114 protein-coding genes and 7 tRNA genes (2 of these 121 running past the window's edge) are annotated in these 115,343 nt (G+C 34.1%); 67 read left to right on the plus strand and 54 right to left on the minus strand.

Annotation, left to right across the window (positions count from 1 at the left end; all coding sequences use genetic code 11):
* The 4 genes from ftsY to acpS all read left to right on the plus strand — a co-directional run.
* Nucleotides 1-636, plus strand: the 3' portion of a protein-coding gene (gene ftsY / locus CVO_RS05800; RefSeq protein WP_152299141.1) for a signal recognition particle-docking protein FtsY. 243 nt of this gene lie to the left of the window's left edge; the window shows 636 of its 879 coding nt (coding positions 244-879); its start codon lies beyond the left edge, outside the window; its stop codon occupies nucleotides 634-636.
* 81 nt (nucleotides 637-717) lie between these two features.
* On the plus strand, nucleotides 718-2,064 hold the full coding sequence (gene radA / locus CVO_RS05805) for a DNA repair protein RadA (RefSeq protein ID WP_152299140.1): 1,347 nt from the start codon (nucleotides 718-720) through the stop codon (nucleotides 2,062-2,064).
* Between the two features lie 78 nt (nucleotides 2,065-2,142).
* Entirely contained in the window at nucleotides 2,143-2,400 is a 258-nt protein-coding gene (locus CVO_RS05810) for a hypothetical protein (protein WP_152299139.1), read from the plus strand.
* Between the two features lie 17 nt (nucleotides 2,401-2,417).
* A complete protein-coding gene (gene acpS, locus CVO_RS05815) occupies nucleotides 2,418-2,783 on the plus strand; it encodes a holo-ACP synthase (protein ID WP_152299138.1) in 366 nt (121 codons plus the stop codon).
* Here the strand turns inward: acpS and thiS are convergent.
* From thiS to rsmH, 12 genes are all read right to left on the minus strand, one after another.
* Nucleotides 2,760-2,960, minus strand: coding sequence for a sulfur carrier protein ThiS (gene thiS, locus CVO_RS05820; RefSeq protein ID WP_152299137.1), 201 nt, complete (start codon nucleotides 2,958-2,960; stop codon nucleotides 2,760-2,762). The genes acpS and thiS overlap by 24 nt on opposite strands.
* 48 nt (nucleotides 2,961-3,008) lie before the next feature.
* On the minus strand, nucleotides 3,009-3,686 hold the full coding sequence (locus tag CVO_RS05825; protein ID WP_159570779.1) for a gamma-glutamyl-gamma-aminobutyrate hydrolase family protein: 678 nt from the start codon (nucleotides 3,684-3,686) through the stop codon (nucleotides 3,009-3,011).
* Nucleotides 3,662-4,681, minus strand: coding sequence for an amidoligase family protein (locus CVO_RS05830; RefSeq protein WP_159570782.1), 1,020 nt, complete (start codon nucleotides 4,679-4,681; stop codon nucleotides 3,662-3,664). The genes CVO_RS05825 and CVO_RS05830 overlap by 25 nt, the downstream gene beginning before the upstream one ends.
* Nucleotides 4,682-4,824: 143 nt before the next feature.
* Nucleotides 4,825-7,968 (minus strand): type I restriction endonuclease subunit R, encoded by a 3,144-nt coding sequence (locus tag CVO_RS05835; RefSeq protein WP_159570785.1) that lies wholly within the window; start codon nucleotides 7,966-7,968, stop codon nucleotides 4,825-4,827.
* Nucleotides 7,961-8,923: a Fic family protein gene (locus tag CVO_RS05840; protein ID WP_159570788.1), complete on the minus strand. Its 963-nt coding sequence runs from the start codon at nucleotides 8,921-8,923 to the stop codon at nucleotides 7,961-7,963. Before CVO_RS05840 ends, CVO_RS05835 begins: the two co-directional genes overlap by 8 nt.
* A 95-nt stretch (nucleotides 8,924-9,018) precedes the next feature.
* A complete protein-coding gene (locus tag CVO_RS05845; protein ID WP_159570790.1) occupies nucleotides 9,019-10,230 on the minus strand; it encodes a hypothetical protein in 1,212 nt (403 codons plus the stop codon).
* 75 nt (nucleotides 10,231-10,305) lie between these two features.
* Nucleotides 10,306-11,523: a restriction endonuclease subunit S gene (locus CVO_RS05850; RefSeq protein WP_159570792.1), complete on the minus strand. Its 1,218-nt coding sequence runs from the start codon at nucleotides 11,521-11,523 to the stop codon at nucleotides 10,306-10,308.
* Nucleotides 11,507-13,066 (minus strand): type I restriction-modification system subunit M, encoded by a 1,560-nt coding sequence (locus CVO_RS05855; RefSeq protein ID WP_159570794.1) that lies wholly within the window; start codon nucleotides 13,064-13,066, stop codon nucleotides 11,507-11,509. The genes CVO_RS05850 and CVO_RS05855 overlap by 17 nt, the downstream gene beginning before the upstream one ends.
* A 176-nt stretch (nucleotides 13,067-13,242) precedes the next feature.
* Nucleotides 13,243-13,319, minus strand: a tRNA-Ile gene (locus CVO_RS05860).
* A gap of 71 nt (nucleotides 13,320-13,390) precedes the next feature.
* Complete coding sequence (locus CVO_RS05865) at nucleotides 13,391-16,501, minus strand: efflux RND transporter permease subunit (RefSeq protein WP_159570796.1); 3,111 nt, start codon at nucleotides 16,499-16,501, stop codon at nucleotides 13,391-13,393.
* A 9-nt stretch (nucleotides 16,502-16,510) separates the two neighbouring features.
* The gene (locus tag CVO_RS05870; RefSeq protein ID WP_152299127.1) at nucleotides 16,511-16,789 is read right to left on the minus strand and encodes a hypothetical protein; all 279 of its coding nucleotides are present in this window, start codon (nucleotides 16,787-16,789) and stop codon (nucleotides 16,511-16,513) included.
* Nucleotide 16,790: 1 nt separating this feature from the next.
* Nucleotides 16,791-17,714 carry a 16S rRNA (cytosine(1402)-N(4))-methyltransferase RsmH gene (gene rsmH, locus CVO_RS05875; RefSeq protein WP_159570799.1) on the minus strand — a complete coding sequence of 308 codons (924 nt, stop codon included), beginning with the start codon at nucleotides 17,712-17,714 and terminating at the stop codon, nucleotides 16,791-16,793.
* Between the two features lie 94 nt (nucleotides 17,715-17,808).
* Here rsmH and CVO_RS05880 point away from each other — a divergent pair, with 94 nt between their 5' ends.
* Nucleotides 17,809-18,807: a response regulator gene (locus CVO_RS05880; RefSeq protein ID WP_159570802.1), complete on the plus strand. Its 999-nt coding sequence runs from the start codon at nucleotides 17,809-17,811 to the stop codon at nucleotides 18,805-18,807.
* A gap of 22 nt (nucleotides 18,808-18,829) precedes the next feature.
* On the opposite strand, the gene CVO_RS05885 is transcribed toward CVO_RS05880, so the two are convergent.
* The 4 genes from CVO_RS05885 to CVO_RS05900 all read right to left on the minus strand — a co-directional run bounded on the left by CVO_RS05885 (nucleotide 18,830) and on the right by CVO_RS05900 (nucleotide 22,112).
* Nucleotides 18,830-19,129 (minus strand): metal-sulfur cluster assembly factor, encoded by a 300-nt coding sequence (locus CVO_RS05885; RefSeq protein WP_152299124.1) that lies wholly within the window; start codon nucleotides 19,127-19,129, stop codon nucleotides 18,830-18,832.
* 79 nt (nucleotides 19,130-19,208) lie between these two features.
* A complete protein-coding gene (locus CVO_RS05890) occupies nucleotides 19,209-20,315 on the minus strand; it encodes a hypothetical protein (RefSeq protein ID WP_241690945.1) in 1,107 nt (368 codons plus the stop codon).
* Between the two features lie 136 nt (nucleotides 20,316-20,451).
* Entirely contained in the window at nucleotides 20,452-20,796 is a 345-nt protein-coding gene (locus tag CVO_RS05895) for a hypothetical protein (RefSeq protein ID WP_152299122.1), read from the minus strand.
* Nucleotides 20,797-20,879: 83 nt separating this feature from the next.
* Nucleotides 20,880-22,112 carry a glutamate-5-semialdehyde dehydrogenase gene (locus tag CVO_RS05900; RefSeq protein ID WP_152299121.1) on the minus strand — a complete coding sequence of 411 codons (1,233 nt, stop codon included), beginning with the start codon at nucleotides 22,110-22,112 and terminating at the stop codon, nucleotides 20,880-20,882.
* Nucleotides 22,113-22,184: 72 nt separating this feature from the next.
* Between CVO_RS05900 and CVO_RS05905 the strand changes: the two genes are divergently transcribed.
* On the plus strand, nucleotides 22,185-22,943 hold the full coding sequence (locus CVO_RS05905) for a pyrroline-5-carboxylate reductase (RefSeq protein WP_159570805.1): 759 nt from the start codon (nucleotides 22,185-22,187) through the stop codon (nucleotides 22,941-22,943).
* Between the two features lie 38 nt (nucleotides 22,944-22,981).
* On the opposite strand, the gene thrC is transcribed toward CVO_RS05905, so the two are convergent.
* The 8 genes from thrC to CVO_RS05945 all read right to left on the minus strand — a co-directional run bounded on the left by thrC (nucleotide 22,982) and on the right by CVO_RS05945 (nucleotide 31,135).
* Nucleotides 22,982-24,454, minus strand: a complete 1,473-nt coding sequence (thrC, locus tag CVO_RS05910; protein WP_159570808.1) for a threonine synthase — start codon at nucleotides 24,452-24,454, stop codon at nucleotides 22,982-22,984.
* A 94-nt stretch (nucleotides 24,455-24,548) separates the two neighbouring features.
* Complete coding sequence (locus CVO_RS05915; RefSeq protein WP_159570811.1) at nucleotides 24,549-24,881, minus strand: hypothetical protein; 333 nt, start codon at nucleotides 24,879-24,881, stop codon at nucleotides 24,549-24,551.
* Between the two features lie 102 nt (nucleotides 24,882-24,983).
* Entirely contained in the window at nucleotides 24,984-26,207 is a 1,224-nt protein-coding gene (locus tag CVO_RS05920) for a murein hydrolase activator EnvC family protein (protein ID WP_159570814.1), read from the minus strand.
* Nucleotides 26,204-27,016 carry a cell division protein FtsX gene (locus CVO_RS05925; RefSeq protein WP_152299116.1) on the minus strand — a complete coding sequence of 271 codons (813 nt, stop codon included), beginning with the start codon at nucleotides 27,014-27,016 and terminating at the stop codon, nucleotides 26,204-26,206. Before CVO_RS05925 ends, CVO_RS05920 begins: the two co-directional genes overlap by 4 nt.
* Nucleotides 27,003-27,674, minus strand: coding sequence for a cell division ATP-binding protein FtsE (locus tag CVO_RS05930; protein WP_152299115.1), 672 nt, complete (start codon nucleotides 27,672-27,674; stop codon nucleotides 27,003-27,005). Before CVO_RS05930 ends, CVO_RS05925 begins: the two co-directional genes overlap by 14 nt.
* Nucleotides 27,667-28,839 carry a tRNA (guanosine(46)-N7)-methyltransferase TrmB gene (gene trmB, locus CVO_RS05935; RefSeq protein WP_159570817.1) on the minus strand — a complete coding sequence of 391 codons (1,173 nt, stop codon included), beginning with the start codon at nucleotides 28,837-28,839 and terminating at the stop codon, nucleotides 27,667-27,669. The genes CVO_RS05930 and trmB overlap by 8 nt, the downstream gene beginning before the upstream one ends.
* Before the next feature lie 12 nt (nucleotides 28,840-28,851).
* Nucleotides 28,852-30,216: a fibronectin type III domain-containing protein gene (locus tag CVO_RS05940; RefSeq protein ID WP_159570819.1), complete on the minus strand. Its 1,365-nt coding sequence runs from the start codon at nucleotides 30,214-30,216 to the stop codon at nucleotides 28,852-28,854.
* Entirely contained in the window at nucleotides 30,164-31,135 is a 972-nt protein-coding gene (locus tag CVO_RS05945; RefSeq protein ID WP_152299112.1) for an RluA family pseudouridine synthase, read from the minus strand. The genes CVO_RS05940 and CVO_RS05945 overlap by 53 nt, the downstream gene beginning before the upstream one ends.
* Nucleotides 31,136-31,184: 49 nt before the next feature.
* Here CVO_RS05945 and CVO_RS05950 point away from each other — a divergent pair, with 49 nt between their 5' ends.
* Nucleotides 31,185-32,297, plus strand: coding sequence for an FtsW/RodA/SpoVE family cell cycle protein (locus tag CVO_RS05950; protein WP_159572184.1), 1,113 nt, complete (start codon nucleotides 31,185-31,187; stop codon nucleotides 32,295-32,297).
* 20 nt (nucleotides 32,298-32,317) lie between these two features.
* Here the strand turns inward: CVO_RS05950 and CVO_RS05955 are convergent.
* From CVO_RS05955 to CVO_RS05985, 7 genes are all read right to left on the minus strand, one after another.
* Nucleotides 32,318-32,394 (minus strand) — tRNA-Asp (locus CVO_RS05955).
* A gap of 258 nt (nucleotides 32,395-32,652) precedes the next feature.
* Nucleotides 32,653-32,728 (minus strand) — tRNA-Val (locus CVO_RS05960).
* Nucleotides 32,729-32,877: 149 nt separating this feature from the next.
* Nucleotides 32,878-32,953 (minus strand) — tRNA-Glu (locus tag CVO_RS05965).
* A 122-nt stretch (nucleotides 32,954-33,075) separates the two neighbouring features.
* A tRNA-Val gene (locus tag CVO_RS05970) sits at nucleotides 33,076-33,151 on the minus strand.
* Nucleotides 33,152-33,159: 8 nt separating this feature from the next.
* Nucleotides 33,160-33,236, minus strand: a tRNA-Asp gene (locus tag CVO_RS05975).
* Between the two features lie 12 nt (nucleotides 33,237-33,248).
* Nucleotides 33,249-33,324: transfer RNA gene (locus CVO_RS05980), tRNA-Lys, on the minus strand.
* Nucleotides 33,325-33,399: 75 nt separating this feature from the next.
* The gene (locus tag CVO_RS05985; protein WP_159570822.1) at nucleotides 33,400-34,491 is read right to left on the minus strand and encodes a CinA family protein; all 1,092 of its coding nucleotides are present in this window, start codon (nucleotides 34,489-34,491) and stop codon (nucleotides 33,400-33,402) included.
* Between the two features lie 121 nt (nucleotides 34,492-34,612).
* On the opposite strand from CVO_RS05985, the gene ileS reads away from it, so the two are divergent.
* From ileS to CVO_RS05995, 3 genes are all read left to right on the plus strand, one after another.
* Nucleotides 34,613-37,372 carry an isoleucine--tRNA ligase gene (gene ileS / locus CVO_RS05990; RefSeq protein ID WP_159570825.1) on the plus strand — a complete coding sequence of 920 codons (2,760 nt, stop codon included), beginning with the start codon at nucleotides 34,613-34,615 and terminating at the stop codon, nucleotides 37,370-37,372.
* Nucleotides 37,365-37,496 (plus strand): hypothetical protein, encoded by a 132-nt coding sequence (locus tag CVO_RS09890; protein ID WP_256365626.1) that lies wholly within the window; start codon nucleotides 37,365-37,367, stop codon nucleotides 37,494-37,496. Before ileS ends, CVO_RS09890 begins: the two co-directional genes overlap by 8 nt.
* Before the next feature lie 148 nt (nucleotides 37,497-37,644).
* Nucleotides 37,645-39,495: an SLC13 family permease gene (locus tag CVO_RS05995; RefSeq protein ID WP_159570828.1), complete on the plus strand. Its 1,851-nt coding sequence runs from the start codon at nucleotides 37,645-37,647 to the stop codon at nucleotides 39,493-39,495.
* A 24-nt stretch (nucleotides 39,496-39,519) separates the two neighbouring features.
* Here the strand turns inward: CVO_RS05995 and CVO_RS06000 are convergent, their stop codons facing one another.
* Complete coding sequence (locus CVO_RS06000; protein WP_159570831.1) at nucleotides 39,520-40,488, minus strand: integron integrase; 969 nt, start codon at nucleotides 40,486-40,488, stop codon at nucleotides 39,520-39,522.
* A gap of 285 nt (nucleotides 40,489-40,773) precedes the next feature.
* Here CVO_RS06000 and CVO_RS06005 point away from each other — a divergent pair, with 285 nt between their 5' ends.
* The 9 genes from CVO_RS06005 (at nucleotide 40,774) to CVO_RS06045 (ending at nucleotide 48,157) form a co-directional block, all read left to right on the plus strand.
* Nucleotides 40,774-41,892: a hypothetical protein gene (locus CVO_RS06005; protein WP_021287287.1), complete on the plus strand. Its 1,119-nt coding sequence runs from the start codon at nucleotides 40,774-40,776 to the stop codon at nucleotides 41,890-41,892.
* A 106-nt stretch (nucleotides 41,893-41,998) separates the two neighbouring features.
* Nucleotides 41,999-42,910 carry a DUF5677 domain-containing protein gene (locus CVO_RS06010; RefSeq protein ID WP_159570834.1) on the plus strand — a complete coding sequence of 304 codons (912 nt, stop codon included), beginning with the start codon at nucleotides 41,999-42,001 and terminating at the stop codon, nucleotides 42,908-42,910.
* Between the two features lie 79 nt (nucleotides 42,911-42,989).
* Nucleotides 42,990-43,532 (plus strand): hypothetical protein, encoded by a 543-nt coding sequence (locus tag CVO_RS06015; protein ID WP_159570837.1) that lies wholly within the window; start codon nucleotides 42,990-42,992, stop codon nucleotides 43,530-43,532.
* 107 nt (nucleotides 43,533-43,639) lie between these two features.
* A complete protein-coding gene (locus tag CVO_RS06020) occupies nucleotides 43,640-44,308 on the plus strand; it encodes a hypothetical protein (RefSeq protein WP_159570840.1) in 669 nt (222 codons plus the stop codon).
* 50 nt (nucleotides 44,309-44,358) lie between these two features.
* Nucleotides 44,359-45,312: a ComEC/Rec2 family competence protein gene (locus CVO_RS06025; RefSeq protein WP_159570843.1), complete on the plus strand. Its 954-nt coding sequence runs from the start codon at nucleotides 44,359-44,361 to the stop codon at nucleotides 45,310-45,312.
* Nucleotides 45,305-45,895 (plus strand): hypothetical protein, encoded by a 591-nt coding sequence (locus tag CVO_RS06030; RefSeq protein WP_159570846.1) that lies wholly within the window; start codon nucleotides 45,305-45,307, stop codon nucleotides 45,893-45,895. Before CVO_RS06025 ends, CVO_RS06030 begins: the two co-directional genes overlap by 8 nt.
* A gap of 75 nt (nucleotides 45,896-45,970) precedes the next feature.
* Nucleotides 45,971-46,213 (plus strand): hypothetical protein, encoded by a 243-nt coding sequence (locus tag CVO_RS06035; protein WP_159570849.1) that lies wholly within the window; start codon nucleotides 45,971-45,973, stop codon nucleotides 46,211-46,213.
* A gap of 6 nt (nucleotides 46,214-46,219) precedes the next feature.
* Nucleotides 46,220-47,608, plus strand: coding sequence for an HNH endonuclease (locus tag CVO_RS06040; protein ID WP_159570852.1), 1,389 nt, complete (start codon nucleotides 46,220-46,222; stop codon nucleotides 47,606-47,608).
* Between the two features lie 78 nt (nucleotides 47,609-47,686).
* Nucleotides 47,687-48,157 (plus strand): hypothetical protein, encoded by a 471-nt coding sequence (locus CVO_RS06045; protein WP_159570855.1) that lies wholly within the window; start codon nucleotides 47,687-47,689, stop codon nucleotides 48,155-48,157.
* A gap of 127 nt (nucleotides 48,158-48,284) precedes the next feature.
* Here CVO_RS06045 and CVO_RS09815 read toward each other — a convergent pair whose 3' ends face one another.
* The gene (locus CVO_RS09815) at nucleotides 48,285-48,434 is read right to left on the minus strand and encodes a hypothetical protein (RefSeq protein WP_188093929.1); all 150 of its coding nucleotides are present in this window, start codon (nucleotides 48,432-48,434) and stop codon (nucleotides 48,285-48,287) included.
* An 83-nt stretch (nucleotides 48,435-48,517) separates the two neighbouring features.
* Between CVO_RS09815 and CVO_RS06050 the strand changes: the two genes are divergently transcribed.
* The 10 genes from CVO_RS06050 to CVO_RS06095 all read left to right on the plus strand — a co-directional run bounded on the left by CVO_RS06050 (nucleotide 48,518) and on the right by CVO_RS06095 (nucleotide 54,073).
* Nucleotides 48,518-48,868: a hypothetical protein gene (locus CVO_RS06050; protein WP_159570858.1), complete on the plus strand. Its 351-nt coding sequence runs from the start codon at nucleotides 48,518-48,520 to the stop codon at nucleotides 48,866-48,868.
* Nucleotides 48,869-48,977: 109 nt separating this feature from the next.
* Nucleotides 48,978-49,475 carry a zinc ribbon domain-containing protein gene (locus CVO_RS06055; protein WP_206672413.1) on the plus strand — a complete coding sequence of 166 codons (498 nt, stop codon included), beginning with the start codon at nucleotides 48,978-48,980 and terminating at the stop codon, nucleotides 49,473-49,475.
* A 106-nt stretch (nucleotides 49,476-49,581) separates the two neighbouring features.
* Entirely contained in the window at nucleotides 49,582-50,031 is a 450-nt protein-coding gene (locus CVO_RS06060) for a PH domain-containing protein (RefSeq protein WP_159570861.1), read from the plus strand.
* Nucleotides 50,032-50,118: 87 nt separating this feature from the next.
* Nucleotides 50,119-50,790: a zinc ribbon domain-containing protein gene (locus CVO_RS06065; RefSeq protein ID WP_159570864.1), complete on the plus strand. Its 672-nt coding sequence runs from the start codon at nucleotides 50,119-50,121 to the stop codon at nucleotides 50,788-50,790.
* Nucleotides 50,791-50,901: 111 nt separating this feature from the next.
* Nucleotides 50,902-51,570 carry a hypothetical protein gene (locus CVO_RS06070; RefSeq protein WP_159570840.1) on the plus strand — a complete coding sequence of 223 codons (669 nt, stop codon included), beginning with the start codon at nucleotides 50,902-50,904 and terminating at the stop codon, nucleotides 51,568-51,570.
* Between the two features lie 54 nt (nucleotides 51,571-51,624).
* Nucleotides 51,625-52,245: a hypothetical protein gene (locus CVO_RS06075; protein WP_159570867.1), complete on the plus strand. Its 621-nt coding sequence runs from the start codon at nucleotides 51,625-51,627 to the stop codon at nucleotides 52,243-52,245.
* Nucleotides 52,246-52,271: 26 nt separating this feature from the next.
* Nucleotides 52,272-52,895 carry a hypothetical protein gene (locus tag CVO_RS09820; protein WP_188093930.1) on the plus strand — a complete coding sequence of 208 codons (624 nt, stop codon included), beginning with the start codon at nucleotides 52,272-52,274 and terminating at the stop codon, nucleotides 52,893-52,895.
* A 92-nt stretch (nucleotides 52,896-52,987) separates the two neighbouring features.
* Complete coding sequence (locus CVO_RS06085) at nucleotides 52,988-53,230, plus strand: hypothetical protein (RefSeq protein ID WP_159570870.1); 243 nt, start codon at nucleotides 52,988-52,990, stop codon at nucleotides 53,228-53,230.
* A 51-nt stretch (nucleotides 53,231-53,281) separates the two neighbouring features.
* Nucleotides 53,282-53,905, plus strand: a complete 624-nt coding sequence (locus tag CVO_RS06090; protein ID WP_159570873.1) for a DUF2726 domain-containing protein — start codon at nucleotides 53,282-53,284, stop codon at nucleotides 53,903-53,905.
* Nucleotides 53,906-53,920: 15 nt separating this feature from the next.
* A complete protein-coding gene (locus CVO_RS06095; RefSeq protein WP_159570876.1) occupies nucleotides 53,921-54,073 on the plus strand; it encodes a helix-turn-helix domain-containing protein in 153 nt (50 codons plus the stop codon).
* Between the two features lie 14 nt (nucleotides 54,074-54,087).
* Here CVO_RS06095 and proB read toward each other — a convergent pair whose 3' ends face one another.
* Complete coding sequence (proB, locus tag CVO_RS06100) at nucleotides 54,088-54,852, minus strand: glutamate 5-kinase (protein ID WP_159570879.1); 765 nt, start codon at nucleotides 54,850-54,852, stop codon at nucleotides 54,088-54,090.
* Between the two features lie 313 nt (nucleotides 54,853-55,165).
* Here proB and gatA point away from each other — a divergent pair, with 313 nt between their 5' ends.
* The 17 genes from gatA to CVO_RS06185 all read left to right on the plus strand — a co-directional run bounded on the left by gatA (nucleotide 55,166) and on the right by CVO_RS06185 (nucleotide 71,345).
* Nucleotides 55,166-56,512, plus strand: a complete 1,347-nt coding sequence (gatA, locus tag CVO_RS06105; RefSeq protein ID WP_159570882.1) for an Asp-tRNA(Asn)/Glu-tRNA(Gln) amidotransferase subunit GatA — start codon at nucleotides 55,166-55,168, stop codon at nucleotides 56,510-56,512.
* Nucleotides 56,513-56,573: 61 nt separating this feature from the next.
* The gene (locus tag CVO_RS06110; protein ID WP_152299091.1) at nucleotides 56,574-56,858 is read left to right on the plus strand and encodes a heavy-metal-associated domain-containing protein; all 285 of its coding nucleotides are present in this window, start codon (nucleotides 56,574-56,576) and stop codon (nucleotides 56,856-56,858) included.
* Between the two features lie 2 nt (nucleotides 56,859-56,860).
* Entirely contained in the window at nucleotides 56,861-57,214 is a 354-nt protein-coding gene (locus CVO_RS06115; protein WP_159570884.1) for a NifB/NifX family molybdenum-iron cluster-binding protein, read from the plus strand.
* Between the two features lie 180 nt (nucleotides 57,215-57,394).
* Nucleotides 57,395-58,840, plus strand: a complete 1,446-nt coding sequence (gene guaB, locus CVO_RS06120; protein WP_152299089.1) for an IMP dehydrogenase — start codon at nucleotides 57,395-57,397, stop codon at nucleotides 58,838-58,840.
* A gap of 135 nt (nucleotides 58,841-58,975) precedes the next feature.
* The gene (locus CVO_RS06125) at nucleotides 58,976-59,938 is read left to right on the plus strand and encodes an SLAC1 anion channel family protein (RefSeq protein ID WP_159570887.1); all 963 of its coding nucleotides are present in this window, start codon (nucleotides 58,976-58,978) and stop codon (nucleotides 59,936-59,938) included.
* 59 nt (nucleotides 59,939-59,997) lie between these two features.
* Entirely contained in the window at nucleotides 59,998-60,384 is a 387-nt protein-coding gene (locus tag CVO_RS06130; RefSeq protein WP_159570890.1) for a DUF6858 family protein, read from the plus strand.
* A gap of 75 nt (nucleotides 60,385-60,459) precedes the next feature.
* Nucleotides 60,460-61,725, plus strand: a complete 1,266-nt coding sequence (locus CVO_RS06135) for an O-acetylhomoserine aminocarboxypropyltransferase/cysteine synthase family protein (protein ID WP_159570893.1) — start codon at nucleotides 60,460-60,462, stop codon at nucleotides 61,723-61,725.
* 2 nt (nucleotides 61,726-61,727) lie between these two features.
* Nucleotides 61,728-62,834: a homoserine O-acetyltransferase MetX gene (gene metX, locus CVO_RS06140; RefSeq protein ID WP_152299085.1), complete on the plus strand. Its 1,107-nt coding sequence runs from the start codon at nucleotides 61,728-61,730 to the stop codon at nucleotides 62,832-62,834.
* Nucleotides 62,827-63,054, plus strand: coding sequence for an exodeoxyribonuclease VII small subunit (gene xseB, locus CVO_RS06145; RefSeq protein ID WP_152299084.1), 228 nt, complete (start codon nucleotides 62,827-62,829; stop codon nucleotides 63,052-63,054). The genes metX and xseB overlap by 8 nt, the downstream gene beginning before the upstream one ends.
* A 49-nt stretch (nucleotides 63,055-63,103) precedes the next feature.
* Nucleotides 63,104-63,901: a carbon-nitrogen hydrolase family protein gene (locus CVO_RS06150; protein ID WP_159570896.1), complete on the plus strand. Its 798-nt coding sequence runs from the start codon at nucleotides 63,104-63,106 to the stop codon at nucleotides 63,899-63,901.
* Nucleotides 63,898-64,569: a HesA/MoeB/ThiF family protein gene (locus CVO_RS06155; protein ID WP_152299082.1), complete on the plus strand. Its 672-nt coding sequence runs from the start codon at nucleotides 63,898-63,900 to the stop codon at nucleotides 64,567-64,569. Before CVO_RS06150 ends, CVO_RS06155 begins: the two co-directional genes overlap by 4 nt.
* 91 nt (nucleotides 64,570-64,660) lie before the next feature.
* Complete coding sequence (locus CVO_RS06160) at nucleotides 64,661-65,797, plus strand: succinyldiaminopimelate transaminase (protein ID WP_159570899.1); 1,137 nt, start codon at nucleotides 64,661-64,663, stop codon at nucleotides 65,795-65,797.
* A complete protein-coding gene (locus CVO_RS06165) occupies nucleotides 65,794-66,297 on the plus strand; it encodes a hypothetical protein (RefSeq protein WP_159570902.1) in 504 nt (167 codons plus the stop codon). Before CVO_RS06160 ends, CVO_RS06165 begins: the two co-directional genes overlap by 4 nt.
* A 4-nt stretch (nucleotides 66,298-66,301) precedes the next feature.
* Entirely contained in the window at nucleotides 66,302-67,615 is a 1,314-nt protein-coding gene (murC, locus tag CVO_RS06170) for a UDP-N-acetylmuramate--L-alanine ligase (RefSeq protein WP_159570905.1), read from the plus strand.
* The gene (locus tag CVO_RS06175) at nucleotides 67,615-67,944 is read left to right on the plus strand and encodes a hypothetical protein (protein WP_159570908.1); all 330 of its coding nucleotides are present in this window, start codon (nucleotides 67,615-67,617) and stop codon (nucleotides 67,942-67,944) included. The genes murC and CVO_RS06175 overlap by 1 nt, the downstream gene beginning before the upstream one ends.
* Nucleotides 67,935-70,154, plus strand: a complete 2,220-nt coding sequence (locus CVO_RS06180; RefSeq protein ID WP_159570911.1) for an endonuclease MutS2 — start codon at nucleotides 67,935-67,937, stop codon at nucleotides 70,152-70,154. The genes CVO_RS06175 and CVO_RS06180 overlap by 10 nt, the downstream gene beginning before the upstream one ends.
* The gene (locus tag CVO_RS06185) at nucleotides 70,155-71,345 is read left to right on the plus strand and encodes a BaiN/RdsA family NAD(P)/FAD-dependent oxidoreductase (RefSeq protein ID WP_159570914.1); all 1,191 of its coding nucleotides are present in this window, start codon (nucleotides 70,155-70,157) and stop codon (nucleotides 71,343-71,345) included. It begins immediately after the preceding gene.
* 31 nt (nucleotides 71,346-71,376) lie between these two features.
* Here CVO_RS06185 and CVO_RS06190 read toward each other — a convergent pair whose 3' ends face one another.
* On the minus strand, nucleotides 71,377-72,714 hold the full coding sequence (locus CVO_RS06190; protein ID WP_159570917.1) for a deoxyguanosinetriphosphate triphosphohydrolase: 1,338 nt from the start codon (nucleotides 72,712-72,714) through the stop codon (nucleotides 71,377-71,379).
* Between the two features lie 152 nt (nucleotides 72,715-72,866).
* Between CVO_RS06190 and CVO_RS06195 the strand changes: the two genes are divergently transcribed.
* From CVO_RS06195 to CVO_RS06210, 4 genes are all read left to right on the plus strand, one after another.
* Nucleotides 72,867-73,421, plus strand: coding sequence for a LemA family protein (locus tag CVO_RS06195; protein WP_159570920.1), 555 nt, complete (start codon nucleotides 72,867-72,869; stop codon nucleotides 73,419-73,421).
* 10 nt (nucleotides 73,422-73,431) lie between these two features.
* On the plus strand, nucleotides 73,432-74,373 hold the full coding sequence (locus CVO_RS06200) for a DUF3137 domain-containing protein (RefSeq protein ID WP_159570923.1): 942 nt from the start codon (nucleotides 73,432-73,434) through the stop codon (nucleotides 74,371-74,373).
* A complete protein-coding gene (locus CVO_RS06205; protein WP_159570926.1) occupies nucleotides 74,370-75,149 on the plus strand; it encodes an EI24 domain-containing protein in 780 nt (259 codons plus the stop codon). Before CVO_RS06200 ends, CVO_RS06205 begins: the two co-directional genes overlap by 4 nt.
* A gap of 70 nt (nucleotides 75,150-75,219) precedes the next feature.
* On the plus strand, nucleotides 75,220-75,918 hold the full coding sequence (locus tag CVO_RS06210; RefSeq protein WP_159570929.1) for a c-type cytochrome: 699 nt from the start codon (nucleotides 75,220-75,222) through the stop codon (nucleotides 75,916-75,918).
* 24 nt (nucleotides 75,919-75,942) lie between these two features.
* On the opposite strand, the gene CVO_RS06215 is transcribed toward CVO_RS06210, so the two are convergent.
* Entirely contained in the window at nucleotides 75,943-76,359 is a 417-nt protein-coding gene (locus tag CVO_RS06215; RefSeq protein ID WP_152299069.1) for a hypothetical protein, read from the minus strand.
* Between the two features lie 100 nt (nucleotides 76,360-76,459).
* On the opposite strand from CVO_RS06215, the gene trpB reads away from it, so the two are divergent.
* Complete coding sequence (gene trpB, locus CVO_RS06220) at nucleotides 76,460-77,668, plus strand: tryptophan synthase subunit beta (protein ID WP_152299068.1); 1,209 nt, start codon at nucleotides 76,460-76,462, stop codon at nucleotides 77,666-77,668.
* A 55-nt stretch (nucleotides 77,669-77,723) separates the two neighbouring features.
* Here trpB and CVO_RS06225 read toward each other — a convergent pair whose 3' ends face one another.
* The gene (locus CVO_RS06225; RefSeq protein WP_159570932.1) at nucleotides 77,724-78,389 is read right to left on the minus strand and encodes a c-type cytochrome; all 666 of its coding nucleotides are present in this window, start codon (nucleotides 78,387-78,389) and stop codon (nucleotides 77,724-77,726) included.
* Nucleotides 78,390-78,511: 122 nt separating this feature from the next.
* On the opposite strand from CVO_RS06225, the gene CVO_RS06230 reads away from it, so the two are divergent.
* Nucleotides 78,512-80,062, plus strand: coding sequence for a GGDEF domain-containing protein (locus CVO_RS06230; RefSeq protein WP_159570935.1), 1,551 nt, complete (start codon nucleotides 78,512-78,514; stop codon nucleotides 80,060-80,062).
* Nucleotides 80,063-80,067: 5 nt separating this feature from the next.
* On the opposite strand, the gene CVO_RS06235 is transcribed toward CVO_RS06230, so the two are convergent.
* Together CVO_RS06235 and CVO_RS06240 are read right to left on the minus strand one after the other, a co-directional pair.
* Nucleotides 80,068-82,143, minus strand: coding sequence for an ATP-dependent helicase (locus tag CVO_RS06235; protein ID WP_159570938.1), 2,076 nt, complete (start codon nucleotides 82,141-82,143; stop codon nucleotides 80,068-80,070).
* A 104-nt stretch (nucleotides 82,144-82,247) separates the two neighbouring features.
* Nucleotides 82,248-84,245, minus strand: coding sequence for a BCCT family transporter (locus CVO_RS06240; RefSeq protein ID WP_152299064.1), 1,998 nt, complete (start codon nucleotides 84,243-84,245; stop codon nucleotides 82,248-82,250).
* 141 nt (nucleotides 84,246-84,386) lie between these two features.
* On the opposite strand from CVO_RS06240, the gene CVO_RS06245 reads away from it, so the two are divergent.
* From CVO_RS06245 to CVO_RS06260, 4 genes are all read left to right on the plus strand, one after another.
* Nucleotides 84,387-85,583, plus strand: a complete 1,197-nt coding sequence (locus CVO_RS06245) for a hypothetical protein (RefSeq protein WP_159570941.1) — start codon at nucleotides 84,387-84,389, stop codon at nucleotides 85,581-85,583.
* A gap of 191 nt (nucleotides 85,584-85,774) precedes the next feature.
* Complete coding sequence (gene napG, locus CVO_RS06250) at nucleotides 85,775-86,587, plus strand: ferredoxin-type protein NapG (protein WP_159570944.1); 813 nt, start codon at nucleotides 85,775-85,777, stop codon at nucleotides 86,585-86,587.
* The gene (gene napH, locus CVO_RS06255) at nucleotides 86,580-87,407 is read left to right on the plus strand and encodes a quinol dehydrogenase ferredoxin subunit NapH (protein ID WP_159570947.1); all 828 of its coding nucleotides are present in this window, start codon (nucleotides 86,580-86,582) and stop codon (nucleotides 87,405-87,407) included. The genes napG and napH overlap by 8 nt, the downstream gene beginning before the upstream one ends.
* Nucleotides 87,404-88,351, plus strand: coding sequence for a WD40 repeat domain-containing protein (locus CVO_RS06260; protein ID WP_159570950.1), 948 nt, complete (start codon nucleotides 87,404-87,406; stop codon nucleotides 88,349-88,351). The genes napH and CVO_RS06260 overlap by 4 nt, the downstream gene beginning before the upstream one ends.
* A 17-nt stretch (nucleotides 88,352-88,368) precedes the next feature.
* On the opposite strand, the gene CVO_RS06265 is transcribed toward CVO_RS06260, so the two are convergent.
* The 3 genes from CVO_RS06265 to CVO_RS06275 are packed head-to-tail and all read right to left on the minus strand — an operon-like array spanning nucleotide 88,369 to nucleotide 89,677.
* Entirely contained in the window at nucleotides 88,369-88,866 is a 498-nt protein-coding gene (locus tag CVO_RS06265) for a rubrerythrin family protein (protein ID WP_159570952.1), read from the minus strand.
* 29 nt (nucleotides 88,867-88,895) lie between these two features.
* Nucleotides 88,896-89,234: a TraR/DksA family transcriptional regulator gene (locus CVO_RS06270; RefSeq protein WP_152299058.1), complete on the minus strand. Its 339-nt coding sequence runs from the start codon at nucleotides 89,232-89,234 to the stop codon at nucleotides 88,896-88,898.
* Between the two features lie 11 nt (nucleotides 89,235-89,245).
* A complete protein-coding gene (locus CVO_RS06275; RefSeq protein ID WP_159570955.1) occupies nucleotides 89,246-89,677 on the minus strand; it encodes a host attachment protein in 432 nt (143 codons plus the stop codon).
* Between the two features lie 184 nt (nucleotides 89,678-89,861).
* On the opposite strand from CVO_RS06275, the gene CVO_RS06280 reads away from it, so the two are divergent.
* The 3 genes from CVO_RS06280 (at nucleotide 89,862) to CVO_RS06290 (ending at nucleotide 94,643) form a co-directional block, all read left to right on the plus strand.
* The gene (locus CVO_RS06280; RefSeq protein WP_159570958.1) at nucleotides 89,862-92,489 is read left to right on the plus strand and encodes a valine--tRNA ligase; all 2,628 of its coding nucleotides are present in this window, start codon (nucleotides 89,862-89,864) and stop codon (nucleotides 92,487-92,489) included.
* A 1-nt stretch (nucleotide 92,490) separates the two neighbouring features.
* Nucleotides 92,491-94,125 carry a SulP family inorganic anion transporter gene (locus CVO_RS06285; protein ID WP_152299055.1) on the plus strand — a complete coding sequence of 545 codons (1,635 nt, stop codon included), beginning with the start codon at nucleotides 92,491-92,493 and terminating at the stop codon, nucleotides 94,123-94,125.
* Between the two features lie 74 nt (nucleotides 94,126-94,199).
* The gene (locus CVO_RS06290; protein ID WP_159570961.1) at nucleotides 94,200-94,643 is read left to right on the plus strand and encodes a GatB/YqeY domain-containing protein; all 444 of its coding nucleotides are present in this window, start codon (nucleotides 94,200-94,202) and stop codon (nucleotides 94,641-94,643) included.
* 45 nt (nucleotides 94,644-94,688) lie between these two features.
* Here the strand turns inward: CVO_RS06290 and trpC are convergent, their stop codons facing one another.
* The 4 genes from trpC to CVO_RS06310 are packed head-to-tail and all read right to left on the minus strand — an operon-like array spanning nucleotide 94,689 to nucleotide 97,831.
* Nucleotides 94,689-95,480 (minus strand): indole-3-glycerol phosphate synthase TrpC, encoded by a 792-nt coding sequence (gene trpC / locus CVO_RS06295; RefSeq protein ID WP_152299053.1) that lies wholly within the window; start codon nucleotides 95,478-95,480, stop codon nucleotides 94,689-94,691.
* A gap of 5 nt (nucleotides 95,481-95,485) precedes the next feature.
* On the minus strand, nucleotides 95,486-96,775 hold the full coding sequence (locus tag CVO_RS06300; protein WP_159570963.1) for a tetratricopeptide repeat protein: 1,290 nt from the start codon (nucleotides 96,773-96,775) through the stop codon (nucleotides 95,486-95,488).
* On the minus strand, nucleotides 96,768-97,148 hold the full coding sequence (locus CVO_RS06305) for a YkgJ family cysteine cluster protein (protein WP_152299051.1): 381 nt from the start codon (nucleotides 97,146-97,148) through the stop codon (nucleotides 96,768-96,770). The genes CVO_RS06300 and CVO_RS06305 overlap by 8 nt, the downstream gene beginning before the upstream one ends.
* A complete protein-coding gene (locus CVO_RS06310; RefSeq protein ID WP_152299050.1) occupies nucleotides 97,136-97,831 on the minus strand; it encodes a tRNA1(Val) (adenine(37)-N6)-methyltransferase in 696 nt (231 codons plus the stop codon). Before CVO_RS06310 ends, CVO_RS06305 begins: the two co-directional genes overlap by 13 nt.
* A 61-nt stretch (nucleotides 97,832-97,892) precedes the next feature.
* On the opposite strand from CVO_RS06310, the gene kdsB reads away from it, so the two are divergent.
* Nucleotides 97,893-98,609: a 3-deoxy-manno-octulosonate cytidylyltransferase gene (kdsB, locus tag CVO_RS06315; RefSeq protein WP_159570966.1), complete on the plus strand. Its 717-nt coding sequence runs from the start codon at nucleotides 97,893-97,895 to the stop codon at nucleotides 98,607-98,609.
* On the opposite strand, the gene CVO_RS06320 is transcribed toward kdsB, so the two are convergent.
* Together CVO_RS06320 and rpsO are read right to left on the minus strand one after the other, a co-directional pair.
* Nucleotides 98,610-100,292, minus strand: a complete 1,683-nt coding sequence (locus CVO_RS06320) for an oleate hydratase (protein ID WP_349636694.1) — start codon at nucleotides 100,290-100,292, stop codon at nucleotides 98,610-98,612.
* Nucleotides 100,293-100,390: 98 nt separating this feature from the next.
* Nucleotides 100,391-100,666, minus strand: coding sequence for a 30S ribosomal protein S15 (gene rpsO / locus CVO_RS06325; protein WP_152299047.1), 276 nt, complete (start codon nucleotides 100,664-100,666; stop codon nucleotides 100,391-100,393).
* 138 nt (nucleotides 100,667-100,804) lie between these two features.
* Between rpsO and CVO_RS06330 the strand changes: the two genes are divergently transcribed.
* Nucleotides 100,805-101,206: an RrF2 family transcriptional regulator gene (locus CVO_RS06330; RefSeq protein WP_152299046.1), complete on the plus strand. Its 402-nt coding sequence runs from the start codon at nucleotides 100,805-100,807 to the stop codon at nucleotides 101,204-101,206.
* 108 nt (nucleotides 101,207-101,314) lie between these two features.
* Nucleotides 101,315-102,388: a DHH family phosphoesterase gene (locus CVO_RS06335; RefSeq protein ID WP_152299045.1), complete on the plus strand. Its 1,074-nt coding sequence runs from the start codon at nucleotides 101,315-101,317 to the stop codon at nucleotides 102,386-102,388.
* Between the two features lie 9 nt (nucleotides 102,389-102,397).
* On the opposite strand, the gene CVO_RS06340 is transcribed toward CVO_RS06335, so the two are convergent.
* From CVO_RS06340 to pyrH, 6 genes are all read right to left on the minus strand, one after another.
* Nucleotides 102,398-103,756 (minus strand): N-acetylmuramoyl-L-alanine amidase, encoded by a 1,359-nt coding sequence (locus CVO_RS06340; RefSeq protein ID WP_152299044.1) that lies wholly within the window; start codon nucleotides 103,754-103,756, stop codon nucleotides 102,398-102,400.
* Nucleotides 103,757-103,763: 7 nt separating this feature from the next.
* Nucleotides 103,764-104,855 carry a nitronate monooxygenase gene (locus tag CVO_RS06345; RefSeq protein WP_159570968.1) on the minus strand — a complete coding sequence of 364 codons (1,092 nt, stop codon included), beginning with the start codon at nucleotides 104,853-104,855 and terminating at the stop codon, nucleotides 103,764-103,766.
* Nucleotides 104,855-106,054, minus strand: coding sequence for a tyrosine--tRNA ligase (gene tyrS / locus CVO_RS06350; protein WP_152299042.1), 1,200 nt, complete (start codon nucleotides 106,052-106,054; stop codon nucleotides 104,855-104,857). Before tyrS ends, CVO_RS06345 begins: the two co-directional genes overlap by 1 nt.
* A 23-nt stretch (nucleotides 106,055-106,077) precedes the next feature.
* Nucleotides 106,078-108,216 carry a RelA/SpoT family protein gene (locus tag CVO_RS06355; RefSeq protein ID WP_188093746.1) on the minus strand — a complete coding sequence of 713 codons (2,139 nt, stop codon included), beginning with the start codon at nucleotides 108,214-108,216 and terminating at the stop codon, nucleotides 106,078-106,080.
* A 19-nt stretch (nucleotides 108,217-108,235) separates the two neighbouring features.
* The gene (locus tag CVO_RS06360) at nucleotides 108,236-108,454 is read right to left on the minus strand and encodes a DNA-directed RNA polymerase subunit omega (RefSeq protein WP_152299040.1); all 219 of its coding nucleotides are present in this window, start codon (nucleotides 108,452-108,454) and stop codon (nucleotides 108,236-108,238) included.
* Between the two features lie 388 nt (nucleotides 108,455-108,842).
* On the minus strand, nucleotides 108,843-109,556 hold the full coding sequence (pyrH, locus tag CVO_RS06365) for a UMP kinase (RefSeq protein ID WP_152299039.1): 714 nt from the start codon (nucleotides 109,554-109,556) through the stop codon (nucleotides 108,843-108,845).
* 203 nt (nucleotides 109,557-109,759) lie between these two features.
* Here pyrH and CVO_RS06370 point away from each other — a divergent pair, with 203 nt between their 5' ends.
* The 5 genes from CVO_RS06370 to modD form a co-directional block, all read left to right on the plus strand.
* Nucleotides 109,760-111,979 (plus strand): TIGR03545 family protein, encoded by a 2,220-nt coding sequence (locus tag CVO_RS06370; protein ID WP_159570971.1) that lies wholly within the window; start codon nucleotides 109,760-109,762, stop codon nucleotides 111,977-111,979.
* 175 nt (nucleotides 111,980-112,154) lie between these two features.
* A complete protein-coding gene (locus CVO_RS06375; protein ID WP_152299037.1) occupies nucleotides 112,155-112,358 on the plus strand; it encodes a hypothetical protein in 204 nt (67 codons plus the stop codon).
* 59 nt (nucleotides 112,359-112,417) lie between these two features.
* Nucleotides 112,418-113,872 carry a hypothetical protein gene (locus tag CVO_RS06380; RefSeq protein WP_159570973.1) on the plus strand — a complete coding sequence of 485 codons (1,455 nt, stop codon included), beginning with the start codon at nucleotides 112,418-112,420 and terminating at the stop codon, nucleotides 113,870-113,872.
* Nucleotides 113,873-113,881: 9 nt separating this feature from the next.
* Entirely contained in the window at nucleotides 113,882-114,625 is a 744-nt protein-coding gene (modA, locus tag CVO_RS06385; RefSeq protein ID WP_159570976.1) for a molybdate ABC transporter substrate-binding protein, read from the plus strand.
* A protein-coding gene (modD, locus tag CVO_RS06390; RefSeq protein WP_159570978.1) for a ModD protein crosses the window boundary here: on the plus strand, nucleotides 114,622-115,343 show its 5' portion. 124 nt of this gene lie beyond the right edge of the window; the window shows 722 of its 846 coding nt (coding positions 1-722); the start codon lies at nucleotides 114,622-114,624; the stop codon falls past the right edge of the window. Before modA ends, modD begins: the two co-directional genes overlap by 4 nt.

Genomic DNA, 115,343 nt, shown 5'->3' on the forward strand with positions numbered 1-115,343 from the left:
ACACCTCCTTTTGTAGAGTTGATTGTCGGTGTAAACGGTGCCGGAAAAACAACTACTATCTCAAAACTGGCATATAAATATAAAAGCGAAGGCAAAAAAGTGATACTTGGCGCCGGGGACACATTTAGAGCGGCTGCTATAGAGCAGCTTACACTATGGGCAAATAAACTTGATATTCCTATAATCGCTTCAAAACAGGGACATGACAGTTCTGCAGTTGCTTACGACACTATAGATTCTGCAAAATCCAGAAAATTTGACAATGTTATCATAGATACTGCAGGAAGACTTCATACACAGACAAATCTTGCACATGAACTTAAAAAGATAGCCCGTATATGCGACAAAGCTCACAACGGTGCACCTCATAGAACGATACTAATCATAGACGGCACACAAGGCAACTCTGCAATAGCACAGGCAAAAGCTTTTAACGAGATGATTGGTGTAGATGGAATTATTATTACCAAACTTGACGGAACGGCAAAAGGCGGAAGTGTTTTTAGTATAGCTTATGCTCTTGAGCTCCCGATTCTTTTTGTAGGTACAGGCGAGCAGCCTGAAAATTTAACACCCTTTGATAAGTATGAATTTGTTGACAGTCTGCTTGATGTAATCTATGTTGAAGAGGAGTAAAATATGGCAAAGTGCCATATTTTACAAGAGAACACTTTAAAATAAGTATAATCGCACAACTCTCCTATAAAGGCTTATTTTATGTCTAAAAAAAAGATTCTCTTTGAGTGTCAACACTGCGGATTTACAACACCAAAATGGATGGGCAAATGCACAAACTGCGGGGCATGGGACTCATTTATAGAGCTTAATGAGCACCAGCAAGAAGTTGTAAAAAAAACAAAATCAGCATCAAGCACCTCCGCAAAAGCAATCAGCATAAATGAGATAAAAGAAGAGAAGGTATTTCGATTTAGCTCTAAAGATATAGAGCTGGATATGGTTCTTGGCGGAGGAGTTGTGCCGGGCTCACTGACACTTATAGGAGGAAGTCCGGGTGTTGGAAAATCGACACTCCTTTTAAAAGTCGGTGCAGATATAGCTTCAAGCGGACAAAATGTTCTGTATGTAACAGGTGAAGAGTCAGGTTCTCAGATAAAACTGCGCGCAAATAGACTCGGTGCAAATCAAGATACTTTATATCTATTGAGCGAGATAAGACTTGAGCAGGTTTTAACAGAACTTGAACATAAAGATTATACTTTTTTAATTATCGACTCCATTCAAACACTCTACTCCGAAAATATCGCATCTGCACCGGGGTCTGTAACTCAAGTAAGACAGATTACCTTTGAGCTTATGCGTATTGCAAAAGATAAAAACATCGCTATCTTTATTATTGGGCATATTACAAAAGAGGGATCAATCGCCGGTCCAAGAGTTTTAGAGCATATGGTTGATACCGTCTTATATTTTGAAGGCGACTCTTCACAGGAACTTCGGATTTTAAGAGGATTTAAAAACCGTTTTGGGCCGACAAGCGAAATCGGTGTTTTTGAGATGAAAAACAATGGACTTGTATCAGCAACTGATGTAGCTTCAAGATTTTTCAACCGCAACTCAGAACAGGCGGGATCAGCTCTGACTGTTGTTATGGAAGGCTCCCGCCCGATTATACTCGAAGTACAGGCTCTTGTTTCAGAGTCGCATACCGCAAACTCTAAAAGACAGGCTACAGGTTTTGATACAAACAGACTAAATATGCTGCTTGCACTTTTGGAGAGAAAACTTGAAATTCCTTTATCTGGATATGATGTTTTTATTAATATTACAGGCGGTATTAAAATAAACGAAACTTCTGCGGATTTGGCAATATTAGCAGCAATTATCAGCAGTTTTCGCAATCGTGCGATTTCCAAACAAACCGTTTTTATAGGCGAAGTTTCTCTTGTCGGTGATGTTAGAGATGTTTTTGCAATGGATGCAAGACTTAAAGAGGCAAGCATGCAAAATATATCCAAAGCACTTGTTGCAAAAAAACCGTTGGAAAAATCAAATATCAAAACATTTATTGTAGATGAAGTTACAAAATTGCTGGAGTGGTACTGATTAAACAAACATTAAAATCTGTTTTAATCTATTCATAGTATAATCCGCTCTAATAAATATTTAAAAGGAAACAGATAGATGGATGCTCAAGTAAAAAGTGAAGAAAAATACGCAAAATTATCAATAGCATATGAAGGAAAAGAAGAGGCGAAATTAGTATGCTCCACTGTTGATAAAATAATTGCCAAATATGATATAAAACCTGAAACATATATATGCAATATAACTGATAAAAAAGATGTAATGGTTATCGAATATCAAGATGATATGGATCGTCAGGCTGGCGATATATTTGAAGAAATTATCAAAACTTTAAACATAACTATTTGTAATTAATATTTGATATATAACAGATGATTGGAATAGATCTTATAAAAACATCTCGCATGAATCTCTTTATAGAGCGATTTGGCGAAAAAGCCCTTCTTAAATTTCTATCCAAAGAAGAAATAAAGCTTGTTAAAAACTATAAAACAGCTTCTGGCTTTTGGGCAGCAAAAGAAGCCTGTTCAAAAGCCTTGGGAGTTGGCATAGGCTCAAAATGCAGCTTTCATGATATTGCTATATATAAAACATCAAACGGTGCACCAAAATTAAAATTATCAGAAAAACTTTTAAACAATTTTAATATTTTAGATTCCAGTCTCTCCATTACTCATGACGGGGATTATGCCATAGCTGTAGTAGCCATTGAATCAGCCCCCGCCGACAAAATCTAACAACTCTAGTTTATCATTATCTTTTAAAGTATAAGTTGCCCACTGGTTTTGTTTTACTATCTCCATATTTACGGCTGCTGCCATAACTTTATCTGTTAATCCCAACTCTTTTAAAACATTTTCAAGAGTTACATTTTCGCTAAACTCTTTTATTTCACCGTTTATTATAAGTTTCATCATTTCTCTTTTTTTTAAAATAATATCTTATTTTTTATTTACACTGTTTTATTGTTCAACTCTTGCATATACGGCTTCTACTAATTTTTTAAAAATTTTAAAATGGCTTTTCATATAAAAAAGATACTCTGGATGCCACTGAACACCAAAAATTAAAAAATCATGACTTTTTGATGATATTGCTTGAGTAATATTATAATCATCAACAGCTTCGAGCCTAAATTTTTTTGCCAATTTATCAACTGCTTGATAATGCAGAGTATTAATTTTTAAACTCTGCTTTTGCACTATTTCACATAAAAGTCCATCTTCTTTGAGTTCTATTTTTTTCCAAGGAAAAGGGGTATATCTATACTTATAATCACCTTTTCTGATATCTTTATGCAGAGTGCCTCCAAAAAAGACATTAATAAGCTGGTAACCTCTGCAAATGCCAAGTACCGGTTTTTTTTCTTTTACCGCTCTATACAACAAGGTATACTCTAAAAGATCTCTTTGATAGTTAATAACTTCTTCAAGTTCACATGTCTCTTGCTCAAACAGTGCATGATAAAGATCATCCCCACCGCTGATAATCAAACCATCCATTTTTAAATTTTTTATATCATCACCCGGTATTACTACTTTTGACTTCACACCTGCCAAAAAAAGCGCAAAACATATAAAAAATCTCGAAATTGTTCCCTTCCTGGGACCTGTCACTATGACAGTAGCTCTAGTACGCATTTTTGACACTCCTCTACCCATTCATCTTTGCTAAAGATTGCTTTTTCTATTTTTTTAAAAAATTTCTCACTCATCTCTTCAAAAAGTTTTTCATTGTTTGCCAACAGCTCCACAATTACCCATAACTGAAACTCTACAGAAAGATTCCATCTAAAGAGATCAATTTTTGAATTTGGAAGTCTATAATGATAAGTCGGTCTAGGATTGATTTTTTCATCAGGCAGCTGTTTTCTTACTCTTTTTTCATCCCAGTGTGCCAACATTGGCAGCATATCTAAAACACGATTTCTAGTTGGATTGTAAAAAAGATAATCTTCTATAAAGCGCTCTTTATCTGGATTGTACTCTTTGTTTACAACAAGCCTGATATACTCTTTTGGAAAATCATTAATAAAAGGGGACATTTTTCTAGCTATATCAAGCTCGCTTTGCACTTCTATCCACTTCTGTAAAATCAAAAAAGATTTAAAAATTTTCAGTATATCACCCATCTCGTCACTTGGCGGTTCTATGTTAAAGTGAACACCAAAGGCGTATTGAAAAGAGTAAGTAGTACCTAATGCACCCTGAAGCCTGAGTTTATCTATCATATTATCAAGTAATGGCAGTTTTGAAATAGGAATAGGCGGTGAAGATATCTCAAAAGGAATAAATTTTTTAGAAGTTTTTTCAAGCAAATCATTGATATCGCTCGATATTGTTCCTATAACGCTGCTTAATTTTGTAAACAGCCCTTTACTTTCTATTTTTTGTAAAAACATAGCATCTAATTCAAATGTAAAATCACCATATTTCGTCTTTTTAAGTATTACTTTATATTTATTTACCTCAACTATATTCCCGCCGAACAATGATGAAACAACAGCCGCACTGTTTAAAAGAGGTAAATTAGAATACTCTATTTCAACACCGACTCTTCTATCACTTTTGTTTTTTTTATAAAAAAGTTTTGGTCTATACTTGGAATCTATAATGTTTGTATATTCAAAATTCAAAATCTACCTCCCCTTTCTAATTGCGCTGATAATAATATTTTAGCACAATTAAATTATAGAAATAATATATATTTTTACAAAAAATTCTTTTTTATATAAACTCCAATTCAAGTTTATAATCCATCAAAACAATCATTATAAACTTATTTTCTGAACCTTTTAAAATTCTCAGCCTGTTCAAATATCTCTTTAAACACTTCATCTTTTGTAATCGGTGGATAACCGTGTTTTGCCAACAGCATAATCAGATCAACTTTTAGTTCTGCTTTTATATCTTCTCTTATATTCCAATCGGTATATTTGCTTTTATCATCAACAGCTTTTTTTACCTCTTTGGCAAGCATAATGAGTTTGTCTTCAGGATAATCAAAATCATATTTATGCGCTATCGCTTTTAATATATCATAAAAAGCTTTCTCTTCAAAGTCTATTCCCATATCACCAAAAGACTCTTTCTCTTTTCGCAGTTCGTGATAAAGATCGATAATCTCATCAGTGAAATCATTTAAAACATTACTCACTAGTACATCTTCTTCTTTGCGTTCATTATACTTCTCAACAAGAGCAGTAAATTTTTTGGAAAACTCTACGCCTTTTACTTTGTTTACTCGGCTGAACTCCTCAAGTGCTTTTGCCAGAAGCTGCTGGAGTAGTTTTATTTTCGTATTTGGTAACTTTATCTTCTCTATCTTGTTGATATAATCTTCATCAAAAATATCTATTTGAGCTTCGTCTTCGCTTCCTAGTTTAAATATCTCTTCTACCCCGTCACTTTTAAGAGCTTCACTAATCATTTGAGCGACTTTTGCATTCATTTGAGTAGTATCAGGAGCTTCACCTTTTGTCAGCTTTACAACAATAGAACGAACAGCCAAATAAAAGTGAATATGGTCTTTTTCATCCTCACTAAACGCTTCACTCCCACAACAAATATCGTAAGCCGATTTGAGTCTTTTGACTACATACATAAAACGAGTTTCTAACTCCTTTGTAAGCTGTACAAACTCACTGGCAAGATTTAAGCACTCTAGTTGTTGGATTGGTGTACCTTGAAAATAAGAAGTTTTATCAAATCTATAAAATAACTTTGACAATAAATCGAGTTGGTCTTTTACTACCACTATAGAAGCATTTATATCTTCAAAGTTTTGACTATCTATTTGTGAGAACTGTTTAAGTGCTTTGTTCATAGCGGTTTTAATACCGATATAATCAACTACAAGCCCCTTATCTTTACCTGCATATTTTCTATTAACCCTAGAAATTGTCTGGATAAGATTGTGTTGCTGTATGGGTTTGTCTATATAGATGGTATCTAAAAATGGCACATCGAACCCCGTAAGCCACATATCTACAACTATTGCAATTTTAAAGTTTGATTTTTCATTTTTAAATTGTGTATCGAGCATTTTTCTATACTCTTTTGTTCCAAGCGCATCATACAACTCTTTTTCATCATCTGGATTTCGAGTCATAATCATTTTGAGTCGTTCTAACGGAAGTATCTCTTTTTTCTCTTTATCACTTAGCACAACAGCCTCATCACATACTCGTTGTTCATTCCACTCAGGTCGTAGGGCAATAAGCTCTTGAAAAAGTGCGTATGCAATATGTCTGCTGCTTGATACAAAAAGAGCTTTACCCTTAAGTGTTGCCCCTTCGCTCACTCTTTTTTCATAATGCTCTACAAAGTCTTTAGCCAAAGCTTTTATGCGGTCTGGGTCTCCAAGAATGGCATTCATGTTCGCCATCACTTTTTTGCTCTCATCTATTTGGTGTTCGTTTGCTCCAAGCTCTGCACACTCATCATAGTACTCTTCTATCTCTTGAAGCTTTGCATTATCAAGTAAGACCTTTGCGGCTCTTCCCTCATAAACAATTCTTACGGTAATTTCATCTCGTACCGATTCCGTCATGGTATAGCTATCTACCACAGCACCAAAGACATCAAGCGTAGCATCAATAGGTGTTCCTGTAAAGCCAACATAAGTAGCATTTGGAAGTGAATCGTGCAAGTACTTTGCAAAACCATAAGTTTTCTTTACGCCGTCTTTTGTCACTTTTACTTTTTGGTCTAGATTTATCTGGCTTCTGTGTGCTTCATCAGATATGACTATGATGTTTGAACGCCGGCTAAGTATCTCTAAATCTTCGGTAAATTTATGAATGGTAGTCAAAAAGACTCCGCCACTTTCACGACCGCTTAGTCTTTGCCTTAAATCTTCACGACTCTCTACGCTTACTATGCCATCATCACCAATAAAACCTTTGGCATTTGAAAACTGGCTGCTTAATTGCACATCCAAGTCGGTTCTATCGGTAATAAGTATGATGGTAGGGCTAGAGAAATGTACGCTTTTCATAAGCATTCGCGTGAGGTAAAGCATGGTAAAGCTCTTGCCACACCCAGTAGCACCAAAGTATGTACCGCCTTTACCGTCACCATGAGGTTTTTGATGCTCTTTGATATTTTCGTAGAGCTTTCTAGTAGCATAGTACTGAGGATAGCGGCAAACTATCTTTTCCTCTTTTTTTGATTTGTCGGGCATGTAGATAAAGTTATGGATAATATCTACAAGGCGTTCTTTGTTAAACATACCTTGAATCATACTGTGAAGCGATGCAATCCCATCAACCTCTACTTCATCGCCTGTAATCTTTCTCCAAGAGTAAAAAAACTCATAGGGAGCAAAAAAGGAGCCTGCTTTGTTGTTTACTCCGTCACTTATGACACAAAAAGCGTTGTACTTAAAAAGCTCTGGGATGTCCCTGCGGTATCTTGTGGTGAGCTGCACAAAAGCATTGTGTATGGTAGCGTCTTCTCTTATGGCACTTTTAAACTCAAACACTACCAATGGCATACCGTTTATATACAGTATGCCATCAGGGATTCGTTTTTCGTAGCCTGTTATTTCAAGCTGATTAATTATTTTAAAATTGTTATTTTGTACATCGTCATAGTCTATAAACTCTACATAGATATCTTTTTGATTTGCATCTTCTCTTTTAAATATAAACCCATCAGAAACAAGCTTCATGATAGATTTGTTTGTATCGTAGAGATCACTTGCAGGATATGATTCTAGCTTACGAATAATTTGAGTGATTTCACTTTGTGTGATATTATCGCTTTTATACCTAGAAGCTAGATAAGCTCTCAAATCATCTACTAGAAGTACTTCACTATCACCTCTTTGTATATCTTTGCCGTACTGATAGCTTATGCCTTGTTCATCAAGTAGCTCTATAAATGCCAGTTCTAGTTTCTCTTCTGTAAATTTACCCATGATATATTTCCCAGTGCCCCGATTTTAGACTTCCGACTCTTGTAAGTCTATTTTGCTCTTTTAGTTTTGCTATATCTCTTTTGATTGTTTTGTCAGACACTTCTAACATATTTGCAAGTTGTGCTATTGTGATATCTCTATTTTCAATGACAAGTTCAATTATTTTATTCAGCCTTTTTATTGGGACATCTTTAGGGACATTTATAGGGACATCATTTTTTACTTTTTGCATGGATTGCAATATCATCTCAAGCATAAACTCTATAAATGGTGTGCTTTCTCCTAACTCAGTTGAGTTTTCTATAGCTTTATAGTACTCTTCTTGATGATCTCTTACTATACTCTCTGTCGGTAGAAGTGAAAAAATAGGATTAAAGCTGTTTAAGATAACACTTTGCCAAAGTCTTCCGATTCTACCGTTTCCATCTGAAAACGGATGTATAAACTCAAACTCATAGTGAAATATACACGACTTCAAAAGCATATGCTCATCACTGTTTTTTAGCCATGCAAAAAGGTTTGTCATCAAGTCATTTACCATGCTAGGCTGTGGGGCGATATGTTCACCCACTTGTACATTTACACCTCTAAAGCTCCCAGCAGACGACAATATCTCACCCATCAATATTTTGTGTGCAAGAAATAGATCGTCTAACTCATCGTATTTGTACTCATCAAGTCTCTCATAAGCTTTTATAGCTCCATTTACTTCTGCAACTTCTTTTACGGTACCTAAAACTTTTTTACCGTCCAAAATAGCTGTGATCTTCTCTTCACCTAAAAAATTCCCTTCGATCTCCAAAGTACCTGCTAAGGTTTTGATGCGGTTCTTTTTTCTAAGCATCGGGTTTACTTTTGATCCTTTGTTGAATTGAAGTTTTGTCAGCTCTTCGCTAATACGAGTTGAGAGTTTTAGTATTTTTGAAGTAATTTTATATGGTGGAGTATTACTCATCGCTTATAGCCTTTTTGTAAGCTCTCTTTAAACTCTAGGGTTTTGTTTTCGCCTTGGTTTATTAGGTTTGTAATGCTATTCATTTTATTTTTCCATTAGTTTAAAGTATGTTCCAAAATGGAACCAACTGAATTTTCTATTTGGCTGCCTCTAGACTCTATTTTATATGCAATATTTTCAATAAGTTGGTTCATATTAATTTTTCCAAATGAATAATCTATACAAGATTTTATATCAATTTTAGCACTTGCCATAACAACATCATTTTTATCTAAAATATTTATTTGTATTTCATCAAATTTATCTTTTTGAAGTTCATCATTATCTAATGCCATGGCAAGCTTTGTAAAAACTTGTGATGCATGAATAACTGACTCTTGTAGATCATTATTTTTTTTAATGTACAAATTTAATATAAAAATATTTTTTTTATCATTTAAAGAATGAAATTCAAAGCCAACAGTTTGTATATTATGAATAATGTGTAGCAACGATGCTTCACTTCGTATATTAAATGCAATACTTTTTACTTCGTCTGTTGCCATTATTTCTTCAGTGTAATTCAAATAGATAATAACCTCTGCCAATCTTAAAGCATTGTAAACACTATGTATGTAAAAAGTAATCTCTTTTAGTTGATTATGATTAAGAGTTTTGGTTTTTCTGTTGTCCTTTTGCCCATATTCTACTTTGATACTATTCTTTCCAATCTCAAAATCTTTATGTGTAGCAATATTTCTCCATTGACTAAATACAATATTTAATATTGGGTCTTTAGTTAATTCATCAAACCAATTTATCAAATTCAGTGTATCACCAAAATTTTTGCCTGCTGTATCTGGTAAAACACCATCTTTATCAAATGTATAAATTTTATAAAATAATTCTATTCTTGGTTTATAGCAACTTTCTAAAATCTCATATATCACATCAAAATGATATTCCGCAAATTCTCTTGGAGAGTATGATGAAAAATCTTTAGGTTGCCTAATATAATATGCTAAATATAGACTATCAGTTTTTGAAATTTTTAATAAATTTAAAGCCAATTCTTTAATGACTTTATTTTTATCTTTTGCTATTGCATCATTAAAAACTTTTAAGACTTTTTCAAATAATTGTTCAAATTTTTCTTTTTTTGCTATATATTTTATATAGTTGACAAGCTCTGTTCTCAATAACTCTTTATTTTTCAAGAATGTTGTTTCATCCTTAAAGTGCTTCAAAAAAACTTCTTTTGTTACATAATTATATTCATCAATAGTCAAATCAGGATCATATTGTAATGTTTCAAAAATATTATGCATTTATCCTCACTTCTAAAAGCTTTAGAAAAAAAGTATATGTTACATGGATGAATCGTTTTTGATATTTATACATATTTACCCCTCTATAGTTGCCATTTTTGAAAGTAAAATTTCTTTCATTTCAACCAATAGTTCAAGTTCTTCAGAAGTGCATTTTATTAATTTAAAAAAGTTATCTATAGAAGTATGAAAACTATATTGGACATTTTTTGTAGGCACTAAAACTTTAAGTTGTGAAAACTCAGTTTTATTAAAGTTTGCACCTATAGATCCTTTTTGAGACCATTCTTTTATTTTTATACCAAGTTCTTTTAATGCAAAGTAGCCATAACAATAACTAAAGTCATTATTACACTTAATGCTGTTTATTTGTTGGTTTGTTTGAGATTTTTTTGATATTAAGGCAACTAAACCAGGAGTTGCAATACAACTAACACAAATAGAGTTTTTTGGTAAAGTTTTATTTTTTTGGCTATTTTCACCAATTTTAGATAAAAATCTTTTTGTATTATTTACATATAATTTATTATGCATATCTGGTATAGTGATAAATGGGATATCTTTTCCATAATTATTTATATTATTTGTTCTTGGTGTTTTACCTGTAACAATTTCACCAACTGTATCTAGCCTCTTATATTTCCACCCCTTCGGTATCTCCATCTCCAACTCATCACAATAAACCATCTCACCACCGTTTGATTTATATGGTTTACCATTTTTATCTGGAAATTCAAAATTTACAAACCACTCTTTGTAGATGCTTTGTGCGGTCTCTTCTAGTTTTTGGTTGAGTTGTTCGCCTAGTTTGATTCTATCTACGATGGTGTGGTACTCTTTGACTATTTCTCGCTGTTTTTCTATGGATGGTATGGGTAGTTCTACTTCACACATCTCATCCCAGCCAAAAGCTTCTCTTGTACTTCCATGTGACATATATCTGGCATATCTATCAAACTCTTCTCTTCTAAACCACATCATGAGGTATTCAGGGAGCAGTTCATCTTGCTTTGTAACTTCAAATACTGTGTACGATGTAGAAACTATCGCCTCATCATCTTCAAGTAGTGCTACAGATATTTTATCTCCGTTTCGTGAAGTTATAGAGCCGTATGTGAACTGATTTTTTTTCACTATTTTATATGTTGACATATCTGTGCCGATAGTATTGGCAATAGAAGGAATAAATTTTTTAGTGATACTTACACCCAGAAGATTATCAACTTCTAGATTAATGTTTTTTACACTTACTTGCTGTATAAACTGTCCTAGCCTTTTATAGTTTGATCTCATAACCCAACTCTTTAAATACTTCTAGCAGCTCTTTTTTTGATTCTTCTTCCTCTTTGAGTAGCTCTGCAAATTCACTTTGCAGTGTAGTCATTTTTGTATCAAAGTCTATGTTTTCATCTCTGTTTACAAACTCTATATATTTGCTAGGCACGAGCGAGTAGTCTTTTGCTATCACTTCATCTTTTGATGCACTTTTACAGTATTCTGCTATATCGTGGTAAGCTTCTTTGTCACTTTGCCATGTATGATAAGTTGTCGTTACTTCTTCGATGGTCTCTTCGTCAAACTGTGTAAACTTTTTCTCAAACGGCACTCCCTTTTGTCTTAAGTCCATAAAGAGTATCTCATCTGTTCTGTTACGATGAACCTTAGTTTTACCATTTTGCTCAAATTCTCTTTGCTTTTTATTTGCATTGAGTATCCAAAGTGTTACGCTTATGTCTGTGGTATAGAAAAGATTTCTAGGTAAAATCACTATAGCCTCTACCAAATCATTTTCTATAAGTTTCTTTCGTATTTTGTACTCTTCACCGCCACCGCTAAGTGCTCCGTTTGCAAGGATGAAGCCAGCTACACCGTTTACAGAGAGTTTTGATGCCATGTTGAGTATCCAAGCATAGTTGGCGTTGGATGTTGGTGGAGTGTCGTATCCTGCCCATCGTGGGTCATCGAGCAGTTCGTTTGTACCTCTCCAATCTTTTTGGTTAAATGGCGGGTTCGCCATGATGAAGTCGGCTTTTAGGTCTTTGTGTTGGTCTTTAAAAAATGTGTCAGCAGGTACATCGCCGAGGTTGGCAGAGATTCCTCTGATGGCTAGGTTCATCTTTGCTAGTTTGTAAGTAGTTGCCGTGTACTCTTGACCATAGACTGAAATGTCTTTTTTGTTTCCGTTGTGAGCATCTATAAACTTGACAGACTGCACAAACATACCACCACTTCCACATGCAGGGTCGTATATCTTGCCTTTGTATGGTTCTATCATATTTGCTATGAGGTTTACTATGGACTTTGGAGTGTAAAACTCTCCTTTGCCTTTGCCCTCCGCTATGGCAAACTTACTCAAAAAGTACTCATACACACGCCCGACTATATCGTGACCTTTGTCTGCTATGGTGTTTATGTTGTTGATGGTGTCTATGAGTGCGGAGAGCTTACTTGCATCTAGCCCTAATCTTGAGAAGTAGTTGTCGGGCAATGCCCCTTTGAGCGATTTGTTGGTTTTTTCTATGTGAGAGAGTGCCGTGTCTATTTTAAGGGCTATGTCATCTTGTTTAGCATTTTGTTTTATGTAGCTCCAGCGTGATTCTTCGGGCAGGTAAAAGACATTCTCCATGGTGTAAAACTCCACCATATCGACAAATGCCTCTTTGCCTTCGGCTATGAGCTGTTCTCTGCGTTCTTCGTAAGTATCACTTACAAACTTTAAAAAAATAAGTCCTAAAACTATATGTTTGTATTCGCTTGACTCAACGCTTCCTCTGAGTTTATTCGCACTCTCCCAAAGAGTCTCTTCCATACTTTTTTGTTTCTTCTCTTTTGCCATTAATAAAAATACCTAAATTTTAATATAGGGTTATTCTATCTAAATAGCACTAAATAGATATAAAATTTGTTATAAAATCACATAAATCTAAAATACAAATTTTAAAAATAAAGTATGATTTAGATTGTTGCACTTAGTTGTTGAATGGGCGGAAGCTTAAAATTATCTAAAGTAAGTGGTGGGTTCTATAGGACTTGAACCTATGACCACCCCGTTATGAGCGGGGGGCTCTAACCAACTGAGCTAAGAACCCACTGTTTCTAAAAAAGCAAATGCTTTGTAGGTCGGAATTATAATTTAATTTACCTTAGAGTTTTCTGATTTTTATGCATCTTTGATTTTGAAAACTAAGGCATAAAGAAGAGGTACATAGATAAGATTTAGGAATGTAGCCCATGCTATTCCAAATCCGAGTGAAATTGCCATCGGCTGAAGTATCATAGCCTGTCCTGAAGCAAAAAAGATAAGTGTTGAAAGTCCCAAAACAGTTGTCAATGATGTTAAAAGTATAGGTCTTAATCTTGTTTGCGCCTGCTTCATCAACTCTTCCGTATTTTTAGCATTTTTGATAAAATTGACCACTATAAGTCCATCATTTACAACGACCCCGGCAAGACCTACTATTCCTATCAACCCTGGCATAGTGAGGTTTATTCCCATAACTATATGTCCAATGAAAACTCCAAGCAAAACCAATGGTATAGTGCTTAAAACAATAAGAGATTTTTTTATGGAATCAAATAACCAAACTAGAGTTATAAATATCAAAAAGATTGCGATAAATGCCGCTTGAAGCATCTCTTTTTGATTTTTAGCATTCTCTTTCTCTTCTCCTTTTATATCAACTACATAACCATCATCTTTTAATTTTGCAAATACAGGTTCAAGCTTTTTCATAACTTCGCCAGAAGTTATTACTTCTTTATCAATGGAAGCCAAAACTGTTCTTATTCTTACACCGTTCTCTTTTTGAAGAGCCACAAATCCTTGGGTTATGATAAAATCACAAACATCTCGCAACAAAACTAATTGATCTGAAGATGGTACTTTAACCTCCAAAGTATCTATAGAACTTATCTGCTCATTTATACCGCTCTCTATTTTTATGCGAACAAGGCCGCTTTCGTTAAACATTTTGCCATATTCGCCTTTTAGGTAGTATGCTCTAAGCTCTCTTGATATAAGTTCTTCATTAAAGCCCAACTGCTGTCCATACTCGTTAACACGAAGCTTCAACTCCTTTTCTCCAGGTGTTGCATCGTTTGATATATTGCTGACACCATCTATGGCTCTTAGTGCATTTTCAAGTTCTTTTATGCCTTTTAGCATTTTTTGCTCATCATCACCGGCACTTAAGCTTATCTCGATATCTGAAGCAACTACACCGGCTCCGGGAACTTTTACAATGAGCTCTTCAAAAACCAAATTATCATCTTTTTTTATCTCTCTAAAAGGTTCTACTACCTTTTGAACATCTACAGCTATCTCTTTTGCATCTCTTTGTCTTATCAAACTCTCTTTATCATACTCGATAGAGAGATAAGGGCTTACATATTTGTCAAATGCATTATCGGGAGCACGCTCACTTAAATCTATAAATATATGAAAAAGATGTTCACCCGTCTCAGCCATATTTTTGGCATCAAGCTTGAAGCCTATAACAGAAGTTATAGATGCTATATCGTCGCCTTTTATATTTTTTAAAAGCTCTTTTTCCAGTTCGGTTACGATAGTTTCCGTATCTTCAAGTTCATTGTTAACATTTACTTTTCCATATACATACACCTGTGTTGTGTCAAAATCAGGAAAGAGTTGAAACTTAGCGTTTTTAATCATCACTCCCGTTATAGACAAAATAGTTACCACTATAACTACTAAAGAAGTCTTTCTTCTCTTAAATACAAAATGTAAAAAAGCGTTATGCCAAGAGGAGAGTTTTTTCCAAATCTTTCTTGTAAAACTCTCATTATGAGAAACCTTTAAAAAGTCATGTGCATGCAGCGGCAAAAAGTAAAATGCTTCAAACAGAGATGATAAAAGAAGTACGGTAATCATAATAGGAACTATTTTTATAAACATTCCCATCTCACCGCTAAGCAAAAGCATCGGTAAAAATGCAAAAACCGTTGTAAGCGTTGCAGTAAGAACCGCCGGGAACATCTCCTGCGCTCCGACTATTGCCGCTTCTCTTCTCTCCATCCCCTCTTCTAAGTGTCTGTAAATATTTTCTGCAACAACAATTGCCTCATCTACAAGCATCCCAAGAGCTATTAGAGCACCTAGCAATGAGAGCATATTAAGAGAGTCCCCCATAATCTCTGTTGCAATAAGACCAATCATAAAACTAAGAGGAATACCTAAAGCAACTACAAAAGCTATTCCGCGGTTTATAAATATAAGCATCGCCAAAAAAACCAGCATCAGGCCAAAGATTATATTTGCAAAAACAATATTAAGCCGATTTTTAATCCAAACAGAAGTATCAGCATATATTTTGTACTGTAATTCTGGATGCAGTTTTGTATTTTCTTTTAAGATTTCACGCACCTGTTTTACAAGTGCTATCGCATTACCCTCTTTGGATTTTGAAATATTTATAGATATATTTCTCATACCGTTATAGTGAGAAAGTTCTGCTTCATCACTAAGCTGAAATGATGCATCTGCTATATCGCCTATACGAACTTTAGTATCTCCGATACTTATAATAGTATCTTCTATTGCTTCTTCGCTTTTTTCTCCGTTATATGTAGATATATATAAATGAGAACCTCTCTCTTTAATCGTTCCTACCGGAAAAACCGAACTTATATTTTTTAGTGATTCTATTGCCAAAGAGGGCTGAAGTCCAAAAGCTAAAAGCTTTTGTTCATTTATCTTTATAACCAACTCTTCATCGGCATCGCCTCGAATAGTAATTTCACTAAGATCTTTTAGCCTGCTAAGCTGACTCTTTAGCTCTTCTGCTCTTTGTAAAAGCTCCTCTTTTGGTCTATCACCCGCTAAAGCTACTAGCGCCAGGGGAAAATTATGCAGCTGTATTTTTGCAATAGGTTCTTCCATATCTGCAGGCAAATCTTTTTTAACACTGCTTACTATATCTTTTACATCATTCAATACATTTGCATTATCAGATCCTGCTTTGATATCTGCTATTATTGAAAATGAGCCATTTTTTATGGTTGTTTCAATAACATCTAGTTCGCTTATATTTTGTAGATCATCTTCAATGGTTTTTACAACCATCTTGTCCAATACATCAGCTGAAGTACCGGAATATCCGCCTGCAATGGTAACTTTGTCCATATTCATAGGCGGAAAAATCTCTTTTGGAATATTAATATATGAAAAGACAGAGAGCACAAAAACAAAAGTTAGTAAAATATGGTTTAAAAGTGGTTTATCTATCGAAAACTCTAAAAAACGGCGAATCATTTAACTTCTTTAAAAAAGTGTATCAAGTATTTGATTTTTATATCGTATCGATTCAACGGAACCCTTTATAAGTCTATTTTCTTCTTTTAGAGTATCATACTCACTTTTTAATTTTGATATATCCCTGCTTATAAAGTATATCTGCTGTTGAATATATATCTTTGGAAAAAGTATCACACAGACAAATACAATAGAAAGCAAAACATACAAAAGATAGTTTGCATCGACCTTTTTTTTGGGATTTATAACTAAATCAATTTCATCCAGTAACTCTGTTTTTTCGCTCATATCAGCTGTCCGTCTCAAAAACTCTCATCTTGGCACTTCTGCTTCTAGGGTTGGCCTTTAGTTCGCTATCTTCTGCTGTAATAGGCTTTTTTGTTAAAATTTTTCCATATGAATGATTATTTCCGCAGGTACATCTCATCGCCTCTTTAGGGCAGATACAGCTATTTTTCCATTTATTAAACCTGTTTTTTACAATCCTGTCTTCTAGTGAATGAAAAGATATAATGGCTATTTTAGCATTTGGGAATTTCGCCTCTTCAATAGTGTCTAAAAGTGAGTTTAACTCACCCAGTTCATCATTTACTTCTATGCGGATAGCCTGCATAAGAAGCGTTGAGGGGTGAATCTTTTTGCCTTTTGGCATTAAATGTTTTGTAGCTTCGCTTAACTCTTTTGCAGAGGAAAAGGGACGATTGCCAACTATAAAAGATGCTATTTTTTTATAGTTTCTAAGTTCACCGTACTCTAAGAGTATTCGCTCAAGTTCTTGTTGTGAATACTCGTTTATAACTGTCGCGGCACTTAAAGAAGCCTCTTTGTTCATTCTCATATCAAGAGTTTCACTTGTAAATGAAAAGCCTCTCTCTTTTTGATCCAGCTGAAGAGAAGATACGCCTATATCTGCTAAAACAGCTTTAATCTCTTTAATGTCATTTTCTTGAAGTATCTCTTTTATAACTGAAGAAAAACGCCCTTTTTTGATCTCTACTCTATCCTTGTAAGGTTCAAGTCTTTTAGTAGAAAAGTCAATAGCAGTCTGATCCTGATCTATTGCAATAAGTTTTATATTTGGATTTGCTTCAAGAAGCATTGATGAATGTCCGCCATACCCCATTGTGCAGTCGATAATTATTCCCTCTTTTATATCATTAAAAATTTCTAACACTTGCTTATATAAAACGGGAATATGTGGAATATCTTGCATACTAACCTTGCTGCTGTTTTTTTATAATTATACATTAACTTTGTAAAGTTTAATTTTTATTAGTGTATCATAAATAAAAAAAGAAATAGAAAATATGCAGCTATTAATTAATGAATATTTTTTAGAAATTACCGCCTTAATCACGGCTGTAACTCTGCTGATAATTTATTTTATTTTTAAAATATTATATAAAAAAAACACTTCTGATTCTTTAGATAAACAAAGCATTGAAGTGAAAACTTCTAGTAAAACAGAAGATGATATCATCGAACCTGAAAATAGAAAAAAACGCGAACTTATTCCTCACAGTAAAATTACAAAAGAGAACTTTTTCCTTTTTAAAAATGTAAAAATTTTAATTGCCGAAGACAATATAATCAATCAAAAGGTTATAACTTCTATTTTATCAAACTCAGGCATAGATATCACCATTGCGAATAATGGACAAGAAGCATTAAATATACTAAAAAAAGAGAGTGATTTTTCAATCATATTTATGGATGCGCATATGCCGGTTATGGATGGATATCAAGCGACAAGAATAATTAGAAAAAATCAAAACTATAATCATATACCTATCATTGCCCTTAGCGGAGATACCGCACCTGAAGATATCAAAAATATGCTTAATGCCGGTATGGAAGCACATCTTGAAAAACCTATTAAAATGGATGCTATTTATGATGTTTTATATATATACACTACAGGAGAAGAGGAACAAAACAACTCTTACAAAAGTCAAAAAGTTAATTTAAAACTTGACACTGAAAAGGGCTTAGAGATATGTGGAGATGATAAAAACTTTTATCTTGAAATACTTAATGATTTTATATCAAGTTATTGTGACTCAGCAGATAAACTTCAAAAATATATAAATGATAAAAACAAAACAGATGCAGACAAAATGCTGCTAGATATATCTGGAGTTTCTGCGAATATAGGTGCAAATAATCTGCACGATAGAGCACTTGATTTAAAAAAAAGCATAACAAACCCAACAGATGATTTAAAGTATATCAATGACTTGAAAAAATACTCAAGATCTCTTCATCAGGTTTGTGAAGCTATTGAAAAGTATAAAAACAATAACTAATTTTTTACACTTTAAATTAAAGTTAGCGGCTTAACGCTTTTTTAACATTATCATCAGCCATGCTGATATTCCAAGCCGGTTCCCAAACTAAATCAATTTCAACATTTTTAACACCGGCCATTTTCATTACAGCATCTTTTACCCATTGTGTAATTAACTGATGCAGAGGACATGCTTTTGTCGAAAGCGTCATTTTGACATATGCATTTCCTTCATCATCACATGAGGCGTCATATATAAGACCCATCTCTACAAGGTTAAAACCTACTTCAGGGTCTACAACAGTTGATATTGCTAAAAACAATTCATCTTTTGAGTACATTATTTTATATCCTTTATTTTATTTTATAATGAAAAAAAATCTCATCTATCTGAAATACAATACTTAAAATACTACTATCTTATTTATAATTTATCATAAAAAACACGCTTCTTACAAAAGCTAAAGCGCCGATCAATAAAAATGAAGCACCTGCTTGTATTAATATCTCATTTTGAAACAATATTGCAAATGCTACTATCACAACTCCAACAGCACTAAAAATAAACTGAGCTGAAGAACTTTTTGGTGGAAGCATATCTGCCAACATTGGAACTTTTTCTTTTCCGACTAATGGAGAAAATCTCTCAAACCATACAAGAAAAGGTATGATTTTATACATATGACCGGTTATTAAAAAAGTAAAAAAACCAAAAAACATTATCCATGCAGAAGTTAAAAGCAAAGGCTTATAATCAACAACAAGATATGCTAATCCCAAAACTAATGAAACTATAAGAGAAAGATATGAGAAGATAAGCGACTGCGCATAAATATCTATCTCTTTTCTAGCTCTAGTATCATAAATTACTTTTATAAAGAAAAAGTATATAAACAATCCGATTGCTGTTAAAATATAACTTGCATATTCTAAAAATATTGATTTAGTAAATGATGTAGCAACCATCATTAAAACTGCCAAACTTATCATTGTCATAGATATTTCTAATGGCTTCATAGAAAAACTATGAGAAAGCCCAAACATTGGAATCAGAACTACAGACAAACCCATAATTGTAACAATAATATATCCGACAATAACCAAAAAGACATGACTCTTTAATAAAGAGTTGATATCTATATCTATCATACCGGCATATCCAAGCGCCATAACTAAACCAAAAATAATTCCAAAAAAAAGAAATATATTTGATATAAGTACACTGCTCATAACCAGATTTAGTTTTTCAACTTTTTTTATAGTTAAAAATATTTCCATAACAAATATCATCATTGCCGTCAAAACAACAACTCCGCCAAATGGAAGTAGAGTCGGATAACTAAATCCAAATGCCATCAAGGTTGTACCGATAGCAAGCAGAGGCCAAATCGCATAAAAAAGTTCAACACCAAAATGTCCTACTTCTAAAACAACCGGCACCAATTGCGCCATTGCGCCAAAAATTGTCATCATCACAAAACCGAGTAAAAACAGATGGACAAAACTTAACATCTTTACATCTAACATTGATAAATTTTCTGTAGAAAAAAAGAAAACAAATACAACAGATAAAAGATAAAACAGACTCCCCAAAATAAAAAATGGAGAGATCAGTTTAAATGGGGGTGCAAAATCTTGCGAAACAGAAAACATTTTTAACTATTTAATGGCACGCAGTTTGATCAAAATCTGTATTTGCAGATGATGCATTATTGCTTGAAAAAGTTATCTTAACTAAACCATTACCTAGATCATCTGTCTCATAAGAAATATCTTCTTCGAGTTTAGCAAAAAGACCGCCTGGAGCTTTATGATTGATCATAACCAATTTATCATTTGTTCCTTTAATAACTTTCAATCCGCACATCGCATTTACCATTGGATCCGGAGGGCCGCATTTTGATGTATCAAAGTAATAAGTACTCTCACCATCTTTCTCTAATTTATAAAAATCTACAGTTGCTCCCGCAACTTCAATTTTTGATGCCTCTGTAGGTATATATGACATTTTAACTCCTTAAATTTATATTTTTGAATTATATTTTATATATAAAAAAATAGCGTTGATTTGCATCAATAATAAGACAAAATTTATCTGATTTGACCGCTTCCATAAATTTTAAACTTATATGTTGTCAAACCTTCTATTCCCATAGGCCCTCTTGCATGGAGTTTGTTGGTACTTATTCCAACTTCTGCACCAAAACCAAAAGCACCTCCATCAGTAAATCTTGTTGATGCATTTAGATATACGGCAGCTGCATCTATTGCATTTAAAAACATCTCTGCTGTAGTTACATTTTGTGTGATAATGGCTTCTGAATGGCCTGAAGAAAATCTCACTATATGCTCTACTGCTCCCTCGACACCATTTACTACTTTTATATTAAGGATATTTGCTAGATACTCAGTATCATAATCTTCATCCGTGGCATTTGCCACATCTATAATTGCTTGTGTCTCTTTACACCCTTTTAGCTCTGTATGCGCTTTGTCAAACTCTGCTTTTAAAAGTGGAAGTGTCTCTTTGGCTATAGCACTGTCAACTAAAAGAGTCTCCATAGCATTACAAACTCCAGGTCTTTGTACTTTTGCATTTATAGCAATTTTTATAGCATCATCTATTTTTGCATCTTTGTCTATATAAGTATGACACTGCCCTTTGTCATGTTTTACAACACTTACTGTTGCATTGTCGCTTACATATTTAATAAGCCCTGCCCCACCGCGAGGAATAATCAGGTCTACATACTTATCCATTTTAATCAATTTAGCAACTCCCTCTCTTGAAGAGTCCGGAATTAGAGAAATTAAAGATTTTGGCAGATTGTTTTTTTCTAAAATAGTTTGAAGAATTTTTGCTATTGCTTCATTTGAATTTTGAGCCTCTTTTCCACCTTTAAGCACGCAAACATTTGAGCTTTTAAAACAGAGTGCTGCCGTGTCGCTTGTTACATTCGGGCGAGATTCATAAATAATTCCTATTACACCGATAGGAATTGATACTTTTTCAATCTTTAAACCATCTTCTGTAACCCAGCCCTCAAGAACACGACCAACAGGTTCTTTAAGTGCCGCAATCTCTTCAATTGCCACTGCCATCGCATCAATGCGTTTTTCATCTAAAAGCAATCTATCCATCAAAGCAGATGATAAATTGTTTTTTTCACCATCTGCAATATCAATAGCATTTGCCTTAATTAAATTAGCACTACTCTCTCTAAGTGCATTTGCCATTTCTCTTAATATTCTATTTTTTTCTGCCCCGCTAATAGTGTTAAATACTCTGCTTGCCTCTTTTGCCTCTGCTAAAAATTGTTCCATCTTCTCTCCTTCTTAATTTTTTAAATTTTCATCCAATAATGTTATACTACCATAAAAAGATAAAGGCATTTTATGAAAACCATCACTTTTATTGGTAACGGAAATATGGCTCTTAGCATAGCTAAAGGGCTGCGACATAACTATAAAATAGAGGTTGCAGGAAGAGATATTGAAAAATTAAACAAATTTGAAAGCGAATTGGGTGTTACAATAGAAAAAGCTTTAATGGATGATTTTAATATAGAGGGCAAAACAGTTATGTTTTGTGTTAAACCTGCCAATGTTGAAGAAGTTGCTATTAAATTAAAAGGAAAAGCAAGAGTTGTCTACTCAGTTCTTGCAGGAACAAAAGTGCAAAAATTAAAACAGCATTTAAATTCTGATGCGGTTGTAAGATCTATGCCAAATTTAGCAGCAAGTGTCGGCAGATCTATGACTACGCTTACGGGAGACGAAGCATTTAAAGAAGAAGCGGAGGAGCTGCTAGGAGCGATAGGAACGACACTTTGGCTTGGAAGTGAAAAGGAGTTAGATATCGCAACTGCGCTTGCCGGAAGCGGTCCTGCTTATCTGTGCCTTATCTCTGAAGCGCTTGCAGACGGAGCCGTTAAACAGGGAATGAAAAGAGCAGATGCGATGGCAGCAATGCGCGGTCTTTTTGGCGGTTTTGGCGAACTTATACAAGAGATACATCCTGCTATTTTAAAAGATGGTGTTATGAGTCCGGGAGGAACTACTGCTGCCGGTTATGGAGCTTTAGAAAATGGCAATGTACGAGCTTCTTGTATAGATGCTATTGAAAAAGCTTATAAAAAAGCGACTGAACTTTAAACATTTTTTCTGCATGTGTTATGCATGCAGAAAAAAAATTACAAAAATTTTAAAATCTCTTTTTCGATATCCTCTTTTTCTATAACAGTTTTTTGAACTATTTCTTTACTAAAGAGTTCTTTTATCATCGATGGAATCTCTAATTTTGCTTCATTTGAAATGGAAGCAAGCGCTTTAATATCTTGAGCATCCACTTCACCTGTAAGCGCATTTGCAATTACTGGAGAAAACTTTGTCCACTCAGCAGTAGAGTAAGCGATAGTTTTTATTTTAGGATCTGAGCATGTTTCATAAGATTTCATACATGTAGCAGTATGAGGATCCATTAAATAACCATTTTTTTGAAATGTTTTTTTAATATACACTTTTCCCTCATCACCTGTACAAAAGTCAGCATCAAAACTCTCTTGAAGCTGTGCCAATTCATCAGATGTTAATTCATAAAAATTCTTCTCTTCAAGATTTTGCATAAGCTCTCTTGTTCGTTGATATCCAAACATATCATACAAAACTCTTTCAATATTTGAAGATTTTAGTATATCCATTGCCGGAGAAGTCGTACTCACTACATGTAAGTCTCTTAAATCATACTTTCCGGTTTTAATCAATTTTGTTAAAACATTATTTTCATTTGAAGAGATAATTATTTTTTCAACAGGCAAGCCCATTTTCCATGCATAATACGCTCCAAGAGCATTGCCAAAATTTCCGCTTGGAACATTTAGATATACTTTTTCGCCCATTGTTATAGCTTTTTGGCGAACGAGTTCCAAATAACTGTGAATATGGTAAATTATTTGAAAAATTATACGCCCGAAGTTTACAGAGTTTGCTGCTGAAAGAAGTATATTTTTCTCTTTTAATGCTTTTTTAAACTCTTCAGATGCTAAAAGTCTCTTAAGCGCATTTTGCGCATCATCAAAAACTCCGTTAATTCCGATTACTTTTAGATTTTTTGCATCTTCTGTTACCATTTGAAGTCTTTGAACATCAGAAGTTCCGCCATCTGGATATAAACAAGCGACTTGCACATTTGAGCGATTTTTAAAAGTCTCAAGTGCCGCAGGACCTGTATCACCGCTTGTTGCAGCTAAAATCAAATAATGCTCGCCTCTTTTTTGTGCGATGGAAGAGAGAACAACACCAAAAGGTTGAAGCGCCATATCTTTGAATGCTCGAGTAGGCCCATGATAAAGTTCACTTATATAAAGGTTCTCTTTTACTTTGACAACCGGTACAGGATTTTCTGAGTTGTCAAATTTATCATACAGATCCAGAGCCTCTTTTATAACATAACTATCTATATCAATTTCAAAACGATTTAACAAATCAAATGCCAAATCTTTATAAGAAGAGTTTACATGTTTATTTAAAAATTCTCGTCCTAAATCAGGTAAGTTCTCCGGCACATAAAGACCGCCAAAAGAAGCGATTGGACTTAAAATAGCTTGTGAAAATGTTACGCTTGGAGGAGTGTTTTTATCGCATCCGCGAGTTTGAATAAAGTTCATAATCTATACACCTAAAAAATTTTTTCAATTATATCGAAAAAACATTGAATACTCTAGGTAATAGACACTATTAAATTATAAACTTTTCAAGTTTTTAATGATGGCGATTTTGTTTATGATTTTTGGTTTTTTTATCATAACGCAAAAAAGAGATTAAAATTGCAATTAAAATAAAAGTTGCAACTATTTCATACCCTATAAGCCAAACCACAAAAAAAGCATTTATGTCCAAAAGCATAAAGTTGCTAAAATTTCCTTTTGCTACATAAAAAAACAAAAATACAGCACCAGTAATATATGGAATTGTTATAAGATAAAGAGTATAAAAAAATCCTTCATACCCCTCAATCGTAAAAAAATAGTCACTCAAATCAATCTCTTGGGAAGTAAATGACGGATGTTTGTTAAAACTTTCTCTACTGCTCACTACTCACTCTTTCATCAAAATAAAAATAAATAAAATAGATGTAAATTAATTCATTATATTAAACTATGTTAACAGAATATATATTAAATCTATTTAAAAAACTCATTGAAACAATCTTATCGGATTAATATGATATGATTTTTGAGTAACTTCAAAAATCAATTCATCACTAATTCTGCCGATTGTATACCCTTTTTTTATTTTTACGCCCTTTTTTATATCAGGAGATATTTGAGACAAATTTGCGTATATTGTATGTAATCCATCATCATGTTCAATAATTACAATATTGTTTAGCACCGGTGTTTTATCGGCATATATTACTTTGCCGTTAAAAACAGTTTTAACTTTTGTATTTTTTTCATCTGATTTTAAAGATATTGATTCATTAAAAACTTTTATACCGTATATAGGATCAATATATGTACCATATTTTTTGGTAATTCTATATGGACTAAAAGGCGGAATAGTTTTTTTACCTTTATAATATTTTGTTTTTATAGCTTGATAACTGCTTCCAACTGATTTTACTTTTGGCAAATTATCATCTGAAATAATATCTTTTGCATCAAATGCTTGGGCTCTTTGCGCCTCTTCTTCAGCTCTTTTGAGCTCATTTATTTTAATAATATTTAATTGAGATAAAGTTTTTTTCAACATATCTTGCTTGTTCAAAATTTCTTTAAGCTCTTGCTTATAAGAAGATTTTGCTATATTTAATTTTTTTAATGACTCTTCATTCTCTTTTTGCGCTCTTACCAGCTCTTTTCTTTTTGTATCAATGGTGTTTATGGCAATCTCTAAAGATTCAACCTTTTTATTTAATACATCTATATCTTTAGAGTTGTTATAGAACTTTTCATTTAGTTCTTTTATCTTTATTTTGGCATTTTTATGCATAAGATCAAGAACCTCATACTCAATAAGCGAATCTTCACCGGCGGTATATTTCTCTTCTAAAATTATTGACAAAGAGACACTTTGAGCTATTGTAGAAATAAGCTCTTTTTCCAATTTTTCTCCATCTTTTTTTAGTCTGTTTTGAAAAATTTTCAACTCTTTTAGCTGGCCAATATTCTCTTTATGAGAACTCTCTTTATCTAAAAGCTCCTCTTTTAACTTTTTCAAACGCTCCTGTTGTGCTTGAATCTCTTTTTTCTGCAATAAAATTGCTTCTGCTGTTTCACTCATTTTCTTATTGATCTCTTGTTGAGTTTGAGAAAAAGAGCTTATTTGAGAACTTGTTTTTTCTATTTTAACATCAACACTTGTTCTTGCTTGTAAATGCAGACATATTAAGACAGATACAATAATAAAACGCATCATGCTTCTTCTTTATGTCCCAAAACTATAAGAAATGCTAAAAGTATTGAAATAGATATAGCAATACTTAAAAGAAATAAAAAATCATCTATGGGATTAAATATAACTATCTTTATTCCAATATTGCTAAACTGATCTATCAACCAAGGAGATGATGAAAGATAGATAAACATTCCAAAAGCTAAAAAACTCGCTATCAATGCATCAACTATGGCAAGCCTAAAAAGTACAGCTGAACGAAGCCATAAAGCTGCACCGAAAAATCCCATAATTGTCATTCGTTCATTATGTTTATATTGCCAAATTTTCAGTTCTTTCATTATCAATAAAACAGTAACAACAAAAACTACAAAAGCAAAAAGCGCAACAACATTTTTAAATAAAAGCAAAAGCTTGTATGTAGTATCATGAGCATAAGAAAAATCTTCTACTTTTGTTATATTGCTGCTGTTTAATAAGTCGCTTCTTAATTTTTTGACTTCCTGCGGCGTTGGATAATAAGCAAGACTTAATTTGTAAAACTTTGGTAATGTATTTTTTAAAAGTTCTCTATTTTCACTTGTCATATCACTGCTGAATTTCTCTATTACAGCATCAGGTGAAAGTTCTTGCACGCCTGCTATTAATTTATTTATACTTAAAATATCACTATTAGCCAAAGGCTTTTTGCTAACTGCTATAACAGAATAAATATTTGCCAGATTTGTTTTATATGCTTCAATTGAACGATCAATAATAAAAAACGCCTGTATAGAAAACAATATACTCAATAGTGCAATTACTAATGAAAAATGGTTCTTAACAGACTTCATGTATACTCCCATATTCTATATGAAAATGTTTATAATCGATATTTAAATTTTGCGGAATATGATGTGTGACAACTATAACTGTAGTATTTAGCTGTTCATTCGCGCCCTCTAGAAGATTCCAAATTAACTGTGAAGAGTATTCATCAAGATTGCCTGTAGGCTCATCAGCTAAAATCATAATAGGATTATGAGCAAGTGCTCTAGCCATTGCAACTCTCTGTTGCTCGCCACCGCTGAGTTCAAGCGGATATTTGCCTGATTGATGATTGAGTCTTACATGTTTCAATAGTTTATCTACTTGATTATTTGCAACACTTTTTACATACCCGCTAATAAGCAAAGGAAGCATAATATTTTTATCGATGGTCCACTCTTTTATTAACTTATAATCTTGAAAAACAATTCCTATATGTCGTCTTAAAAAATTTAGTTTTGAGCGTGAAACACCTGCAAGTTCAACACCCCCGACTATAAGACTTCCCTGCTTTGGCTTTAATGCTCCAAAAAGAGATTTTAAAAGTGTTGATTTTCCGCTGCCGCTTGCTCCCGTTATAAATACAAAACTGCCAGAGTTTACTGAAAAATTTACTTTATTGATAATAGTTTCATTATTTGAATAAGATAATGAAAGATCTTTGGCCACAATAACTCTATCCATGAAGAACTCTGTTTAAAAATTGATGTGCCGCAAGATTGCTTTTTGATTTTAAAGGAGAGTTTGGATAGTAAAATGCTTTATCTTTTTTAACAATAACATAAAGATGTTCAGGCTTGTCAAAACTGCCCATTGACATACGAAGCATTATCCCATCTTTTAACATATAAGTTCTCTCAAAATGAATAAATCCACCATTAAATTTTTTTATCTCTTTATGAAGTTTTAAAATTTCTTCAGTTGAAAGTTTTACTTCTGAAAAATTAAAATCACCTTTTAAGATTAACTCGGAAGACTCTTCATCATTTATCATAGTCAAATCATAAATGTTTTTTTCCATCTTTTTCCATCGGTCTTCATACTTGCTTGTTACTGCAATATCTCTGTTTTTATTTATATAAAGTGTTGTTTTTTTAAAAGCTATAAAAGTTTCATAAGAGTAAGCATAATAGTTTTCACTATCCGTTCTAAGCTCTAAAGTTCCTCCAACTTTTAAGATACGATTTGCTTCTTCAATAAATGCAGTGGAGATAACCCTTCTATGAGGTTTTTTATCCCATGGAACAGGAAAATGCACATAAATTTTTCCTACAATATTTGATGGTACTAGTTCCATAAAAAGTCTTGCATCATAGTTTAATACAAGCAAATTATCAAGATTTTTAATTGTTATCTGTTTTAATACCTGCTCAATTGAGGGGTGATGTATCTCTATACCGATAAAAAGAGTATCTGGATTGTTTATAGCTTGATGAAGCAGATGACGGCCTGAGCCGAAACCAACTTCAATACGAATTTCTCTGTTTTTTGGAAAGTTTGTTGCAAAATAGTTTATATCTTTGAGCGCTGTAACCTCTTGAAGATGAATATTTTTTTGATTTTGCGGCACATTTGAAGAGAGCACATTTAAATGAGCTGCTTTTGCATAAGACAAAAGAGCCTTATGTACATTATATATCGAAGCAGGTCTTGTTAATTTGTCACTTTTTAATAAACTCTTTCCATTTTCATCTTTAACCAATAAAAAAAACTCATTTTCATCTACTTTAACTGAAATTAGTTTCTCCTCTTTATGGTTAATATTATCAGCTATAAAATTAAATAAAACTCCATCTTCTTGCGATGGAAACTCTGTTTTTTTAAACTCTTCTATATGTAGGTGTGGCATTTATTCTCGTTTTTAATTAAAATCTTGTATTGGTATTATTATCTCTTCATCTGCTTTATTTACATCTACAGAGTTATTTTGTTGTAATGTTTTTTCTGTATTGCTCAAAGTGTTTTTTTCTGTCTTGTCTTCGATTTTTAACTCGATTTCTATACTCGGTTCTGACTTAATACCATGAGTGTCAATTGAAAACACTTTGTAATAGTATGTTTTACCGGCTTCAATTTCTGAATCAATAAATTGAGTGCCTTTTATATTTTCAAAATCTTCAATTGAACTTTCAATAAAACTTTTTTTATATCTTTTTTGAACAGTAAAACTTTTATCTCTTGAATCTGAACTCACCCAAGATATGGTAACTTTACCATTAACTAATTTTGCTTCAACCAAAGAGGGTGATTTTGGTTTAATCAAAGTTTTACCTAAAACTGAATGATTTTCATAAGCACTTTCTAGTTTATCTTTATCAAAAACACTCACTCTGTAAAAATACTCTTTACCATCTTCTTCAATCAAATCAACATATGAATTCTTTTTTGTATCAATAACTACCTTATAACTCCCATCAATACTAGAAGATCTATAAAGTCTATATACTAAAAAATCTTTTGTATCGCTCTCTTCCCATTTAATTTCAATTTTTTTTGGTAAATCGGTTGAAGCGGTTATTTGTGTCAGCTCTTTTGGCAGTTTTTTTGTCACAACTGTAACTTCCTGACTCGGTTTTGAGACGAGATTGTCAAATGTAACTGTTTTAATACGATATTTATATGTATAATTATCTTTTAAATTTTTATCTATATACTCCGCATTTAATCGCCCATTTACCGTTGCTATATCTCTCCAAATATCCTCTTCGAGAGTTTTTCTTTGAATTATATAAGCTTTTACTTTCTGATTTGTATGCGGCCGCCAAATTATTTTTGCACTTCTTGGCATGCTTCCTATACTATGAAGCCACGCTACAGACTCCATTAACGGCAAAGAAGATATTGTAGTTATTTTGCTTTTTTTTGACTCAGCATTGGCACTGTAAGTTTTAAAATAGTATCCATATTTTGAATTTGGTTCTACATTTGAATCAAGATAATGAGTAGAAAAACGATTATCAACCGTATCATAATATTCATCACTATCCACTTTTGCATTGTCTAAATCAATTTTATATATATACACACCCTTTACTCTTGGATCTGTTATAAGTTCCCACTCAAATGCTATTGCGTTAACATCAGCTATAGTCCCGTTGTTGGTAAGCTTAACAATAGGCAGTGTATCATCTACAACCGCCTCTTTTTTTGGTGTTGGTTTTGCACCACAACCGCTAAGAATTAGCAGTGAAGCTGTACATAATGTGATTAATGTCCATAATTTCATCTATTTGCTCCTTATTAAATTTCTTATTTATATATCCCATCATCTTTTCATCAGGCAACACGGCAAAAGAGAGTTTCTCTTTGCTCTTGGGATGAACGAAGTATATTATATACGCATGAAGCAAAATTCGTTCTGATTTTTCTTGTTTTGGGCTTAAAGAGTAGATATGATCACCTATTATGTGACGATTTATACTCTCTAAATGAACACGAATTTGATGCGTTCTTCCTGTGAAAAGTTTACATGCGACAAGCTGGTTTTTCTCATCATTTGATAATGCTAAATTTTTAAAAACTGTTTTAGCATATTTTCCGTGCTCCTGACAAGCCATTTTAAGTCTATTATTTGAACTTCTGGCAATGGGGCACTCTATCTGAGTTAAATCATTTTTAAGAGGAGGATTAATAACCGCCAAATAATATCTACCCATACTTTTATCTTGAAGTTGAGCAGATAAAAATTCATGAGCTTCATTGTTTTTTGCTATTACCATAGTTCCGCTTGTACCTTTATCAAGTCTGTGAACTATACCATGGCGTTCATCTCCGCTTATTGTAGAGAGTCTTATCCCTTTATGCTTTAACCAGTCAACAAGTGTCGCTTCTTTTACACTGGGCGCAGGATGGACTGTAAGTCCGCTTGGTTTGTTTATAACCAAAACATCATCATCTTCATAAAGTGTCTCAACATGAAAATCAATATCTAACGCCGGTTTTGTTTCAACATCAGGAAAATTAACTTTAACTACTTGATTTTCTTTTAGTTTAACACCGCATCGAGAAACTATTTTTTCATCAACATACACACACTCTTTTTTAATTAACTGTGTAATTTGTGAACGACTTTGCCCGATTTCTAACGCTAAAAATGTATCAAGACGCTGGGCTTCGTTGCAAATATAACTCTTTTTTTCATTCAAATTTCTAACCTTTATGATACAATTTCTAAAATTTTATGGAGTTTCAAACTTGTGGAGAATTGATAAGCGTATTTTAGCACAATTTGATTTTATTTCCATTATTCTTATCATTCCGTTAATTCTTACTTCAAACTGGCTTATAGGCGAAGTTGTGCCTGCTCTTGCACAAAAGCAGATGGCTTATGTAGGTATCTCTTTTTTAGTTTTTTTAGTTGTTTTTTTCCTTCCGATTCGCAGAATGAGCTGGCTTATTCCCCTTATATACTGGATTAGCATAGGGTTGCTTTTTGCAGTTGAATTTTTTGGTCATGCAAGACTCGGAGCACAAAGATGGATAGAAATACCTTTTATAAATGCTACCATTCAGCCATCGGAATTTGTAAAACCGGCACTGATTTTAATGCTTGCATACCTTATTAAAAAAAGTCCTCCGCCCATAAACGGCTATAGACTAAAAGAGTTTTTAAAAATTAGTATTTACATACTGTTGCCATTTTTTTTAATAGCAAAAGAGCCTGATTTAGGCACTGCTATTATTCTTCTTCTAGTTGGCTACGGGGTGCTGTTTTTTATAGGGGTGCATTGGAAAATATGGGCAGTTATTATTGGTTCAATTGTGCTTCTTTCCCCGCTTGCTTACAAATTTTTGCTTCATGATTATCAAAAAGTCAGAATCAAAGATTTTCTTAGCGAAAAACCTTCCTATCATGTTCAGCAATCTATCATTGCAATAGGCTCAGGCGGACTAACAGGCAAGTCAAAAGATGAAGCAACACAGACCCAAATGAGATTTCTTCCCATTGCCACAAGTGATTTTATCTTTGCGTTTTTAGTTGAGAGAAGCGGATTTTTAGGGGCTTTGAGTATTATACTTATATATGTATTGCTTATTTTGCATCTTATGAGTTTAAGTATTTTTAACACTGATTACTACATAAAAGTTGTAACTATAGCAACATCATTTATGATTTTTATCTATATGTCTGTAAATATTTCAATGACTATAGGATATGCTCCAGTTGTCGGAGTTCCTTTGCCAATGTTTAGTTACGGTGGAAGCAGTTTTATAACTTTTGTTATTCTTTTTGCAATAATGCAAAATCTTATAGCATTTAGATATAAAGACATGTACGACGAAAGAGGGAAAAAAAGTTTTTTATAATTGATTTTAAAAAAAAGTAGTGGCGCGGTGGACGAGACTCGAACTCGCGACCCCCTGCGTGACAGGCAGGTATTCTAACCAACTGAACTACCACCGCGCATTTAAATTATGCTTTTTGCTTTTCTCCGCGTTAGAACCTTTCGCTAAATCGTCACATAGTCCAACTATGCTCCTCATTCACTCAAGAATCCGCCTTGATTAAAACAAAAATCAAGAATTTTATAAATTACTAATTGTCACTATAAAAATTATCTGTATAACAAAATCGAACTAGTTCGATGAGCTTTACGCTGAGTAAAACCTAGTGTTAACGCAGTAAAATGGACTTTGTTCATTTCGCGTACAAATAATGTTATGGTGGGCACTACTGGACTCGAACCAGTGACATCTACCTTGTAAGGGTAGCGCTCTACCAACTGAGCTAAGCGCCCTAAAATTATGCTTTTTACTTTACTATTCGTTAGAACCTCTGTTCCATTCGTCACATAGATTTACTATGCTCCTCATTCCGCAAAGAATCTGTCTCAATTAAAGTCAAAATCAAGAATTTGAAATCTATTCTATTTATAACACCAATAAGTGGCGACCCCTAAAGGATTTGAACCTCTGTCCCTACCATGAAGTGATAGTGTCCTTGGCCACTAGACGAAAGGGTCACTTTCATTTAAAACAAAAGGCTTTGTAAAAAAACTTGTTTTTTTTGTATTAGACAAGGCAAATTTTGACGAAGCATAACAAACTATGCGAGTTTAAATTTAACGCAGTATAATCAAAAAAATGGTGGGCACTACTGGACTCGAACCAGTGACATCTACCTTGTAAGGGTAGCGCTCTACCAACTGAGCTAAGCGCCCTAAAAAAGTGGCGCGGTGGACGAGACTCGAACTCGCGACCCCCTGCGTGACAGGCAGGTATTCTAACCAACTGAACTACCACCGCGCATATGTAAAATGGTGTCCTGTGATGGATTCGAACCATCGGCCACATCATTAAAAGTGACGTGCTCTACCAGCTGAGCTAACAAGACATTTTCTCCTAAATGTTTAAGAGGTCGAAATTATAGACAAATAGGTTTTAATTGTCAAGATAAAAAGAGAGAAATTTAAAAAAACATCTCTTTATCCATCAGTAGAAGCATTTTAATGGCAAAAAGTACACTTTGATGTTGAATATAGTTCCTGTCTCCATTGAGATTTAAGTGAATTTCTTTATGTTTGATTTTACTTCTTACTCCTATGTATACAGTACCTACCGGTTTATATTTGGTTCCTCCGCTATCACCTGCAATTCCGCTTATAGATATGGCATAATCAGCGTTACTTACATTTAGTGCTCCTTCACTCATTTCCAAAACAACTTCGCTGCTTACTGCTCCATGTTTTTCAAGTGTATCTGCATTTACTCCAAGCCAACTCTCTTTGATATTGTTTGCATATGTTACCAATGAACCATCAAGTATCTTTGAAGCTCCATTGTTTTTTGTAAAATAGTAGGTTAAGAGTCCACCTGTACAACTCTCAGCGAATGAGATCTTTTTTTTGTGTAAAGAGAGTCTATCTATAATATAGCTCTCTATACTCTCTGCTGCAATAATCTTATTTGGAAACAACTGCTTAACAGAGGCAATAAATTGAGATATATCACCATATTTTTTACTTCTGATATTAACAATAAACCACCCTTCAATAATATCAACTATATCTATTTTTACATCATATGTTTGTGCAACCGGAGCAATTAAAGAGATCATATGTTCTCTATCATTTTCATCAAACAGATGCATAATATATTTTGTTTCTTCAAAATTTAATAACAATTCTGGAAATTTTTCCATTTCATCTATATGCAAAACATTTGTAGTTGAATTTTTATACTCCAAAAGATAACTTCCTTTCTCATATAAAGAACTATTTGAAGGTATTAACATATCATCTTTTAAAACTTGATTATCACTTGTAACTGTACAGATAAGTTTTCCTAAAGTTGAGAAATGCTGTTTTGTAGTTATAATTATATATTTGTCTGTAGAGTGAAGTTCTCTTTCTAGATATAAAAAAAGTGAGTTGTCACTCTCTTTAAAAAAAGTTATTGAGTTTATAAAATCAGCTTTTTGCTCAATTTTTCTAATAATGTACTCTTTTAACGCTCTATTGTATATAAACTTATTGCCTATAAATAGAAGATGCAGTTTCATGGTATAAACACCCTTTTTATAAAAATTATTTTCTCTATTATAATACTATTTAAATATTTTAAAGTAGCTTTTAAACCCTCAAAGGATATAATGCAAAAATTTTACACTATTTGGGACAAATATGGATTACAAAGATACGCTACTTTTACCAACCACTGAATTTGCCATGAGAGGCAATCTTATCAACAATGAACCAAAAAGATACGCTTCTTGGGATGAGAAGAAAGTATATGAAAAGATGAAAGCCAACCGCAAGGATGCTAAAAGCTTTACTCTTCATGACGGTCCTCCATACGCAAATGGCAATACGCACATCGGTCATGCACTCAACAAAATCTTAAAAGATATAATCATAAAACATAACTATTTTAACGGCAAATCAGTGCGTTTTACTCCGGGTTGGGATTGTCACGGTCTTCCAATCGAACAGCAGGTAGAAAAAAAAGTAGGCGGCAAACAGAAAAAAGAGCTTCTTGGTGCCGCAAAAGTAAGAGAACTTTGCCGTGCCCACGCGTCTGAGTTTGTCAATATCCAAAGAGAAGAGTTTAAAAAGCTTGGCATCATCGCCGACTGGGAAAACCCTTATGTAACTATGGATTATAAATTTGAGGCAAACATCTACCGCACTCTTTGCAATGTTGCAAAAAAAGGTCTTCTAATCGAGCGAAGCAAACCTGTTTTTTGGTCATGGGCTGAGAGAACGGCACTAGCTGAGGCTGAAGTAGAGTATGAAGACAAAGAGGATTACTCAATCTTTATCGCGTTTGAACTAAGCGATGATGCAAAAGCGAAACTCTCTATAGATTCAAAAGCAGCTTTAGTTATTTGGACGACAACTCCATGGACGATACCTGCAAACACGGGAATATCACTCAACCCTGATGAGGAGTATGTTCTAACGACAACAGGATACATCGTTGCCAAAAAACTTCTGGAGTCTCTAAAAGAGCAAGGCATCTTAGGCGGCGATATCGCTAAAACTTTTCATGCAAAAGAGTTTGAGAACCTTCTCGCACTAAACCCGCTAAACGGCAGAACTTCCCGCATAGTTCTTGGCGAACATGTTCTAGTTGAAAACGGTACAGGGTGCGTCCACACGGCTCCGGGACACGGTGAAGATGACTACCGCATTGGTCTTGTTTATGACCTTGAAGTCGTTATGCCGGTTGATGAGACGGGATGTTATGACAACACACTCGTTAGGGATGGTTTGATTCCAAATGCAGAGGAGTTTGTGGGGCGACATATCTTTAAATCTAACGAAGATATTATCGCTCTTATGGGAGAGAGTGTTATACATGTTTCAAAGTTTAAGCACTCCTACCCACACTGCTGGAGAAGCCACACGCCTCTAATTTTCAGAGCGACAAAACAATGGTTTATCAGCGTAGATGGAACACCTAGCGGTGAAGACAAAACTCTTAGACAAATTGCTCTTGATGAAGTGGAGAAGACTCTTTTTTACCCTCAAAGCGGTAAAAACAGACTTAGATCAATGGTTGAAAACCGTCCCGACTGGTGTATATCGCGTCAAAGAGACTGGGGAGTTCCAATAGCGTTTTTTAGAGTAAAAGCAACAGGCGAAGTCCTTCTTGATGAGAAGGTTTTAAACTTTACGGCAATGGTATTTGAGATGCACGGAAGCGATGCGTGGTACTCTATGCCGACAGAGCAGCTGCTCTATCCGGGTGCAGGATACAGCGCTGATGAACTTGAAAAAGTAACGGACATCTTGGATGTTTGGTTTGACAGCGGCTCTACATGGTATTCGGTTTTAAAATCCCGCAACTACGATGCAGGCGAATATCAGGCAGATTTATATGTTGAAGGAAGCGATCAGCACCGCGGCTGGTTCCAGTCATCAATGTTTTTAAGTGCGGCGATCGAGCACAAAGCGCCATACAAAGGGGTCCTTACTCACGGTTTCACGGTTGATGAAAAGGGTGAGAAGATGTCAAAATCTAAAGGAAATGTAGTAGCTCCTGAAAAAGTTTTAAAAGAGTACGGCAGTGAAATTTTGCGTCTTTGGGTTGCTTCAAGCGACTATCAGGGAGACCTCAAAATCTCTCAAGGCATCTTAAGACAAACGGCTGAAAACTACCGCAAACTGAGAAACACTTTTAGAATTATGCTTGCAAACATAAATGACCTTAAAGCTATAACACCATATGAAGAGATGGGTGAACTTGACAAGTGGATTTTAAGTGAAGCAAAAGAGGTATTTGATGCGGTTCACAAATCATTTAGCGGTTATAACTTTGTAAATGGAATGAACCTACTCAACAACTTTATCGTAAATGAGTTAAGCGGAATTTACATCGACATCACAAAAGATTCTCTCTACTGCGACGGTAAAAATGACGCGAAAAGAAATGCAAGCCAGAGTGCAATGGCTATCATAGCTAAATCTCTTTTAGGATTAATCGCGCCAATACTTACTTACACAGCAGATGAGATAGTAGAGAACGCTCCTGCTATCATCAAAGGCGACAAAGAGGACATTTTTGATTTTGTCTATGAGAGTATCGAAGATGTAAAATCTGAGTTCAATGTTGATTATATGTTTGCTGCCAGAGAGAGTTTTTACGAAAAAGTAGATGCTCTTAAAAAAGAAAAAATCATAAAAAACACACTGGAGTTGGTACTCTACACAGAGTCAAAAACTGCTCTTAAAATGGACAAAACAGAAGCTGAAGACTGGTTCGTGGTATCTGGCGTTATAGAGGGCGAAACATCTGAAGAACTTGGGACATTCAGCGTAGATGGCGATACATTTATAATAGCAAAAGCGACAAAAGCAAAATGTCCTAGATGCTGGAAATACCAGTCAGAAAATGAAGAGAGCACCTGCCCAAGATGTTCAAAGGTTTTAAATGCCTAACTTTGCCGAACCTATATCTTTTACATTTATCGCAGCAACCATAGCTGCGATATTTGTCATAATTGGCATCGGAATAGCGCTTGTCAAACTAGGGAAAAAGTCCAGAAATCCAAATAATCAATAGCTACTTTTTTACTTCTTTTATTTATCTCTAAAAATCATTGATAAGCAAGGTTAATGTTTTTATTCAGCCTATATATGCTACAGTATTTTTTATATAAATACTTGTCTGCTTGCATAACAAACGGGCAAATGGGGCACGGACTAAATATATGACGACTGAACAACTACTAATACTGGCAATTTTGATTATTACGATGGCAATGTTTTTGTGGGGTCGTTGGCGCCACGACATGGTAGGTGCAGCTGCGCTGTTGGCATGCGTTCTGGCTGGACTAGTGCCGCCGCTCGAAGCATTTGCAGGATTTGGTCATCCGGCTGTTATAACTGTTGCTTGTGTACTGGTGCTCAGCCGTGGTTTGCAGACTTCAGGTGTGGTGGATGCACTGACTCGCACCGTGTTGCCCTCGCAAGCGGGAGTAACACTGAGCATGACCGCACTAATCGGACTTGGAGCGGTACTCTCAGGCTTTATGAACAACATTGGCGCGATGGCATTGTTAATGCCAGTAGCTCTACAGATGGCGAAACGCCTGAACTTGACTCCCGGCCAGATACTGATGCCGCTGGCTTTTGGTACCATCCTTGGCGGTATGACAACGATGATCGGCACACCGCCAAATATGATTGTCGCCGGTTTTCGCGCCGAGACCGGCTCCGAGAGCTTCTCTATGTTCGACTTCACACATGTTGGACTGGTCGTTGCCTTTGCCGGATTAGCCTTCATACTCTTGCTGGGTCAACGCCTGATTCCGATACGCAAGCAAATCGGAGTCGAAGGATTCGAATCAGGAGCATATATCACCGAAGCAAGGGTACCCAAAGAGAGTAAAGCAGTAGGTATGACCCTGCGTGAAATTGAGACGGCTCTTGATGATAACGACACACAAGTCATCGGCATGGTTCGTAACGATGTCCGCCTTAGTGTACCAAACCAGTGGCGCAAAATACTTGCCGAAGATATCCTCATACTAGAGGCAGAGGCTGAAACCCTTGCCGATGCGCTCTCTACATTGGGACTTAAGCTCGAAGAAGCAGTGCAGTCCATTGAAAAAGACGAAACAGAAAAAAACGAAACAAAAAACAGTAACAAAGATAAGGACAAGGAAGAGACTAAAGAGGAAAAAGAAGATGTTACGACCTCTGACGAAATCGTCTTGAGAGAACTTGCCGTTCTACCTGATTCCCACCTTACAGGACGCTCAGCTAGCAACATCCAGTTACGAACACGCTACAATCTTAACCTACTGGCCCTCTCGCGTCGTGGTCAGCTCTCCATCAAACGCCTGCGCACTGCCCGCCTCGAAGCCGGCGATCTGCTGCTAATGCAGGGCTCGCCTGAATCGATCTCGGAATTTGCCGCCGACTACAGCTGTGTACCGCTGGCACAACGCGATTTACGCATTCCAGACAAGAGCAAAATATGGAAAGCCGGAATTATCATGGCGCTGGCTGTTGGTGTCGCTGCTCTGGGTCTGTTACCGGCGTCAATATCGTTTGCCATGGGCGTACTGGTATCTATGGCGCTTCGGACAGTACCGCTGCGCGATGTGTACGAGTCTATAGACTGGCCTGTAATTATGTTGCTCTCAACACTTATTCCAGTGGCTGGAGCAATGGAGTCTACTGGTACCGCTGATTTGATCGCACGCTTAATCATCGAAAAAGTCGCCTACGGCAACGCCGTGATCGGTCTGACACTAATTCTTGTTATCACTATGTTCCTCTCCGATATGATGAACAACGCCGCCACCGCAGCGGTAATGTGCCCGATCTCCATCGGTACTGCGAGCGCGCTAGGTGTCAATGCCGACTCTTTTTTAATGGCAGTGGCGATTGGCGCCTCATGTGCATTTCTCACCCCTGTCGGCCACCAGAACAATACGCTGATACTCGGACCTGGCGGCTTTCGGTTTGGTGACTACTGGAGGCTTGGACTGCCGCTGGAGATTCTCATTGTTGTTATAAGTATTCCAATGCTGCTTGTTGTGTGGCCGTTGTGATTTAGCGCCGAATGAAGGAAAAGTCTAGAAATCCAAAGGACTTATAACTTTACTCTTGTTCATCTCTGAAACAACATGCGTGTATATCATTGTAGTTTCAACACTTTTATGTCCTAAGAGTTCTTGAATTGAACGCAAGTCTATCCCAGCTTGTAGTAGATGTGTAGCATACGAATGTCTAAAAATATGGGAAGTAACGCGCTTATTTAAATTTGCTTTTTGGGATGCTACTTTGATATTTCTTCCAAGTGTCTGTGGGTGAATGTGATGTCGTCTCTTTTCTTTACTTCTAGGATCAACTGAAATATTTTTCATTGGAAATAAAAACTGCCATTTTGTTTCATACTTTGATTTTGGATACTTTTTTTCTAGTGCATATGGTATAAACACACTTCCATATCCATTATCTAAGTCTTGCTTATGAAGGTTTGTAACCAACTCAACTTGACTAATCAATTGCTGCTTTAGTTTTAAGGGCAATGGAACAGTTCTATCTTTTAATGACTTAGAATCCCAAATATATACCTTATCAAAACCAAAGTCTATATCTTTGATTCTCAAGCTTAAAGCCTCGTTCATTCTTAGTCCACAGCCGTACATCAAGTGTACCAGCAAACTGTACTCCATAGGTATATTTTGCAAAATACTCGCAACTTCATCTTTTGTTAAAACAGCAGGTATATGCTTTCTCTCTTGAGCACGAAGAGCTTGAATATTCCAATCACTTATATCTACACCTAAAACTTCTTTATATAAAAATAACAAAGCACTAAAAGCTTGATTTTGCGTAGTTGGTGAGACATTATCTTTTGTGGCTAGTTTTGTTAGATAAGTCTCTATTTCAACTTTACCCATTTCAACTGGATGCTTCTTGTTGTGGAAAAATATATAGTGCTTTATCCAATGTACATAAGTTCTTTCAGTTGAATAGCTATAGTGTTTAAACCTAATTTTATCACGAACTAAATCTAAGAGTTTCTTTTTCACTTGCATATTATCTTCCTTACTTAAGCTACATCATGTGTGTTATGTAATTTTTTCAACTATTAACAAACATTTTGTGTGTTATTTCTCTCTATGACACTTAACACTCACTAAATATTTAAGAATAATATGCATTTTTTCTCTAAAAAGTAAAAAAATATTGCAATTTGTCATATTTTGTGTTAATTTTTAATAATTATCACACATTTGACATGTTAGTTATTTTTATTTTTTTAAGTTAATATCTATATAATGTGTTTGAATAAATAGTTATAAACACAAGGAGACAAAACTATGGCAAATTTTTTTGCATTTATATTTTTCGGTTCAATTATTGGACTTATAGTTGGTATGTTCAAACCAAAGGCAGTTGTTAGGTGGAAAGAGGAAGCTTCACGAAAAGATGTTTTTAAAATATATCTTTCCTCAGTATTGGTAAGTTTAGTTGCAATAGGTATTTTTGCCCCAAAAGTTGAAAATAATAATAATGGTACAAAAGAAGAAGTGTCAATGACAGCCAAAGAAAAGCAACCTACAGTAGATGAAGATTACGAAAAAGACAAACAGGAAGTTTTAAAATTACTAAATATGTCTTATCATGATCTATTTCAAGTTGAAAAAGATTTTTCGTATTTTCAAAAAAATATAGATAGTGATATCTATACAGCTATTTCAAGTGCAAAAAGAAATGAACCAAAGATAATGAAGCTAACATACAAATCCTATCCAGATAACTTTGAAGATAGCAAAACAGAGGATATTGTAGAAAAATATATAGAGACACTACATAATTCAAATTTATTTTTACAAATGGCATACAATAACTTTCTTGATTATGTAGATAACAAGAAGCCTACATTAGTTGTAAAGTTTAAAGAAAATATACAATATTATCAAGCTTCAAAAATGCAAACTATCACACAAGCATTTTCTATCGGAGAAAAATACAAGTTAGCTTATGATGAGATGACAGAGACTTGGAGAGAGAAAAAATTTATTGAAGAAGATAAAAAGGAACTTCAAACAAAACAAGATAATCTTAAACAGACAAAACCATTTATAAATATGAAAGATTTCGATCCAAACACGCCTAAATATATCATTGCTGGTTTTATTACTACTTGGCAATACAAAGACTTTAAAGAAATGGTTCAATATACGCAGAAAAGTTGGAGAGACAGAGAAAATTCACCTGCTGGATATCTACTTAATAGTTTTGAATATAAAACATTAACAGATGCAAAGATTGAGAACATAAAAAAAAGAACAGATGATTTTTATGTTGCAATAATATCAATAAAATATAAAAATAGTTTTAACAATAAAGAAACTGTGGTCAAAATAACACCGACCATCATTAAAGAAGATGGAAAGTTTGGATTTAATCCAATTTCAGCGATAAGAGAACAGTAAGGTTTATAACAAAACTTTGGAGAGAAATATTTGACCCTAGCGGCTCAAATATTTCTCAACTCAACCGTTAGACTACAATATAAATTTTTACCAAGGAACGAATTTAATGCACAAGCTAGTAAAAGATTTTTTTGATAAAAGAGTGATTTCAACAGACATAGATATGAATAAGCCTTTACATAATGCAATTTTATATCTAGAAGAATCAAATAATGTACTAAATAAATTGGTTGATATAAATATCAAAAAACTTGAAAAAAATGTACCTTGGTCATCAATGCATGACATGTACAAAAGAAGTTATGATCATGTATGCGGAGTATTAACTTTATTTATTGTTGCTCAACTTCAATCCAGTGAAGCGTTATGCAGAACGGCTATCGAAAGTTCTGTAAACTTACATTATATTAGTTTAGACAATTCAATGGATAAATTAATAGCTTATTTTAAAGATTATATTGAGACAGAACGAAAACAAAATATTAATTGGGAAAAGAGTATAAATAGTTCTAATTACCCTAGTAAATCTAAAGAATTTCATAGAAAAAAAATTGCTGATAAAAATGAAGCATTAGATAAATATGAAGAAATGCTTAGAGAATCACTATCTCTAGCTAATGTAAATTATGATTCTAATAATACTAGATGGCCAAATATATTTGAAAGATTTCGTGATATAGATCATGAAGTTAGCTATAGAACGATTTATATGGCTTTATGCTCTCAAGCTCACAATGATTCAGAAGATATATTAAATAGTTTAATGACTAGAGTAATAGCTAATGTTGATGGATTAGAAAAAGCAAACTTTATACAGCAATACCATTTTTCACTATATATGGTTCTAACCTGTGTACAATTTCATATTTTTGCATCGGCTATGTATATTGCGAAATTTGAGATAAGTGCAAAGAAACTTATAGACATATACAAAAAATCAACTAATATTCTAATCGAATTTACAGATAGTATGGAAGAAACAATTTCTCAGCATATAACTGTTAACGAAGAAGTCTAACAAAGCCTTGGAGAGAAATAGTTTACCCTAGCGGGCAAAACTATTTCTCAACTCAAACGTTATAAAAAGGTTACAATAGATGAATCAAGATATTAGAGAACATCAAAATAATCAAAGATTAAATGAAAGCCTAGCGTTTAATTTAGAATTATTATCATATAGGTTAGAAAAACTTAAAACAATAAATACAATGAAGAAAATAAATCAGTTTGAATTTTTAACTTATTTCGACTCAGCATTAGTTCAAGTTAGGTCAATGCTTCTTGAAAATGGAAATAAAAATTTTACACTTCAAAATTATTATAAAAAAAATAATTCCGAAAGTATTAGTATGGCAATTGATGAGTATTTAAATCAGCCATTTGATTGTCAAGACGAAGAAATCAAGCAATCAAATTTGAAGCAACAATTTGATTCTCAAAATAATGAGGAAAATATAAAGTTTAAATCTCTTAGAGATAATTTAAAATTTGTAGTTGATAAATTTATTTGTCATCATGATAAGACAAGTATCTTAGAAATTGGATCAGCAAATTATATGATGGCAACTTTTGCAAATAAACATCATAAGCGATATTTGGTAAATATCATTGAGGATATAATAAACATTACTAAAAAATAATTTATAACAAAACCTTGGATACAAATATTTGACCCTGCGGCTCAAATATTTCTCAATTTAAACGTTAGATGACAAGGGAACAAATGCACAATATCGAAAATAATATAATGAATTTTTTTCAACAATTAATCAGTGATAAAAATCATAGATACAAATCATGGGAACATTGTTTTTTATATTTTTCCCAAGATATTGATAAAATTGATAAAGAGATAGCTTGTTTACATTTATCATTTTATCTTGCAAGTTGGGGTATGTATAGAGGCTCAAGTTTTCTTTTATGGCAAGATTACCTGATTCATCATAAAGTTGTAGAGGAGATATTAAAGTATAAACATCTGCAAAATATTGATTTTAATTATTTTAATGCAGAAGATAAGAATTTTGAAGATATTTTTAAATTATCAGAATTTATAGAAAATTGGTATCCAGACAATATTAAAGATATTCCAGAAAAACCTAAAAAGGGTATTAATGTTACAGACACTTTATTAACTAAAATTTTACTTGGAACACTTGGTTGTATTCCTGCATATGATAGATTTTTTAAAGATGGATTAAAAACAAAAAATATACAACCATATACAAAACTATCAGGAAAAAGCTTTTTAGAAGTAGTTAAATTTTATCAAGAAAATAAAAATGACTTTTTAAAAGTTCAAAAAAGTATTGAAGAAAAAGTTGGAGTAAAATATCCTATAATGAAATTGGTTGATATGTATTTCTTTACTCTAAGTTTTACATCATCTAACAAATCATTGGAGAGAAATATTTGACCCTGCGGCTCAAATATTTCTCAACTCAACCGTTATACAAAGGAGCAACATTGAGATTACACTTTTTAAATGTAAAAAATGGTGATTGTTCAATAATAGAACATTCAACAGGCAATACAACAGTTATAGATATATCAAATGGTAAAGAAGATGATTCCCGTTTGTTACTAGAAGCACTTGGATTAGAATCAGCTTCACAAGGAAATTATCATCAAAAGAATAATCCAGAAAACCCTATTTCTTATTTGAAAAATTTAAACAAAAAATCCATTATGAGATTCATATTAACTCATCCAGATATGGATCATATGGATGGACTAAAAGCATTATTTAAAAATTTTAGTGTTGCTAATTTTTGGAATACTAAAAATAATAAAACGATTCCAACATTTGAATATTTTGGTTTCAATAAAGAAGATTGGCAGTTTTATCAGACATTGAAAAAATCAACTGAAAATCCAAAAACATTGCATTTAACAGATGAAAATAATCACGGAGAAGATGATGGACTTTATATTTTAGCACCAACAAAAAATATTATAGAACAAGCTAATAGAACTGGTAATTATAATGAATTGTCTTATGTGATTTTATGGATAACAAATGGTTTTAAAATAATGATTAGTGGTGATTCAGAAAATTTAGCATGGCAATATATTATAGAAAACTATTCAGGATTTGTTTCTGATATTGATGTATTACTGGCTCCACATCATGGTAGAAATAGTAATAGAGATTTCAGTTTTTTAGATATATTAAAACCAAAATATACATTGCTCGGAAATGCAAAAAGTGAACATTTAGAATATAGTAAATATAAAAAATATGGGAAAACTATAACGAATAATCAAGGTGGAAATATTATTTTAGAAGTTGATAAAGATGGATTAAATATTTTAATAGAGAACTATAATTTTGCCAAGGATAATCATAATATGAACGGATTACATGAGAAAAAAATTGCAAATAAGACATATTATTATATGGATATAATAAGTGGGTAAAATTTATATAAAAATCATTAACCTAGTTAAATATAACTATGAATTTACTGCAAGGTATTTACCTGCATTAATATTTACGATTATTTTAGAAACTTCAATATTGTATTTTAATAAAATAAATTTTGATTTAGGCATATTTGATTTAGCAAAAATTCCATTGTTTATTATGTTTTCTCTTATTATTTCGGTTATACCTAAAATAATTGCAACAAATATATCAGGATTTGTGCAAACATTATACTGGGATAAATTTGGAAATTCAATCATCACTTTTTTACAAAAAACAAATAATATAAGCTATAAAGAACTATTGAATAAATTTCAAACAACTGATGAGCTGATTGCAAATTTATTAAAAGAAACTAGAAATGATAAAAAGTTATTATCTAAAAATATTTTTTATGGCTTTTTTAGAAATTTTACTTTTTTAGTTCTAATATTTTCAATTATCAATGTAATATATTTTCAATATTTTACTATTGAAAATATGATTTTAATGATTTTTTGTATTTTTATGCTCTATATATCAAGCCAAAGATATATAGAGCAAATTTGTAAAAGTTATATAGAAAAAATTGTATAACAAATCAGAGGAGCCAATTAATTACCCTGCGGGCAATTCATCGGCTCATTTTAAACGTTATGTGAAGGACAGACAATGAGATTATTATTAGCATATCCAACGAAAGTTGGTATATTTTATATAGGACAGTCTACAGATGGAAGATTTCATCCAATATTTGATAATGAAAGTTTAGGCAGTTATGCTGAAGCTTGGCTAGCATCTGAAGATTTAGCAAATGATGTTACTTTTTCAGTGCTTCATCCAGAGACAGGAGAGCTGCTGGATACATCAACTTTTGGAATTCCAGAAGATCCAACAGAATGGGAAAGAGTTTAATTAACTATGAAACAAAAATTATTTGAAACTTGGTTAATTGACAACAACAGACCAGAAAGATATGCTAAAACAATAATAACTATTTCAAAAGATTTAGAAAAAATAAAATATACAAATCATGATTTATTCTCAATAAATAATGCACAGACTATTCAAAAAATTAAAACCGACTACTTTAAGATCGATGAATATTATAAAAAAAATCGTCGCGGTCAAAATATGTACAATAGTGCATTAAATAGATATATCGAATTTTTAAAAGAACATAATGAAAATATTTTGATTGAAACATCTAAACAAAAAAATAACATGCTAACAATCAAAGATAAAGCATATCTCGCATTACAACAATTAGGTGGAAGAGCAACAGAAGCACAGTTGGTAGAAAAATATATCAAAATGTACCCAGATTATGACAAAAACTATACTAAAACTGAAAAAACCTCAAAAGAAAAGATTAGAGGTACACTTAGTGCTGTCTTAATTTCAAATACACAACATGAAAAAATAAAAGTTGACAAGACAAAAAAACCATATGAGTATTACACAACTGATTCAAAAGAACAGTTAATTGTTATACAACCTATTGGAACACACAATTCTATTGATGATTTTTTAGAATATAACAATAGTAGATGGGCAGAAAAAGAAAGATATAAACAACAATGGCTGCAGTCAAATGGTGCTATTGTTCTTTTTGTAAAAAATGCTAATGTATTTGCGATGGGAAATATTACAAACATTGAAGAAACAGATGACAAAGAATATCCCTTGGATTATTCATATAATCTAGAATTGGTTGATTATATTGATTATCAAACAATTCTAGAAATAGTAAAGCCCCAGTTAGGAAATTTTAGAACTTATCAGTTATTAGACAATATAACGAGTAAACAAGTTATAGATCACATAAATTCTCAAAAAATTTACTATCTTGATGATAATTCAGCAGATGCAGAACTACAAGAAAATATAACAAATATAACTTCCAATGAACCCGAACATAAACCACAGCCTATAAAATCATCAAAAGAAAAAAATGGTGGAAAAATATATCCTAGAAATTTAGCATATGCAAAAAAAGCTTTGGAAGAAGCAAGTTTTTCATGTGAAGTGGATAATATACATAAGACTTTTTTCTCAAGAGCAACAAATGAACAATATATGGAAGCTCATCACTTAATACCTTTACAATTTCAAGAAGAATTTTTGTATAGTTTAGATATCCCAGTAAATATTGTTTCTGTATGCCCTACTTGTCATAGAAAATTACATTTTGGTTTTATAGAAGATAAAAAAGAAATATTAAAAAAATTATTAGAAAGAAAAAATGCCAGATTAAAAGAGTTTGGCATAGAAATTACTGAGGATGAGTTATTTGAAATCTACACATAACAAATCAGTGGAGTCAATAAATTACCCTGTGGGCAATTTATTGACTCATTTCAACCGTTGTACACTAAGGAAACATTGTTGCCAAAAGATATAAATGATTACTTCAACAAAAAAGTAAAGAAGGAGAAAAAGCCAATAGAAAATTTAAATATAAATTGCCCAAATTGCGATGAAGAAAATATCGTTAAGTTATCTTCTGAAATCAAATGTAAAAATTGTGAAGAATCTTTAACTGGAACAAAATACGCAAAACTAAAAAAACCGTTAATCGGAACATTTGCAGCTTTGATGATAGGTGGTTTTGGTGGACATAAAGCAATTGAGTATTTTGATACAGATAGATACCCGATGAGTGTTGAACATTCAATTCTTGAAAATTGTATTTCGTCTTATGATGAGCCGTTAAGAAGTTCATATATTAGAAATAAAAAGGAAGTTTGCGTTTGTTCATTTCAAAAGACACTTAAAGAATACAATTATAAGGAATATAAAAAAGATCAATATGGTTTTTTAAATACATTTGAAACAAAATCAAGAGAATGTAGGTAATCCAAGCAAAAGCTTGGATTACTGTTTGAGTAGCTATTTACTCGGGCAATTACCTCTGCCACCACCTGATGGATTTCCTGTTGTACTTGGTCCATTTGGAGGAGTACATCCGCCTGATTTTGCCATTTTATTTACCTCCTTTTGAAGAATTTTTTGTAGCAGCAGCTTGCGCTCTACCTGCGAAGTGACCTTTGGGTGCACCGCCTCCGTTTGATTTAGCTGCGCCAGATTGAATTCTTGCAGCTGCCGATGTAGTCATTGAATTTGACTTTGCCATATAGGCTCCTTGTAATTTATTCCTAAACAAATGTTTAGGTTGACAGAAGTATAAAATAAGCAAAAGGGACATTTAGGGACAAAATGAATACTGATTTAAAAGAAAAACAGCAAGTTTTAAAAGATTGGCTAAAAAAACTTGGGCTTTCACAAAATATATTTGCTGAAAGAGTTTTTTACTATATGAATGATTCTGATAATGAAGAAGAGATGAAACAATTTATTGAGAGATTTAAAAAAGCCATCAATAGAGATTCAACTGATATAAAACTCATTGAAAGTTATCTTGATATACTTTTTGAACAAAATGAATTTTTAAAACTTGGGTTTGTTAAACCAGTATTTCATTATAAAAATGACTTTGATGATAGTTTTAATAAGAAAATGAGAGAAATTTCAAAAAACATTTCGGAACAGTTGGAAAAAGATGATTAGTATACAACAAATCAGTGGAGCCAATAAATTATCCTGCGGGCAATTTATTGGCTCATTTCAACCGTTATATGAAAATTCATATTCTAATAAAACATAACAAGGATTTAAAATGGCAAAAATGGTTAAATGTAAAGGATGCGGTGAAGATATTAGTAAAAATGCTAAAGTTTGTCCAAAATGTGGCGAACCTGCCCCAAAAAAAACTTCTTTACTAACTTGGTTAGTTTTAATATTATTTATTGTGTTTGCAGCAAACTATAATAATGACTCAACTTATTCCAGTAGTGAGCCTAAAACTCTTACACCAAAAGAACAAGCAGAAAAACTTGTTTCAATTGAAAAATATAATTGGACAACAGGAGGATTTGGAAATGTTTTAGAAGCTGATTTAACAATCAAAAATGATAGTAAATATACTATAAAAGACATCGAAATAACTTGCAAACACTATGCTAAAAGTGGAACAGAAATTGATAGTAATACAAGAACTATTTACGATACAGTAAAATTTAAAAGTAAAAAAACATTTAATAAATTCAATATGGGTTTTATTCATAGTCAAGCTGAAAAATCAGGTTGTATAGTTTCAGATTTTGAAATAAACTAAATAGAAAAACAACTTTAACAAACATATAACAAGTACTTAGAAAGAAATAAGTAGCCTAGCGGCGACTTATTTCTCAAGACAACCGTTAAGTACAAAAGGAGAATAAGTGGGTTACGTTGAAAAAAACTTGATGTCAGGTGAAGAAGTTGTGTATCGTGCAAAGGTACATTGGATGATATATCTTATGGGTTTATTTTTTATTGTGTTAGGCATTACAATAATTACATCTGCAAAAGAAATTGCTTTGCTTGGAGTTCTATTGGTAATTGGTGGATTGATTGATTTATTCAAAGCTTTCATTTTTAAAATGTCCACCGAATTAGTTGTCACAACTAAAAGAGTAATCGCAAAGTTTGGTTTTATCAAAAGAACAACAATGGAACTTAACCATAGTAAAGTTGAAAGTCTTTCAGTCGATCAAGGTATAATCCAAAGAATTTTAAATGCAGGTACAATTACAGTACATGGTACAGGTGGAGGTAAAACACCAATTCCAAATATTGATGAACCACTGATTTTTAGAACAAATGCGATGGAAACTATAGATAAAAACTAGTACTTAACAAGTCAGAGGAGCCAATAAATTACCCTGCGGGAAATTTATTGGCTCATTTTAAACGTTGTACACATAAAGGAGTTTTACATGATATATGTAAGTTGGTTAATTTTAGCTATTTTAGTAGGAGTTTATGCAAAGGGAAAAGGTAAATCTGGTTTTTTATATTTTATTCTATCAGTAATACTAAGTCCATTAGTTGGATTTCTAATTGCAATAATATCTGGAGACAATGAAGAAGAGCTAGTTGAGCAAGGTAAAAAAAGAAAATGTTCAAATTGTGGAGAATTAATTCGTCCCGAAGCTAAAGTTTGTAAATTCTGTAACTCAGAAATAATAGATGGAATTATTAAAACAACAACTCAAGAAGATAATGATAAATTTAAAATTTCATTTCAAATTAAAAATGAAAACTCTTGGAATAATATAAAAACAAAGCTTTTTGCATATTACAAGAAACAAAACATTGAGAATATAATTAGTGAGAAAGAAATGTCTTGGATGCTTGGGGGAAATGAAGGAGTTAAAGGTTACATTCAAGCAACATTAAATGAGGATATCATCATTATTGAAAGCTTTAAACTGCCAAAACCTGATATTGAAATAATCAATAGTGAAACAAAACAAAAAGAAGAAGAGAAAACAGTTCAAAAGAACAACTCAACGGATAAACTAATAGAACTAGGAAAATTGCTTGAAAAAGAGTTAATTACAAAAGAAGAATTTGAGGAAGAAAAGAAAAAAATATTAGCAAGTTGAAAGCGTACAACAAGTACGAGGAGCGCAATATGAACCCTCAGACGGCTTCATATTGCTCACGACAACCGTTAGATGACAAGGGAACAAATGCACAATATCGAAAATAATATAATGAATTTTTTTCAACAATTAATCAGTGATAAAAATCATAGATACAAATCATGGGAACATTGTTTTTTATATTTTTCCCAAGATATTGATAAAATTGATAAAGAGATAGCTTGTTTACATTTATCATTTTATCTTGCAAGTTGGGGTATGTATAGAGGCTCAAGTTTTCTTTTATGGCAAGATTACCTGATTCATCATAAAGTTGTAGAGGAGATATTAAAGTATAAACATCTGCAAAATATTGATTTTAATTATTTTAATGCAGAAGATAAGAATTTTGAAGATATTTTTAAATTATCAGAATTTATAGAAAATTGGTATCCAGACAATATTAAAGATATTCCAGAAAAACCTAAAAAGGGTATTAATGTTACAGACACTTTATTAACTAAAATTTTACTTGGAACACTTGGTTGTATTCCTGCATATGATAGATTTTTTAAAGATGGATTAAAAACAAAAAATATACAACCATATACAAAACTATCAGGAAAAAGCTTTTTAGAAGTAGTTAAATTTTATCAAGAAAATAAAAATGACTTTTTAAAAGTTCAAAAAAGTATTGAAGAAAAAGTTGGAGTAAAATATCCTATAATGAAATTGGTTGATATGTATTTCTTTACTCTAAGTTTTACATCATCTAACAAATCATTGGAGAGAAATATTTGACCCTGCGGCTCAAATATTTCTCAACTCAACCGTTATATCTAAAAGAAGGTTTATATGTATCAAAAAATTAATTCAGAAACAATCGAACGAGCTAAAAGAGTAAATGAATTAGGTATTTGTGTAGTTCCACCATTAAACTTATTTTACTATTATTCAATATTATATTCTGCTGAGTGTTCATTTAAAGCTTTTGAATTTTATGAATCTCTGCTAACACATAAAGATGTAGATCCAATTCAATTGGTAGGTGCTGTGCAAGAGGCTATTAGTCACGCAGGTAACTTATCCTTTTACTTTTGGAACAATGGCAATTCAAAAATGAAAAAAGAAATTAAAGAGTATATACAAAATAGAAGTTCTAGTTTAAGAAAAGATTTTAATTTAAAGGATGACTCTCCTTTGAAAAATAGAAATTTACGTAATACTTTTGAACATTTTGATGAAAAAGTTGATATTTTTCTTATTAACAATATTGCAGGAACTTTTATCCCCATGCCTATAATTGGAAAACATACTGATTTGGAAGAACAACAATTGAATAAAAATTTCAAACTATTAGATATACAAGATAAGTGTTTAGTTCTTTTAAATAATAAATTCTTTTTTGAAGATATTCAAAATGAAGTTATAAAAATATATGACTCAGCACAAAAAATGGTTAAAAAACATGGATGATATAACAATACTTTGGAGATAAATAAATGGCAGAAAAAATTCAACAAAAATTAATGTATTGTAAAACATGCGGACGAAAAACAATACATATAAGAAATACAAAAGAAATGAGTTGGTTGATGCACTTGGTGTTAACTATTTTTACAGCTGGACTTTGGCTTATTGTTTGGTTCTTTTTATTAATTTGGCATGGTTTTACAAAACCAATTGATGGGACATGGACTTGTAGTGAAGACCATTCAAAAAGTAAAAAAACCTTTAATAAACAATTTGTTTCTGAAAATACTACATACGATTTTATAAAAGCAACTGGTAGGTTTTTAACCTATAATCCAACAACAGGGACAGGTGTTATAATGGCAAGTACTGGAAAACAGCTTGATTTCAGTATAGACATGTGGGAAGATCCAGAAGCACTTCCAGAAGTTGGATTAGACAATCTTAATATCTACAATAAAGAGGGTAAGTTTGCTGTAATGACAAAAAGTCATGAACTTGAAAAATATGAAAAACTTGCTTCCTTGAATCAAAACAGTCAAAAAGAACTTAAGAAAAATATAAATAATAAAAAATTCAACCCTATGATTATGTTTATACTGTTTAGTATAATTGTAATCATTTTGTTTAAGTTGATGAGTGTAATTACATAATATAACAAAACCTTGGAGAGAAATAAGTGACCCTAGCGGGAAATTTATTGGCTCATTTTAAACATTATATAATTTAAACAAAGGATGTTAGCATGAGTAAATATTTTGTCAGGACTATAGAGATAGAGCCAACAGTATCATCAATAATAGAAAAAGAGTTAATTGATAATTTGCCAATAGATGAAACGATTGAGAATCGATTCCCATTTGATGATATTGAACGAAATAAAATGGAAATATACAAACAAGGTACGGCAATAGAATGTCAGGATTATATTAATAACATGGATGAAAGAATAAGACATTTATTTAAAGTTGACTGTTGTGTTGAATAGTCTTTCAGTCTCTCTGGTATAACAAATCAGTGAAGCCAATAAGGATATCACATGGACTTTGTTTATATTGTAGTTGTACTTTTCATCATCGTTGTAATTGCACTATTCCTGAAAGACAAAGAACATGCAGGAAAAGGCAAACTTCCATACGAAAAAATTGATGCACTATTTACGCCCGCAGAACGATCATTCTATGGGGTTTTGAAACAAGCGGTGGGCGGAGAATGGGAAATATTCGGGAAGGTTCGGTTAGCGGATGTCATTGCCCCAAGAAAAGGCATGTCTCGTAGTAACTGGCAAAAGGCATTTAATCGAATATCCGCCAAGCACATTGATTTTGTTGTATGTAATAAAGAAGATTTATCCATTTTATGTGCAATTGAACTAGATGATAAATCGCACGGAAACAAGTCTCGTCGGGAACGAGATGAATTTATTGAATCCGCGTGCGATGCTGCTGGTCTGCGTCTTGTTAGGTTTCCCGCAAGAAAAGCGTATGTTATTGAAGAAGTGAGAACTACGGTCCTGGGGACTTTTCTATCGCTAGAGTCAGTAAATAACGATGCCGAGGCGGTAACGGCTAAGATCGATGAAACGGAAGATGTGCCAGATGTGAGTGTGGAGCCTCCGAAAGCGGAGGAAGCTTGCCCAAAATGTCGGCATATTCAGAAATGAAATACACCCCAGTGAATGAATCTCTGTACAAAAGTAGACAGAAACTTAGCAATACTGAATGCATACCAAGACGGTTACTCTCAAGCAAGCATAGCAACTTATTTGAATGTATCAAAATCATTGATAAGCAAAGTTGTAAAAAGTGGAGATTCATTCACAGGGGTGTAATTTGTAATTTGCTTTTACTTTTTACTTGTAAATAGCGTACCTTTTTCATGAACATCATCGAGCAGGTAACTTCTCACTGAAGTTAGATCAAAGCCGTTACATAAAAACATTTCTAAATCGTTTTCTATTATATATTGGGCTGCTTTTAACTTTGTTACTATACCGCCTGATGCAAATTTAGAATTTGGTGTGAACTCTTGGTCTAACTCCTCTTCGGTCAACTCGTTTACTTGCTTTCGTAATTTCGCTTTTGGATTATCTTTTGGATTTGAATCATAATAACCATCGATGTCACTTAATATCACAAGTAAATCTGCTCCTGCAAAGTAAGTTACATGAGCTGAAAGTTGGTCATTATCCCCAAAAAGCTGCTCTGGCGTCGTCGAGATGTCATTTTCGTTGATAATTGCTAATATGTCATTTTTAAATGTTCTGTCTATGATATCTTGAAAAATTTTTGTATGGGGTCTTGAGTTGAAATCATCTTCTGTCATAAGGATCTGAGAGATTGTAATGTCAAAAATATCAAAGAGATTCTTATATGAACTCATAAGAATAGGTTGCCCCAATGAAGCCAAAACTTTTTTACTTGTCGGAACAAGTTTATTAAGCTGCACTGCAGTGTATCCGGCTGCAACAGCTCCAGATGTGACTAAAATAACTTCATGCTTTTTTCGCAAGTCTACAATAAGAGAGACAAGATTTAACATTCTCTCATTTGCAATATGACCATTATCAATTAAAACACTACTACCAACTTTAATAACAATACGCTTCATATAAAATTCCTTTAATCGGATATACTTTTTTTATTTATAATATCTACAATGACCATTATAACATGTGTAATACCTCCTATTCTTAATAAAGTTTAAGAAACAAGGAGCAAGATTAGTTTTTCTGAGGTTTTAAACCAAGATACTATTAAAAAGAGAAACTTAATATGCTTACGAATGCAGCAGGGCTTCAGATGCTCAAAGATGCAAACAAACGCATATATCCAGTTAGGTCTCTCTAATAAAACCTCGCTAAAGAAAAAACAGACACATTTTGCTATAATACATTCAATAATTTATAAATATAGGAAAAGTAGTGATTACATTAAAAGAAGCACTGAAACTAAACAAAGATGAACTAACAAAATTTAAAGAAGAGCTTAAAACAAATATAGAAGCAAATGCGGATATTAATGCATACATAGATGTAAACAATGTCGGCGAAGGGGTGCCGATAGCTATAAAGGACAACATTCAGGTAAAAGATTGGTCTGTGACATCAGGCTCAAACATACTTCAAGGATATATCGCTCCATACAATGCAACGGTAATTGAGAAGATGCTTAGTGCTGGACTTAGTCCGTTTGGGCGAACAAATATGGATGAGTTTGCTATGGGAAGTACGACAGAGTCAAGCTTTTACGGCAAAACACTCAATCCACACAACAAAGATTGCGTCCCCGGCGGAAGCTCAGGCGGAAGTGCGGCAGCTGTTGCAGCAGGCCTTGCTATTGCGGCTCTTGGAAGTGATACGGGCGGAAGTATCCGTCAGCCTGCTTCATTTTGCGGAATTGTCGGCATGAAACCTACTTACGGGCGTGTGAGCCGTTACGGTTTGGGGGCTTATGCTTCATCGCTAGACCAAATTGGGCCGATGACTCAAAATGTTGAAGATGCTGCAATACTCTATGACATCATAAGCGGACACGACGAAAAAGACTCTACAAGTGCGAACAAAAACGACAAAGTAAGTGATAAACTCAACGCATCAAGAAAACTCAAAATTGCAGTTCTGCCAAAACATATAGAAAATGCAAGCGAAGATGTGAAAAAAGCTTATGAGCTGGCAATTGACGCACTTAAAAATACGGGGCATGAGATAGTTGAGCGCGAACTTATGGATGCAAAATTTGACATCTCTGCTTACTATATTACGGCAACTGCGGAAGCTACAACAAACCTCGCAAGATATGACGGTATCCGCTACGGAAACAGAGTAACTGGCAAAAATCTTGAAGATACTTTTATTCAGACTAGAAGCCAAGGTTTCGGCGATGAAGTTAAACGCCGTATATTGCTTGGAAACTTTGTACTTTCAAGCGGTTACTATGAAGCGTACTATGTAAAAGCGCAAAAAACAAGACACCTTATAAAAGATCAATACTCTAAAATATTTGAAGATGTGGACCTTATTTTATCGCCCGTTGCACCTACAACGGCAAACAAATTTGGAGAGTTATCAACTCCGATGGAGATGTACTTAAGCGACCTCTACACTATAAGCGTAAACCTTGCGGGGCTTCCTGCCATCTCAGTTCCCGTTGCAAAAAGCAGCGATGGAATGCCTATAGGTCTTCAGCTGATTGCAAACGCTTATGAGGAGCAGACACTATTTGACGGCGCACTTAGTTTAGAAAAAGAGATAGGGTATAATAGTTTATAGTATAAAACAATATAATAATATTATCTCTTACATTAAAAATGCTAAAGTGAGGGGAGCAGTTGTGAAAAAAAATTTTAAAGCGCTAAATATTAAATGCAGCGGATGTGCAAACACGATAAAAGAATCATTAAAAGATGAGTTTGGGGAAGTGAAAGTAGATTTGACACAAGAGCCCAGAGTCGTTACGCTAGAGATAAAAGATGAAGAAGCAGAACTCAGTTTTCGCAAAAAAATGAGATCTCTCGGTTATCCTCTAGAAGATGAGGATTTAGGAACTCTTAGAAAAAGCGGACTTAAAGCTAAAAGTTTTATATCATGCGCAATTGGAAAAATAAATAAAGGTTAAAGATGAAAAAATATTTTAAAGTTTTTTATATAATGCTATTTTTTACATCTCTGCTCTTTGCTGAGCAAAAAAAAGATGTTGATTTAACAAAATCATCATGCACTATTGCTGTTGCCGCAGTTGAAGAAACTGCAAATTCAAAAATCAGCGAAATAGCCGGAAAAGCTCCATATTATCTTATATTTGATGAAAAAGGCATTTTACTGCAAAGCATTAAAAATCCGGCACAAAACAGCAGACGAAATTCAAGTTCATTAGTAGTTGATTTTCTTGTGCAAGAGTCATGCAAAACAGTAATTGCCGGAAAATTCGGAACTAAAATGCAAAAGCAATTAAAAGCAATTAAAAGCAAATAATATTCAATTTTACGAACATGAAGGCATAGCAAAAGAGGTTCTTCAATCTTTTACAAAAAAATAAATTAAAAAACAATTTTATATTTACAGGTTGCTTTACCTTTTTTTAACCACAAAAAAGCTATAATCCAACGAATTTTATAGAAACATAAATAACTTCTACCCCTTAAAAGGATTCTCATGAAAATTCGTAAACGCGCTCTTACATTTGAAGATGTACTACTTGTACCTCAGTACTCTGAAATACTGCCAAAAGAGGTCTCTTTAGAGACAAAACTAACCCGTAATATTTCTTTAAAAATCCCTATGGTTTCAGCTGCAATGGATACCGTTACCGAGTATAGAGCAGCTATTGCTATGGCTAGACTTGGCGGAATCGGAATTATCCATAAGAACATGGATATTGAAACACAATGCAAACAGGTAAAAAAAGTTAAAAAAAGCGAAAGCGGTGTAATTATAGATCCAATTTATGTTCACCCTGATGCAACACTTGCTGAAGCAAACGCTCTTATGAGCGAATTTAAAATCTCAGGTGTTCCTGTAATTGATACAAATAACAAACTTTTAGGCATTCTTACAAATCGCGATATGAGATTTGAAAAAGATATGACAAAAAAAGCAGATGAAGTTATGACAAAAATGCCTCTTGTAACTGCTACAAAAGGTATATCTTTAGATGATGCTGCTGATATTATGCACCAAAATAAAATAGAAAAACTTCCAATTATAGATGAAGATGGATATTTAAAAGGTTTAGTTACTATAAAAGATATCAAAAAACGCATAGAGTACCCAAATTCGAATAAAGATGATTTTGGAAGACTTGTTGTTGGAGCTGCTATTGGTGTTGGACAATTAGATCGCGCAAAAGCTTTAGTTGAAGCAGGTGTTGATGTTTTAGTTTTAGACTCTGCGCATGGTCACTCAAGAGGCATTTTAGATACCGTCAGAAAAATTAAAGAGACTTTGGAGATTGATGTAATTGCCGGAAATATTGCAACCGCTGAAGCTGTTGAAGCACTAATTGAAGCCGGAGCAGATGGAGTTAAAGTCGGAATTGGACCAGGTTCAATCTGTACAACGCGCATCGTTGCCGGTGTAGGTGTACCTCAAATCACTGCAATTGCAGAGTGTGCGGATGCAGCTAGAAAACATGGTGTTCCTATTATAGCTGATGGCGGAATTAAATACTCTGGAGATATTGCTAAAGCTTTAGCAGTAGGTGCAAGCTGTATTATGGCGGGTTCTTTATTGGCTGGAACAGAAGAATCTCCGGGAGACACAATTATGTTTCAAGGTCGTCAATATAAATCTTACCGTGGTATGGGAAGTATCGGAGCTATGCAGAAAGGTTCAACTGACAGATATTTTCAAGAAGGAACTGCTTCTGACAAACTTGTTCCTGAAGGAATCGAAGGCCGTGTTCCTTTCCGAGGAAGCATTGCAGGCATAGTGCATCAAATGATGGGTGGACTTCGTTCGTCGATGGGTTATTGCGGCAGTGAAAGCATCGAAGCTTTCTGGGACAAAGCTGAATTTGTAGAGATAACAAGTGCAGGTCTAAAAGAGAGTCATGTCCATGATGTTATTATCACACAAGAAGCTCCAAATTATCATATATAATATAAATCGATATTTGATACGCCTCTTTTTTTGAGGCAAATTATGATGTGCACTCAACATTTATTGACTTTTACTATAGAAAATAGTAAGATTTATTAAAATTATAAATATTAATAATAGTAATAAAGGCTTTAAATGGAAACTGTTTCGGATTATAATAGGTTAAAATTTTTTCCTATTATGATGTATGCAATTGTTATGGGTTTAAGCGGATTAACAATTACATATCAAAAAGCCGCAATTTTGCTTAATTTCCCTCATATTATAGGGGAAATACTTATGTATGCCACCACAACTGTTTTCATAATTATTTCATATATTTACATAAAAAAGTTTTTTAAATATAAAATAGCCGTTAAAAGTGAATTTTCACATCCTGTTAGAATAAACTTTTTTGCTGCTATATCTATTTCTATGCTTATGCTGGCAATTATATATAAAGAAAGTTTTCCTACTATAAGTGCCGTTTTTTGGTATCCTGGAACATTACTGCACTTCTATTTGACAATGCATACAATCTCTTTTTGGGTAAATCATAACCAAGAGATAAATCACTCAAATCCTGCATGGTTTATACCTATAGTAGGAAATGTTTTGGTACCGGTTGCAGGCATTGGTTTTGCAGATCTTGGTTTATTATTGTATTTTTTTAGTGTTGGAATGTTTTTTTGGGTTATTTTATTTGCGGTAATACTCAACAGAATTATTTTTCACAATCAAATAGCAGTAAAATTTATGCCGACTCTTTTTATATTGATTGCACCTCCGGCTATCGGTTTTATAGCTTATTTTAAAATGTTTGGAATAATAGATTTTTTTGCTGTTATGCTCTTTAATCTGGCTCTGTTTTTTACTATTTTAGTTATTTTTATGTATAAAAATTTTATAAAAATAAAGTTTTTTATCTCATGGTGGGCATTTGTATTTCCTATTGCAGCAATGGCGATTAGTGCCATGCTTATGTATAATCAGAACAGTTGTATCTTTTTACTGCTTCTCTCTTATGCAATGATTGCAGCAATAACAATTATTGTATCTATTGTAACTTATCAAACAGTTATACATATAATTAAAAAAGAGATCTGTGTTCAAGAATAAAATTTAATATAATATAAATTTTGTTAAAATCCCACTCAAATTTAATAATAGGAAAAAAAATGAAAAAAACAGTTTTTATGGACAAATACCCAATATTTAGCTTAGAGTTGACAAAAGATGAAATGAAAGTTTCAAACACAAAAGAGATAGCTGAGTATTTTAAAGAAAAAATACAAAATCATCCAATAGCGCAATTTATATCTATTTTTGATCACTATTCACATACAAAAAGCTTAAACGGAGCAATTATGGATGGCTTAATTGATGCTCAAAATGTTATTTTTTGTTTTGGACAGGCAATACCTAACACTAAAATGTTAGCAGTTAGACCGAGAAGCATAGGCATTTGCGAATTTGAAGACAGAGTTATTATAGAATTTTTAGAAGCTCCAAAAGAGGAGATGCATAAATTGATGGAAGATTGGGCAAGAGATTTAAAAAAATAAATACAGCACACTTAAAACTAACATTAAACCATTTTAGATAAAATACCTTTAAATATTTAAAACGAGGTAAATTAAATGGATTTGCAAACCAAAGCATTGCATGCTGGATATACAAAAGATTCTCAAGGAACTATGGCTGTACCGATTTATCAAACAACTGCATATGAGTTTCGTGATGTTCAGCATGCGGCGGATCTCTTCTCCTTAAAAGAGCTGGGAAATATTTACACTCGTTTAAACAACCCCACTACAGATGTTTTTGAAAAAAGATTTGCAGAACTTGAGGGTGGAGAGGCTGCACTTGCGACATCAAGCGGAATGAGTGCTATATTTTTTGCTATAGCAAATGCAGCAGAAGCCGGAGATAACATTATTTGTGCAAGGCAACTCTACGGCGGAAGCTTAACACTAAGCACCCACACTTTAAAAAGATTTGGCATTGAAGCTAGATTTTTTAATGTACACGACACCTCTTCATTAGAATCTCTTATAGATGACAAAACAAAAGTTATCTTTTTTGAATCTTTAACAAATCCAAGTATAGATGTAGCAGATATTGAAGTAATTACTAAAATTGCAAACAAACATGGCATTCTCTCGGTAGTTGACAACACTGTTGCAACGCCTGTTTTATGCCGTCCATTTGAGCATGGAGCAGATATTATCGTTCATAGTGCCAGCAAATATACAACAGGCCAAGGCTTGGCAATCGGTGGAATTTTAGTGGAGAGAAAAAATCTTATTGAAAAGCTCAAAGCAAATCCTCGTTATGAACAATTCAATAAGCCGGATGCATCTTATCATGGCTTAATCTATGTAGATACAAATTTGCCGCCTTACACTCTAAGAGCAAGACTCTCTCTTTTAAGAGATTTGGGTGCTGTTTCATCTCCTTTTAACTCATGGCTCTTTATTCAAGGGATGGAAACGCTTTCACTTCGCATGCGTGAACACTCGAAAAATGCTCTGGAATTAGCACATTTTTTAGAATCCCATCCTAAGGTTAAAAAAGTAAATTATCCTGGTTTACAAAGTAATTTTAACTATAAAAATGCTCAAAAATATTTCGACAACGGTGCATGCAGCGGACTTTTAAGTTTTGAGGTTGAAACATTTGAAGAAGCTGCTAAAATAGTAAATGCAACAAAACTCTATTCACTTGTTGTAAATATAGGTGATTCAAAATCTATAATTACGCATCCGGCTTCTACAACACACCAGCAATTAAGCAAAGATGAACTTAATGCATGCGGTGTTCCTGCCGGACTAATTAGAATATCTTGTGGATTAGAAAGCATTATGGATTTGATTGCTGATATGAAACAGGCGTTAGAGGCCTAAAATTGTCACTAAACCTAAAAACATATACCGAACATTTTACAAATCCTCTTTATTTAGAAAGCGGTCGTATTTTAGAACCTTATGATATAACATATGAGACTTATGGAAAACTCAACGACACCAAAAGCAATGTTGTTGTTGTCTGTCATGCGCTCACAGGTTCTCACCATTGTGCCGGAATCTACGAAGGCGATAAAAAAACCGGCTGGTGGGATTCTCTTATCGGTCCGGGCAAAGCTGTTGATACTGATAAATATTTTGTAATTTGTACAAATGTTATCGGCAGTTGTTTTGGTTCAACTGGACCTATGAGTCCGCAGTATCCTCATCATAACCCATATCGATATAAATTCCCTGTTGTTACTATTAAAGATATGATTAAAGCACAAAGAATCCTTTTTGATAAACTAGGTATTCACAATGTTCATGCAATTATCGGCGGTTCAATGGGTGGAATGCAAGCTCTTCAGTTTGCAATAACATACCCAAATTTCGCATCTAAAATCATCTCTTTGGCAACAACACACGCGACACAACCATGGGCTATAGCTTTTAACAAAGTATCTCAAGAGGCGATACTAAAAGACCCTGATTTTAAACAAGGTTACTATGAAAAAGAAGATATCGCAAAGAATGGCTTATCCGGAATGGCTGTGGGAAGAATGGCTGGGCATATAAGCTTTTTATCGCATGAGTCAATGCAAGATAAATTTGGCAGAGAATATAGAAATACCGACGGTCTTTATGAGTTATTTGGAAAGTTTCAAGTTGAACTCTATCTGGAGTATAACGGCTATAACTTCACAAAATGGTTTGATCCGCTATCATATCTCTATATAACAAAAGCGATAAATATTTATGACTTATCTCGAGGATTTGATTCATTAAACGAAGCTTTAGAAAAAGTAAAAGCTGAATTACATCTTATTAGTTTTAAAAACGACCTACTCTTTAGAAACTATGAAATGAAAGAAATAAGCGATACACTCACTAAAATTGGGCATAAAAATCATCACTATTTAGATATAGACAGCGATTACGGACATGATGCATTTTTAGTTGAAATAGAGAAATTTAAAGAGTATATAAAGGATGTTTTAAATGACTAAGAAAGATGTTACTAAAGAAACCGAAGGTTTTACTAAAGAAACCGAAGGTTTTGAATCAAAACTGCAAAGTGCTAAAAAAATTTTAGAAACTCTGATGAATCCTGATATTACACTCGCAGACAGCGTTAAAGCATATGAAGAGGGAATGGGTGAGTTAGCAAAGGCTCAAAAAATACTGGAAGAAGCAGAGATTAAAATAACGCAGATAAAAGGAAAATAGTAATGTCCGCATTTTGTAGTGATAATAACATCAGCAAAGATAGTATCTAGTGCGTGCTGCGGTGCTTCAACTAAGTTCTCAGGGAATGAGTTCTACAAAATTATATAACTACATACGAATCGCAAATAAGCAGGGTGTAAAAGTTTTACTTTTAGGCGAATATATATTAAATCCATTTTTTAAAGAACTTCAAACTCTATCTATAAGTATGATAAAAGAGCAGGCTCAACATCAAATTAAAATATTAAAAGAGTTGGCTTCTACCTACAGTTTAACAATTATTGCGCCTCTTATTATTGTAAAAAAAGATAAAATCTATAAAACTATTGCAAAATTCACCCCTTCTTCTTCCTACTATTATCAACAACAGATTCTTATAAATTATGCTCACTGGAATGAAGAGAATTTTTTCGCAAACAAGCCAAAAGCTGTTCAAGCACCTTTAATATTTAAAATTGACAACTTTAAATTTGCAGTAATAAGCGGATTTGAACTCCATTTCGATAAGATATGGGAACAAATATCTTCTAAAAATATTGATTGCGTTTTAGTTCCAAGTGTTTCAACTTTTGGTTCATATGAGAGATGGAAAAATCTAATACTTTCACGCGCTTTTACACAAAACTGCTATATTTTAAGAGCAAATAGAATTGGTGAGTATTGTGATAATGAATTTACATGGAGTTTTTACGGTGATTCACTTTTAGCTTCACCAAACGGCGAATTACTGGAGCATTTAGGTAACAAGGAAGAACTTATGATTGTAGATATGAGTCATTATGATGTAGCAAAAGCCAGAGAATCTTGGGGATTTAAAGAGATTATAGATAAAAGGAGTTTATTATGATGAACTATTTTCACCGTCAAGTCCAACTTTGGGGAGAAAAGACACAAATGTCTCTTCAGAATAAAAAGATAGCTATCATCGGAGCCGGCGGTTTAGGCAGTTCACTTGCTTTTGCCCTTGGTGCCAGTGGTATTGGTGAAATTCATATGGTTGATTTTGATGAAGTTTCAACTCACAACATTCATCGTCAAATAGCTTTTAAAGTCGGTGATGAGGGTCAAAACAAAGCTACACTCAATGCTTTGTTGATTGAGAAGAGATGTCCTTTTGTCAAAGCAGCTGCTCATGAATGCACTTTTAAAGAATTTACAAAAAAAAATATAAAAGTAGATCTTATCATAGATGCGACTGACAACTTGCCTACCCGCGCAGAGATTGACACTTATTGCAAAACTGAAAATTTACCATGGATTTACGGAAGTGTCGAAGCTTTTCACGGACAGGTATGTTTTTTTGAAAAAGCATCATTTAAAGATGCATTTAAAATAACTTCTCAAACCCCTGCAGGAATAACGGCTCCTATAGTAATGCATATTGCTTCACTTCAAGCAAATTTAGCACTGAGATATTTAGCAGATCTTAGTGTGAAAAAAGATCAGCTGTATTATCTTTTTTTTAATAACGAGGGAGAGTTAGTTACTCAAAAATTTGGACTTCCAAAGAATTAGCATCATTAAACAATATCTTTTAAATAATTATTAATTTATCTTTTACGGATTTTAGATATAATTTTATCTATTATAAAAGGCTATATAAACTATGAATTTTGAACCATATCCATTTGAAAAACTTAATAATTTACTAAAAGACATTGCTCCAAACAAAGAGTATGAAGCATCAACTCTAACTATAGGCGAACCGCAATTTGAAACTCCTAAATTTATACAAGAAGCACTTTGCAAAAGCTCTTCTCAACTTAGAAAATATCCTAAAACTACAGGCGAAGATGATTTAAGAGCAGCTCAAAGAGAATTTGTAACAAAAAGATTCGGCGTCGAGCTTACCAATGAACAGATTATCCCTACTTTTGGAACTAGAGAAGTTCTTTTTAACTTTCCTCAGTTTTTCCTTTTTGATAAAAAAGATCCCGTAATTGCTTTTACAAACCCTTTTTATCAAATTTATGAAGGTGCTGCAATTGCTTCAAGAGCTAAAACTATATATCTAAATCTTACTCCGCAAAACAATTTTAAACCTGAGATAGATGAATCACTATTATCTACCTGCAATATGGTAATCTTGAATTTTCCAAACAATCCAACAACATCTACTCTGACTTTAGAAGAGCTGGGAGAATGGGTAAATCTGGCACTAAAACATGATTTTGTGCTTTTAAACGATGAGTGTTACAGTGAGATATATACCGACAAACCGATACCTTCTCTTCTGGAGGCATCTTTGTATGTAGGAAACAAGGCATTTAAAAACATTTTAGTTATCAACTCTGTCTCAAAGCGCTCTTCAGCTCCAGGTCTTCGTTCTGGATTTATTGCCGGAGACGAAAGTATCTTAAAAGAGTACCTAGGTTATAGAACATATATTGGCTGTGCTTCCCCTCTTCCGCTTCAAAGTGCAGCTACAGCTGCTTGGAGTGATGAAAAGCATGTAGAAGCTGCAAGAGAGATTTATAAAAAAAATTTTAAAATAGCAAAAGAGATTTTAGATATTGAAATCCCAAAAGCAACTTTTTATATATGGCTGAGAGTTCCAAACTCTTTGGAGTTTACAAAAAAACTTTATCATCAGTATAATGTAAAAGTTTTGCCTGGAGAATACTTAGCAAGAGAAGATGCAAACGGCACCAATCCCGGTAAAAATTTTATAAGAATTGCACTGGTCGAAGATGAAGAGAAAACAAGAAGTGCGCTTCTTAGAATAAAGGAGTGTTTGGTATGAGTAAAGTAGAAAATTTAAAAGCAGAGATTTTAAAAGCACAGCAAGACGGAGATATCGCTTCACTTTATGTGCTTGAACAGCAAGCTCATGACACTCTTGATGAAGAGACCATTCATGGGTTTTATGCAAATATCCTTGACTTGGCACTAGAGAGATTAACTGACACACTTGAATCTCATAGAGTTATGGATATGAACGAGGTTCAAGATTTTGCAACGCTTAGAGCACTCTATGAATATGCCATAGAACATTACAGTGCCGGTAAACTTTCCGATGCAAGCGCTCTGTTTGAAGTTCTAAGCGGTCTGAGCAATGACAAAAAGTTTTCTTTGGCTTTAAAATTTCACTGGATTGCATCCAAAGAAAACCTCTCATTAGATGATTTTCTCTCAAAAATTGCCGATATTGACGCAACTCAAAATGCAGGAACATTTTATATAAGCTGTTTTAAAGAAGAGGCACAAAAATTATTAAATGACTCTATAATAGATGCGGGGTAATTAAATGAAGATTCACTTTATCGGAATTGGCGGAATCGGAATATCGGGTTTAGCGCAATATATGCACTTTCAAGGTCATGAAATCAGCGGATCGGACATTGCTGAAACTATTATTACTAAAAAACTTAGAGAGATAGGCATCTCTGTTACAATCCCCCATAATGCGTCTTCAATAACAGATCAGGATTTAGTTATCCACTCCGCAATTATACGCCCAGATAATCCTGAAATCGTTGAAGCCAAAACAAAGGGTATAAAGGTTTTAGCACGCCGCGAAGCACTGCTGCAGATTTTAAACACTTCAAAAGTTTATGCTGTTGCAGGTGCTCATGGAAAGAGTACAACTACAGCTATCTTAACTGCCATTATGAATGGTTCGGCCATTATTGGTGCAGAATCCAAAGCATTTGGTTCAAATGTGCGCTACAACGAAAAAACAGATGTTATGCTTTTTGAGGCTGATGAGAGTGACGGAAGCTTTATAAACTCAAATCCGCATTGCGCTATCGTTATAAATGCAGAGCCTGAACATATGGAGTATTATGACTACAACTATGAGCTTTTTTACGACTCATATAAAACCTTTATAAAATCTGCTCCATGCCGTGTTTTAAATGCTGAAGATCCATTTCTCAGTACATTAATCAATGAAATTGATGCTACATGGCTTTATCCCAGCAAAGATATTACAAATATAGAGTTTGTACTTATAGATGATGAACCTCATACAAGATTTACTCTGAAAAATTTAGGTAGTTTTGATGTTTGGGGATTTGGAAAACATATAGCTCTTGATGCAGCCTTGGCAATTTTAGCCGCACATGAATCTATGAACATTGAAGAAATAAGAAAAAAAACACTTAACTTTAAGGGAATTAAAAAACGATTTGATATTGTCGGATCTGAAAAGGACAGCGTAATCATTGATGATTATGGACACCACCCAACAGAGATAAAAGCAACATTTGAGTCGGTAAAAGAGTATGCTCTTTTAAAAGGTTTTGATCAAATTACTGCAATTTGGCAGCCGCACAAATACTCTCGTACTATAGACAATCTTGAAGAGTTTATAAAGTGTTTTGAGGGCGTTGGAGAACTTGTTATCCTTCCTGTGTGGTCTGCAGGAGAGTCTAGCAGGGATATTGATTTTAAAGAAAAATTTAAAAAATACAACTTAATAATTGCAGATAATATTACAAGAGCAAACAATACTATCTCTGTTATAAAAAATAAAGAAACACTTAAAATATTAAACAAAGGTCTTATTATCGGCTTTGGTGCCGGTGATTTAACTTATCAAATAAGAGGAACTGCTTAATGACATATATAATTGGACTTGTAGTTGTAGGACTCTTTTTTTTGACTCTGCACTACTTTACGGAATTGACCCGTTCTCAAAAAACAGCAGTGACAGCTGTAGTTTTGTTTATTGTTTTATTTGCCATTGCATTTAATTCTTACAATAATGCTAAAACAGAAAAAATGTTAGATGCGGTTACACGATTTAAACAGGGTAAAACTATTGAGTGCAGCGGGGTTAAAGTAAATGACAAAAATTTTACGCTTAGCATCGGAACATACACTTTTATAGGCAAAGAAAACACTCCATACTATAATCAGATGATTAGTGCATCTACATGCGAGTAAACAATAATACAAAAGTTGATCTGCTTATCAATCAACTTGATTTAAATGAGCATATCAATCTATTTAAACAATTTTTTTCACGCCAAAGCTCTCTCTATATGGAAGGAGATCAGGAACTTCACTACCGCTACATAAAAGCACTTGATTCTATTGAGTTTAAAGCTCCTCCAAAAGTTGCTGATTTTTTTACCATAAAAGTACATTTAAAAAAACATGGTGTTTTACTTTTTGAGCAAATTTTTGAGATAGTAAAAGTCGTAAGATATTTTCGCTATTTTAAAAACAAAGAAGTTAAAGGTATCATCGGTGAATGGATGGATAAATTTGAAATTGAGCCGAAATTTTTAGATATTGAAAAATACTTTACTCATGAGGGGAAGTTTGATGAAAATCTTGATGAAACTCTCTTTGGATTAAGCAGAAGAATAAAAGAGCATAAAGCCAATATAAATGAATCACTAAAAAGGCTTACATCAAGCCAAAAACTCTCACCTTATCTTATCGATACCCAGATACACCTTCTAAACGATGAAGAGTGTCTTTTAGTCCGCGGCGGATTCAACCATGTTCTAAAAGGTGCGGTTGTAGGAAGAAGCAGCAGTGGAGGCTTTTATGTTTCACCCGACAATATACTTAAATCAAAAGAGCAAATCCGATATATAAATGAAGAGAGAGAGGCTATATTTTATAACTATGCAAAAGAGTTTTCTTCCAAACTTACCGATCTTCTGCCATTTATAAATTTTATAGACAAAGAGTTTACAAAGTTTGACAACTATCAGGCAAGAGTTCTTTTTGCAAAAGCAAAAGATCTTCAGCTTGTAAAATCAAAAAAAGACTCTAAGATAGTTCTAAACAGTTTTATACACCCTGCTCTGCATCATGCAAAACCGATACATGTAGATTTCTCTAAAAATATTTTAATGATAACCGGTGTAAATGCCGGCGGTAAAACAATGCTTTTAAAGTCTATTTTAAGTGCGGCTTTTATGGCAAAATATATCATTCCAATGAAGCTGAATGAGCATAAGTCACATATTGGAAGTTTTAAAAATATTCTTGCCATTATAGACGATCCGCAAAATGTAAAAAACGATATCTCTACCTTTGCAGGGCGTATGCAGGAGTTCTCCAAAATATTTGAGTATAAAGATGCGCTTGTAGGCGTTGATGAGATAGAGCTTGGAACAGACAGTGATGAGGCTGCGGCACTCTTTAAAGTTATACTCGATGAGCTGATACTGCGCGGACAAAAGATAGTCGTAACTACACACCACAAACGCCTTGCAGCACTTATGGCAGACCGCGAAGATGTGGAGCTTATGGCAGCAATTTATGATGAGGCGAATAGAGTTCCAACCTATGAATTTATGCACGGTATCATCGGCAAAAGCTACGCATTTGAGACAGCCAGCAGATACGGAATCTCAAATAAAATCGTAAATGAAGCAAAAGAAGTTTACGGCGACAACAGCGAAAAACTAAATTTGCTTATAGAAAGAGGTTCACAGCTTGAACGAGAGCTAAAACAAAAACATAAAAAAGTAGATGAAAAACTCGAAGAACTAGAAGCAAAAAAGCGTGATTTAAAAGAGGAAAAAGAAAAATTTTTTCAAGAGCTTCAAAAAGAGAAGAGTGCTTTAAAAAGCAGCTATGAAAATGCCATAAACGAAGCAAAACAAGCTGCGCGTGCCGGTGATACACAGGCTATCCACAGAGCCATGAACAGAGCCAGAAAAAAGCTGCCTCAGGAAAAAACAGAGCCGCTGCAAACAGATGCAGAGTTTAAAGTAGGCGATAATGTAAAATACCATAGCAAAAAAGGGACTATCGTCTCCATGAAAGATAAGAAAGAGGCGATTGTTGAGATAGACGGAATGCGCGTTCGAGCAAAAACCTCACAGCTTAAACATACACAAATTTTACAACAAAAACATAAAACAGATGTAAGCGTAAATGTCAAAAGAAGAGCCGGACTTAAATGCGATCTTCACGGAATGAGAGCAGATGAGGCTATAGAGGTGTTAGATAAGTTTATCTCCGATGCACTAATAAACGGCTGGGATGAAGTCATAATCTATCACGGCATAGGCACAGGAAAACTCTCTTATGCGGTTAAAGAGTTTTTAAAAACCCATCCAAAAGTCAAAAAGTTTGAAGATGCACCACAACATATGGGCGGATTTGGAGCAAAGATTGTGACACTGTAAATGAAAAAAGTAGCAATTATCGGGGGTGGAGCAAGCGGGCTTTTATGCGCTATTTTTTGTGCAAAAGAAGGTGTGCGTGTAGATTTGTTTGAGCAAAACACAAAGTGTGCAAAAAAGATTTTAGTTTCGGGAAACGGGCGTTGCAATATCACAAATAGAAATTTAAACCCAAATGACTACTACTCACAAAATCCATCTTTTGTAGAATATGCTCTTAAAGAGTTTGGCTTTGACAAATTTGAAAAATTCTGCGAAAACATTGGACTTTTGCTTGACATCAAAGAGGATGGGCGTGTGTATCCTCTTAGTAATGAAGCAAAAAGTGTTGCTTCACTTCTTTTAAATCATGCAAAAAATCTCGGTGTAAATATTCATACCAACGAAAAAATCACAGATATAAAAGAACTCTTTTGTAAATATGATGCTACAGTTGTTGCAACAGGCTCTGAAGCAGCAACACATCTTGGCGGCAATAGAGACGGTTTAGAGTTTGCCGAAACCTTTGGACATACTATACTTCCTACTTATCCCTCTTTAGTGCAGCTGCATCTAAAATCAAACACTCCAAAAAAGATGAGCGGAGCAAAGACAGAGGGCGAAGTTACTCTGCTGATAAACAACAAAAATGAGCGTACATGCAGCGGCGATATACTATTTACAGATTATGGAATTTCAGGTTTTGCTGTCTTAGATCTCTCACAGGAAGCAAGCATTGCTCTGATGGAGTTTGCACATGTAAACATCTCCATCAACCTGCTTCCGCATTTTAATGCACATAAACTCTCCAACCACATAAACAAAACAGCTTCTTTGCAACCCGATTTTACAGCAGCGGATATTTTAGCAGGAGTTATTCCCCTTAAAATTGCATCAGGAATTTTGGAAGAACTGCAAATTTCACCATCTTTAAACGCTGATGCTATCGACATAAAACTTAGTAAAAAAATTGCAAATCAGATACTAAACTGGCGTTTTGAAGTAAGCGATACTCACGGTTTCCGCCATGCAGAAGTAAGCGGTGGCGGAGTTGACACAACAGAGATAAACCCAAAAACATTTGAATCACTCAAACAAAAAAATCTCTACTTCTGCGGGGAAGTGCTTGATGTAGTCGGCCGCCGCGGCGGCTATAATTTTGCTTTTGCCTGGGCAAGCGGCTATCTGGTTGCTAAAAATATAGCTAAAGCTTAAATTATGCCTAAAAGTTGAGCAAAGTGGTTTACTAGTAGCCCATTCCATTGAGTTGATGAGCTACATATTTAGCATGATTATCTGTCATACCGACGATATAGTCGATTACTCTCTGATACATATTATATAAACTTTTTGTTTTTTTAGGTCTATTTTCACCCATAAGTTCTAAAGCTCTTTTATATCTGAAAGAGAGTTTTGAATCATCTCCTTTTTTGTAAAACTCATATGCCGCATGCATCAAATTGTCAAGCAGTGTCTCTATAATATTATAAGCTCCAAGTTCTAACTCTATTTTTCTTTTTTCATTAAATATTTTTGCACTAGCAAGTCTCTTTGCTTCTTTTATTGCATTTTTATACTCCTCTTTTGTAAAGAGTTCTATCAAATCTCTTGGCTGATCATCGCTCATAATAGCATCAAAATTTTCTTCAAATACTTCCATTGTATGCATAGCTAGATTGTGTATAGATATAGCAACAAGTTTTGAAACTTTTTTCGTATCTGAATACTCTGTATTGCTGTATATTTTTTCCACTTCCTCTTTAGTGCAAATAAGCGTAAAAATATTTTGCATATCTCTTAAAGCTATGATATTTAACTCTAATGCGTCTTGCAAATCAAGCAAACCATAACATATGTCATCAGAAGCTTCCATAAGGTAAGAGAGAGGATGTCTTTTGTATGTTCCGTCTGCTTTTAACAATCCAATTTCATTAAAAAGAAGTTGAAAAAAACTCTCTTCACTTTGAAAATAGTTAAATTTTGATTTGCCTATGTTTTTACAATGACTTGATGCATGCGGATACTTTACCAAAGCTCCAAGCGTTGCAAAAGTGAGATTCATTCCGCCTCTAAAGAGATTATTTTCTATCTGCGTCACTACTCGAAAACTTTGTGCATTTCCGTCAATATGCATAAAATCTTCCAGCTCATTTTGCGACAATCCATTTAAAAACTCCTCTTCTTTATGCGTCTCAAACCACTCTTTTATCACCTCTTCTCCGGCATGTCCAAAAGGAGGATTGCCGATATCATGGGCTAAACATGCTGTTTGAATAATGTAAGCAACATCATAAGGGTCTATCTTGATTTGAGGATATTTTTTGTTTAAAAATTCTCCTGCTTTTAATCCCAAGCTTCTGCCAACACTTGCAACTTCCAAACTATGCGTAAGCCGGTTGTGAACATGGTCATTTTTTGAAAGCGGATGAACCTGCGTCTTTTTTGAGAGTCTTCTAAATGCATTAGAAAATATTATTCTGTCATAATCTTTATGAAAACTGCTTCTATAATACTCTTCATTTTTATCTTCAACTATCTCATCGGCGTTATAATATCTTTTTTTTGAGAGTAACTTTTCCCACATTTTGTATTTCCATAAAATTAAATTTTATATTGTTATACCATATTTTTTTGTTAACAAAGTTATATTATTGCATAGATAAAAAAATTTAAAAATGAAAAACTCAACTTTTTTTGGATAAACTATCTTAAACACTACTCTTAAAGGATTCTTACATGCTAACATCACTTATTGTTTTAATTGTTATAGTTTTAATTTTAGCTTTAATGTACAACTCACTTATCGCAAAGAAAAATCAAGTTGAAAATATTTTTGCAAGTGTAGATACAGTTTTAAAAAAACGATATGACCTTATTCCAAATCTTGTTGCATCCGTAAGCAAATATATGGAGCATGAAAAGTCACTTTTAGAAAAAGTTACAAAACTTCGCGCAGAAGCCAACAAACCAAATCTAAGTGATAAAGATAAAATTGCTCTTGATGCAAAGGTGACTTCTGCACTTGGTTCTATTATGGTGGCAGTTGAAAACTACCCTGAACTTAAGGCAATTGAAAATGTTATGCATCTTCAGCACACTCTCCATGAAGTAGAAGAGCAGATATCTGCTTCAAGACGCGCTTACAATCAAGCTGTAACAGACTACAACAACGCTATCGAAATGGTTCCGACAAATTTTATGGCTTCTTTGATGAATTATAAAAGAAAAGAGGTTTTTGAAATTCCTGAAAACGAAAGAAAAAATGTAGATATCAAAAAACTTTTTAATTAAAGCTATATAAATGAAAAGTGTAAGTGAACTTACCGATTTTTACTATAAAAATCTTTTTCCTACTCTGCAAGAACTTGAAAATGATAGAAAAAATCTTAAACAAAAAATCATTTTTACAGCATTTGCTTTAATGGCTCTATTTGCTCTTATCGCTTACATTTTAGAAAATTTTTATGAATTTATAATCTTTGCATATATTGCTTTTGGCGCGGTAATATACAAATTTTTAATTCATGATTATACACATGAGTTTAAAATCAAGGTTATTAAACCTCTTGTTCATGCGATAGACGACACTCTGCTCTACTCTTCTAAAACTCATGTTTCAGACTATTTTTTTGAGCACTCCGAACTATTTTCTAAGCCTGATAAACTTAGCGGCAATGACTATGTCAAAGGACAAATTGATGGCATAAACATCCAGTTTTCAGATATTCATGCACAAAAAAGAGAGAGAAGCTCAAAAGGAAAAGAACACTGGAGTACAATATTTCAAGGTCTATTTATCGTTGCTGATTTTAATAAAAATTTTTACGGTCAAACAGTAGTTTTACCAGATACCGCTCAAAGCAGTTTTGGTACTATTATCGGTCACTGGATGCAGTCAAACAACTTAGCTAGAAATGAGCTTGTTAAGATGGACGACCCTGAATTTGAAAAAGAGTTTGTTGTCTACTCTACAAATCAAATAGAGGCTAGATATATCCTCTCTAACTCATTAATGAAAAAACTCCTTGCTTTTAAACAAAAATCCAATCATAAAATCCATATCTCATTTATAGGCAGCCACATCTATATGGCTATTAGCTACAAGAAAGATCTTTTTGAGCCGTCTATCTTTCATTCACTTTTAGACTATAAAATTGCTATGGAGTATGTAAAAACTCTCCATTTGGCAATCAGTGTTGTCGAAGAACTAAAATTAAATCAAAAACTATGGAGCAAAAGATGAACGAAAAAGAGATACTCTTACAAAGCGTAAAAGATTTTTTAACACTCAAAATGCTCAAATACGCTCTTTTACCCTTTATTATGAGTTTAATAATCATGTACATAATCTTCTTTGTCATAGCAGGAATCGGAGTAGAACAGCTTGGCACACTAAATATTGAAAGTTCTCAAACTACGATAGAAAACGGCATACCACATACAGAAACTCTGCAGGCAGAACTTGAAGGTTCCAGTATTATAAAATTTTTGATGAGTTATACGCTTACATCATGGTTGGCAACCTTTCTTATCTATGCCGTAGGAGGTTTTTTGACAATATATCTCTCTATCTTTGTAGCAATAATCATCATTGGTTTTTTAACCCCTTTTGTTTTAAAAGAACTTCAAAAAAGAGACTATATGGATATTGAAATGATAGGCTACTCAAATATTTTCTCTTCTATTTTTTTAGCGCTTAAGTGGGGAGCAATAATGATTTTTCTCTTTTTTTTATTTATACCGCTCTATTTTATTCCACTCTTAAACATAATTGCACTCAATATGCCGCTCTACTACTTTTTTCATAAAATGCTAACATTTGATATCTCTTCAAATATTTGTACTAAAGAGGAGGCCAAACAGATAGCCTTTTTCAACAAAAATAACTTAAGAATTAAAACACTTCTTCTTTACCTTATCTCACTTGTTCCATTTGCTATATTTTTCGGAGCTATTTTCTTTGTAATCTATCTGGGACATACATACTTTTTAGAAGTTAGAAAGATAAGAGCGAGTTAAAATTTTATTTTCATCTAGTTTTAACACCTTCTAATATACAATAATATTATTATTATAAAAAGGATAGCTTATGATTTTGAAATATACTATTTTATTTGCAGCTCTTTTTTTTACCGCATGTATAGACAATAAACCTGAAAAAAATTTAGACGGTAAAAAACTTTTAGAACAAAAATGTGCATCATGCCACGATTTAACCATGCCTCCTCTTTTGTCTCCTAATGAGCCGGCACCGCCTATTATGTCAGTCTCTTTTCATGTTTATGATTTTGTAAAACCAAATGATGAATCTCAAAGATTTAATACAGCGGTAGAGTTTGTTGTTGATTATGTAAAAGAGCCAAGCTTTGAAAAATCTATCTGTGACAAAGAGAGCTTAAAACAGTATGGACTTATGCCATCGCAAAAAGAGAAGGTAACAGATGATGAAACCAGAGCAATAGCAAAATATATGTTTACACACTATACTCAACAAAATCTCTCAGAAGCTATGAAAGCAAAAGCAAAATATGATGCACTTCCTCAAGGAGAGAAGATCGCATTAAAAAACAACTGCCTGGGATGTCATAAAGTTGATAAAGATCTAGTGGGACCATCATTTAAAAGTATACAAGAGAAATTTATCTCCTCTAAAAGTGCAATAAAAGAGAGCATAAAAAACGGAAGCAAAGGAAAGTGGGAAAACTTTAGAGCAATGATGCCGTCATATAAGCAACTAACAGATGAAGAATTAGAAACGCTTTCAGAGTGGATTATAAATCTTTCATAAAGGAGATATAAATTTTTCTATCTTTTATTTTTCTAATTCAAGATCATCAATCATACTTTCAATCAAAGAGATAATCAATCTTTCACTTATCTCTCCTTTAAAATCTCTTTGACTCGCATAAACTCGAGAGTTTTTATAAAAAAGTGTTATTTTTACAAAACCGTCATATGCATAATCAGAAGATGTCTTTGAAAGGGGATTATTGCATGTTTGTGCATAGTTTCTATACTCTACTCTAAGGCTATAAGGAGACTCTTTAATAAAAAAACCCTGCTCTTTTAAAAATTGCTGAGAAATTTCTTTAGAAAATTCATCTGTTGCTACAATATCTATGCTTTCTATCTTTGCGCCTATTTGACTTTTGTTATAAACATTTTTAATAATTTTTCCATCACAGCCTGCAAATAAAAAAATTAATAGTGCTAAAAAAATATTTTTCATGAAAAATTTTTACTTTTTTTATGATTGTAACAAAAAAATATTCTTTTTATAAGAAAATTTATTTCTTAATTGCTACAATTTGATAAAAAAGAGAAAATTTATGAAAAAACCATATTTAGAATCTATGCCTGATGCCAATGGATTTTTTGGAAAGTTCGGAGGTGCTTTTATTCCGCCGCAACTTGAAAAACCGTTTCAAGAGATCAATGAAGCGTATGACAAACTCTCAAAATCTTTTGTTTTTCTTGATGAACTCAAAAAGATCAGAAAACATTACCAAGGTCGCCCTACTCCAATCACCTACTGTAGAAACCTCTCAGATTTCGTTGGCGGAGGGCAAATTTACCTTAAGCGCGAAGATCTCAACCATACGGGTGCGCATAAACTCAACCACTGTATGGCAGAAGCACTCTTGGCAAAACATCTTGGCAAAAAGAAACTTATAGCTGAGACGGGAGCCGGGCAACACGGTGTAGCTCTTGCAACTGCAGCAGCATACTTCGGGCTGGAGTGTGAGATACATATGGGTGAAGTAGATATTGCAAAAGAGCATCCAAATGTCATTCGTATGCAAATACTAGGAGCCAAAGTTGTTCCTGCAAAACACGGACTTAAAACCCTTAAAGAAGCAGTTGACAGCGCATTTGAAGCCTACCTAAAAGATACGGACAATCAGCTCTTTGCCATAGGCTCAGTTGTGGGACCGCACCCTTTTCCGAAGATGGTCAGAGATTTTCAAAGCGTTGTCGGACTTGAGGCAAGAGAGCAGTTTTTAGAGATGACGGGCAAACTTCCAGACATGGTAACCGCGTGTATTGGAGGAGGAAGCAATGCAATGGGCATTTTTAGCGCTTTTATAGAAGAAGCTGTGAAGCTCTACGCCGTTGAACCTGCCGGAAAAGGAGCAAACATAGGTGAACACAGTGCAAGTCTAACTTATGGAAGCGAGGGGATAATGCATGGGTTCAACTCCATTATGCTCAAAGATAGCCAAGGCAATCCCGCTCCGGTTCACTCCATAGGAAGCGGTATAGATTATCCATCTGTTGGACCTGAGCATGCATATCTCAACAGTATAGGAAGAACAAATATTGGACTATGCAGTGATGATGAAGCGGTTGATGCATTTTACAAACTCTCGCAACACGAGGGGATTATTCCCGCTCTTGAGTCGGCACATGCAGTGGCATTTGCTATGAAGTACGCAAAAGAGAATCCAAAAGAGGCTATTTTAGTAAACCTCAGCGGAAGAGGAGATAAGGATATTGACTACATTGTAGAAAACTACCCCATTCCTATAAAAATGTGACTTTTAAAAACAAGATGAAAGAGGCTCTCACCTCTCTTCATCTTTTAAATTTTAATTAAAAAGTTGCAATATACTCTGAAACAGCTTTTATCTCTTCTTCACTTAAATTAGCAACTTGGCTTGTCATTAAACCTTTCATAACACCGCCATAAGTCTTGTTTTTATACCCTAAAAGCGCATCTTCTGTTTTTTTAGCATCCCAGCCTTTTATAACCTGAGACTTGCCAAGAGCTACTTTAGACCCATCTGCACCGTGACATCCTGCACAAACTTTGTATATTGCTGCTGCATCTATTTGCGGTGTTGCAGCAGCCTCTTTTGTATCTTCCTCTGCTGTTTCTATTGTAGCAGCAATTTCTGATGTAACCTCATCTGTTTTTTCTGAAACTTCTTCTTTCAATTCTTGAGTTGAAGAAGCAACATCAGATACAACCTCATCTGTTTTTTCTACAACTTTTGTCGTTACATCTTCAACTGTTTGAGAAACTTCCTCTTGTAACTCTTGAGTTTTTTCTGCAACATCAGATACAACTTCATCTGTTTTTTCTGCAACTTTTGTCGTTATATCTTCAGCTTTTTCAGAAGTTTTATTCTGAGTTTCTTTAATGTTTTGAACAACTTCTGTTTTTGTTTCTTCTACAACCTCTTTTGCTTCTTGTTTGTTTTCACTACTGCACCCTATTAAAAATAGTGCCGTTATCGTTGATAATAAAATTTTCATAACTAACTCCTTATACTTATAAGTATACTATATTTTTTACTTTATTTAGAAGTTAATAGTTTTTTTTAAAAATTTAGTATAGAATTGTTTAAAGCTGTAGTAAATTTAACAAAAGTTATTTTATGAAAATATTAAATATAGAAAAAAAAAGTGAAAGCTTTAAATACTTTGTTTTAATAACTATAATACCGATTCTTGGTGTCATAGTTATGTTCTCTTATGCCTTTTTTCATTTTCAGCAAGATTTAGATTTTATATCACATAAAAAAAGAGGTCTAAAAGTAATAACAGAGATACAAAAAACCATCTTTAATATTCAAAAAATCAGAGGTATGGTATACATAAAAAATCCTAATAAAAACTCTATTAAAAATATTGAGATAATAGAAGAAAAGATCTCAAAAAATTTAGTATCTCTAAAAAAGAGTCTCCAGCCCATAAAAAATGGCGCATCTTTAAAAAGTGACTTACTGAATTTTATAAATTCAGTAGAAAACAGCTCTTTACAAGACTCAAATTTTGAATATTTATCTAATATTATTAGTGAATTTATGATATTTTCAAATCGTATGTCTTATCATTACGAACTTATTCTAGATTCAAAATTGAGCTCTTTTATTTTGATAGACAATATTATCTATACTCTTCCACAACTCATAGAGCATAACGAGCAAATTAAGGCAATCGCATCAAATACAAAAGATAAGAATCTGACATATAATCAAAAAGAATACATAGCTGTACAACTAAATAAAATCAAAGAAAAATTAAATAAATTGGATTTTAATATGTCTCTGTTATATAAAAAAACACAATATAATGAACTAAAAATATATTATAAAAAAATGAAAGAAGCGCAAAATAGCGCTATATCATTCACTAAAGAAGATTTGCTAAATAGAGAAAAATTATCTCTTGAGTATGATAAAAATTTTACGCTTATAACAAAAAATATGGATTTAATTATAGGTTTATATAATACTAACTTAAATATTTTAAATAGAGATCTGGAAAATAGATTAAAAGAGATAAAACAGCTCTCTACCTATGTAGTTATAGCAGGATTGGCGTCCATTTTATTTATTGTATACATAAATAGATTTTTTTACTCCAGAAACAGAAGATTTATCAATAAAATACAGGAACTAACAATAACTGATTCAATGACCTCTCTTTACAACAGAAGATACTTTGATGAAGTATTTGAAAATAACTTAAGGATTCAAAAAAGAACAAATCAAACACTTATATTTATTATCTTAGATATAGATTTTTTTAAACAATACAATGATACATATGGGCATCAAGCAGGTGATTTAATTTTAAAAAAAGTCGCAAAAAGCTTAAAAGAGTCTCTAAAAAGAGCAGGTGATATGGCTTTTAGACTAGGAGGTGAAGAGTTTGGTATTTTATCTATAGGCATGAATGCTTCTGAAGCGCTCTTATTTGCAGACAATATTAGAAAAAAGATAGAAAATGCAAAAATTGAACATAGAAAGAGTAGTATAAGTGACTATCTAACTATTTCTATGGGGCTTATTATAATAGAACCAAGTAGCATAAATGACGCCAATGAAGTATATAAATGCGCTGATGAAGCACTCTATAGAGCGAAAGAAAACGGGCGGAATCAAGTAGTTATTTACGATACAAAATCATTCTGCAGAACTTAAAACTGCTATTGTTTATCCTCATCTTTTAAAACCATAGCTCTATAGGCCTCATCTTTTGGTACTAAACCTGCCTCATATAAAAATTGTGAAGGCAAAAAATTGAGTTTTTTAATCTTGTCATACTTTGCATAACTGAGATAAAGAATATCTTTTGCACGCGTTACTGCTACATAAAAAAGCCTTCTCTCCTCATCTAAAGAACCGCCTCTCTGCATAAGTTTGCGATTTGGAAAGCGTCCATCCATTAAATCTACTATATAGACCTCTTTGTATTCTAGCCCTTTTGAAGCGTGCACGCTAAGCAGATTTACTCCCTCACCCTGCGTCAAATCCGATGAACCAAGTATCATGGCATTTAAAAATCTCTCATGTTCGCCGTAGGGCTTTGAGAGCTCTTCCAACAAAATCATTTTTCTGGCTATCTTAGAGAGTGCGTCCGCCTTTTGCTTCTCATCGATAGTGCCGTCTTTAAGCTGTGCTCTTCTGTTCGCTAGAGACTCTGCTATATATCTGTATATTGCAGACTCTGCAATCTTTTTTACGATGATACGCGGCTGTTTCACTCCTTTTAAGTCTCGAAAGAGCAAGTAAAAATCATGCAAAAAAGTAGCGTTCTCTTTTGTAAGTTTTGGATGTTTTAAAATCGGATTGCGCATAAATTTATCTTCAAATCCAAGCTTTGCAAACTTTCCTACACTGCCAAGTTCTAAAAAATCATCAAAAAGACCGAGCTGATGGTTTAGTTTTCTCTTCTCAAACGGATTTTTGTTTGACTCATCAGGTGCATAAAGACCGTAAAATATGCTCCCATGCCCTAATGTCTTTAGAGCAATATAGAGCTCTTTTGCCATCGCACTTCCAATGCCTCTTGCAAACTCAAACAGATGTATAAATGCCATCATATCCGACTCGTTTACAAGCAAAGTATAAAAATCTAAAACCGCTTTTACTTCGCGTGAATCAAAAAAGCTTGTTCCCCCTTTTCGTTTGCACGAGATGCCGAGTTCGCGAAGTCCGACCTCTATGCCATCAGCCGAGGAGTTGTTTCTAAATATAACGGCTATCTCCTCCTGCGGCGTCTGCGTTGCACCTATTTTTCTAGCTATATCATGATATTGGTCAAAAAGCTCATCATAAGCCAGCAGCGTCGGAGACTGGGAAGTGTGTCCGCGTGTGACTTCAAGTTTTTTTGGGTAAATGCGCTCATTGTGCTCTATGACTTTTGAAGCAAGTGAGAGTATCGGCACGGTAGAGCGATAATTTTTTGTCAGAGTGTGCACCTGCGCATTTTGAAATTTTTTGGAAAATGAACCAATGATGGAGATATCCGCACCGTTAAAAGCATAAATACTCTGGTCGTAATCCCCGACACAAAATAGTGATGGCGGATTCATTGCATCTATAAGCGTGCCTTGAAGCGCGTTTGTGTCCTGATACTCATCGACTAGCACCTCTTTATAACCCAAATCTTTACTCTTGCACATATCTCTAAAATTTAAAAGCAGATCATTAAAGTTTACAAAGCCATACTCTTTTTTTAGAGCTTCAAACTCATCGACAATGTCCGCGTAGATCATCGCAAAGAGTTCATGTTCAGGGTATCTGTTTTTAACCCACTCCTCAAAATTATCTACAAGTTCCGTATTTTGGTAAAAGGAGTAGACATCATAGAGATAATTTCCACCATAAGGCATTATTTCAGCTCCAATATGACCGAAAGATCGCTTTTCATAGACACTTCTAAAGAGTGTTTTTAGCTCTCGCTGCTGCTTTAAAACGACTTTTTTATCCTCTTTTTTAAGCCATCTGTAGCTTACTGCATGAAATGTCCCCGCATCTATCTTTGAAGCTACATCGCTGCCGAAAAAATCTGCAACGCGCTGAACCATCTCGGCAGCAGCTTTATTTGTAAAAGTAAGAAGCAAAATCTCTTGGGGTTTTACGCCCGAATCCAAAAGATAAGCGATTCTGCCCACAATCGTAGAGGTCTTGCCCGTTCCCGCGGAAGCTATGATGAGATTTTGTCTGTTTTTTGATGTTGCAGCGAGGTATTGTTCCTCATTTAAACGCGAAAGTGGCAAAAAATCACTCCTTTATTTTAGAGGTGTGATTATACAAGTATATACTTAGAAAAGCTACAAATTTGGAATGTAAAATATAACATTCCAAACTCAAGCTTCTAAAATTAATCAATTGGAATTACCGGATTTAACCCTGCAGTCGTATGTAAGAAGTGTCTATGTTTTTCAAATTGATCAATAATATCGGTAGCTATCACATCCACTTCATACCCGTAAATATCATATGCTTTACTTCCGTCATGCAAATAAACCTCAGCTCTTGCATATTTTTTTTGTTGCTTGAGTGGATTTATAGATTCTGGAAAAGCAAATGTAGGCGTATCATATCTTCGTATTCTTACTTCATAGATAAAATCCATATCGCCTGAATGTTCTGCTCTAAATGTTGCAAACGAACCCTCTTTATTATGAATAATATCAACATTCCAATAGTGCGTATTTAATTCATCTTTTACTATCTGCATAGCTTTAATAACATCTTCATCAACAAATTTTTTCGCTTGATCAAATGTTGGAAATTCCACAAGTCTGCTAAGGCGTGCCTGCCATGTACCACTTATTTTTCCATGTCTTCCAGCGTTCATATGATGCTGCAGACTCTCGTATCTCTCTGCTTCAAGATGCAGTGCCCTATAAAGACCCCAGGTGGCTATAAGCATAATGACGGCAAAAGGAAGCGCTATGGTAATGGAAGCTGATTGAAGTGCACCAAGCCCTCCGGCTATCAAAAGTGCAGCAGCAACCACTCCTTCTAAAACCGCCCAAAAAACTCTCTGCCATACTGCATTATTCTCTTTTCCACCTGAAGCTATTGTATCTACCACTAAAGAACCGGAATCCGAAGATGTAACAAAAAATGTAACAACAAGTATTACCGCCAACACGGAAGTTATTCCAGAGAATGGAAAGTGTTCCAAAAATTTAAATAGAGCTGTAGAGACATCTGCTGAGACTGCAGATGAGAGAGCTGTAAATCCATCATTCATAATAGAATCTAAAGCACTGTTCCCAAAAACGGTCATCCACAAAAATGTAAATCCTACCGGAACAAAGAGCACGCCAAAAACAAATTCTCTAATTGTTCTTCCTCTTGAAATACGAGCGATAAACATCCCCACAAAAGGAGCCCAAGCTATCCACCAAGCCCAGTAAAAAAGCGTCCACCAACCCATCCACGGAGTATCTTCATAAGCGTATTGATTAAATGTCATAAAAACAACATTTGAGAGATAAGCTCCTATATTTTCAACAAAAGTGCTAAGAAGCAAAAATGTAGGTCCGGCGAGAAGTACGAAAAACAGAAGCGCGCCTGCTAAATAGAGGTTAAGTTCAGAGATTTTTTTAATGCCACCATCAAGTCCTAAAACAACTGATACTGTTGCTATTGCTGTAATAACTGCTATAAGAGTAACCTGGACACCTATTCCGACGGGAATATCAAAAAGATAGTTAATTCCAGAGTTTATCTGAAGCACTCCAAAACCAAGAGAAGTTGCCACTCCAAATATTGTACCCAAAACAGCAACAGTATCTATAGTATGACCTATTTTTCCGTGAATTTGGTCTCCAATCAATGGATAAAGAGCTGATCTTACAGACAGAGGCAATCCGTGTCTAAAAGAGAAGTATGCAAGAACGATACCTACTATTGCATAGATCGACCAAGCATGAAGTCCCCAGTGAAAAAAGGTGATTTGCATAGCCAATTTTGCAGATTCTATACTCTCTTTATCTCCAACAGGAGGAGCAGCGTAATGCATAACCGGTTCTGCTACACCCCAAAACATTAGTCCAATTCCCATTCCTGCACTAAATAACATTGCAAACCAAGATGCATTTGTATATGCAGGTTTAGAGTGATCCGGTCCTAATTTAAATCTTCCGTAGGGCGACACTGCTAAAAACAGAATAAAAAATGTAAAAATACCGACACTAAGCATATAGAGCCATCCAAATTTTTGTGCAATAAAGTTTTTTACACTGCTAAACATTTCACCTGCACTATCAGGCGCAAACATTGCAAACGCCACAAGCATAAATATAACCACTACTGAGGGATAAAAAACCGGTTTTAAAATTGTAGTTTTACCTTTAGAATCCATATTCCATCCTTTTAAATATCCTCCTATTATGCCATAAAACATTATAAATTTTTCATTAAAATAAAAAATTGAATTAGACCTTTATTATTTACCTTTTAGTTTTAACTTGTTACTATTCATCTTTACAAAAAGGATTTTTTTATGAAAAAAGCAGCAACAATTCCCTTTTTTTTTGGACTTCTCTCCTCCTCTTTGCTTTTAGCTTCTGAGTATGGCTCTATCAAAGCCGGACCATTTTCTATCGGCGGTGCCGTCCGTGTAAACTATGTTCAAGACTCTCAAGATATAGATACACAAAATGCTTCAAAAGGAAGTCAGGGCGTTTTTGATTTAGATACAGCAAGAATCAATATCGATTTTAATTATGACAGTTTCATAGGAAAATTCGAGTACAGATGGTATCCGGGATTTGACAGTGTAGAAAATGGAACAAACTACAGTTTTATCCACACTGCATGGCTTGGCTACAAGCTGAATAAAAAAAATCACATAGAAGCCGGAATAACCCGTGTGCCTTTTGGACCTGGTGCTTATGGAGTCTCTAACAGCTGGTTTTTTGACCAACACTACTATGTAGGTCTAACAGACGATATGGACTTGGGCATGAAATTTACCTCTCAAAGCATAAAAAATCTAACAATTGATTTGGCATATTTTTATGGTGCAGAGGATGATGGTATTGGAAAAGGTGGTGAAAGCACACGATATGGGTATGATGTGGTAGATGATTTTAATGAGAGAGACCAACTCAACCTTCGTGTTGTATACACTCAAAGCATTGGTGAGAGCTCAAACGATTTTGGTTTTTCACTTCTTTATTCAGAGCTTGAGTCCAAAATAGCCAGCGTAGACGATGGAGAGCGTTTTGCAGCTTCGGCACATATGGTCAACAGATACAAAAATTTTACGCTCAAAACACAGCTTACACGCTATGAGATGTCTGTGGATAAAAACAATGATGGCTCAGATGATGCACTTGTGACAATGGGAGGTTTTAACTACGGCGAAGGTGTAGCATCCAAGGCATGGCTCCCTTCAGCGTCACTGAGCTACAAGATAGAAACTCCATCAATCAGCTGGCTTGATTATGCTCTTCCATATATAGAGTACAGCAATATTATAAAAGATGAGAGCTCTTTTAATGATAGCGAGATGATAATGATCGGTTCAGCTTGGGCAAGAGGTAACTGGTATATCTACAGTGATTTGGCACTTGCCAACGGAAACTATTTTGTAGGCCCCTATACAAGCAGTGACGGCGGTACAAACAATTTTGGAGAAAATAGCGGCGACGATATGGAGTATCGATTCAATGTGAACTTCGGTTACTACTTTTAAAAAATTTCACAAACTTTCTCTATTAAGGGAAGGTTTTGCTGCTTTATAGATTATATTTATAATTCTCTCTTCTTTATAAAATAATATTTATTTATATACATCATAAATAAAACTAATAATATTTTTCAGTTTAACTTTAAAAAATTATCACTATAATAGTGTGTAATGGTAACTATATCAAAGGTACAAAGATGAATAAAATCAATAGTCCTGATAGAAGATTGTTTTTACAAAAAATACTCCATGGAGTTGGGTATGCTTCATTAGGTACTATTTTTTGGAGTGCCTATTTATCAAAATCTCAAGCACAAACTTTACTGCTTCGCCCTCCAGGCGCTATTTTAGAAAAAAATTTTCTTGCTACATGTATGCGCTGCGGCATATGTGTAAATGCTTGTCCTTTTAATGTACTGCAGCTTGCCACTATTTCACAAGATTTGCCCATTGGAACACCCTACTTTACACCAAGAAAAAATGCTTGCAGACTCTGTCCGGATATTCCGTGTGCTTCAGCCTGCCCTACAAAAGCACTTGATCTAAGATCACTCACAAAAAATAGCTTACTCTCTATAAACAATGCAAAAATGGGACTTGCAACAATTAATACTCAATCATGCTTGGCTTACTTAGGACTTCAGTGCACTATGTGCATACGCGCATGTCCTTTAGCTGATACTGCAATCGTTTTGCGCAACAAGCGTAACCCGCGTACTGGAATGCACGCTTTTTTAACACCTGTTGTAGACCCTAATCACTGTACAGGCTGCGGATTGTGCGAGCAGGCATGTCCCACGAATACGGCTTCTATAAAAGTGCTGCCGCTTTTTCTCTCTCAAACAGATATAGGATCTCACTACATCATTGGCTGGAGAAGAGAGGATGAAGAGAGACTTAAAAAAAGTTCTTTAGATGTTACAATGAAAAAAACAAAAAGAAATGAAAAAAGTGCTTTAGATAATATAAATGATGTCGATGGCATCTTAAAAGGACTTTATAATGAGTAACTTTTTCTTTCGCTACCGTTACTATATTGCAAGAAGAGCTATACAGACTTTGATACTCGGCACCTATTTTTTGGCAAATCTATATGGCTGGAGTGTAGTGTCTGGCAACCTAAGCAGTTCGGTTATTTTTGGTTTTATTCCTCTAAGCGACCCATTTGCAACACTTCAGATGTTTTTTGCGGGAGCAGTTGTCTCCGCTGATGTTTTAATGGGTGTTTTAGTTGTTCTGTTTTTTTACGGAGCAGTCGGGGGTCGATTCTTCTGCTCATGGGTGTGCCCAGTAAATATAGTAACTGAGTCAGCAGCGGCAATCAGAAGAAAACTTTGGTTTAAAAACAAAGAGAATACACTCTCTTTTAGCCGTAATATCCGCTACTGGTTTATAGCCGTAACTTTAATTCTCTCTTTTATCTTTTCTCTTGGAGCATTTGAGATGATAAGTCCCATCGGTATAGCGCACAGGGGCATCATTTTTGGTTTTGGTTTTGGCTGGTTCTTTCTTATGGCTATTTTTATTTTTGATCTTTTTTCACAAAAGTATGGCTGGTGCGGGCACATCTGTCCACTTGGCGGATTTAACGCAGCTATAGGAAAATATAGCCTTATCAAAGTGGTACATGATGCCAATAAGTGTGTACGCTCATTAGAGTGCTTCTTAGTTTGCCCCGAAGTAGAAGTATTGGAGATGGTGAGCAAAAAAAGCCATGTCATTACTGGTGCAGCATGTATAAAATGTGCAAGATGCATAGAGGTATGCGAGAGTGGTGCATTTCAAGTTTCAATAGTAGGCATAGCTAAACAACTAAAGGGGAGTTTATGAGAGTTTTTACACTTTTATTTTTTTTCTCTTTTTATATTTTATTTGCAAAAGAGATAGTTCCATACAGATATATAACTGCAAGTGAAGCAGTTTCTGATTTTGTAAAAGCTGGTGAGATCCTTGTTATAGGCACAAAAGAGGGTATTATTGATATTTACGATTTAAAGAGCAATACTATTATCGATAAAATCGTACTGAAAAAACAGACAAATATTTTAGGCGATGAGATAGGTGTTTTAATCCCAAGCGTCGATTATTTAAATGCTAAACTGGTCTTTGTATCTAGAAAACTCAATACCTATGGAGAACTCTATGTTTATGAAGAGAAAAAATTGATAAAAATTCTAGATACTTCTGAGAAAATAACATTTGAAAAAATAAAGTTTGTAGATGCCAATAGAATTATTATAAATACTATGGGAAATGAACTTATACTTTTTGATATAAAAAAGAAAAAATTTCTCTACAGAAAACAGCTTAATTTAGCAAGTTTTTCAGATTTTGTTCTTAGTGAAGACAAAAAGTATCTCTATACAACCGATGAAACTCCATTGATTAATAAAATAGAGATTAATAGCGGCAATATAGTAGAACAATACCAACAGGCCAATAAAAGAGATATCTTCTCTGTTGATTACAAAAATGGCTTGCTTCTCAGCGGAGGAAAAGACAGCCGTGTTGTTTTATATAAAACACCGAGTGAGTATAAGATAACTATGGGGGAATTTTTTATTTACAGTGTCGGTCTCAATCCTGATGCAACCAAAGCAGCTTTTACAAAAAATGAGAATGATGAAATCTCTGTTATTGATTCTAAAACCTTAAAGGAGCTATATCTGTTAAAGGGACATCAAACTACTATAATAAAAATAGATTTTTATGCACCAAACGAACTCATCACTGCAGATGAGGGTAATCGTTTGATGTTTTGGAAGTTAAATTAAAAACAAGCTTTAAAAAACTAAATCTGGATAAATGCAGACGGTTTAACTCCACAAACCGGACAGTTTTCTTTAGGCTCTCCAAGTTCTATATATCCACATATCGGACAAAGATATATTCCTACTTCTTCTATATCTTTTCCATCTTTTACTGCTTGAAGTGCTTTTTTATAAAGCTCGGCATGAACTTTTTCAGCCTCTAATGCATATCCGAACATCTTTTTAGCTTTATGTCCTTCAGCAACAGCCTGCTCATACATTGGCGGATACATGTCTTCATACTCGTATGTCTCTCCGCCGATTGCGGCTTCTAGATTTTCTAGTGTTGAACCGATTTTATCCATAGCCTTTAAATGCCCTTCAGCATGTATCTTTTCAGCTTCTGCCGTTGTACGGAAAAGTTTTGCGATATTTGCAAATCCATCTTTCTCAGCCTGCTTTGCAAATGCACTGTATTTTTGATACGCCTCGCTCTCACCTCCAAAAGCTACCTCTAAATTCTCTTTTGTTGTCGACATCTATGCTCCTTTTGTTAATATTTTTGATTTTAATTTTTTGCAACTGTTCTTGTCCATGGATTGATTTTAAGTCTTTCCACGGGAATTGCTTTACCAGTTTTTTCACAAATTCCGTAAGTACCGGCTTTAATCCGCGCTAATGCAGCATCAATCTCAGCCAGTTCTGCCTGAAGCCCGTCAAGAAGCGTTTGATCTGTCATATTGTCAATCTGCATCTCAGCCATATCAACTGTATCATCAATCTCATCTTCAAGCGCCAAAGCTTCCACCTCTGCCTTAATTACTTCAATATTTTTCTCTACTCTATTTTTTTCGTTTTTAAGAATTTTTTCAAATTCACTATAATTCAAACTATTTTTTGCACTCATTATGCATCCTTTTATTTTGTAAAATGTTCCAGCAGTTTGTCATTTGGGATATTTGTTAAATCAGAATGAAGATTTATTTTCATGTTTTTTTTATTTTTCTCATCAAGCAACTCTACAATTTGGTTGTTTATGGCTTTTGGCGCTGCAAAATACCAAAGATCGTGAGTGTGTTTTTGCAGAGCTTCAGAAATTTGTTTTGCAATCTCTTTGATTCTTCTGTTCTCCCATTCTGTCTCGAGGTTATGGTCTTCACCTGCCCCGCTTACTCCTACTCCTTTAAAATTTCCGTGTTGATCAGAAACTTTTTCGCTCAATCTTTCATGCATATCTAAACTATCAACAATCTCAAGAAGCTGAGTAGACTCTCTTTCAAGCGGATCTTTTTTAACTTCAAAAAGTTTGAAGTGTTGTAAATCAACAACAATAATAATTTTTTCTAACATAATAAACTCCTCATCTTCATTATTCTATGAATTATTTTAATTTTATCGCAACTTCATTGTATCAGCAAAAAATAAAAAATATCTTTAAAACAAAGAGACAAATGCAATATTATCTATAAGCATTCCCTCACCTCTTTTTAGATATAATCGCGAACTTTTAAAGAGCAAATATGAAGGTAAAAATATGTCAAACAGTTACGAACCACAGCAGATAGAAGATAAATTTTATAAGATATGGGAGGAGAGAGGCTATTTTGAGATAGACTCAAACAAGTCAATTCAAGAAAATGATAAAAACTTCTCCATTATGATGCCTCCGCCAAATGTTACAGGACGACTTCATATCGGCCATGCACTTACATTTACACTTCAAGATATTATCACTCGCTACAAGCGCATGGACGGATACAAAACTCTTTGGCAGCCGGGAACGGATCATGCTGGAATTGCTACTCAAAATGTTGTTGAAAAACAGCTCTTGGCTGAAGGAACTACAAAAGAGGAGATTGGCAGAGAAGAGTTTTTAAAGCGTGCTTGGGCATGGAAAGAGGAGTCTGCCGGGATAATGACCTCTCAACTTCGCAAAATGGGAGTATCTCCTGCTTGGAAGCGTGAGCGCTTTACAATGGATGAGGGGCTTCAAAAATCGGTAAAAGAAGCTTTTGTTCATCTGTATAACCAAGGACTTATAGTTCGCGGAAACTACATGGTAAACTGGTGTACGCATGATGGAGCACTCAGCGATATAGAAGTTGAGCATGAAGATCATGAAGGCAAGTTTTATCATATAAAATACCCTTTTGCTGATGGAAGCGGATATGTTGAAGTTGCAACTACAAGACCTGAAACTTATTTTGGCGACAGTGCAGTTATGGTTCATCCTGATGATGCAAGATACAAAGATATCATAGGCAAAAAAATAAGACTACCTTTAATAAACAGGGAAGTGTCTATTATAGCTGATGAACATGTAGATATGGAGTTTGGAACCGGTGTGGTTAAAGTAACTCCAGCACATGACCAAAACGATTATGAAGTTGGAAAAAGACATGATTTAGAGTTTATTACAGTCTTTGACGAAAAGGGTATTTTGAATGAGTATGCGGGAGAATTTCAAGGGCTAGAGAGACTTGAAGCGCGTGATGTGATTGTTAAAAAACTTCAAGATGAGGGCTTTATTGTAAAAATAGAAGAGCATAAGCATCAAGTCGGACACTGCTATAGATGTAAAAATATTGTTGAGCCTTATATCTCTAAGCAGTGGTTTGTAAGAAAAGAGGTTGCACGCAAATCAATTGAAAAGACAAACAACGGCGAAGCAAAATTTTTCCCTCCGCACTGGATAAACTCCTATAACTCCTGGATGGGAGATTTACGAGACTGGTGCATTTCAAGACAGCTTTGGTGGGGACATCAAATACCTGTATTTTACTGTAACAAATGTAATCATGAATGGGCTTCTCTCAAAGAAAACGAGCAAGAGTGTCCAAAATGTAAAAGCAGTGATATTTATCAAGATCCAGATGTGCTTGATACATGGTTTTCATCAGCTCTTTGGCCATTTTCAACTTTGGGCTGGGGACACGGCGATGTTTCAATGGACAAACTTTTTAAATCAGAGGACCTTCAAAATTTTTATCCCAACTCTCTGCTTATTACAGGCTTTGATATTCTCTTCTTTTGGGTAGCAAGAATGATGATGATGGGTGAGACTTTTATGGGAGAGCTCCCATTTAAACACATCTATCTGCATGCACTTGTTCGTGATGAGCACGGACAAAAAATGAGCAAATCAAAAGGAAATGTAATTGATCCTCTAGATATGGTAGAAAAATATAGTGCTGATATACTTCGATTTACTTTGGCAATCAGTGCTGCTCAAGGTCGTGATATCAGAATGAGTCAAGACAAACTAGAGCAAAACCGCAACTTTACAAACAAACTCTACAATGCTGCAAAATTTTTACAGATGAATGCAGATGCATTTCCTGATTTAAAAGGTTTTTGTATAGAGAGCAGTCTGGGCAGATATATGTTGTCTCGCTTAAATGTAGCTACAGCAGAGGCTCGTGCATGTTTGGACGAATATAGATTTAATGATGCTGCAACCGTTATCTACAGATTTATTTGGAATGAATTTTGTGACTGGGGAATCGAGCTTAGCAAAGCTGACAAAGGCTCAATTATAGATCTAGGAGCAATCTTTAAAGAGTCCATGAAACTTCTCCACCCCTTTATGCCTTTTATTACAGAGTATCTCTATCATGAACTCTCTGGTACAAGCCTAGAAGAGAGCGAATCGATTATGGTTAAAAAATATCCGTACAAAACTAAAAAACGCCTAAAAGATGAAGCAAGATTTGAACTTATTATGGACGCAATTATCTCTATAAGAAGAGCTAAGATTTTAGTAGATTTGGCAAATCAAAAAATTCAAAAAGCTTATGTTAAGATAGATGGCCTCTCAGATAAAGAAGAGGAGATGATGAAACCTTTTATTTCTAAGCTTGCTAAAGTTGAAATTGTTGAATTTACACAAAACAAAATCCAAAACTCGGTAAGCGACATCTCCCAAAAATGTGAGACATTTATACCGACAGAGAGTATAGACCTTGCCCCTATCATTACTCGTTTAACAAAACAGGATGAAAAGTTGCAAAAAGAGATAGATAAATTAAACAACATGTTAAACAACGAACGCTTTGTTGCAAATGCACCTCAAGATGTTTTAGAAAAAAATCGTGAAGCATTAGCAGATGCTATAAATAAACAAGAAAAAGTTATCGAACAACTCAACTCGCTAAAAAACTAAAATGAGCAAATTATTTGAACCTAAATTTTTCAGTTTACTAAAATCAGGGATAAGCAGAGAACAGCTTGTTTCTGATATTTTTGCCGGAATTGTTGTCGGTATAGTTGCTCTTCCACTATCTATCGCTTTTGCCGTAGCTTCGGGTGTTTCTCCTGAAAAAGGACTTATAACGGCAATAGTTGCCGGTTTTATCATCTCTTTGCTTAGCGGAAGCAGAGTTCAAATTGGCGGTCCTACCGGAGCTTTTATAATTATAATATATGCTATAGTTCAAGAGTACGGTATTGACGGATTGATTATTTCAACTGTTATGTCGGGGCTTATGTTAATAACATTTGGACTGCTAAGGCTTGGAGCACTTCTAAAATATTTTCCCCACCCTCTTATTGTCGGATTTACAAGCGGAATCGCCGTGGTTATCTTCTCAACACAAGTAAAAGACGCTCTTGGCTTAGATATTGAAAAACTGCCGTCTGAATTTTTTGAAAAATGGGTAACATATTTTTCCAACATCAGCACTACCAACTTTTATGCACTTGCTTTAACGATTGTAACAATTCTGATAACTATATACTCAAGAAAGCTAACAACTAAAATTCCAGGCTCTTTTATCGCAATACTCTTTATTACCGTTATTGTTCAAGCAGCAAATTTACCTGTTACTACTATTGAATCATTTTTTGGCGAAATACCAAATGATATCAATTTCACGCTGCCGACTTTAGATTTAAGCAACCTCTATATCTATATTGCTCCTGCGCTGACCATAGCACTGCTTGGAGGAATAGAATCGCTCCTTTCGGCAGTTGTATCAGACGGTATGATAAGCTCAAAACACCGCTCAAACACAGAACTTATAGCACAAGGTGTAGCAAATGTAATTACTCCTTTTTTCGGAGGTATTCCGGCAACAGGAGCAATAGCAAGAACCGCAACCAATGTAAAAAACGGCGGAAGAACGCCTATAGCCGGCATAGTGCACTCTATTACACTATTGCTTATTATGCTTATTTTTGCAAAATATGCCAAGCTTATTCCTATGTCATGTTTGGCTGGAATTTTAATTGTTGTTGCATACAATATGAGTGAATGGCGTTCGTTTGTTTCAATCCTCAGAGGTTCACATTTTGACATTATAGTGCTGCTAAGCACTTTTTTGCTTACTGTATTTGTTGATTTGACCGTAGCAATAGAGGTAGGAATTGTCTTATCTTCTCTTCTGTTTATGAAACGAATGGCCGATATTGGCATAAAAAGTTCATCTCAAGTTGATAGTGATATTCTTGAAGATTATTCAGATTTACCTGAAAATATATCAATCTATGAGATAAGCGGTCCACTCTTTTTTGCCTCTGCAAAACAATATACAGAGGTAATAAAAAAGATAGGTCTTGAAAATAAGATTTTGATTATTCGTATGCGCCATGTCCCTTTTGTAGATTCAACAGGACTTCATAACTTTGAAGAGATGATAAAAACACTGCAAAGTTCCGGAGTTAAATTGATATTATCAGGAGTAAACAGTACCGTATTAAAAGATTTACAAAAACATAAATTAACCTCTTTAATTGAAGAGTCAAATATCCTCGACTCTTTTGATAAAGCTGTTGAACATGCAAAAACAATATCTTTATAATAAACAACTCTCTTTTGATTCTTATTAATTAGCTATAATTAGAGCAAAACAATCCCATTATAAAAGGAAAGAAGATGAATTTAAGAGATAGAATCAACCAAGATGTAAAAGATGCTATGAAAGCAAAAGATAATAAGAGAAGAGATGCTCTCAGACTTTTAACAAGTGCTTTTAAACAGATAGAAGTAGATGAAAGAAGAGAACTTAATGATGATGATATTATAAAAATTATCCAATCTCAAGTAAAAAGAAGAGATGATGCTGCATCTCAATACAAAGAAGCAGGGCGAGAAGATTTGATGCAAAAAGAGCTTGATGAGATTGCTTACTATAAAGAGTATCTGCCGGCACAACTCAGCGATGAAGAACTCTCTTTAGCACTGCAGGAGATAATAACCAAAGTTGGAGCAGCAACTGTAAAAGATATAGGAAAAGTTATGGGCGCTGCTAGTAAAGAGCTCTCAGGAAAAGCAGACGGAAAAAGAATTAACGAGTGTGCAAAAGCACTCTTATCCTAATTTATAGAGAAAGAAAAAGTTTTCTCCTCTCTAATATCATTAAAATTAAATTGAACCAAATTTAAGTTTTTTAAGTGCTTCTTCTTCATCATCTTGACGCATCAAAGATTCACCAACCAAAAATGCGTCAACTCCGGCTTTGGATAAATCTTGCAGTTGTCCATGCTCATATATACCGCTCTCTGCAACAATTACTTTGCCGTTTGGTATCATTGGAATCAGCTCGTATGATAGCTGCATATTCATCTCAAAAGTTTGTAGATTTCTATGATTTATCCCTATAATATCACTGCCTGCATAAATAGCTTTTACCAAATCATTTTTATCATGAACCTCAACTAAAGCTTCCATGCCTAAATGGCGAGTATAACCCAAAAGCTCTTTTAGCTCTTTTTTACTAAGTGCAGCTGCAATAAGTAAAATAAAATCAGCGCCATACACAGTAGCCTCTAAAATTTGATACTTTGTAACAATAAAATCTTTTCTAAGAAGCGGTATACCGACATATCTTCTAATTTGACCTAAGTATTCCAAACTTCCCTGAAAAAAATGAGGCTCCGTTAACACAGAGATAGCGCTTGCCCCTCCTCTTTCATAGCTTTGAGCAATTGCCACGGGATCAAAATTTTCACGAATAACCCCTTTTGAAGGAGACGCTTTTTTTACCTCAGCAATAATTCTATACGGATCTTCCTCTGTTGCTTTTAAATAAGGAAAGACATCTCTTGGAGCTCTTGCATTAAAAGCGAGCGAGCGTCCTAACCAGTCAAGTGAAAAAACCTTCTCTCTCTTTATAACATCTTCTTTGGTTTTTTTAATTATTTCATCTAAAATCATTTTCTTTATTTGCCCTTTTGTTTTTTTATACACTCGTTTATTGCTTTAATATGTTCAGCAATTTCCTCATTGCTGCTTTCTCCCATATTTTCTATTTCTTTCATAATTTTTGCTGCTTTTTCACACTCATTAAGTTTAAAATAACCCCATGCGAGCGAATCAAGATAATATGCGGCTTTAGGCTCAATCTTAAGTGCCTCTTTTACATACTCTATCCCTTTTATAACATCTATATCATGATCAATCAAAAGATACCCGAGATAATTTAAGAACATACCGTCTTTTTTTGCCTTAACAACTTTTTCTAGCTTTGCAATCACACTTTTGTGCATAGCTTTATCATTCTTATTCCTGCTGCTCTCATATTCAAAGATAGCATTTTGTCCAAGAAATATCAAATCACCGCTGTCTTCATAAAGTTGTTTTGTTACAAGCACAGCTTTTTTATAATTTTTTGTCTGAATATACAGTTGCAATAATAGCTCATTGTCTATTTGGCTCTCTTGTAAGAACTCAATCATTTTTGGATAATCTTTTTTATATCCATATATTTGAACTATTTTTTGAGCAATATTTTTATTTGAATCTATTTTATAGAGTCTTAAATATGTAGATAAAAGCCCCTCTATATTATTATCATTACTATAAAATCCGATAAGTCTGCTACATATCGCTTTTGAGCATCCATGTATCCTTGAGTGTGTTTCTAACTGTGCTATAGCGTCTTTTTTTCTTTCAAGATTTACATATAAAATAATAGACATCTTTTCTAAAATATTTTCATTATAATCTTTAACATATGCGCTCTCTAAATACTTCATTGCTGTATTGTACTTTTTAAGTTTTATAAATATTTCACTTGTTAAAAGATAATCATCGACATCATTAGAAAGTTCTACTAATTTAACTGCGAGTTCTTTTGCTTCAAGAAGTTTTTCCTCTTTTATCAGTGCAATTATTTTAAGCCTAGTAAGCTCAAAATCATCTATTTTGTCCTTAGAAATTTCATCAACTCTTTGAATAACTCTCTCATTTTCATTAGCCGCTAAATCATTTTTTAAAGAACGGTAAAGATACTCTTTTTTAGTTGTTTCTTCATAAAGAGTATAAAAAAGATTTGATGCACCGTTGTGATTTTGTGCCTCTTCTAAATATAAAGCATGGAGTATATATATATCTTCATTTTCAAAAACTTTTTTATATCCCTTAACTTCAACCGCCGGTTTTGCACCAAAACAGCCGCTAAAAAACACTATAAATCCTGCAATGACAAATAATTTTATTAAATTAAACATCAATAACTCCGGGGCACTCAAGTTTTAATTCATCAACCCTGTTTTTATAATAATCCCAAAAAGGAAATGTCATGCATTGCATTGGACGCACTTCATAAATCATACATCCATTTGCTTCTCTATTATAAAAGGCGCACTCATAACTCTCGCCACATTTTCTCTCTTTTATAGAGTATCTATATCCATGTTTAAAAAGAAATTTTTGCATAAAATCTGCAATTTCTAAATTTAAGAAATTAGAAATTTTTTTTATCTCATCTGTGCTTACATGTATATATCCACTCTCACCTGTACAACATCTTGCCTGACATATACTGCATGCAGAAGCATCAAAACAGTAGTCATATCCATCTTTTTTTATTATATTTGACATTTTATACTTTGTGTCCGTGCTCTTTTATATATATTTTGAGCCTCTTTAGAAAACTCATCTTTCTCAAAACTGATAAACGGCGGCCAAATTTTCATAAACGCTTTTGAACCGTTTCTTGCATGTATCATTACCAATGATGCCGGCCTCTCTTTTTTTGGATGAATAAAGCGTGCATCTACAACTCTCATATTGACTCTTTCTAACTCTGAACAAATAAGTCCAAACTGAGATGCATCATAACAAAAAATAAAATGAGATCTCGGTTTTAATACTCTTGAAACTTTTTTAAAAAACTTATTTAACGGTAAATTGACATTATAACGCGCATGAAACAACATCTCATTTTCACTCTTAGTCACACCTTCGTGATAGAAAGGGGGATTTGATATAATGTAGTCATACTTCTGCTCTTCGTCAAGTTCCAAAAAATCCTTTTTATGAATTGTATAGTCTATTTTATTTACTCTTGCATTAATCGTTGCATACTCTACAAATTTATCCTGTTTTTCAACTGCTTCTAATTTTACTTTTATATTGTCTCTTGCGACCAATAAACCGACTACACCACAACCTGCTCCGACATCCAAAACTCTTCCTTTTGGATGAAAATAGTTGATAAAATCATATAAAAAAATAGAATCGCTATTATAACAATAGCCAGAATCTGGCTGATAAAGAAGCATCAAAAACCTTTTATAGTATAATCTTAAAATTATATCTAAAGCTATTAAATAAAGGGATTAAATGATAATTATTCCGGCAAGACTTGCTTCAAGCAGATTTCCACAAAAAGTATTGGCAGAGATCGGTGGTCTGCCGATGGTTGTTAGAACAGCAAAAAGAGTTGCTCATTTGGACAGAGTAGTCGTAGCTGCTGATGATGAACTGATAATTTCTACATGTAAAAAATATGGCATAAAAGCTATGCTGACTTCAACTACCCACAAAAGCGGAACAGACCGTATAAACGAGTGTGCAAATATTCTAAATCTTGATGAAAATGAGCTTATAATAAATGTTCAGGCTGATGAGCCTTTTATCGAACCTGAAGTCGTTCAAAAAGTTATACAAAGATTAGAAAGATTGCAGCAAAACAAGGAAGAGTTTATCATGGCAAGCTGTTATAACTCTATAAACAGTGAATCAGCACAAGATCCAAACCTTGTAAAAGTAGTGCTTGACGATAACGATAATGCAATCTATTTCTCACGAAGCCCTATTCCGTATAACAGAAGCGGGGAAGCGCAATATTTTGGGCATATCGGAATTTACGGATTTAGCAAAAAAAGCCTGCATGATTTTTGTGATCTTGATGATGCACCGATAGAGGATATAGAAAAACTAGAGCAGCTGCGTGCGATATATCATCAAAAAAAGATTAGCATGGTCAAAGTTGCAAGTACCGGTTTTGGGATAGACACCGAGGAAGATTTAAAAAGAGCGATAGAGATTTTTCTCTAATCATCTGTGAATCGCTCTTATCGCTCTCATTAGCACTGCGGGATTATGAATCGAGTCGTACACCGGAAATATCTTTTTTTTAGTTTCAAAAAGTCCGTAAACCGCCATTTGTGCAGAACGAACCGAATACTCTACCGTAAAAACACAATCATTTGGAACTTCGGCAAATTGACCAATAAATGCAAAATTTACTGCTTTTTTTGGCAATACATCCGGACGATCATTAACTGCGCACGGCATAAAAAGGCTGTTAATAAATGGCATTGCAACAGGAATGCAGTTTACTCTCCCAGAAGCAATAACGGGCTTCATCAACTTCTGGATTTTAAGATGATACCACAGCTCCTCAAGTATCTCTTCGCCGCTGCACTCAGACATCTTCTTCTTGACAAAATTTCCCTCCCTGTCCGGATACAGACCATATCCCCAAAATACTTTTACATCTTTTGGCTGGTTTACAAAATGGGGCTGGCGTGCAATTACAATCGACATAAGCCAGTTTGAATCCGTCATTGTCACCAAGCCACCGGTTCCATCCGTATTGCCTGAAAAGTTCTCCATATAATCGTGAAAAGTATCATCTTTGAGCGTCGCCGTAAATGAGTACCACTTTTGCAGATCAATATTGTCGCTAAATACCCCTGGATTACCGAATGAGTTGTCTTTTTTGGCTATTTTCTCCCAAAGCATCCATGCGCCTGAAACAGATTTATCCTTCAAAACAGGGGCTTTTTCCAATGAACCGTTGTCGCTGGCCTCAACAATAGAACCATTTGTTATAAAGACATAATCATATTCATTAAGGCTGATCTTCTCTTGTTTTTCATTTTGAACGACTACATGCAAAACAGTGGCTTTTTTGTAATCATCAGTAATCTCAAAATCAATATCTGTTACTTGCGTCTGCATCTCAAAATGCACCCCTTTTTCTTCTAGGTATCGTTGAAGAGGAATGATTACGGAGTGATACTGATTATACTTTGTACGCATTATTCCGCCAAGCTGAGGCATACCATCCAAAAGATGAATAAAGCGCTTCATATAGCGCCTCATAATCGCTACGCTACTCCATTTTTGAAATGCAAACATAGATGTCCAGAGATACCAGTAGTTCGTTTCAAAAAATTTCTCTTCAAACCACTCCTCTATGCGGATATTTTCTAGTGATCCTTCAGAAGCAAAGATAAGCTTCAACAGATCTGCCTGATCCTTTAAAGAGAGTCCAAAAGATGAGACATCCATACTTTTGCCCTCTTTAATTAAACGAGCCTGCGCATGTGAGACAAATCTGGAATTGAATTCAAAAGACTCCTCTTTAACGGATATATCTGGATTATCGTAGGAAGGGATGTTGGACAATAGATCCCAGTAGCAGACAAAGTGCTCTTCATGCATCCTGCCGCCGCGGATTATAAAGCCGTTTTGGGGATTGCCACCGCCGTCAAGTGCGCCGCCGAGAACTCTGCTTTGCTCCAATATATGAATGTTTTTGCCGGGAACTCCGGCATCTTTTATAAGGTAAAATGCGCTTGCCAGAGAAGCGATACCACCGCCGACTAAATATATTTTTGAGTGTTTTGGATTACTGTTTTTTTCTCTTTTCATAATCTTTTCTCTCTTTTTATATTTTGCGATTATTTTATTATAGTAAACTATTATAACCCAAATTACCGGTAAAAAAATCTATAAATTATTAAATCTAACAAGTGAAAGTATGTGAAGAGGTGTAATGTAAAGTATGTGAAGATTAAACGAAGCAAAAAAAGCTTCGTTTAATTTATTTAGATATTGTCGCGAATACCTAAATCTGTTACAAGTTTAAGATAAGCATCTTTATCTTTTCTTTTAAAGTATTTCATAAGACGACGACGCTGTCCTACTAATTTTAAAAGACCAAGTCTTGATGCGTGATCTTTTTTGAACACTTTTAAGTGCTCAGTCAGTTCACTGATTCTCTCTGTTAATAGTGCGATTTGAACTTCACTTGAACCTGTGTCATTCTCTTTGCGTCCATATTTTGCAACAATTTCTTGCTTTTTCGCCGAATCTAAAGCCATAATAGCCTCCAAATGGTATATTTATCTAACAGTTATACATATCAGTATATAAAGTTGAAGTGAAATAATATCTAATTTATTCTTTTATTTCAACTTCTTTTGATATAATTTAAAAAAATCTAAAATTAAAGTAATAAAATGTTAATAACTCGTGCTAGTGAATATGCAATACTTTCTCTTATAGTTTTATCAAAAGCTTCTTCTCCGATGGATAGTGAAACACTTTCAAATCAACTCTCAATTCCAAAAAGTTTTTTAGCAAAAATTTTACAATCATTAGCAAAACATGGTATTTTAAAATCATATAAAGGTGTAAACGGCGGTTTTGCTCTTATCCAAAAACCTGAAGAGATAACTATGCTTAATATTATGTCATCGGTCGAAGGAAGAGAACCTACTGTTTTTGATTGTTCCCCGTCTATTGAAAGCTGTCCGTTAAATAAAGCATCATTATGCTCTTTATGGCCTTTTTTAAATAAGCTCCAAGGTGAAATAGACACTTTTTTAGCAGATTTGACTTTAGCAGATATATTAGAATAAAACTTGACAAAAAAACTTATTACAAAATAGTGTTTTTTGCTAAACAATACTGCCAAATATAGATAAAAATTCTAGTTTTTTAAATAATGTATTATACAAAGGAAAAAAATGAATAATATTCATCATCTATCACACACAGATTTAGATGGGTATAGCTGCCAATTGGTAATGAAGTATACAGGCTATACACTATTTAACTATAATGCAAATTATGGCGCAGAAGTAAAACAAACACTAGAGCTAATTTTACAAAATATAAAAAGTGAAAATAAAAATTCTACTATCTTAATAACAGACTTAAACTTAACCGCTGATGAGTCTAAGTGGCTAAACAATGAGGTTGCAAAATTAAATGAAAATAAAAAAGATACTACACTTTTGCTTCTTGACCATCATGGAACAGGAGAAGAGAGTGCTAATAAATATCCATGGTATTTTTTAGATACCTCCAGATGTGCTACAAAAATTACCTATGATTATGCGAAAGAACATTTTGAGTTTGATGAACCGATATGGATGAAAAAATTTGTAGATATAGTTAACGCTGTTGATTTATGGAAAACAGATGAGTATGAAAATTTTGAGTATGGCAAAGTTTGTATGCGCCTTATATCTGAAGCGCGCGAATTAAACAAAGTCATGTTTGCTGAAGTAGATAACAATTATAAACTCTCATTGCTGCTTGAAGCAACAAAATATATAGATAACAAAAAAGCTCCAATTATTTTAGATGAGAAAATCCATTTCTTAAAAAAGAATTTTTTTAAGAAAGATAAAGATGATACACTCGATAATCTTGCAACAAAATATGTAGTTGATCTATTAGGTCAAGCTAAAGATGAGAAAACTATTTATTATAAAGGATACAGAGGTTTTTTAAGTTATGGAGTAGGCAATACTTCAATCGTAGGAAATGCTTTTTTACTGGCACATCCAGAGTACGATTTTATAGTTGATATAAGCTATCGCGGTACCATGAGCTTAAGAGCAAATAACGGTGTAAATGTAGCACTTATTTCAAAAGAGTGGGCAAATGGTGGTGGGCATCCAAATGCAGCAGGCGGTCGAATAATAGGATTTAAAGAACAATACAGATATGACAAAGTAAAAAAACAAGTAGAAAAAATAATTAATGAAAAAGAGTCTGTTGCAGGTGAACTTTCATATAAAAAAGAGTCTTAAAAATTTTGCCTAATTATTGGCAAAATATCTCTCAACTCCATCTGCTAAACCTCTAGCCATTGTTTTTCTATAATTATCATTTACAAGCCTCTTTGCTTCCATTGGATGTGATATAAAGCCAACTTCAACTAAAACTGATGGCATTTGAGCTCCAACTAAAACCCAAAAAGGACCTTCACGCACTCCTCCGTCTTTTACATTTTTATATTTTTTATTGAGTGCCCCTAACATTCCTCTTTGTAAATCTATTGCAAGTTTGTTTGACGCTACTATATTATGATGATTTAAAAGATTCAGATAACTGTTTTTTCCATACATATTCATATCACTCATATCTGCAGAGTTTTCTTTTGCAGCTACTTTTTTAGCTCTTTCTGAGCGGGTAGGAGATAAAAAATAGCACTCTATACCATGAACATCTTTTGCATTTTTTCCATCAACAGCATTTGCATGTATGCTTATAAAAATATCTGCATTTTTCTCATTTGCAAATTTTGTTCTTCTACTTAATTTTACAAATTTATCACTGTCGCGTGTCATATGCACCTTATAGCCGCGAGATTTTAAAATCTTTTGTAACTCTTTTGCGATTTTAAAAACAACAATTTTTTCTCTATATTTTTTATAACCTACTGCACCTGGATCTTTGCCTCCATGACCTGCATCTATTACAATCACTTTGTCTCTGTCTATTTTGATAGGAGCTGTTTTTAAAATAAAACTTATTTGAAGCGTTTTTGCGTCTATACTCTGCTTTATATCTAATTTTGAACTATTTTCAATAACCAATCTTAAAGTTTTTGGATCAAACTGAGCTAGTCTAATTCTATCAATGCCGTTTTTTGTAATACTCTGTGAACTTGTAAGCATTGAAGTTTTTATATCAAAAACATATCTGTATTTGTTTTTACTTTTATCATGCAGTGTAAAATCTTTAATCTGTTTGTTGCTAAGAGGTTTGTTAAATGTTAAAAGAAGTATATCCTCTTTCCAGTCGATAGATTTTAATTTATGCAATGGCTCAATATGTACATCTTCAATATGCTTGGTTTTTTTCATAGCCTTTGGTTTAGGCTTGTTATAGCTGTTTTTTAATTGAAGAGTTTTTAATTCATTTGAATATTTAGATACATCTATATGCAATCTATTTCCGCTTTGTACAATGCCTTCTAATGATTTGATTTTTAAATCTAAATTATTGGCAACAGCTGATTGGAGATATAAATTTTTATAGTCATTATATGCACGAAAGGTATCACTTTGGGTATTACTCTGCATATATTTATGAGCTCTATTTAAAATTTCACTATTTTTTGATGCTTCTAACGAAATAAATAGAAATAAAAATAAAAATAAATACTTGATCATTACCCTACTATTCGCCGTTGATTAATTTATCCATCAGCTCTTTTACAGAAATTATACTCTCTAATCTATATCCGTTAGTCCCAGAGAAGAAAAGCCCTGTTTCAAGATTGCCTTGATATGCATCACTTAATCTGTCCGCTATACAATAACCAACTTCCTTAGCTTCTTCCCCACGATTACAAGGTGCAACACAGTTAGAAATACATTTAATCACAGGCCCTTCTCTTTTTTCCACAAGTTTTGTTAAATTTGTTCTAACTCCTTGAGCAGGATATCCAACAGGCGATGAGAAGAGTTGAATATCCTCTTTTTTAGCATCTAGTAAAACTTTTTTAAAATTTTCATGTGCATCACACTCAAAAGTACCTATAAAACGAGTTCCCATTTGAACACCTCTAGCGCCCAAAGAGAGAATCTCTTCTATATCACTCTTATCCCAAATACCACCTGCAGCAATCACAGGAATATCACCCCATAAAGCCGCCTCTTCTACAACCGGTTTTACCAAGTTTTCAAGTTGATTCTCTTGCATTTTACACTGCTCATATGTAAAGCCTTGATGTCCGCCGCTTTTTGGCCCTTCAAGTACTACAGCATCGGGAATTCTGTTGTATCTTTTTTGCCATCTTTTACAGATAATTTTTAAAGCTTTTGCAGATGAAACAATAGGAACAAGTGCAACATCAGGGTAGCCTTCTGTAAATTCCGGCATATTCGTAGGCAAACCCGCTCCCGTAATAATAATATCAATACCACTCTCACAAGCATCTCGTACCACTCGTCCATAATCATTTATAGCATATAGCACATTTGCTGCAAGAGGTTTATCGCCGCATATTTCTCTGGCATTTTTTATTATTGCGTCAAAACCCTCTTTCGAATAAAAACTAAAAGTATCAAGTGGTCTGCCTGATATTAATTTTGAAGCATATTCTTTATTTTTATAATAACCGGTTCCAACTGAACTAATAACACCAAGCCCACCCTCTTTTGATACGGTTCCGGCAAGCTGATCCCAACTTATACCTACGCCCATTCCACCTTGAACTATAGGCTTTTCGATAGTATGCTTACCAATTTTAAATGATTTAAAACTCATTAATTCACCTTTAACTTTGCAAATTTTCTTTTTCCAACTTGAAGTATATACTCCCCGCTTCCTAATTGTAACTGCTCATCATTGATTTTTTCTTGATTTATTTTAACAGCCCCTTGCTTAATATCTCTTCTTGCTTGAGAAGTAGAAGGTGAAAGTTTGCAATCAACTAATGCTTTGGCTATCCATATCTCTTCATCACTGGTATACTCATCAATCTCAGATGGAATTTGGTTATTTGAGTGTACTTTATCAAACTCATCTTTTGCCGCTTTAGCTAAATCTACAGAATGAAACCTTGCTGTAATTTCCAAAGCCAAGTTTTCTTTAACCGTTTTTGGGTGAAGAGAGCCGTTTTCTACACCCTCTTTAAGTTTTTGAATTTCATCAAGAGTTTTTGTGCTCAAAAGTTCGTAATATCTCCACATAAGCTCATCGGATATGCTTAACACTTTTCCAAACATATCATTTGGTTCATCAGTAACACCTATATAATTATTTAAAGATTTACTCATCTTCTGCACACCGTCAAGACCCTCTAAAATAGGCATCATAAGAACAGACTGCTCTTTTCCTATCTCATATGCGCGCTGAAGATGTCGACCCATCAATAGATTAAACTTTTGATCAGTCCCGCCTATCTCTATATCACTTTCAAGATGCACACTGTCATATCCCTGTAATAAAGGATAAATAAACTCACTTATTGAGATAGATGTGCCGCTTTTATATCTTTTGTCAAAATCATCGCGTTCAAGCATTCTTGCGACATTAAAAGTTGTTGTCAATGTTAACATGCCCGATGCTCCAAGCAAATTTATCCACTCTGAGTTAAAAACTACTTCTGTCTTGCTAGAGTCTAAAATTTTAAAAACTTGCTCTTTGTAACTTTTTGCATTTTCCAAAACTTCTGTTTTGCTTAATGTTTTTCTTGTAATATTTTTACCTGAAGGATCACCTATCTGAGCAGTAAAATCACCTATTAAAAACTGAATTTTTGCACCATATTTTTGAAATATTGCAAGTTTTTGTAAAAGCACCGTATGCCCAAGATGCAAATCAGGTGCAGTCGGGTCAAAACCTGCCTTTACAGTATATGTTTTGCCTTCATCAAAATATGCCTGCAACAATTTTTCAATATTTTGACTGTCTATAATTTCAGCCGTTCCTCTTTTTATCTCTCTTAGAGCCTCTTGTAACATAATATATATTCCCTATTTAAATTCTATTTATATGCATCATCAGTTCGAATAAGATGTATGACTTTTATTTTTTGCTCGATTTTACCACGAAGCAAGTTAATATCAGCTTCTTTCGTTTCAAAACCTATTTCACAGTATTTAGTAGTTTCACCTTTGTTTTTGCCTAATTCTATCTGATTTATATCTATTTTTAATTTTGCTAAAAAATTTAAAAATTCTGCTAAAGTACCAACCCCACTATGAAGTGATACAATCATATTGTAGTTATAAGCTTTTTGTTGCTCCCATCTAACAAATACCATTGGTTCCTTGTTTTCGAGCTTTTTTGAAGCGCTGCTGCACATTTTATGGTGTACATGCACTTTGCCTTTTTCTAAAAAAGCCATTATTTCATCCCCGTTTTTAGGATGACAACAGTAATCAAATACTACATCGCTTACATGAGAAGTACTATATATTTCCAAATCTCTAAAAGAGTAGGATTTTAACTTAAATCTATGTCTTGATAAAAATCTCTTAAACCGATTATTTTGATTTATTTCAGTAATATATTTATGAATAACTTCACGAAAATGCTCTATATCGGTAGCAATAGTGGCTCTTTTTTCACAATTATTTTTATCAAACCACTCCTCTACTCTTGAACTGTTTAAATTCATTGCTGTTGCAACAATATTAATACTTGATTTTATATTTATATCTTTAATTCTTGCATTACATTTATATCGCATATTTGTCTTGGCTTTTGATGTTTTAACAGCATCTATCCAGCTACATCTTGTAATACTGTTTTCATCAACTTCTATTTTTACAATATCACCGTTGTGAAGCTCATTTATAAGAGATGTTTTAACTTTGTTTACTAAAGCTGATTTAGCATGATTACCCACATGCGTATGCACAGCATAAGCAAAATCAAGAACAACAGCACCGCGAGGAAGAGTAAAAACTTCTCCAACTGGAGAAAATACGGATATATCTTCACTATAAAGATCATTTTTTATAAGATCATAAAAATCTTCAACGGATTCATTTTGATAGCCCAGATTATGCAGCCAGTCAAGTTTGATACTGTTATTCCCTCCGCTTTTATATTTCCAGTGAGCAGCAACACCAAGTTCTGCTGTTTTATGCATATCATATGTTCTGATTTGAACTTCAAAAATAGCAGTATTGTGAAAAACTGTTGTATGAATAGTTCTATATCCATTATCTTTAGGCACTGCTATATAATCTTTAAACCTTGAAGAAAGTGGTTGAAAATGCAAATGAATTAGCCCTAGAATTTTATAACATTTTACAGGATCGTCAGTCAATACTCTAACCGCTAAAAGATCTAAAACCTCTTCTATTCCCACACCTTTTCTCTGCATTTTAAGATAAATAGAGTATTTATGTTTAACGCGGGAAAGTATCTCAAAATCGTCTTCGCAAAAACCGTTTTGCACCAATATTTTATTAATTGACTGTTTAAATTCATCAAGTTTCATCTCAATAGCATGAAAATTTGCATCAAGATAATTGTCTATATGGCGCTTCTCTTCTTTAAAAAGATATGAGAAGCTTAAATCTTCTAATAAATTTTTTAAAAAAGAGATACCTAAACGGTGCGCAATTGGCGAATAAACAACAAGAGTCTCTTCTGCTATTCTTTCTTGTTTTTGAGCAGGCAGTGCATCAAGAGTTAGCATATTATGAAGTCGGTCACATAACTTTACAACCAATACTCTCACATCTTTAATACTTGCTAAAAGCATTTTTCTAAAAGAGAGGGCTGAAACAACTAATCGCTCATTAGAGTGAGAAGGAATCAACTCAGCATCCCTAATGCTGTCTATTTTTGTTAAACCTTCAACCAAATGAGAAACATCCGTTCCAAAAAGTTCTTGAATCTCATCAATATTAATATGTGTATCTTCCACAACATCATGTAGAAGTGCCGCTATTGCCATCGCTTCATCATTAGTTATTGAAGAGACAATAGCCGCTACTAAAATCGGATGGATTACATAAGGCTGACCACTTTTTCTAAATTGTGTTTTGTGTGCCGTTTTAGAATATTCTAATGCTTTTTTCAGAATATCGCTTGGAGGTATCTGCGTAAAAAGATAGTCGACTGCCGAGTCAATATCTTCTATATACTTAACCTTTTCGATATCCATTCGATTAAGCCCCAATTTGTTACTTTTTAATATCAATAAAGCCTTTAACTGTTATAAGGCCCTCAGCTAATTCCATTAAAGCCAAGTCAGCTACTTTAACATTTTTTGAAACATTTAATTTGCTTGTTGCACCATTTAAAAGCTCATCGGTTCTTTTTGCTACAGCTATTGCTAACTGATAACTATCCATTTTTGGATTATTGTCTAATATTTTTGCTGTTAACTCTTCTACTTTCATTTTGTTTCCTTTTTATTTAATTATTCCGCGGAAGGAACAAAGTCCCTCCCGCTTCGCTAAAGCCGCTGTGGCTACTAAAGCTTGACACTTTGTGTCAAAAATTATTCCGCGGAAGGAACAAAGTCCCTCCCGCTTCGCTAAAGCCGCTGTGGCTACTAAAGCTTGACACTTTGTGTCAAAAATTATTCCGCGGAAGGAACAAAGTCCCTCCCGCTTCGCTAAAGCCGCTGTGGCTACTAAAGCTTGACACTTTGTGTCAAAAATTATTCCGCGGAAGAAACAAAGTCCCTCCCGCTTCGCTAAAGCCGCTGTGGCTACTAAAGCTTGACACTTTGTGTCAAAAATTATTCCGCGGAAGGAACAAAGTCCCTCCCGCTTATTTGATAAGCTATTTTACTATCGAGCAATTTTGCATATTGCCATTTTGCAAAATATCTAGAAGATTGCCCTTTTGAAACATATTGCAAACTAAAATAGGCAATGAATTATCCTTCGCTAATGCAATTGATGTATCATCCATTACTTTTACATGATCACTTAATGCTTGCTCATAAGATAGTTCTGACAATTTTACAGCATCGCTAAATTTATTTGGGTCTTTATCATAAACACCGTCAACTTTCGTAGCTTTTATAATAACTTCTGCACCAATTTCTACAGCTCTTAAAGTTGCAGCCGTATCTGTTGTAAAAAACGGATTTCCTGTTCCTGCTGCAAAAATCACAACACGACCTTTTTCTAAGTGACGAACAGCACGGCGATTTATATATGGCTCTGCAATCTGTTCCATCTTAATAGCCGTCTGCATGCGAACCTCTAAGCCTACATGTTCACAAGCTTCCTGCATCGCTATTCCATTTATTACAGTTGCAAGCATCCCCATATAATCACCAGAGGTTCTTTTAATAATTCCGTCTTGAGCAGCAGTTACTCCACGAATAATATTACCGCCTCCAATAACGATTCCAACTTCAATTCCGGCATTAACAAGTGATTTAATCTCCTGCGATATGTAATTTAAAATCTGCGTATCAATTCCATAACCCGCTTCGCCTGCAAGAGCTTCACCTGAAAACTTTACCAAAACCCGTTTATTAGCCATGCAATTCCTTTAAAACATTTCTGAAAATTTTTGTAGTTTTTAGAAATACTTTGTATATTTATATTCTGTGAATTATACTTAAACTTGGCTTTTGTTTTGCTTTGTTTTTTAAGCTGCTCTAAATTATTTTTATTACTAAACTAAGTGAAAACAATTAAATATGCTAAACTAACAGATAAATTATCTAAGCACAAGGCATAAGCGTGAATTTTATAATTAAGCTCTTCAAAGCATTGAACTCAGGTCAGACGCCGTGGCAGGTAACACTGGCTATTGTTTTAGGTATGGTCATGGGGCTTACCCCTCTAAGCGGGGTTCAAACGGCTCTCATCATCTTTTTGGCACTTCTAATAAATATCCATTTCGGACTTTTTCTGGTCTCCGGTGCATTTTTTGCAGGTGTAGGCTATGTTTTCGACCCGCTTTTTGAATCATTCGGATATATGCTCCTTAGCGCAGAGGGGCTCCAAGAATTATGGAGTGCCATGTACAACAGCGGCATTATGCGCCTTACATACTTTAACAACACCATAGTCCTTGGCTCGTTCGTAGTCGCTGTGATCCTTTCCCTTCCTCTTTACCTTATCTTAAACAGAGTCATAAATACCTCACGAGGCAAAATTGTTCTTTTTATGGAGAGATACCCGCTTTTGGCAAAGTTTGGCATTCTTAAAAAAAGCGATAAAAAAGACAGCACTTTTCGCATCATGGGTGTAGGCGTATTCGCCGCAGTAACTGCTTTGACTCTTGCAGTTGCCATACTTGTAATAGACCCTGTTATAAAATTTGCGCTTGAAAAAGGACTCTCAAGTGCAACTGGCAAAGATGTACTCATTAGAGATGTAGAGACAAACTTTGGCGATGCATCTTTACGCATAAGCAATCTTGAGGTACAAGACGACAACGGCAAGACAAACAGCGTAAGTATCCAAAATATCTTGGCAGACCTTGATTTTAACGCGCTTCTTTTAAGAAAGACGCATATGGAGCTTGTTCAGGTTACAGGCATCGGCTTTGACACGCCAAGCTCAAACCCGAAACCATCTTCTGCAAAAGAGCAGACAGGCACGGCTGCATCAAGCACATCTGCGTTTGCAATGCCCAAAATAAAACTGCCGACTCCAAAAGAGCTTATTGCAAACGCAGATCTGAAATCTCTAAAAGTTTATAACCAAGCTCAAAAAGAGATAGATGAGATAAAAGCAAAATGGGAGAGAGTATCAAAAGAGGAGCTTAGTTCAAATAAACTGGATGAGTATAAAAAAGATTTAGAAGCTATAAAGTCGGCTTCAAAATCAAAAGACCCCACGCAGCTTTTGAAACTAAAAGATGACATTACGGCATTTAAGAAGAAGATAGATGCGCATAAAGCAAAGCTCGCATCTATTAAAAAAGATTTTGCGGATGACAAAGCACGCATATCCAAACTTATCAGCGAGATAAAAAATGCTCCGCAGAGTGATTACAACAATCTTAAAAGTGCTTATTCACTCGATAGCAGCGGCGCTATAAATGTCGTGGGCACTATCTTTGGCGAGAAGATAAAAGAGTATATAGCAATGGCAAAAAAATACTACACACTTGCCCAGCCGTATATGAAAAGCGAAGCAAAAGTCGAGCCTCCAAAACCTCCGCGCGGAGAGGGAAGATGGATAAAGTTCAAAGAGGATGTTCCGTCTCCTGATATCTACGTGGCAAAAGTGGATCTGAGCGGAAAGTTTAAAACCCAAGATTTCACGGGAACTATAAATGACATAGCAGACGATCAGAAACTTCTTGGCAAAGCAACTACCTTTAAAGTGACAAGCGATGGAGATGTCGTAGAGAAGTTCGTGCTTCAAGGCAAAGATGACAGACTCGGTGAAGTGGCTCACGAAAGTGCAGTGTTTGGCGCAAAAAGAGTGCCTCTTGACAATCTTGCTCTCTCTTCGCTGACTCTTAAAAAGAGTGATATTGCACTTCAAGGAAATGCTGATGTATACGGCTTGTCAAAACTGGAGCTAAAGAGCAGCCTGGATTTTAAAAATGCCGCTATCTCGATTGACGGACTTGATGAGAAGTATGCAGATATCGTCAACTCTACACTCTCGGAGGTAAAGAGCTTTTACGTAAAAACAGATGCTACAGGCTCGTTAGAGTCTCCTGCACTGGATGTTAAAACGGACCTTGATAAAAAAATATCAACAGCGCTCAGCGGCGTTTTTTCAAAAGAGGCGAAAAAGTATGAAGCCCAGCTGCAGACTATATTAGAGGAGAAGATGCAGGAGCAGCTAAAAGGAGTCAACGGCTCCACTTCAGGCATTCCAGACATCAACTCTCTAATCGGTTCACAAAGCGGCGCACTTGAGAAACTACTCTCTGAATCAAGCTCTGTTGGTACAGGTTCTGCTACCGACTCAATTAAAAATCTATTACCTTTCTAAACAATTATAGATGCAAGATATGCTTCTTGCATCTTTTTATCTATGTTGATTGACAAGCGTTATATATTTTAATATACTACGGTTTGAAGCTTAATTATGGATGATAATGCAAAACAGTGTCAATGGTCGTTTATGGATAAACAAATCTGAGCACAGCTTTCTTGGTCAAGGCTGAATGAAACTTTTAATAAAAATTAAAGAAAGCGGAAAAGGCGGTAGTGGAACTTATCTTGCTTATTATGCAAAAAAGTTGATAAATACATATAAAATTTTAGAAGAGGAGCATCATGCTTTTTTAAGCAACCTCTCAAAACGCATAAGTGAGAAGAATGGGCATATACACTTTTTAAAAAGCGATGCTGATAACTGCTTTTTGTAAACCAAAAAGTATTATTTTAGGTATTTGGTAAATTATTAATTTTAAAAAAAGGAAATTTTGTGAAAAATAAAACTAGATTAAATATAGCTGCTGCAATTCTGTCTCTTGCTTCCTTCACATATGCAAATGATCCTATCTCCAAACAAACGCTAAAAAGCAACTATCAATTAGTAAATAATAATCCATCTCAATCAATTGATACTTTTGCGGATATGTTCAAAGAGGGTCTTTTTTATGGACGACTTCGATCAAACACTTTTCTTTACGATTGGGAAGAAGAGAATGAGAAGCAAAACTCTCATGTTATAAGCGGTCTTGGCGGTTCTCTTGTATATAAAAGTGCAACTTTTTACGGAGTTGATTTTACGACAGGTTTGTACTATTCAAAAGCATTCTTTGACAGCAACAGTGATCCTGTAGAATCTTTAAAATCAGGTAAAGATGTACTGAGTCGTTATGACTATACAAACGGTGGAGACAAATCAATGACGGTTTTAGGTCAAGCCTATATAAGCTATAAAAATATTCCTAACTCACAAATTAATATCGGCCGCCAGCTTGTAGAAACCTTTTATACAAAATCAAATGATACAAAAATGATTCCAAATACATTTGATGGTGTTGTGGCAGAAACAAGAATTATACCGCATACGCAAATAAAACTTGCCTATTTAACAAAACAAAAATTGAGAGATCACACAACATCACACTCTGTTTTGATGTATGATGATTCAGATCCTTGGAACGGGAATGATGACTCAGCAATGCACAAAGGACTCTCATATACAAATCTTAATGCAGCCGGAGTAAGTACAGATGCACCGCTTATTACCGGGGATATTAAAAATAGACATATTAAAAACCTCAACTTTGATGCATCATTTTATTGGGTTCCTGAACTTCTCTCAGAGATAATGGCTGAAGCAAACTACAAAATTGACATGAATGGCTTTACTCTTGCGCCTGGTTTTCGATATATAAAACAGTTTGACAATGGCGGCGGAAAAATTGGTGGTGCAAACTACGATGGAAGTCTAGCCGGTATAGAAGGGTCATACAGCGGGTATAAAGATGCTGATTCGCTTGATTCGCAAATGATAGCAGCTCGTTTGGTTGGAGTTTATGATATTTACAAACTTAATTTGGCATACTCTAAAATATTTGATGAGGCTGATCTTGTAACACCTTGGAGAGGCTTTCCAACTTCTGGATATACTCGTTCAATGGCTCGTTACAACTGGAAAGCCAATACAAAAAGCTATCGTGCCGAATTATCAATCAATGCAAATCAAAACGGAGTGTATAAAGATTTATTTATCCAATTATCTGCTCTACATACCGATGCTGATGAGCAAAAAGGTGAGTATGATGAAAATTATTATTATGCCGGATTTATTCAAAATATTCCTTGCATGACTGATCTGCAATGGCGCCTTAGATTGGGATACACTGATACAAAAAAGAGAGATGCTGATAGTTTAGATGCTCGTTTAGAGTTTAATTATCTATTTTAAAGGAGAGTAATGAAAAAATTTCTATTATTTATTTTACTTACGATTAGCGTTATTTTTGCAGATAAAATAAACATAGCTGTAGCAGCCAATGTAAGTTATGCAATTGAGGAGTTAAAAGTTGAGTTTAAAAAAATTCATCCAAACATTGATGTTGAAATAACTCTTGGCAGTAGCGGAAAACTAACTGCTCAAATACAAAACGGTGCACCATATGGACTTTTTATGGCAGCTGACATGCTTTATCCTGAAGCTCTATATAATAAAAAAATAGCTACTACAAAACCGATTGTATATGCGCAGGGAGAGCTTGCATATTTAAGCATAAAACCGATTGATTTTTCAAAAGGCATCGCAATTGTCAACGACAACTCTATCTCAAAAATAGCGATAGCAAATCCAAAAACAGCACCATACGGTGCGGCAACAATTGAAGCCATGAAAAACAGCAATGTTTATGAGAGTGCTAAATCCAAATTTGTCTTTGGCGAATCTATCTCTCAGACAGTCTCATATACAATTACTGCGGCAGATTTAGGATTTATCGCAAAATCATCCCTATACAGCCCTAAAATGGCTCATTACAAAGAAAATGTAAACTGGGCTTCTGTTGACACATCTTTATACGCTCCTATTAAACAGGGAATCGTTCTTTTAAAATATGGAGAAAACAACAGTGACTACAAAGTCTTTTATGACTTTATCTTGAGCGATAGAGCAAAAAAAATTTTTATAAAATATGGATATACAAAATGATTAATTTTTCAGACCAAGAACTTTGGAATTACATTAGAGAGGATATTTCATACTTTGATTTAACCACACATCTATTGGCTCCTGCAGAACAAAAAGTAATACTAAGTATCGTAACAAGAGAAGAGATAGTTGTAGCATGCAATGATGATGCGGCTCGGATTGCTGAACTGCTCGGATGCAAAGTTATAGCAAAAGCACAATCAGGTATAATGGTAAAAAAAGGAAGCACCCTTTTGGAAATTTACGGTGATGGGCAATCCATCCATAAAGCATGGAAAGTGTGTCAAGTATTTTTAGAACATGCTTGCGCACTTGCTACACATGCACACAAAATGTTAACAAAAGCGCAAAGCGTCAATCCCGATTGCGAAGTGTTAGTAACCAGAAAAAGTTTTCCTTTCTCTAAACAATTTTCCATACATGCTCTTATGTGCGGCGGTGTTATGCCCCATAGATTGGGAGTATCAGAGAGTGTTCTAATATTTGATCACCACCGCTCTTTATTTGAAAACCATGATGCATTTGAAGATGCCTTGAAAAAAATCAAAAAACGCTGTGTTGAGAATAAATTAGTAGTTGAATCTCAAACTCTTGACGATGCTAAAAGAATATTACAGCTGGGTGCCGATGTTATTCAACTTGACAAATGTTCAGCAGATACAGTAAGAGAACTTGTTATATACAAAAATACAAACTTTCCGAATGCAGCAATTATGGC

This window comes from Sulfurimonas sp. CVO (assembly GCF_009883775.1).
GTDB lineage: Bacteria > Campylobacterota > Campylobacteria > Campylobacterales > Sulfurimonadaceae > Sulfurimonas > Sulfurimonas xiamenensis.

Excerpts from the sequence above, each read along its gene's own strand:
- radA (WP_152299140.1), top strand. The coding sequence starts at position 718 with ATGTCTAAAAAAAAGATTCTCTTTGAGTGTCAACACTGCGGATTTACA.
- CVO_RS05810 (WP_152299139.1), top strand. The coding sequence starts at position 2,143 with ATGGATGCTCAAGTAAAAAGTGAAGAAAAATACGCAAAATTATCAATA.
- acpS (WP_152299138.1), top strand. The coding sequence starts at position 2,418 with ATGATTGGAATAGATCTTATAAAAACATCTCGCATGAATCTCTTTATA.
- thiS (WP_152299137.1), bottom strand. The coding sequence starts at position 2,960 with ATGAAACTTATAATAAACGGTGAAATAAAAGAGTTTAGCGAAAATGTA.
- CVO_RS05825 (WP_159570779.1), bottom strand. The coding sequence starts at position 3,686 with ATGCGTACTAGAGCTACTGTCATAGTGACAGGTCCCAGGAAGGGAACA.
- CVO_RS05835 (WP_159570785.1), bottom strand. The coding sequence starts at position 7,968 with ATGGGTAAATTTACAGAAGAGAAACTAGAACTGGCATTTATAGAGCTA.
- CVO_RS05840 (WP_159570788.1), bottom strand. The coding sequence starts at position 8,923 with ATGAGTAATACTCCACCATATAAAATTACTTCAAAAATACTAAAACTC.
- CVO_RS05845 (WP_159570790.1), bottom strand. The coding sequence starts at position 10,230 with ATGCATAATATTTTTGAAACATTACAATATGATCCTGATTTGACTATT.
- CVO_RS05850 (WP_159570792.1), bottom strand. The coding sequence starts at position 11,523 with ATGAGATCAAACTATAAAAGGCTAGGACAGTTTATACAGCAAGTAAGT.
- CVO_RS05855 (WP_159570794.1), bottom strand. The coding sequence starts at position 13,066 with ATGGCAAAAGAGAAGAAACAAAAAAGTATGGAAGAGACTCTTTGGGAG.
- CVO_RS05865 (WP_159570796.1), bottom strand. The coding sequence starts at position 16,501 with ATGATTCGCCGTTTTTTAGAGTTTTCGATAGATAAACCACTTTTAAAC.
- CVO_RS05870 (WP_152299127.1), bottom strand. The coding sequence starts at position 16,789 with ATGAGCGAAAAAACAGAGTTACTGGATGAAATTGATTTAGTTATAAAT.
- rsmH (WP_159570799.1), bottom strand. The coding sequence starts at position 17,714 with ATGCAAGATATTCCACATATTCCCGTTTTATATAAGCAAGTGTTAGAA.
- CVO_RS05880 (WP_159570802.1), top strand. The coding sequence starts at position 17,809 with ATGCAGCTATTAATTAATGAATATTTTTTAGAAATTACCGCCTTAATC.
- CVO_RS05885 (WP_152299124.1), bottom strand. The coding sequence starts at position 19,129 with ATGTACTCAAAAGATGAATTGTTTTTAGCAATATCAACTGTTGTAGAC.
- CVO_RS05890 (WP_241690945.1), bottom strand. The coding sequence starts at position 20,315 with ATGTTAGATGTAAAGATGTTAAGTTTTGTCCATCTGTTTTTACTCGGT.
- CVO_RS05895 (WP_152299122.1), bottom strand. The coding sequence starts at position 20,796 with ATGTCATATATACCTACAGAGGCATCAAAAATTGAAGTTGCGGGAGCA.
- CVO_RS05900 (WP_152299121.1), bottom strand. The coding sequence starts at position 22,112 with ATGGAACAATTTTTAGCAGAGGCAAAAGAGGCAAGCAGAGTATTTAAC.
- CVO_RS05905 (WP_159570805.1), top strand. The coding sequence starts at position 22,185 with ATGAAAACCATCACTTTTATTGGTAACGGAAATATGGCTCTTAGCATA.
- thrC (WP_159570808.1), bottom strand. The coding sequence starts at position 24,454 with ATGAACTTTATTCAAACTCGCGGATGCGATAAAAACACTCCTCCAAGC.
- CVO_RS05920 (WP_159570814.1), bottom strand. The coding sequence starts at position 26,207 with ATGATGCGTTTTATTATTGTATCTGTCTTAATATGTCTGCATTTACAA.
- CVO_RS05925 (WP_152299116.1), bottom strand. The coding sequence starts at position 27,016 with ATGAAGTCTGTTAAGAACCATTTTTCATTAGTAATTGCACTATTGAGT.
- CVO_RS05930 (WP_152299115.1), bottom strand. The coding sequence starts at position 27,674 with ATGGATAGAGTTATTGTGGCCAAAGATCTTTCATTATCTTATTCAAAT.
- trmB (WP_159570817.1), bottom strand. The coding sequence starts at position 28,839 with ATGCCACACCTACATATAGAAGAGTTTAAAAAAACAGAGTTTCCATCG.
- CVO_RS05940 (WP_159570819.1), bottom strand. The coding sequence starts at position 30,216 with ATGAAATTATGGACATTAATCACATTATGTACAGCTTCACTGCTAATT.
- CVO_RS05985 (WP_159570822.1), bottom strand. The coding sequence starts at position 34,491 with ATGAAACTGCATCTTCTATTTATAGGCAATAAGTTTATATACAATAGA.
- ileS (WP_159570825.1), top strand. The coding sequence starts at position 34,613 with ATGGATTACAAAGATACGCTACTTTTACCAACCACTGAATTTGCCATG.
- CVO_RS09890 (WP_256365626.1), top strand. The coding sequence starts at position 37,365 with ATGCCTAACTTTGCCGAACCTATATCTTTTACATTTATCGCAGCAACC.
- CVO_RS05995 (WP_159570828.1), top strand. The coding sequence starts at position 37,645 with ATGACGACTGAACAACTACTAATACTGGCAATTTTGATTATTACGATG.
- CVO_RS06000 (WP_159570831.1), bottom strand. The coding sequence starts at position 40,488 with ATGCAAGTGAAAAAGAAACTCTTAGATTTAGTTCGTGATAAAATTAGG.
- CVO_RS06005 (WP_021287287.1), top strand. The coding sequence starts at position 40,774 with ATGGCAAATTTTTTTGCATTTATATTTTTCGGTTCAATTATTGGACTT.
- CVO_RS06010 (WP_159570834.1), top strand. The coding sequence starts at position 41,999 with ATGCACAAGCTAGTAAAAGATTTTTTTGATAAAAGAGTGATTTCAACA.
- CVO_RS06015 (WP_159570837.1), top strand. The coding sequence starts at position 42,990 with ATGAATCAAGATATTAGAGAACATCAAAATAATCAAAGATTAAATGAA.
- CVO_RS06020 (WP_159570840.1), top strand. The coding sequence starts at position 43,640 with ATGAATTTTTTTCAACAATTAATCAGTGATAAAAATCATAGATACAAA.
- CVO_RS06035 (WP_159570849.1), top strand. The coding sequence starts at position 45,971 with ATGAGATTATTATTAGCATATCCAACGAAAGTTGGTATATTTTATATA.
- CVO_RS06040 (WP_159570852.1), top strand. The coding sequence starts at position 46,220 with ATGAAACAAAAATTATTTGAAACTTGGTTAATTGACAACAACAGACCA.
- CVO_RS09815 (WP_188093929.1), bottom strand. The coding sequence starts at position 48,434 with ATGGCAAAGTCAAATTCAATGACTACATCGGCAGCTGCAAGAATTCAA.
- CVO_RS06050 (WP_159570858.1), top strand. The coding sequence starts at position 48,518 with ATGAATACTGATTTAAAAGAAAAACAGCAAGTTTTAAAAGATTGGCTA.
- CVO_RS06055 (WP_206672413.1), top strand. The coding sequence starts at position 48,978 with ATGGCAAAAATGGTTAAATGTAAAGGATGCGGTGAAGATATTAGTAAA.
- CVO_RS06065 (WP_159570864.1), top strand. The coding sequence starts at position 50,119 with ATGATATATGTAAGTTGGTTAATTTTAGCTATTTTAGTAGGAGTTTAT.
- CVO_RS06070 (WP_159570840.1), top strand. The coding sequence starts at position 50,902 with ATGAATTTTTTTCAACAATTAATCAGTGATAAAAATCATAGATACAAA.
- CVO_RS06075 (WP_159570867.1), top strand. The coding sequence starts at position 51,625 with ATGTATCAAAAAATTAATTCAGAAACAATCGAACGAGCTAAAAGAGTA.
- CVO_RS09820 (WP_188093930.1), top strand. The coding sequence starts at position 52,272 with ATGGCAGAAAAAATTCAACAAAAATTAATGTATTGTAAAACATGCGGA.
- CVO_RS06085 (WP_159570870.1), top strand. The coding sequence starts at position 52,988 with ATGAGTAAATATTTTGTCAGGACTATAGAGATAGAGCCAACAGTATCA.
- CVO_RS06090 (WP_159570873.1), top strand. The coding sequence starts at position 53,282 with ATGGACTTTGTTTATATTGTAGTTGTACTTTTCATCATCGTTGTAATT.
- CVO_RS06095 (WP_159570876.1), top strand. The coding sequence starts at position 53,921 with ATGAATCTCTGTACAAAAGTAGACAGAAACTTAGCAATACTGAATGCA.
- proB (WP_159570879.1), bottom strand. The coding sequence starts at position 54,852 with ATGAAGCGTATTGTTATTAAAGTTGGTAGTAGTGTTTTAATTGATAAT.
- CVO_RS06115 (WP_159570884.1), top strand. The coding sequence starts at position 56,861 with ATGAAAAAATATTTTAAAGTTTTTTATATAATGCTATTTTTTACATCT.
- guaB (WP_152299089.1), top strand. The coding sequence starts at position 57,395 with ATGAAAATTCGTAAACGCGCTCTTACATTTGAAGATGTACTACTTGTA.
- CVO_RS06125 (WP_159570887.1), top strand. The coding sequence starts at position 58,976 with ATGGAAACTGTTTCGGATTATAATAGGTTAAAATTTTTTCCTATTATG.
- CVO_RS06130 (WP_159570890.1), top strand. The coding sequence starts at position 59,998 with ATGAAAAAAACAGTTTTTATGGACAAATACCCAATATTTAGCTTAGAG.
- CVO_RS06135 (WP_159570893.1), top strand. The coding sequence starts at position 60,460 with ATGGATTTGCAAACCAAAGCATTGCATGCTGGATATACAAAAGATTCT.
- xseB (WP_152299084.1), top strand. The coding sequence starts at position 62,827 with ATGACTAAGAAAGATGTTACTAAAGAAACCGAAGGTTTTACTAAAGAA.
- CVO_RS06155 (WP_152299082.1), top strand. The coding sequence starts at position 63,898 with ATGATGAACTATTTTCACCGTCAAGTCCAACTTTGGGGAGAAAAGACA.
- CVO_RS06160 (WP_159570899.1), top strand. The coding sequence starts at position 64,661 with ATGAATTTTGAACCATATCCATTTGAAAAACTTAATAATTTACTAAAA.
- CVO_RS06165 (WP_159570902.1), top strand. The coding sequence starts at position 65,794 with ATGAGTAAAGTAGAAAATTTAAAAGCAGAGATTTTAAAAGCACAGCAA.
- murC (WP_159570905.1), top strand. The coding sequence starts at position 66,302 with ATGAAGATTCACTTTATCGGAATTGGCGGAATCGGAATATCGGGTTTA.
- CVO_RS06175 (WP_159570908.1), top strand. The coding sequence starts at position 67,615 with ATGACATATATAATTGGACTTGTAGTTGTAGGACTCTTTTTTTTGACT.
- CVO_RS06180 (WP_159570911.1), top strand. The coding sequence starts at position 67,935 with ATGCGAGTAAACAATAATACAAAAGTTGATCTGCTTATCAATCAACTT.
- CVO_RS06185 (WP_159570914.1), top strand. The coding sequence starts at position 70,155 with ATGAAAAAAGTAGCAATTATCGGGGGTGGAGCAAGCGGGCTTTTATGC.
- CVO_RS06190 (WP_159570917.1), bottom strand. The coding sequence starts at position 72,714 with ATGTGGGAAAAGTTACTCTCAAAAAAAAGATATTATAACGCCGATGAG.
- CVO_RS06195 (WP_159570920.1), top strand. The coding sequence starts at position 72,867 with ATGCTAACATCACTTATTGTTTTAATTGTTATAGTTTTAATTTTAGCT.
- CVO_RS06200 (WP_159570923.1), top strand. The coding sequence starts at position 73,432 with ATGAAAAGTGTAAGTGAACTTACCGATTTTTACTATAAAAATCTTTTT.
- CVO_RS06205 (WP_159570926.1), top strand. The coding sequence starts at position 74,370 with ATGAACGAAAAAGAGATACTCTTACAAAGCGTAAAAGATTTTTTAACA.
- CVO_RS06210 (WP_159570929.1), top strand. The coding sequence starts at position 75,220 with ATGATTTTGAAATATACTATTTTATTTGCAGCTCTTTTTTTTACCGCA.
- CVO_RS06215 (WP_152299069.1), bottom strand. The coding sequence starts at position 76,359 with ATGAAAAATATTTTTTTAGCACTATTAATTTTTTTATTTGCAGGCTGT.
- trpB (WP_152299068.1), top strand. The coding sequence starts at position 76,460 with ATGAAAAAACCATATTTAGAATCTATGCCTGATGCCAATGGATTTTTT.
- CVO_RS06225 (WP_159570932.1), bottom strand. The coding sequence starts at position 78,389 with ATGAAAATTTTATTATCAACGATAACGGCACTATTTTTAATAGGGTGC.
- CVO_RS06230 (WP_159570935.1), top strand. The coding sequence starts at position 78,512 with ATGAAAATATTAAATATAGAAAAAAAAAGTGAAAGCTTTAAATACTTT.
- CVO_RS06240 (WP_152299064.1), bottom strand. The coding sequence starts at position 84,245 with ATGGATTCTAAAGGTAAAACTACAATTTTAAAACCGGTTTTTTATCCC.
- CVO_RS06245 (WP_159570941.1), top strand. The coding sequence starts at position 84,387 with ATGAAAAAAGCAGCAACAATTCCCTTTTTTTTTGGACTTCTCTCCTCC.
- napG (WP_159570944.1), top strand. The coding sequence starts at position 85,775 with ATGAATAAAATCAATAGTCCTGATAGAAGATTGTTTTTACAAAAAATA.
- napH (WP_159570947.1), top strand. The coding sequence starts at position 86,580 with ATGAGTAACTTTTTCTTTCGCTACCGTTACTATATTGCAAGAAGAGCT.
- CVO_RS06260 (WP_159570950.1), top strand. The coding sequence starts at position 87,404 with ATGAGAGTTTTTACACTTTTATTTTTTTTCTCTTTTTATATTTTATTT.
- CVO_RS06265 (WP_159570952.1), bottom strand. The coding sequence starts at position 88,866 with ATGTCGACAACAAAAGAGAATTTAGAGGTAGCTTTTGGAGGTGAGAGC.
- CVO_RS06270 (WP_152299058.1), bottom strand. The coding sequence starts at position 89,234 with ATGAGTGCAAAAAATAGTTTGAATTATAGTGAATTTGAAAAAATTCTT.
- CVO_RS06275 (WP_159570955.1), bottom strand. The coding sequence starts at position 89,677 with ATGTTAGAAAAAATTATTATTGTTGTTGATTTACAACACTTCAAACTT.
- CVO_RS06280 (WP_159570958.1), top strand. The coding sequence starts at position 89,862 with ATGTCAAACAGTTACGAACCACAGCAGATAGAAGATAAATTTTATAAG.
- CVO_RS06285 (WP_152299055.1), top strand. The coding sequence starts at position 92,491 with ATGAGCAAATTATTTGAACCTAAATTTTTCAGTTTACTAAAATCAGGG.
- CVO_RS06290 (WP_159570961.1), top strand. The coding sequence starts at position 94,200 with ATGAATTTAAGAGATAGAATCAACCAAGATGTAAAAGATGCTATGAAA.
- trpC (WP_152299053.1), bottom strand. The coding sequence starts at position 95,480 with ATGATTTTAGATGAAATAATTAAAAAAACCAAAGAAGATGTTATAAAG.
- CVO_RS06300 (WP_159570963.1), bottom strand. The coding sequence starts at position 96,775 with ATGTTTAATTTAATAAAATTATTTGTCATTGCAGGATTTATAGTGTTT.
- CVO_RS06305 (WP_152299051.1), bottom strand. The coding sequence starts at position 97,148 with ATGTCAAATATAATAAAAAAAGATGGATATGACTACTGTTTTGATGCT.
- CVO_RS06310 (WP_152299050.1), bottom strand. The coding sequence starts at position 97,831 with ATGCTTCTTTATCAGCCAGATTCTGGCTATTGTTATAATAGCGATTCT.
- kdsB (WP_159570966.1), top strand. The coding sequence starts at position 97,893 with ATGATAATTATTCCGGCAAGACTTGCTTCAAGCAGATTTCCACAAAAA.
- rpsO (WP_152299047.1), bottom strand. The coding sequence starts at position 100,666 with ATGGCTTTAGATTCGGCGAAAAAGCAAGAAATTGTTGCAAAATATGGA.
- CVO_RS06330 (WP_152299046.1), top strand. The coding sequence starts at position 100,805 with ATGTTAATAACTCGTGCTAGTGAATATGCAATACTTTCTCTTATAGTT.
- CVO_RS06335 (WP_152299045.1), top strand. The coding sequence starts at position 101,315 with ATGAATAATATTCATCATCTATCACACACAGATTTAGATGGGTATAGC.
- CVO_RS06340 (WP_152299044.1), bottom strand. The coding sequence starts at position 103,756 with ATGATCAAGTATTTATTTTTATTTTTATTTCTATTTATTTCGTTAGAA.
- CVO_RS06345 (WP_159570968.1), bottom strand. The coding sequence starts at position 104,855 with ATGAGTTTTAAATCATTTAAAATTGGTAAGCATACTATCGAAAAGCCT.
- tyrS (WP_152299042.1), bottom strand. The coding sequence starts at position 106,054 with ATGTTACAAGAGGCTCTAAGAGAGATAAAAAGAGGAACGGCTGAAATT.
- CVO_RS06355 (WP_188093746.1), bottom strand. The coding sequence starts at position 108,216 with ATGGATATCGAAAAGGTTAAGTATATAGAAGATATTGACTCGGCAGTC.
- CVO_RS06360 (WP_152299040.1), bottom strand. The coding sequence starts at position 108,454 with ATGAAAGTAGAAGAGTTAACAGCAAAAATATTAGACAATAATCCAAAA.
- pyrH (WP_152299039.1), bottom strand. The coding sequence starts at position 109,556 with ATGGCTAATAAACGGGTTTTGGTAAAGTTTTCAGGTGAAGCTCTTGCA.
- CVO_RS06375 (WP_152299037.1), top strand. The coding sequence starts at position 112,155 with ATGAAACTTTTAATAAAAATTAAAGAAAGCGGAAAAGGCGGTAGTGGA.
- modA (WP_159570976.1), top strand. The coding sequence starts at position 113,882 with ATGAAAAAATTTCTATTATTTATTTTACTTACGATTAGCGTTATTTTT.